Raw genomic sequence first — 84,394 nt, forward strand, 5'->3', positions numbered from 1 at the left:
GGGAGAGCAACTCGATCCCCGAGCGGGATTCGAGTTCGTGAACGCCAATCAGGCCGTCTTCCCGTCCTGGCGATGTGCCGCGTGCTGGGTCTCTCCCCCAGCGGCTACTACGCCTGGCTGCGCCGTCCGCCGTCGAAGCGGGCGGAGCGAGACGCCGAGCTGGTGGTGAAGATCCGGGCGGTGTTCGACACCAACCGGCAGGTGTACGGCCGGCCGCGCATCTTCGCTGAGCTGAAGGAGCAGGGCGAGTCCGTGAGCGAGAAGCGGGTGGGCCGGCTCATGAAGCAGGAAGAGATCCAAGGTGCGAGCCGGCGCAAGCGGGGACCGAAAACCACGCGGCGCAACACGAATGCGCGGCCGGCACCCGACCTGGTCGAGCGGGACTTCACGGCCGACGGCCCCGACCTCCTCTGGGTGGCCGACATCACGTACATCCCCACGTGGGCCGGATTCCTGTACTTGGCGGTCGTGCTGGACGCCTGGAGCCGCCGGATCGTCGGGTGGGCCATGGCGACGCATCTGCGGACCGAGCTCGTCCTGGAGGCGCTGAACATGGCCACCTGGCAGCGGCGGCCGAGGGCGGTGATTCACCACTCGGACCAGGGCACGCAATACACGTCCGTGGCGTTTGGGCTTCGCTGCAAGGAGGTCAACGTCCGGCCCTCGATGGGCTCGGTCGGCGACGCGTACGACAACGCCCTCTGCGAGAGCTTCTTTGCGACGCTCGAGTGCGAGCTCCTGGATCGGCATCGATTCGTCACCCAAGCCGAGGCACGCATGGCCGTGTTCGACTTCATCGAGGGGTTCTACAACCCCCGGCGTAGGCACTCGGCACTCGGCCACGTCTCACCCATCACCTTCGAGCGGCGCCACGCTCCACAGGTGGAGGCCGATGCTGCGTGATCGCTCTACCTCACCGGCCATCCCGCCCCGCTACCGCGGGGAAGCGTGGCTCTCCACGAAGGTCGGGGACAGATTGAATACCTCAGTGCTCACCCGTCCACGAAACCGGGACAGCTCCACCCCGACAAGAGGGGTGCGAACCCTGGCGGCTAAGGTGGGCCGACCGTAGGGTGACCTCTGAACGGGAGGAGCCGGGGCCGGTTCGGAGATCCTTGAACGTTAACCGCCATGCCGCAGGTGTGTGGCGTCCAGGCCGCCCTGAACAGCGTTTGATTGGGCCTGAGGCGGCCGGGGCAGAGCAGCTCCTATCGGAGGCGGTACAAAGGCGGAACCTCCATGCGCGCACGCGGCTGGTGGCGCTGCGACCCAGTGGCCTGGCTCGGCCGGAGTCGGGATCTACTGAACAGCACTTGCAGGCGTGTGGCTCGAGCGGAAGTGCCGCACGGCGTTTAACAAAGGGATCTCCGGCTCCGCGCCGCGATGCGGCGCTCCGTCCCAACCGGCCCCCGACAAGAGGGGTGCGGACCCTGGCGGCTAAGGTGGGCCGGCCGTAGGGTGACCTTGAACGGGAGCAGCCGGGGCCGGTTCGGAGATCCTTGAACGTTAACCGCCATGCCGTAGGTGTGTGGCGTCCAGGCCGCCCTGAACAGCGTTGGATGGGCTTCTGAGGCGGCCGGGCAGAGCAGCTCCTGACGGAGGCGGTACAAAGGCGGAACCTCCATGCGCGCACGCGGACGGTGGCGCTGCGACGAGGTGGCCTGGCTCGCCCGGAGTCGGGATCTACTGAACAGCACTTGCAGGCGTGTGGCTCGAGCGGAAGTGCCGCACGGCGTTTAACAAAGGATTCCGGTTCCGCGCCGCGATGCGGCGCCCGTCCCAACCGGCCCCTGACGACCAGAGTTGCCGACCCTGGCGGCTAAGGTGAGCCCGCCGTAGCGTGACCTTGAACGGGAGCAGCCGGGGCCGGTTCGGAGATCCTTGAACGTTAACCGCCATGCCGTAGGTGTGGCGTCCAGGCCGCCCTGAACAGCTGTGGATGCGCTCCCGAGGCGGCCCGGACTAAGCAGCCCCTATCGGAGGCGGTACAAAGGTGGAACCTCCCCGCACGCGGCTGGTGGCGCTGCGACGGAGTAGCCTGGCTCGGCCGGGAGTCGGGATCCACTGAACTGCACTTGCAGGCGTGGGGCCTGAGCGGAAGTGCCGCACGGCGTCTAACAAAGGGATTCCGGCTCCGCGCCGCACTGACGCGGCGCTCCGTCCCAACCGGCCCCCGACGAGCGGGGTGCGGACCCTGGCGGCCAAGGTGAGCCGGCCGTAGGGTGACCTCTGAACGGGAGCAGCCGGGGCCGGTTCGGAGATCCTTGAACGTTAAGCGGCATCACTAGGACGTAAGCCGTGGAAGGGAGGAGAGGCATGGTAGGAAATGACATGTTCGACTACCTCGACGGGCTGGCTGGGCAGACGTTCCCGCCGCTGCTGCTCGAGGTTCTCCTGAAGTCCGGGCGGACCTTCTATCTGAAGAACGTCTTCTATCCCAATCGGGAGACGGAGATGATCGCCCTTCGAGTCTGGGATCTTCGAGCCGCAGATGTGCAGAGCTTGCCGGAGAAGCTGAATGCGGTACCGGATCGCGATACCTGGGAGAACTTTCGTGAGATCGATGCCAATTTGGATCAGGCAAACCTGTGGGTCCCGCTCGCCGAGATCGAAGGCTTCATGGAGTGGCATGAGAGATACTGGCCACAGCCGAAGAACGACGAGAAGGCCCAGATTGGATTCTTCTCGCCACTACGCGAGACCGATTGATCATACTGAACGGACGTGACACCGCTTAACAGAAGGGTTTCCGGCTCCGCGCCGCCCTTCGTGCGTCGCTCCGTCCCAACCGGCCCTTCAGCCAGGCAGGCGGCCCTGGCGCCTACGGTGGCCCGGGCGTAGGGTGACCGGAGACGGGAGCAGACGGGCCGGCTCGGAAACCCCGAAACGTTATCGGCCATGGCAGAAGGTAAGGGTGCCATTGACAACCATGGTACTCAGTACCATAATGCCAGATGGCCCGCTCGGACTCCTACATCGAGTTTGTCACGACGTCGATGTTCGAGACGTCGGCGAAGAAGCTCCTCACGGAAGAGGATCGGCGGGAGTTGGAGCTGCTCCTGCTCGAGGATCCGAGGCGCGGGGACGTGGTTCCTCGAACCGGCGGATTCCGTAAGGTTCGATTTGCCCGTCCCAGCCGGAAGGAGGGAAAGAGCGGCGGTACGCGGGTGATCTACTACTTCATTCAGCGTACGGACCGCATCTACCTGATCGAAGTGTACGCCAAGGGAGTGAAGGGCGACCTCACGCGGTCCGAGGAGCATGCCTTGCGGGACGTTGCGCGCGTCCTTGAGGGAGAGAGATGATGGCACGTCGAGCGAAGGGAACGTTTGGACAGCGCCTGCTGGAGTCGGCCCGGGAGGCGGCCCGGATTGAGCGAGGAGAGGCTGAGCCCGGGCGGGTCACGCGGTATACGGTGGCCGAGGCGGAGGTCGAGCCTCCGCCTCAGTACGGGGCGGATCGGATTCGGGAGATCCGTGACCAGATGGAGGTCTCTCAGTCGCTCTTCGCGGCAGCTCTGAACGTCAGCCCGGAAACGATCCGGGCTTGGGAGCAGGGGAAGCGGGAGCCAGACGGCCCAACCCTTCGGTTGCTCGAAGTCGCGGAGCAGCATCCGGAAGTCTTCCTGGGCAAACTGCGCAGGCGGACGAGCCGCGGTCGACCGAAAGCCAAGTCGGCATAGTGTACGGCCCACGGCGGCGGCAGGTGGAGGACCACGGCCGATAACAAACAGTTGCCGCCTCCGCTCTCTACGTTCGCTCCGGTGAATCACGGCGCGCTTTGCGCGCCGCGCCGGCAACTTGGGAACGTTATCAGAAACCCGAGCGACGTGAGTGAGGGAGCCAGCGGGCCGGGGAAGGTGTATTCTTGGGGGCAGACCAAAGAACCCACCCCGGAGGGGACATCCATGGGAACTGACGCTACTGAGCGGCTGGAGGCCGTGGCCCTGGCGTTGCCTCGAAAGGAGAGAGCTCGCCTGGCTCAGCGCCTAATCGAGAGCCTGGATGACGACCCCGAGGTCGAGGAGGCCTGGGCTGTGGAGATCCAGCGCCGGCTCGACTCGATCGATCGAGGTGAAGTGGAGTTGATCCCGGCGGAGCAGGTTCTGGCCGAAGCCCGGCGCCGGGTCGGCTCCTGAGTGCGCGTCGTCCTAGCGAGTCCTGCGGCGCAGGACCTCCTGAGAGCGATCGATTTCTACAACGACCTGGCTCCGGGTCTCGGAACGGATCTCCTAGATGAATTTGAAGCAGGGCTCGGGCAGATCACGGAGTTCCCCGAAGCCGGCTCCCCCTACCTGAAGAATACGCGACGGACGCTGCTGCGTCGGTTCCCCTTCTCGATCGTGTACCGCGTGAGGGCGGATGCACTTGAGGTGGTCGCTCTGGCGCATCGGTCCCGAAGGCCTGGCTATTGGACGGAGCGGTCGTAGCGGCGCCCACACCGTGTCTGTTGAAGTACACCGTTTGTGTTGAAGTGACGGGCTTCTGATAACAACAGGTTTCCGGCTTCGCGTCGCGCCTGCGGCGCGGCGCTCCGACCCAACCGGCCCGTTCGACCGGTCGGGCGTCCCTGGCGGCTAGACTGGCCCGGGCGTAGGGTGCCCGGAGACGGGAGCAGCCGGGCCGGTTCGGAAACCCCGAAACGTTATCCAACATGGCTTGGACGAGAGGGTTGAAGGGCCGCCAACACCTTGGATGGACAACGCGGAGCCGAATGGCTAGGACGTTCCTGATCTGTTCGGCGATGGTGCTTCTACCTGTAGCGGCTGGGCAGCAGGTGATCGAGGCAGGCGGACCTCCGGCGTGGGGCGATGGTCCACGACTTGTCGAGGAGGTGCGGATCGGCGACGAGGGAACTGACGAGTACCTCTTCGGGACCGTCGCTGGGGTAGTGGTGCTCCCGGATGGGAGATCTGGGTCGGCGACTCTCAGCAGCACCTGATCCGGCGGTACGATAGGGACGGCACATACATCGGGAGCCGGCCGCGAAGGGGAAGGGCCTGGAGAGTTTGCGTATCCTTCAAACATGAGACGCCTCCGGACGGGACGATCGCGGTATGGGATCCGGGGCTAGTCCGATTAAGCCTGTTCGCCCCAGATGGGGGACTCGTGGATAGCTTCAACCCACCGACGTTCATGGTGGGTGGCCCGCTCGAGGAACTAGAGGTAGATCCTGAAGGGAATCTCCATCTCCTGAAGGCGTCGCTTCTTGGCCCCGGCCGCGCGCGGTTCTATTGGCTGGAGCTGGATCGAACTGGCCAGGTCTTGGACTCGACGTTTGTGCTCCCGGGTGAGACCGTCGGCTCGGTGGACCCGACTACGACACTCTCGGCCCTCAGTCCGAAAGGCTACGTCGTTTCTGGACGCACCGACCAGTATGTGCTCTTCCTCCACCGGGAAGAAGGCGTAGTGCAGATCCGCCACGAGTGGGAGCCGGTCGAGTACAAACGTGAGGAGCGAAGGGAGAAGCAGTTCCTGGCGGAAGTCATGTCGGACCGGACCGGACGACCGGAGGGCAGAATCGGCCAGACGAAGCCCGCCTTCAAAGCTCTCTTCGTGGACTCGGAAGGAAGGTTCTGGATCGAGCGGTACGCCGAGGGTCACAATGAGGGTGAGTCTCCAGGGGAAGAATCCAGGCGGCTTGAGGGATGCCGATTCATGGGAGCCTCACGCGCCGAGTGTGACAAGGGTATCCGCACTTGGCACGACGAACTCGTTTTCGACGTCCTCGGGACGGAGGGGACCTACATCGGCACCCTCCGCTTTCCGACTCGTAGAACGAAGATCTGGCATGCGGCCGGCAGCACACTGTGGGTTACAGAGCAGAACGAATACGACGAGTCATTTGTGGTGCGCTACCGGATCGAAAGGCCGTAGGTCGCCCGGGGGGCACGACGCCACGTTGGATAACAAGAGGGTTTCCGGCTTCGCGCCACGCCTTCGGCGCGGCGCTTCGTCCCAACCGGCCTTCGAGCCCAGCCGACAGCCCTAGCGGATAAGATGCTCTAGGACGTAGCTTGACCCGAGACGGGAGTAGCCGGGCCGGTTCGGAAACCCCGAAACGTTAACCGCCATGCCATCGGTGTGTGGCATTCAGGCCGCCCTGAACAGCGTTGGAGTGGGCTTGGAGGCGGCCGGGGCAGGCCTGCCGGAGACGGTACAAAGGCGGAACCTCCATGCGCGCACGCGGACGGTGGCGCTGCGACGAGGTGGCCTGGCCTGCCCGGATTCGATCTACTGAACAGCGCTTGCAGGCGTGTGTCTCGAGCGGAAGTGCCGCACGGCGTTTAACAAAGGGGATTCCGGCTTCGCGCCGCGAGATGCGGCGCTCCGACCCAACCGGCCCTGAGGACCAGGCGCCGGCCCTGGCGGCTAAGGTGGTCCAGACGTAGGGTGTCGGAAGGCGGGAGCAGCCGGGGCCGGTTCGGAAGCCCCGAAACGTTATAAGAAAGCCCGCAGGAAGCCGGATCCGTGAAAACGGACCGGTTCGTGGGGGTGGTTGAGGTAGGGATATGGCTTCAGGTCAGGTGACGTAGGCGGGCTCGATTTTGGGCGAGTTCGCCTGCTTGGTCGGAGTCCAGGGCGTTCCAGAGGTCGACGGCCTGTTGGAGGTTCAGCCAGAACTCGGGCTCGGTGCTAGTGGAATCGAGCCAGTCGGAGGGCAGTGTCCGGCGTGACCGAGCGCTTGCCCTTCACGATCTCATTCATGCGGGGTAGGACATCCGCAGGCGCTGGGCGGCCTCTTCTGCGTGATCCCGAGAGGGATCAGGAAGTCTTCAAGGAAGATCTCGCCGGGATGGGTTGGGCGTCGGCTTTGGCAAGCGCATGGTGGCACCTCGTCATTCAGAGCAGCTCAATCGATAGTCCACGATCTTTACGTCTTCGGGTCCCATCTCGGTCCATCGGAAGCAGACCCGGTATTGATCGTTGATTCGGATGGAGTGAAGCCCGGTGCGGTTGCCCTTGAGCTTCTCGAGCCTGAGGCCGGGAAGGACAGGGAGACCAGAGACACGGCCGCGTTCAGTTGGTCGAGGGTTCTGGAGGCACGCGCGTGAAGTGCGGACGCCAACGTCTTCCGGGCAGCCTTGGAGTCGGTGCCATCGAAGATGTCCTCGGTACCCTCGGTCCTTGAACGATAGGATCAACGGATCAGTCGTCCGGGGGGAGAGGTTATTTATGCTTGCTGGTAACCATAAAGCGGCGGGCCGGAACAGGCAAGAAGGGGGCCCCCCGTGAGGGCAGGGGTTGGCGGGTGGGTTTGCGACGACCGCGGGCCATCTTATAACACACGGTGAGCGGCCGCGGCAGTGCCGCTACGCCCCTCTGGGACACCCGCCTTGCGGCGGGCGTCGCTCACCTAGAAACGTTATCGGGCACGGAAGCGACGAGCGAGGCCGCATGGTCTGGGACTATCAGGAAGGGCAGAGCCTGGAAGATCGCCGCTGCCATTCACACCTACGACGATAGCCGGCGAAGCACTGTGATGACTTTGAAGGAGCAGCCCGAGATGCAGCCCGGGCACTCGACCATCTTGGGAGTCAGGTAATCGAGGGCCTCAGCGATCTTTACGGCTTCCGGCTGCCCTGCAGCAGGTGTACGCAGCAGGCGGAACAGTACCAAAGCTCTTGAGCGAAATGAGAAGTGACTCAGTACGCCGAGTCGTTCTCGAGCACTTACAAGTTGCTCTAGCGTTCCAGTACTCCACTGACGTGACGGCGCGCGCTTTGCGGGCACTCGAAATGTCCGAGTTTCTCGCGGACGCGCGCCGCCTGAAGCTGTCGTCCGGTATCTGCGGCGGTTGACGAAGTGCTATGTGGCGGGCTTCCTACCAGAGTGTGTGATCTTGTGCCGTGGAATACTGGAGAACGCCATCAAAGACAGGTTCACCGCTGCGGGAATAGATGCTCCCGAGACACAAAGACAGAGAATCAATGAGGCGGCTCGACTAGGGTGGCTTTCGCGGGAAGGAAAGGAGAGCGCCCATCAGGTGTGGACCTGGCAACAAGGCCGTCCACGACGACCCCGGAGGTAACCAAGGACGTGTTCGGCACGATCAAGATGGTTGCTGGAGTCCTAAGGCAACTGTACTAGAAGAAGCCAAGACCCTGGCCGGGTGGAGTCGTGGACCGCGCCCGATAACAAGTAGGTTGCCGGCTTGTACAAGCACGGTAATCCCCTGACAGTGGTCCCCACCGAGGGAGTTGTCTAGGCGGCTTTGGAGCGGGACCTCATTCGCGGCGTACGCGCGGCGCGGTTGGGGGTGGCGAGAGGCGCGGCGTCGGGCTCGTGGGCGGGGATGCCGGCCACAAAGACGTCGTAGGGCGTGCGGCCCTCCATGGCACGGCCGCGGTGCGGCCGGCGGCGGTTGTAGGCCTCCAGATAGGCATCGAGATCGACCTGCATCTCGTCGATCGTCTCGTACCAGGTGGTTCGGCCCTTGAGGCGGAGATGCTCATCGAGCAGCGTCCGGTGGAAGCGCTCGATGAAGCCGTTGGACTGGGGCCTGCGGACCTGGGTGGTACGGTGCTCGATCTCCTCGAGCTGGAGGAAGAGCTCGTAGGGGTGCTGGTCGGGTCGACCGCAGTACTCGCGCCCGTTGTCGCTGAGCACCGTTCGGACCCTGACCCCGTGGGCTTCGAAGAAGGGCAACACGTCGTTGTTGAGGACGTGCACCGCCGTCAGGGGCAGCTTGCTGGTGTAGAGCCGTGCCCAGACGTAGCGACTGAAGCAGTCGAGCACGGTCTGGATGTAGACCTTCCCGACACCCTTCAGGGTGCCAGCGTAGAAGGTGTCGACGGCCACCAGCTCGCCGGTGGCGTTGACCTGGATCTGGCGTTCGCGGAACTCGGGGTTGAAGCGCTCCAGCACGCGGATCTGCGCCTCCGTCAATGTGAGTTGGCGCTCGCGAGCCGTCTCCTCGAGTCGCAGGAGGCGCTCGTGCTTGGTCTCCAGACCGTGGCGGCTCCAGACGCCCCGGACCCCTCCCGAGCTGACCTGGATGCCCCGCAGCAGCAGCTCATCCGCGACGCGCTGGGGTCCGTGCGTCGGGCACTCCAAGGCGTAGTCCAGGATGGCCTGCTCGACCTCCGCGCTGACGCGGTTGGGGTGCGGTCCTCGGGGCCCGGGCAGCCGATCGAGCAGTCCTTCGGCCCCGAATGTCTGGAAGTTGCGCCGGATCTCATAGAACTGCTGCCGGCTGTAGCCGACGATCTTGCAGGCCTTCGAGACGTTCCCCAGTTCCTGGGCCAACTGTAGCAGGGACAGCTTCCGCCGTGCTACCTTCTCTGCTTGGACGGTGGTCATCGCCGTTTCTCTCCCGATGGTTGGTGAGTGACTTCGACATCTCTCAACTAACCCTCGGTGTGGACGGCTGGCCACCGTCCTCTTTTGTGGTCAGGTGTCAGGCGATTACCGTGCTAGCTCAGCCGGCTCCGCGCCGCGCTCCGCACGGCGCTCCGTCCCAACCGGCCACCACGAGTTGGGTTTGTGACTGGCGGTGCACGGCACTGCGAACGTAGCGTGCCATCAGAACGTGGGTGCCGGGGCCGGTTCGGCAACCCCTGGAACGTTAACTGACATCGCCCCTGCTGGCCTCGTGGCGGGGACGTGGGCCGCGGTACGGAGCAGCATGAGCCGCTGGCAACCTGGGTCTCGAGAACTCAAGTCTACGCCGAGAGGGGCGGGTACCTCCAATGGGGAGCGAGTGCGCGAGCGCACCGCCTCGGTCGGTCAACCACCCGGACGTCCCTCTCCCAACTCGCGGCAGTACGCATACAGCGCGTCGTAAACGATGAACTCGCGGTCCAGGATCTCGTGGTCGTCGCGCAGGTCGAGCGCGCCGAACCCCTCGGCGATCGCCTTCAGGCCGGGCGCCTCCGGGCGGCCGTAGAGGTCCTCCGAGACATCGGCACCGTGCACGATCTGCGCGAGCCGTGCGACCGCGGGATCGTCGATCCCATAGCGCGTTACGATCGCCTCGAAGCTGCAGCGGCCGTCGTGGTGCCCGAGTTCCACGCCCGGGACGTCGAACGGCGTAGCGCCCTCGCGCGCGGCGGTCGGGAGCACCTGATCGGGGGCTTCGAACAGGAACTCCGCGTCCGGGTCGACGAACTTTCGGATCAGCCAGGGGCACGCGACCCGGTCCACCTTCACGCGCTCTCTCGTAACCCACTTCATCGTGTCCCCCTTTTCAGGCGGCTCTTGAGTGCTGTGTACAGATCGGCAAACAACACGAAACCTCGTTGGAGCCGGGCGTCGTCGTCCGGCTCCGAGGCGACGAGGCCTTCAAGCAGCAGCTCCACTCCGGGCGCTTCCGGGCGGCCGAACCGCCCTTCCTTCAGGTCGATGTCGTGCACCACCTGCGCGAGCGCGGCAAGTGCCGCGTCGCCCGGTGCGAAGGTGCTCGCGAGCACCTCGCACGTGCAGCTGTCCCCCGCGTGCGTGTATTCGCCTTCATACATGTCGAAGCGCAACTCACCGGGCGCTGGCTCGTAGCCGTCCGGATCCACGAAGCGAAAGCGCGCGTCGGGGTCCACGAAGCGGCGGATCAGCCAGGCGCTGGCGATGCGATCGACATGCACGCCGCGGCGGGTGACCCAGGTGCGTCCGACCAGATGCGAGAAGTCCTCTCCGTGCGTCGAGTCCCCCTTGCCGGTGTCGGTGCCTCCACCTGGCCAGTCCTCGCCGTTCGGGGTGTCCTCGGGCTCGCGTACCTGCGCGAGCGCCGCCACCTGCTCCGGGGACAGGCCCGGGAGTAAGCGCGAATCGCATTGAAGCGCGCCCCCCCCGTCCGCCTCGATCTCGCGCATCAGCCACTCGAAGTCCTCGCGTGCTGCGTCGTCCGCCGGCAGCACCCAGGCGGCATTCTTGAGCGCGACTGCGCCAATCTGCTGCATGCGCCGCCAGACCTTTACTCGCAGACAGCTCCGGCGTGGCCGGGATCTGATGTAGCAGGAGGAGCCATGCCGATCGCTCATGCCGGGCGCCCTTCGACAGTGAGCGCGAAGACCGCCGGCACCGGCGAAACCTACCAGCGCAGCGGCCACGAAGGTCGCGACGGGCGCGCGTCCAGAGGATCCCGCCGATGAGGGCCGCGCGATGGCCACGCTCCGCACCAGATAGTAGAGCCTGACCGAGCGGGCCCGTGCGTGCGGCAGCGCGAGGTCGATGAGGGCCTTGCGCGAGGGTTCACCAATCTCGCGCAGGCCACCGACCACGAAGGCGAGCAGCAGGGTGGCGAAGCTGTGTGCGGATGCGACGGCGAGCGGGAAGAGCGAGAACGCGACGAACGTGGCTACCACGAAGCCCTCTCGGCCCGCTCGGTCGCCCATGCGCGCGGCGGGCAGGTACACCAGCATGGCGGTTACCATCTCGACCCCCACCAGAAGCGCGCCGAATGCGGGTGCGGGAGACGCTTTACCATGCTCATGGCGTAGAGGATGATGAACACGCCGGCCATGCCTTCGCACGCTCGGACCAGGATGTCCGAAGCGAGCAGCCACCGGAGCGAATGCGGAAGAGACCTTCCAGACGCCGCGTATGCCCAGGGCCGCGGCGGGAGGGGAAGATCGAGCCGGATGCGCGAGACGAGCACCAGCGTTAGAAGCGCGAGCGCACCAGACGCGGCGAGGCCCAAGCGGATGCCCGGCTGTACACCGTAGCGCAGGATGGCCAGTCCACCCAGCGTGGGCGCGACCACGATGGGCAAGCGACGCATAATGGCCTGGACGGTGAAGCCCATCGCACGACTGCCTTCGGGAGCGCGTCGCCCACGACCGCGAGCGTGGACTCGCCATGCTCGTCCAGTCAGGGCGAGCGAGCCCAACGAACAGCCACGGCCAGTCGGGCGCGATCAGGTACGCGAGGTAGCCCAAGGCGGCGACCCCGACGAGGATGCGCAACGTGGTCCGGCGTCCGAAGCGGTCCGAAGCCCAGCCGCCCGAGCTACTGGTAGAGTCCGTCCAGCAGGTCCTGGCCGCTGCCGTAGAGACCGATCGCCGCGGCCGGCGCGCCCAGCACTTCCATATACTTGGGCACGAACCGCCGCCAGAGATGTTCGCCGAGTCCCATCAGGAACATCGCACCCGCGACGGACGCGACGTTGCGCTCGAGGGCGGAAGGCCCGGAGCCCGCCACCGATCGCTCGGTTCTTGGCAGGGGCGGTGAGCGACTCCGGGGTGGCCATCGGGGCGCATAACTGGCTTCGCAGACGGCACGACACGCGTGTATCATTGATACACGTACCAGGGTACCTCATGCACAAGGAGAACGCCATGTCGTTCCTGCGAATCCGAGTGATCGTACCGGTCCTGATGGCGACCTTCCCGGCCTCCGCGCTGTCCCAGACGGCTGCCGGGGACCCTTGGGCAGCCGTGGGAGAGATCCTCCAGACCGAGAACGTGAGCGCATCGCCGTACCATCGGTACACCTTCCGAGGACGGACCGTGTCCGTCTTGGCGGCGTCGACGTGGCGGCGGGCATCGCGTTGGGGGGCGTGGGTCGGGTTCGCCGGGGAGCCGGACCGGGCCATGGTCATGGGGGACCTGGTCGTAACGGCGGGGGAGCTGGGTCCCGTGCTGGCGGAACTGTCGCCAGGACGTGGACGTAACGGCCATTCACAACCATCTGGCCGGAGAGACGCCTCAGGTCCTCTACGTCCATTTCCACGTTCAGGGGAGGCCCGCGACGTCGCGGCCCGGATCGACCGCGCCGTTCGGCTCACCGGCACGCCGCGCCCGGTGCCGGCCCCCTGCGCCGAGGCGCACGCCCTCATGGATACGGCAATGGTGTTCCGCACTCGGGGTGCGGGCTCGGCCAGCGGCCCCATCACCAAGGTCTCCACGGTGCTCGTACCTGGGGAGGTGACCATGACGGACATCCGGTTCTCCCGGCCCTGGGGTACGGAACACCGATCAATTCCAGGGTCGCCGACGACCGGGTGGTGGCGACGGGCGACTTCGCCGGGTTGGGCACAGCCCTGGATCCCCTTCTCGACGCCATGGCGCGGCACGGCATCGTGGCCACCGCTCTCCACAGCCATCTGATCGACGAATCGCCGCACATCTACTATGTGCACTTCTGGGCCGACGGGGCTCCGGGCGATGTCCTGCTCGGTCTCCGGGCGGCCATGGATGCTGTTCGCTGATCCGGGGACTCATCCACTCACCTGCGCTCCCGTGCATCGTGTCGTGACCCGGAAGTACCCGCTGGACACTCCTGCTTCTTGCGACTCTCCCGGTCGCGGGGGTGCGCAGACATCGCTGGAACGCCCGTCGCTCGTGGGCACACGGCGTGATCCTATCCATCTGGACGGACGTGTGGAGGAGCCCGCCTGGTTCGGGGGCGACTCCATCGCCGCCCTCACGATGACCGAGTCGATGGAGGGCGTGTGACAACGGGGCGGACCGTCGTCCGGGTTCTGCCGACGGGGGCGCCCTGTTCATCGCAGTGGTGGCCCATGATCCCGACCCCGACGCCATCGTGTCCTTCTCAGCTAGCGCGATCCGGCCTGAGTGGGGAGGATCACGTCATCCCGGCCCTCGACACGTACCTGGATGGACGCCGGGATACACGTTCGCCGTCAACCCCGCTGGGGCACGTTACGATGCCCTGATCTCGGGAACCGGTGAACGTCAGAGCGCCGACTGGGACGGCATCTGGGAAGCGCGCACCGCACGTGGCCCCTGGGGGTGGTCGGCGGAGATCCAGATCCCCGTAGGCACCCCTGGGCTTCCAGCCCGGTCTGACGGAGTGGGGCTTCAACGTACAGCGCCAGATCCAGCGCCTGCAGGAGACGAGCCGGTGGTCCAGCCCCCGACGAGACTTCCAGATCACGCAGGTGGCACGGGCCGGACGTCTCACTGGCCTTCCCGACTTCCGCCTCGGCCTGGGCCTGACCGTGCGTCCTTCGGTGGTTGTCGGTGTGGAGGCGCCAGAACCGACGGTGGCGTCCGACGGCACGGGGCGCGCCAGCCTGGATGTGACCCAGCGGCTGGGAAGCAACCTCCTGGCGTCCCTCACGCTGAACACGGACTTCGCCGAGACGGAGGTGGATACCCGCCAAACCAACCTCACGCGCTTTCCCCTGCTCTTTCCGGAGAAGCGCACGTTCTTTCTGGAAGGGTCGGACATCTTCGCCTTCGGCTTCGGGACGGGCCAGGATCTCCTTCCCTTCCAGAGCCGGCGGTTGGGCCTGGTCTCGGGGACTCCCGTGCCCCTGGATGTGGGCGCCAAGGTCAGCGGGCGGACCGGCAACACCAACCTGGGCCTGCTGAGTGTTCGCACCGGCGCAGAGTCCGGCCTTGCTCCGGCGTCCACCATGACGGTGGGCCGGATCCGTCAGAACGTCCTGGGGGAGTCGTCGGTTGGGGCCCTCGGTACGCTGGGGGATCCGCTGGGCCGGGACGGGGCATGGACCGCCGGCACGGACTTCACCTACCGCACCTCCCGGTTCCTGGGTGACAAGAACTTTGTCGCGGCAGCCTGGGGACTGGCTACGGGACGTGAGGGACTGGTGGGCGAGCGCTCGGCATGGGGCGTGGCGTTGGACTACCCAAACGACCTCTGGGACATCTACACCTCCTTCAAGCGCATCGGTGATGGGTTCGATCCGTCCCTGGGCTTCGTGCCGCGTAGGGGGATCCAGGCCTGGCAGGCCAACGTCACCTGGCTTCCCCGCCCGGGATGGCCGTGGCTGCGCTACATGCGCAACGAGCTCTTCCTCACGCTGGTCACCGATCTGGACGGAGCATGGGAGTCGTATCGCATCTTCACGGCCCCGCTGAACTGGCGTTTCGAGAGCGGGGATCGTCTGGAGTTGAACTGGGCGCCAGAGGGAGAGCGGCTACCGGAGGACTTCGAGATCTCCGACGGTGTCGTCATTCCCGCAGGGCCCTATCACTGGGACAGGTATCGAGTCGAGCTTCAGCTCGCGGACAAGCGCCGTGTCAACGGGCAGTTCTCCTGGTGGTTCGGTGAGTTCTACGGTGGGAACCTTGACCAGTACCAGGCCCGCCTGGGCATCCGGCCATCGGCAACGCTGGGCCTCGACCTCACCGCTTCACGCAACGTGGGAGAGCTACCCGAGGGGCGCTTCGTTCAGGAGGTGATCGGCTCCCGCGTGCGCGTGAACGTCTCGCCCGACCTGCAGCTCTCCGCCCTGGTGCAGTACGACAACGCTTCGGAAAGACATCGGGACGAACACACGGCTCCGATGGACCTTCGATCCCGCCGGGGAGCTCTTCGTCGTCTACAATCACAACGTGCGGGACATGGAGGACCGCTGGGAGAAGCAGTCCAACCAGTTGCTGGTCAAGGTTCAGTATGCGTTGCGGCGCTAGACGATGTCATGACCCTCTTCGTGCCGACCTCCCTCGTTCTCGCCGGGCTTCTGCTCTTCCCGTCGGGGCTCGCGGCTTCCCCGCAGCAACGGAGCGACCCGGATACGGTCTTCAACGTCGGCGCCGCAAGAGCGTCCGGTCCCGTGGTCGTCGACGGGGTCGTGTCCGACGACGAGTGGGCGGGAGCGCCGGTGGTCGCGAACTTCATCCAGTTCGAGCCTGCGCGCGGGCTGCCCTCGCCCCACCGGACCGAAGTGCGTGTCCTCTTCGACTCCACCCACCTCCACGTCGCGATGCGTGCCTGGGACGCGGATCCCTTGACGGCGCAACTCACGCGTCGGGATGCCGACCTCGCGCAGGACGACTTCTTCGCGGTGATCCTCGACACGTTCCATGACCGCCAGTCCGGCTTCGTATTCGCCGTGAACCCACTGGGCACCCAATCCGACTCGCGGCTGGCCAACGACGGTCGCACGGAGGAGAAGGCGTGGGACGGCGAATGGGGGGCCGCCGCCCGGATCCTCGACGACGGATGGTCGGCGGAGATCTCCATCCCCTTCGCAACCCTTCGGTACCGCTCGGGGCAGGACCGCACCTGGGGGATCAACTTCGGGCGAGGTCGCCGCCGGTCCCTGGAGATGTCGTTCTGGACCGGACCGCTGGAGCACCCTCTCCGGGTCTCGCAGGCCGGAACGCTCACGGGACTCCGTCTTCCCGGCGCCCCGCGCCGGCTCCAGGGGATCGCCTACGGACTTTCCAGGGCGCAGGAGGGAACGGACCCCTTCTTCGACGCCGGGCTCGACCTGCGATGGGCCCTGGGGCCGGGAACTTCGCTCGTGGGGACTGTGAACCCCGACTTCGCCACCATCGAAGCCGACCGGGAGCAGATCAACCTCACGCGATTCGAACTCGGCCTTCCCGAGAAGCGCCCGTTCTTCCTGGAGGGGTCGGAGCTCTTCCGCCAGCGCATCCAGACCTTCTACTCCAGGCGTATCGCGGATATCCGGGCCGGTGGGCGGGTGGTGGGAAAACAGGGACCATGGACGTTCGCGTTCCTGGGCGCCGACGCCCAGGGCACGGGAGATGCGGCCGACCCTCGCTTCGCGGTGGGACGCATGCAGCGCGACATCGGGCGGTCCAGCGTCGGCGCCACCTGGGCCGAGCGGAGAGCCGACGGGCTCGGGCAGGGCTCGGCAGGGCTCGACGCCAACCTCTTCTTCTCCTCCACCTTCGGCTTCACCGGGCAGCTCATTCGGAGTTTCGGGGAATACGACACCGGGAACTGGGGCTACTTCCTCCGCCCGACCTACGACTCCCCGACGGGGCACTTCCACGTGCGCTACACCCATCTCGGAGATCGTTTCGGCGACAACGTCAACCCCGTGGGACTCGTCCGGGACGACAACCGCAGGGAGTTGGATTCGGCCCTGGAGAAGAAGTTCTGGCTTCCTTCAGGACCCTTCGAGCAGGTCGCCTACGGGTCCAACTACAACGCGTACTGGGGCCAGGACGGGACGCTTCGCAGTTGGAGGGTGGATCAGGGGCTGGACCTCGAACTCCGCAGCCGCTGGTCCCTCTCCATGGACCACGCTGAAGAGCTCCAGCGCTTCGAGAAGGAGTTCCGGAACCGCTCGACGGGGCTGGGGGTCGGCTTCAACACGCGGGAGTTCCGCTCGGTGGAGGTGGGGGCCGAGTTCGGGAGGAACTTCGACGCCGACTACCGGCTCCTCAACGCGGCCGGGCGCCTCAAGCCCACGCCCACATCGTCCCTCGAGTACCAGCTCGAGCGACTGCTCTTGGATCCCGACCCCGAGGATGAAAGCACATGGATCCACGTGGTCCGTGCCAGTCAGTTCTTCACCAACGACCTCTACCTTCAGCTCTTCTATCAGACCAACTCGGTCATCGAACGGCGGAACCTGCAGGCGGTTTTCGTCTATCGGTACGCGCCACCCTTTGGCACCGTGCAGCTCGCGTTTCAGCGCGGCACGGCGGCCTTTGGGCAAGTGTCGGATCAAGGGAACACGCTCTTCCTCAAAGTGACGCGGGTGTTCTGATCTGAACCGCCGCCGGGGATCCCGGCTGAAGCGTCGGTTGCCCTGTCTCTCCGGGCCGCATGAAGCCGAGACTGAATAGGATTCAGGGGGGCGACGTCAGTTAACAATCGGTTCGCGCTGCGGCGGGCTGGCGCCCGCCTTGGCCGCCATAGACAGAATTGACGTCGGACAGTCATTTGGGTCGGCGGCACACCCGCGCTGACGCGCGGGCGTCGCGAACCTTAGAACGTTAGGCGCCAAGACTCGATCCTGGACTACCTCCACGGTCGGTATTCGACGCTCGACATCGCGCAGAAGACCGGCATGATGGCTCGCTATCCCAAGTCGTCTTTCGAAGCGTCAACGGCCACCGTGCAGCGGGACCGACGGGTCGAAGGGCTCTTCGGCAATCGAGGCATGCTGATCGAGAGTATGGACATGAGGCTTGAGCGACTCGAGCTCCGGGCGGAAGAGCTGCTCACCTCGATCCGGAGATCCCGGTGACGTTGGCCAGCGTCGACGGCCCTCGCCAGCGGTCAACTGGTAGCACAACCGTGAATCCCGACATTCAGACCTATAACGCAGAACGGGACGGCGACGTCCGGGTGGTGTGTGAAGCCCTGGCTGCGGAGATCGAAGAATCATTGCCGGACGCGGAGAGCAAGATCTGGCACCGGCACCCGGTGTGGTTCTTCGACGGGAATCCCGTCGTAGGGTACAGCCAGGCGAAGGACGGGGTCCGCCTCTTGTTCTGGAGCGGCCAATCCTTTCACGAGCCGGGGCTGACGCCTGAAGGAAAGTTCATGGCCGCCGAGATCCGGTTCACGTCTCACGAGCAGATCGACAGGACCAGGCTCAAGCGGTGGCTGGCCGAGTGCCGAGACATCCAATGGGACTACAAGAACATCGTGAAGCGCAAGGGGAGGTTGGAGCGCCTCACGTAGTGTCCCGCGGGATCGTTTCTGATCGAGGCGGGCGCCTGCGCGCGGCCGGGGCAGTCCACCTTCGGCATCACGAACGCCGTCACCGATGTCAGATGGTTCATGCCCACCACTCGGCCAGGATACGCTTTCGATGCCCGAAGGAGAGAAGGTGAAGGGTCCTGCCTCGTACTTTCCGTCGATCGAGAAGAAGTACGGCAAGCCGATCGATCATTGGATGGCCGTGCTGGATGACCTGAAGGACCGCAAGCACATGGAGATGGTCGAAGTGCTGAAGGTCAAGCACCAGTTGGGGCACGGCCACGCCAACGCGCTGGTGGCGCACTACCGTGCCGCGGCCAGTCGGTAGGCACGGAAGCCAAGACCCGGACGAGGAGGCCGACAGATGCAGGGCACGATCTCGAGCATCACGCTCTGCTTCAGCGAGCTCGAGCGCTCCGTGCGCTCGGGCACAGTCTCGGAAGTCCCTGGAGAGGTCGCCGAGGTGATGGCCCTCGGGACGGCGCGACCATGAGACGGGCAAGGGCTCTCGCCCTTGTCTGCTTGGCTACCACGCTATCCTGTGAGGCCAACGGCAGTGGCCACTCCCCGACCCGGTGGGACAGCGCCGGCGTCCAGATCACGGAGTCCGCACAGGCGGTCTGGGCGCCGGGTGACGAGTGGCGTGTAGCGCAGACACCGCTCGTCGATCTGGCCGCCACGGGCAGCGGGGGTCAATCCGAGTTCTTCCGGGTGCGCGATGCTGCGCGCCTTTCGGACGGGCGTCTGGTCGTTGCCAATGCCGGGACCAACGAAGTCCGCCTCTATGGAACTGACGGTGGGTTCCTGACGAGCATCGGCCGAACAGGCCAGGGGCCCGGCGAGTTCGAGCGGCTCACGAGCGTCCATTCCTATCGCGGCGACTCGATCGCCGTGTTCGACTACTGGGCTCGTCGCCTCACCGTGCTCGACTCCGCGGGCACCGTGTCGCGGACGGCCTCTGTGGAGGTCGATGGGGGGGCGCTCAGGGACATCCATCCGCTTCCGGATGGCCGCTTCCTGCTCGAGACCGCAGCGATCGCGGCCATGACAGGTGCGAAGGGCCGGATGCGCATTCCCGCTCCTGTGCTGCTGCTCTCCGCGGACGGGGCGGAGGAGGACACCCTGGCAGTGCTCCGGGGCTTTGACACCTATGTCTTCGAGGGCGGCGACGCCCGCCCCCCGCTCCCCCAACAACTGTTCATCGCCACGCGGGGTGGGGCGGTCTACTTCGGAGAGGGTGAGGAGTTCGAGTTCCGCACCTTGGATCTGCGAGGCGCGCTGCGGGCCATTGGGAGACTTCCCGGCTACCGGCTCGCAGTCCCGCAGGTGGAGAGGGACTCGATCCGGGATGCGATGCTGCAGCAGGAGCTTCCAGCCCGGTTGAGACCGATCATGGAGGCGATGGCCGAGGCCGTGCCCGACCGGCATGCGGCGTACTCGGGTCTGACCGTGGACCCGACCGGCCACGTCTGGGTCCAGGAGTACACGCCTACGGTCGGGCTGTCGGAGTCCCCGAGGCGGTGGCTGGTCTTCGACCCCGACGGGGTCTGGCTGGGGACCGTCGTGGGCCCACCGAACTTCGACCTCTACGAGGTCGGGACGGACTACCTGCTGGGCCGCGCCCGCGATGCGTTGGAGGTGGAGACCGTGCAGGTGCTGCGCCTGGAGCGGTAGCCGGTCCGCAGGAGAAGGAGCGCCGCGTGAGACGTGCAGCATGCGACCGCGCGCCGGTAGGGCGCTGGACGTAGAGCGCAGGACGAACTCCGTGGGGAGAGTGGCGATGAGCAGACTCGGGCGTAGACCGTTGTTGTGGACCGCAGGCCTCGCGCTCATCCTCCTTCCCGCGTGCAGCCCCTCCGTCGAGGCACCCGCCCCTCCGGGAACGGAAGAGGTGGAAGCGGTGCTGTACGCCCTGCCCACGGCGTGGAACGCCCGTGACGCAGACGCCTGGGTGAGCAACTTCGGTGCAGAGAGCGGATTCACCAACATCCTCGGGATGCACTTCTCCGACCGCTCCGCGAACCAAGCCCGACACGCAGAGCTGTTCGCGACGATCTTCGCGGATTCGCACCTGGAGGCAACGGTCCTGAAGGTCCGACGGGTGGGGGAGAGGGCAGCGGTGGGTGAGCTCGAGTTCCGTCTGGTCGGCTACACCCGTCTTCCGCCCGGGGTCGAGGAGACCGAACCGGGCGAGTTGCGGACCCGGCTGATCACGGTGCTCGAGTACCGCGACGGACGATGGCAGGTCGTGGCCGCTCAGAACACGGCCATCCACCCTGCGGCGGTCGCGAGCCCATAGGCCGGGATCCCGCATCGTCCACGGTGCGATCGGAGGGCCGGCTGGACGTGGCGGCTTGCGGGGCGTGTCGCCCGGGCAACACAAGCCTGAGGGCCTGGCGGGGATCGAACGCCCGACTACCTCAAACCAGCACCGAATGCCTGAGCGGAGGACGCACAGCGACATGACGATCCCCGTCCACACGTGTGAGTTCGAAGCCACGCTCTTCCGCGTTCCAGGGAAGGGCGGGTGGGTCTTCGCACCGGTGCCCGGCGAGCACGCGCCACGATCCTCGCTGGCGTGGGGACGCACGCCGGTCCGAGCGATGGTCGACGGCGCCGCCTGGGACACCAGTGTGTGGCGGGAGAAGTCCGGCCGTGTCCTGCTGCCGGTACCCAAGGGCATCCGCGGGTCCAAGGACGACGGCGACGTGGTCGCCGTCGTGCTGCAGTACAGCGTCGTCTACGGCATGTAGGTCCGGCGGCGGGAGGAACGCCATGAGCGCCGGCCGCGTCAGCCGTGCGAGGACCCTTCCCGCAGCCCCTACGGCACAGCGCCGTCCTCCCGCCCGACCGTCGACATGCGGGATCCGGTCGTGACTTCCGCAGTTCCCTCCACCGCCAGGTCCGGCTCGATCAGGATCCGCGCGATCCGGGCGTCCGCGGCGCGCAGGCGCTCCTCCAACCGGTCGACCACGAACGCGACGGCCTCCTGGTCGGGCCCGACCCGGAAGCGCACGTCCAGCGCGAGCAGCACCTCCGCGGGGCCGAGGTACACGCCGCGGATCCGCACCACGCGTTCGACGGCGGGATCGTTCTCACAGACCGACCGGACCGTCTCCACCAGGCGCTCGTCCACGGACTCGCCGACCAACAGGCTCCGGGTCTCGATCGCGAGGAACACGGCCACGCCCGCGAGGATGCAACCGATGACGATGGAGGAGGCGGCGTCCAGCATCGGCAGGTCGAGCAGGCGCGCGAAGAAGATCCCGGCGAACGCGATGACGACGCCCAGCAGGGCCGCGAAGTCCTCGGCGATCGGGACGAACACCCTGGGGTCGCTGCTCGCCCGCAGACGGCGGAGGAAGGAGCCGTCGGCGCTGCTGCCACCCAGCTCCTTGAGCGCGACGCGGAGGGCGATCAGCTCGACCACGAACGCCACCCCCAGGACGGAGTAGGTCCAGAGCGGATCGCTCGGTACCACGGGATGGTCCAGGTGCGCGATCCCTTCGTAGATGCTCAGCCCGCCGCCCAGGCCGAACAGGATCATCGCGACGATGAGGCTCCAGAAGTAGAGCTCCGGGCCGTATCCGAACGGGTGGGTCCGATCGGGCGGGCGCCGGCTCCTGCGGTCCCCGAAGAGCAGCAGGGCCTGGTTCCCACTGTCCGCCACGGAATGGATGCCCTCGGAGAGCATCGCCGAGCTACCCGTGACGGCGGCCGCGATGAACTTGGCCACTGCGATGATCGCGTTCGCGATCAGGGCCGCGACCACGGCCCGCGTGCCACCCTTCGCCATGAGTCGATCTCCGACTGTGTGAGGAAGGGGGACGACGAGGGGGCGCCGCACGGCTCCGTGCTCACCTCGCGAGCGGCTGCTACGCGTCTGCACGTCGACCGTGGGCAAAGGCCCCGAACCATGGTAGCGCCTCACCACGTGCCTTGGAAGCTCGGACACCTCGGTTGGAAGCCCCGGACCCTGGCGGGGAGGAACCGTGCGGCGTAGCGTGGACCTATGGCAGCATGCAGCGCCAGGGCGGGCGCCCGCGTGCGCATCGTAGGAGCGGCGTCGTCCCGGCTGGGATGCGCGGCCACGCACACGTGGAGAGCTCGCCGGAGCGATGATCTACGGGACCGATCTGGCCCACGTGCATCACGTCGGGTTCGGCGACGTGGCCCGAGCGGCGGCAGGTGTGCTCGCGAGCGAGCTCCGCAAGGCGGACCTCCCATCGCGGCGGGTGGTGGATCTGGGCTGCGGATCCGGTATCCTGGCGGCAGCGCTCCTCGACAGCGGCTTCGCGGCCGTCGGCGTGGACATCTCCCCCTCGATGATCGCCGAGGCGAGACGGCAGGCGCCGGAGGCCACGTTCCACCTCGCGTCCCTGCACGAGTTCGCCATCCCGGAGTGCGCCGCGGTGAGCGCCGTGGGTGAAGCGCTCTCGTACCTCGACCCGGGAAAGGACGCCGTGGACCTGGTGCCTCTGCTCGGCCGGGCAGGGCAGGCGATCGTTCCCGGAGGTCTCCTCCTCTTCGACGTCATCGAGAGCACCCGTACCGACCCCATGTCCTACCTAACCACGCAGTCCGGCCCGGACTGGGAGGTCACGGCGGAGGTCGGCGAGGATCTGGCCAGAGGGATCATCACACGTGCGATCACCACGCGCCGCAGCGCCGATCAGGCGACGCGGGCCACCCGGGAGGTGCACCGGGTCCAGACGTTCCGGCGCGAGGACCTCGAGCGCACGCTCGATGGCCTGGGATTCGAGGTCGAGATCCGGCAAGCCTACGGCGATGTGCCGCTCCCGCCGAGGCGGATCTGCGTGCTGGCGAGGAAACCGACGAGGTGATCCTGTATCCAGGCGCTACGGGTGGGCGGATGCGCAACGGGATCTCCTCGGGCCGCTCGCCATCGTTCCGGATGCGACCCGCCTCCGGCACCGAAGACCATCCCCTGCAATGGAGGACCGGACCATGCATCTCGATCTCGTAGCCGTGGTGGTTCGGGACTACGACGAAGCCATCGCCTTCTTCGTGGAGGCCCTGGGCTTCGATCTCGTGGAAGACGCGCCGGCGACGACGAACGACGGGCGGGCAAAGCGATGGGTCGTGGTACGCCCGCCCGGGGGCGGCACCGGCCTCCTGTTGGCACGCGCGGACGGTGAGACGCAGACGAAGATCGTGGGGGAGCAGTTCGCCGGCCGGGTCGGTCTGTTCCTGCGGGTCGACGACTTCGATGCGAGTTTCAAGCGGATGAGCGCGGCGGGTGTGGAGTGGGTCTCGGCGCCGCGGATCGAGGCCTTTGGAAAGGTGGCCGTGTTCAAGGACGTGTCGGGGAACAGATGGGATCTCGTGGGTCCCGCTGAAGGAGCTTCGGCGACGTGACAGAGAGGAGGCGGAGTGCCCTGCCCGCCCCTCGTGGTCCCGCTCGCAGCAGACCGCATCAAGGCCATTGCCTGGAGCGAAGCGGACCGGCGATTCTATCGCCTCCTCGAGTGTTGTTGACCCAAGGCGGGAGGCGGGACCGTGCAACCTCTGCGGTACGGCATCAACGTCACGCTGGACGGCTGCTGCGACCACCGGGCCGGCATCGCCGACGAGGAGCTGCACCGGTATTGGGCCGCGAGCCTGACGCGGGCAGACGCCCTTCTCTACGGCCGGGTGACCTACGAGATGATGGAGGGCGCCTGGCGGTCCGATCCGGACACGGGCGCCCTGCCGGACTGGATGGAGCCCTGGATGGAGCCATTCGCCCGGACCATCGACGCGGCCCGGAAGTACGTCGTGTCCAGCACGCTGGAACGGGTCGACTGGAACGCGGAGCTGGTGCGCGGCGATCTCGCGGACGCCGTCCGGGAGCTCAAGCGGCAACCCGGCCGGGGCATTGCCACCGGTGGCGTGCAACTCCCGCTGCTGCTGGCCGAGCTGGGATTGATCGACGAGTACGAGTTCGTCGTGATCCCCAGACTGGCGGGGCACGGTCCCACGCTTCTCGCTGGACTCTCCCAGCATGTCGACCTCCGGCTGGTGGAGCGGAAGGAGCTTGACTCGGGTGCGGTTGCACTGCGGTACGTACCGCGCTGAGGCGGACCGCGTCGGGAGGTCTCCGTGAGCCTCAGCCGCCTGGCCCTCGCAGCCGTGACAGGACTGACCGCGGCCGCCGTGCTCGGCTGCAGCGAACAGCGCGAGTCAGGAGACGAAGCCCGGTCCGCTCACGACAGCGCCGGGGTCGCGATCGTTGAGAACGGCTTCGTGGACCGGGCTCCCGCGTGGACCCTCGGACCTGGTCGCACACGACTTGTGGAACACGCTCGCGTCGGTGATCCTCTTCGTGTGGTACCAGGAACGCCGCGACGCCTCCCGGGCGCGGCAGCAGAGCGTTCCCGCATCCAGGGCGAGGAAGGTCACCATGCACCAAACGCAGCGTACGAGCCGTGCCGCGTCGCCCGGGCGGCCAGGGTGGTGGCTGGTCGCCATCCTGCTCGCGCCGCAGGCCGCGCGTGCGCAGACGCCGGCCGAGTGGCGGTTGGCACCCCCGGTGTTCGAGGTGGGAGGCGTCGCCGCCGGACCGGAGGCGGAGTTCGCCAACCTCGGCGGTGTGACGCTGCTCGACAACGGGAACGTGGTGATCGCCGATCGCGTCGACCCGTTCCTGAAGGTGTTCGATCCCACAGGCAGGCACCTTCGCGATCTCGCCCACAAGGGGGAGGGACCCGGCGAATACCAGTATGTCCTGTCCCTCGACTGGTGCGCTCCCGGGGAGCTGTCGGTCTTCGACGTCGATCGACGCATCCACCGCTACACGGGGGACATGGAGCTCGTCGGGACCCGATCCGTCACGCTGGAGGCGATTCCGGGCGGCGCCGCCTACCAGCAGGACTGCCACCCGAACGGCTACCACGTGGTCACGGGTTGGGGAGATCTGCAGCGTCAGTTCAAGGTCGGCCTCTACGAGGCCACGGCTCCCGTGGTGCTCCTCCGGGATCAGGTCGTCGTGAAGGACTTCGGCGAGCGCTTGAGCAGCCAGCGCCTCGGGCTGGTCGGATCGGACGGTGCACCCACAGGCAGTGCACCCCACCCGTTCGGACGCGCCACGGTGGTGGCGCTCGGGAGCGAGAAGGTCTACCTCGGGGACGCGCGCGACTACGCCATCGAGGTCTATGACCTGTCCGGTGGCGCGTTGCCTCCGATCGTCTGGGACGGGCCTCCGCTGCGGTACGATCGCGCCCTCGTCGACCGACTCGCCGAGCAGGCGATCGCGGCGGCTCCGGAGCGGTCTCGGGCCCGTTTGCGGCGCTCGTACCGGGAGCTGCCCGATCTGGATCGGCTGCCGGCCTACGACCGCATCCTCGTCTCCGACGAGGACGAGGTGTGGGTCCGGCAGTTCGTGCGACCCGACGCGGTCGGCGAGGACTGGATGGTGTTCGACGCCGCGCACGCGCTCGTGGGCCGGCTGCGGCTGCCTCCGCGGTCCACGTTGTGGGAGGTACGGGAAGGCAACGCCGTCTATTCGATCCTGGACGAGTTCGATGTCCCCGTGGTCAGGGTCAGCCGCATCGTGCGCTGAGCCGCGCCGGCGGGTGGCGCGTCAGCCCCCGGGCCGCGACCACTCCGACACGTCCCGCACGTGCCAGTCTCCGCCCCACCAGGGGGAGCCCCGGAGCAGCACGCGGGTGACGCTCGCGGGCATCGGCGTGAAGTACGAGCGGAAGTGCCCGGAGTCGAGGTGCGCGGGGTCGTGCGGTTGCAGCGTCGCCGGCACCCAGGAGCCACCGCCATCGAAGCTCAGCTCCAGACCCTCGCCGATCCCGGCGAAGCGTAGGCGGGAGCCGGCGCGGCTCGCCAGTTCGAGCGTGACCTCGGCACGCGCAGGCCCGAACCACCGTTCGGTGGCGCGGTTGATCCGGAAGGGCCGGGCCGGATCGATGACGATGTCATCCCAATGCCAGGTGTTCGGGGCGCAGCCTTCGGGCAGGGAGCAGTCCTTGCGCGGCGTGTACGAGTGGTGCCCGAACTGCACCACGCCCTCCGTCCACGCCAGGGGAGCGATGTCCGTGTCGATCCACCAGAAGTCGTACTCCGGCATCCCGAACCGGACGTGATCGCGCGACAGCTCCAGCACGAAGAGATCCCGACGCATGGCGCTGGGCTCCAGGAACTCGTCGTACCCTACCCACCACGTGCTTGGGATCTCCTCGGGGATGCCGTTCCGGAACAGGGTGGCCGTGAATGCGTTGCGGGACCCGTCGAGCCGCAGGGAGAGGCCGTTGCGGGGCTCCCCCGACAGCGACGGCAGCCAGCTCTCCAACGCCAGCTGCAGGTGCTCGTCGTAGGGCGAGATCCACAGGTCGATCCAATCCCGCATGGAACGGCGCAGCAGCGAGACCCGGAACTCGACCCGCGCCTTGCCCTGTTCGAAGACCACCGTGTGGTCCGGCGTCAGGTAGACGAGCCCGTAGCCCGAGGCGTTGAGGGCGGTCATGACGTGGTTGCGGCACTGATAGACGGCGTCCCCATAATCGGACACCGCATGGGTGGCCGGGGGTGGCTCGCAGCCCGGACCGTGATCCGCATCCAGGGGCTCGAGTCCGTACCAGGTCTCTCGATCACGGGAGTGAACGGTCACGTCCCACCGGGTGGAGCGAAACGAGGCGGGGGCGGTGGGGTCGCCGTCGAAGGTCTCGCGGAACACGGTCGGTGCGACCGGGCCGGCGGGCATCCCGGATTCGGTGGGCGGGGGCTCGGTCGCTCCCCGGTCGCAGGCGATCATCGAGGTCACCACGACCCACGCCGAGATCCCACGTCGGACGTCCACGAACCCTCCACGTCTGATGTGCCGAACGGGTCCGGGGATCGAGCGCAACGGTCGTGCCGGATCCGGACGCCGCGGGGCCCGCTCCACATCCGGCGGGACCGGGTCCACGGGCTCTTGTGGCCATCCGCCTTCGGCGCCACTCTCTGCCCCTTGCTGGCCGGCCGGGCCCCGCGGGCTCGCGCGGCGCTCCCGCGGCGCCCGGCGAGCTCCGGAGTCCGGCCGGGAGCACGCGGTCATACACGGATCCCGGACAGCGTATGCAGCAGCGGGCCAGGGCGACGGGCGCGTTCATCGGCTCCGCCGAAGCTCCATTCGTTGAGCCGGGCCGCGTGATGCAGCGGATCCTCGTGATCGGTCCGGGTGGTGCGGGCAAGACCTTCCTCTCAACGAGGCTCGGCGAGGTGCTGGGGCTGCCGGTGATCCATCTGGACGCCCTGTACTGGCACCCCGGATGGCGTGCGACGCCGCCAGCCGAATGGACCAGGGTCGTGGAGGAGGCCGCGGCCGAGGCCGCGTGGATCATGGACGGGAACTACGGCGGGACACTCGAGCGTCGGATCGCCCGGGCGGACACGATCGTGTTCCTGGATCTACCACGCCTGACCTGCGTTCGGCGGGTTCTCTGGAGACGGGTGCGATACGCGGGCCGCTCCCGACCCTCGCTTCCACCGGGCTGCACGGAGCGGATCCCCGCAGAGTTCCTGCGGTGGATCTGGACGTACGGCGAACGTCGGCGCCCGCAGATCCTCGCGCTGCTCGCACACGTGAGGAGAGAGAAGACGGTTGTGGTCCTGCGTACCCCACGTCAGGTGCGAGCATGGGTGAGACGCCTGGAGGCCAGGAACGCGGCCGCAGATTGACGGAGCGGGAGACGTGCGAGTCTCCGGCGGCGAAGACACCGATACGACGGGAGGAGGGGAGGATGGGGAGGTGCGGACGAGGGATGCGGATGGCGGCGTGGGTGCTCCCGGTGGCGCTCGGAGCCTCGGCCACGAGGGGCGTGGGAGCGCAGGAGTGGACCTGGCCGGAACGAGCTCAGAACCTCACCGAGCTCCCGGCGAACTTCCCGCCCGAGCGCCTGAGCGCGGTCATGCGCGGGTTCTCGGCAGCACTGGGGGTACGCTGTACGCACTGCCACGTCGGGGAGGAGGGACAACCGCTCTCGACGTACGACTTCGTCTCGGACGCAAACCCGAACAAAGACCGAGCCCGCGCGATGTACCGCATGCTGGGTGTGGTGAACGATCACCTGCGCGACATCCCCCCGTCGGGTGAGCGGGTCAACATGTGGTGCCACACCTGTCACGCAGGGAAACCAAGGCCGCAGACCCTGGCGGAGGCGGTCCTCGAGCAGAGCGATCCCCGGGATCCGGAGGCGACGATCGCGTTCTTCCTGGATCTGCGCCAGCGCTACTTCGGCACCGCCGCGTACGACTTCACAGCGACGAGCGTAGACGAGTTGGCCTCCTCACTGGCGAATCAAGGCGACACGGTGGCGGCACAGGCGATCGTCGAGCACAATGCGCAGGCCTGGCCGAACGATGCACGGGCGCTCGAGCGTGCGGGCGACCTGTGGGAGACCAGGGGAGATCGGGCGCGAGCCCTGGACCACTTCGAGCGTGCGCTGAACCTGCTTCCAGGCTCACCACGCCTTGCGGAGAAGGTCCGCCGCCTCCGGTTGCCTGGAGGCATGACGTACGCTCGGACCCTCCACGAGCGGTCTACCTCTGTCATCAAGCGACGGTGAAGCGATGAGACGCATCTGGCCCATCATCGGGGATGCCGATGCGGCCCGGATCGAGAGAGCGACGTGGAGCACCGTTCGGCGGAGATCGGGTATTCGGTAGCCCGCTCGCACTGGGGTCAGGGGATCTGCAGCGAGGCGGCGCGAGCTGTGATCGATGCGGCCTTCGCCACCCGTCCGGATCTGAACCGCCTCCACGCGCGGGCGGACGCGGACCACCGGGGCTCGCAGCGCGCCATGGAGAAGGTCGGGATGGCTCGCGAGGCCCTGTTGCGTCAGAACCGGGTGGAGCGGGGCGAGATCTTCAGTGAAGCCATCTACTCCATCCTGCGGACCGAATGGGACGCGGCGCGGGCGCGGAAGGAGATGGACTGAGCCAGGCCGTGATGGGTCCCGCCCATCGTGGAACCGCTTGCTTCCCGCGCGCGGGAGTCCCTACGTTCGCTGCCCGACCCACCCCACCGGGGACCGCCGCGGAGGGGCGCGACCACGCGCCGCGCTTCGCGGTCCCCGAGCCTACGCCGACCCGACGCCCATGGCCAAGAAGAGCGATCGAGCATCCCTGAAGCCGGCCGTCCGGGACGAGCTCCTCCGCACGCTCCGGACCCGCTTCGAGGCGAACGAGGGGCGACATCGGGGCATCCGGTGGTCGGACGTGGAAGAGCGGCTGGAGGATCGACCGGACGCGCTCTGGACGCTCCACGAGATGGAGCGGAGCGGGGGCGAGCCGGACGTGATCGGCCGGGAGAAGAAGGGTGGCGCGATCCTGTTTGCCGACTGTGCCAAGCAGAGCCCCGCGGGTCGGCGCAGCCTCTGCTACGACCAGGAGGCGCTGGACGCACGCAAGAAGAACAAGCCGGACGGGAGCGCGCTGGAACGCGCACAGGCCATGGGGGCCACGCTCCTCGACGAGGACCAGTACCGCCGGCTGCAGGAGCTGGAGGAGCTGGACACGACGACCTCCAGCTGGCTGCTGACGCCCGCCGACGTTCGCGAGCGGGGTGGTGCCATCTTCGGGGACTGTCGCTACGGTCGGGTCTTCATCTATCACAACGGTGCCGAATCCTACTACGCCGCGCGCGGCTTCCGCTGCCTGCTGGAGGTCTAGGGGCCCCAGGTGACGTGGCTCGGCCTTTCCCCCAAGGCCCAGCGCAACGCGCTGCGCATCCTCCCCTTCGGTGTGATCTGGTTGCTGACGTCGCAGGTCTTCCTGATCTCCGACTACGCATCGGCCGGGGGCTTCACCAACGTCCCGGACACCGCCATCACGGTCGATCCGGCCATCTACGTCTTCGCCACCCTGGCGGTCACCGCCGTCGGTCTCTTGGTGGGCGCCGTGGAGCTGCTCTTCCTGGACCGCCGCTTCGCCGACCGTAGCCTCGGGGCCAAGCTCGTGGGAAAGACCCTGTTCTACGGTCTCTTCCTGGCCCTGGTCGTGCTGGTCACGTTCCCGGTGGCTGCCGCGCTGGAGATGGACACCGCGCTCACCGACCCACGGGTCTGGGAGCGACTCCATGGCTTCGCGTTCAGCCTGACCAGCCTGGGCACGGCCGTGCAACTCACGGCGTCGCTGGTTGCGTCCCTCTTCTATGCCGAGATCAGCGAGCACCTGGGGCCGCACGTGCTCACCAACTTCCTCACCGGACGGTACCACACTCCGCGGGAGGAGCGACGGATCTTCCTCTTCTCCGACATGACGTCCTCCACGCAGATCGCGGAGCGGCTGGGCCACGCCCGCTACTTCGAGCTGCTCCGGTCCTACTACGACGTGTTCTCCGATGCCGTGATCGACCACGGTGGCCAGGTCTACCAGTACATCGGAGACGAGGTGGTGGTCTCCTGGCCCGAAGACGCGGGGCTGCGCGACGGCGCCTGCATCCGCTGCGTCCTGCAGATGAAGCAGGACCTGCGACGTCGAGCCCCGGAGTTCGAGGCTCGCTTCGGCGTGGCGCCCGACTTCCGCGCGGCCCTGCAAGTGGGACCGGTCACCACAGGCGAGATCGGTGCGCTCAAGAAGGAGATCGTCTTCACCGGTGACGTCCTCAATCAGACCGCACGCATCCGCGGGCAGTGTGCCATCCAGGGCTTCGACGTGCTGGTGGGTGGCGCGCTCGCGCTGGCCGTGTCCCCGCTCCAAGGTGTGACGCTCCACGCCCTGGGCGACCACCTCTTGCGCGGAAAGGAGCGCCGGGTCGAGCTGTTCGGTGTGGAGCCCGCTCCCTAGAAGGGTGCGGCGCCCGGGTCTACGCCGGCGCTGGCAGGGACGTCCTCGTCCTCCTCCTCGCCTTCGGCAGGGAACTCCGGCAGGACGGAGTCCTCCTGCAGGATCACGAAGCTCGTGGGCAGGCGGACCTCCCAGGAGTCCCCGACCTGCACCGGGGGATCGAGCTGCACCTGGGTCTCCACGTCCGCGTAGCTCTCGAGCATGTCCGCGCTCTGGAAGAGAGGCAGGTAGCCTCCGCCCCAGACGAGGCCGGTCTTGAGGAAATAGTGCACGGCGCGTTCGAAGCCGGGACGGACCGGGAGGACGACCCGGGCCTGGCCGGCGCGTAGGAAGGCTTCGAAGATCGGGTCCGCACTCCCGCCTTCCAGCAGCTCACGCCAGCGGCTCTCCGCGGTCCAGTAGTACGGATAGAACGTGGAGGTCACGTTCTCCCACTCGAATGCCTCCTCGAAGAAGGTCGCCACCGTGCCGTTGGCGAGCGGGGAGCGCCAATCCGTCCAATACGGTTGGATGTCATCCTCGTCGTGGTAGATGGTGACGTCCCCGTCCGCGGAGACGGAAAGGGACCAGTAGCCCGCGGCCGTACCCTTGGTCAGGATGTCGATGGATCCGCGCTTGATCTCCTCCAGCTCGATGGCGCGGTACTGGGAGTCCCGCAGCTGATAGGTCCGCTCCTCGAGCTCGGCCTGGACCTTGGATTCCGCGACTGCCTTGGCTTCGTCGTACTCCCGCTTCTTCCGCTCGTACCCCTGCAGCACCGCCGCGTAGATGCGCTGCTTCCAGGCGTCGCGGGCCTCGTCCCGCAGGAATGCGGTGTAGATGACGGTGAAGTTGACGATGCCCTCGAAGTCCGCGGCGAACTGGATCGGGATCGCCGGCGTCACGTTCCCCGTGAACAGCTCACCGTCGGCGATGTCCTCCGTCGTATTGAAGTTCGTGGTGATGGTTCGGTTGTCTTCGGGCCCTTCCGCATAGAAGTAGAAGGACTTGTTGGCCACCAGCACCGTCAGCACGTTGAACTTGTTGGCCTTGGTGCCGAGCTTGAGGACGTCGGAGTACCATCCGAATCCTCCACTGGCGCCCTTGGGAGCCCAGACCCCCACCCTCTCCAACCGGTAGTCCGGGTCCAGCGCCAGGCTCGTGTCCGACCACACGTAGCTGAGCTCGTTCACCTCGTCGGAGTGGTCCGTCACCTTGTCTGCCGTGTCCGCCTCCGGGTAGACCACCGTCTTGGCGCCCGTGATCTTCTCGAGCGGAGGAGCCGAGACGTCCGTCACGTCGTACACGGCCGCCAGTCGGGCGTAGTTGTCCTCGGTGACGTCGAGGAAGCTCTGGAATCCATTGGGGCCCGGCGCGCCCAGCGGGGTGAAGCTCGTCTTGTGGAGCTGGGACGGGTGGACCGGCTCCTCGAGCTCCACCGCCCCGTCCAGCTCGGACTTGGTCATCAGCCCCCGGAAGAACGCCGCGGGCTCGGGCACGGACAGGTCGAGCATCAGCCGCCGGCCGTAGTTCATCGTGCGCGCTTCGTAGATCTTGTCCACCCACCGGTAGATGCCCACCACGTGTGCATCGCTCGCACGGTTGTCGAACCCATGCAGGGCCGTCTTCTGGTTCTCCGTGAACAAGGTGAGGGAGCTGCTCTGCTTGATGGCGCTGCGTACCCGCTCGGTCGCCTCCTCCGTCACCTGACGGGCGAACTCCTGCGACGTCGACTCACTGGACGACTTCGAGCTCGAGAAGGACGCGTTGGCGGTCGCGCTCACCTGCATGGGACCGAACTTGCCGGACGCGCTCACACCCGCGCTCAGCGAGATGCTCTGACTCGCCGCCTTCTGTGCCTCCGACGCGAGCGAAAAGCGCTCGTCGACGGTCCGGCTCTCCGTGGTCTCGCGCTCCTCCTCCGTCTCCGTGCTCGATGTCTGGGTCGTCCGGGACGTCGTCCGGGAGCTGCGCTCCTTCTGCTCGCGGGCCATGACGTTCTCGATGTCGGCGATCTCCCCCAGCTCGTAGCGCCGGAGCTCCTGCTCCACCAGGAGGAGGTCCCCGACGACGGGCGGCCGGATCTCTCCCACCTCGAGCGGCACGTCGAAACGACCGCGGAGCGGGCCCCCGACGGACTGCGCGGCGAGCGTCCCGCTCGCAGCCGCACCGGGCGCCGCCAGGGCCGTGGAAGCGGAGCCGCGGGCCGGGGCGCGACGTCCCGCCGGCCGTGCGGGCGCCGCGCGTCGGTTCTCCGCCACCATCCTCCGGGCATAGCGCCGACGATCGGTGTTCAGGCCCTCGAGCAGGTCGTCCACCGAAGCCTCGGCCATGTCGTAGCGGACCAGGGCAGGGTGCTCCTTCAGGCGCTCGGCTGCCGGCCCCGACAGGCGCGTCGAGCCGCTGCTCGCGTCGACGTCACCCCGCTCCAGCGCGTCCGTGACCCGGGCGAAGGCGTCGTCCACGTCCGCCAGCCTCGCCGCCGCCGTACGCGGGGCGGTCGCGTCGCCCTGGGGCCCGCCGATCCTGGGCGCGGGCGGCGGTCCGGCGCGCTCGAGCGAACCCGGGGCGGGTTGCGGGCGCGGAAGGTGGCCCGGCTCGTCCGGGTCCGACGTCACCCGGGCCGCGCGCTGGTCCACGATCAGCTCGTACTCGTCGAAGGCTCCGCCCGTCCACGCCTCGTCGCCGCGCAGCGTCACGACCCAGAGCAGGCGGAACAGGTGCAGGACGCGGATCCCGTCCGCGAGATGGTTGGTCCGTGTGTAGATCGCCGATCCTCGCACGATCTCGGCGTAGAGGCTGTCCCAGAGCCGACCGTTCAGGTCGATGATGTCCTTGATCAACGCCTGGGGCGGTCGGCTCTGGAGAAGCGGCCCGAGGCCGGGAAGCTCCGCCTGGATGGTGGCCGCCAGGTCCGCGAGGTCCACGCCCGGGAGCAGGTGGGTGCGGAGCACGTCTGCGGCCCGGTCGCTGCCCAGGATCAGGGGATCATCGGGCGCGAGATGACGGGCGCTCGCGCGGAAACGCTCGGCGTTGCCCAGACGTTGCTCGAAGGGCTCGGGACCGAGGGTCTGGTCGAGCACGGAGCCCGGCCCGTTCGGGCGAGGATCGCGGATCAGTCGGCCTTCGATGCGGTGGGACAGCAAGCGCTCCGTCCGTCGCAGCGTGAAGAAGCGAAACAGCTCCTGGTTCGTGCTCATGGCGTGCTCCCGGGGTCGTCTTTGAAGTGCCAGGAATGGCCCGCGTGCTGCGTGGGCGTGAGGATGGAGGAGGGCGCGTTCTGCACGTACTCGTCGACGCGTCGAATGCGCTCTCCGTACTCGGTCTCCACCCAGCGTCCGAGGTCCCCCAGGTCGGGGTCCTCGAAGCCTTCGAGTTGGGCCCGGATCCCGGCGATGTCGTGGAGGTTCTCGTCGAGGATCGCGAGGGCCTGCTCCGGTGCGAGCACGCGGCGTTCGATGGTGATGCTTCCGCTGGTGACCGCGTGCAGCTCCGCCAGGATCTCCGTGTCCCGCAGGACGGCTTCGAGGTTGACCAGAGCGGCATGCGCGCGTTCCAGGTCGAGCGCGCCGCTCTCCTCCAGCATCGCCCGCACCAGCGACTTCTCCGCCGGCGTCGGCTCCGGCCCCGCGACGTCCTCCTCCGGGACGGGACTCAAGCGGGGATCGACCACGAACACATCTCCGACCGCGACGCCGGAGAGACCGAACAGACCGAAGCCCGTGCGTTGGGACCGTGTCTCGAGGAAGTCCTCGAGGGCGATGATCACGCAGGCGCGCATCAGGTTGATGCGGCGCTCCCGGGTGGGATTGGCGGCCCACCCCCAGCGCGTGGTCTCCGGCAGGGAGAGCGCGTGGCTCAACGCGCCTTCGTGGTAGGGGAAGGGGACCAGGCCCGGACGTTCGCGCAGGTAGTACTTGGCGAAGCGCTCGAACAGGTAGTGCGCCAGGAAGGGCGTGAGCTTGGAGAGACCCGGATAGGGGCGACCCTCCAGCCATGTCTGCGGGACGTTGTTGATGGCCCCGCCGCGCGCTTCCTCGATGAGATAGCCCTTGAACACGTCCCCCAGGTCGTACGCCGTGTTGCCGGACATGACGTCGCTTTGCGTGGTTCCGATCTCCAGGGCACCGATCCGCTTGAGCCAGAGCGCCCAGAGGGGCACCTCGAAGCCGACGATCAGGCTGTCCTGGACCGTCTTGCGGGTGACGTCGACAGCGTCCGCCCGGTTGCCTGCCGCGAGGACGGCGAGCATCCCATCCACGAGGTCGGGGTCCTCGGTGAGGATGTTGTCATCCGCGTAGCGTATCCACGTCCGGAAGGACGAGTACTCGTATCGGACCTGTCTCCGCAGTTGGCGAAGCTGCCGCAGTGCCTCCGCCAGGGCGCTCGTGGTGGTGAAGGGAGGGGCCCCAGAGCTCGAGCCACCGGCGTCCGTGACATGCTCCTGGAAGGCCGTGGCCACGTTCTCGGACACACGGCCTACGGTCACCTGTACGACAGGACTCGTGCCTGCGTAGTCGGCCATCTTCTTCCACTTGCCACGGACGTCGACGAACTGCTGCTGCACCGAGTCCTTCACGGCGTCCGCGTACTCGGAGGACCGCACCATCGCGACGAGGTCGTCCGCCTGCCGCTCCTGTCCCACCAGGGCCTCGATCTGGGGACGGAGGCGCTCCTCCTGCTTTCGCACCATCTCGTCGTACTTCAAGCGACTGGGAGGGGCGAACATCCCCAGGTCCAGGTCGGTCAGCCCCAGGTCGCCGGCCCGCGTCCTGCCTTCCTGCAGGTTGGCGAAGGCACGATCCATGACCAGGAGCTGCTCCATCCCGGCGCGCTTGTCGCGCAGCGCGTCGCGGAAGGCCTGCGCCTTGAGCGTCGCGCGCGCGTGGGCACCGAAGGCCAGCGCGGACACGAGACCCGTGGCGGCGCCTGCGATCACCGTCGGGGCGACGACCACGGCGACCTCGACCGCCAACATGAGCGCCAGGTCGATCAGGAAGTCGCTGACGGTCTGGCTCGCTCCGCCCTCGATCGCGTCCAGGCGGTCTTCGATGGTGGCCAGCCGGACATCCTGCATGTTCTGGGCGGCCAGGGTCGCGCACTCGGCAATGAAGTCGTAGAGCTCGAGCTCGGCCTGCTCCATCTGGTCGATGCGCCGTTCGAAGAACTCCCGGAGCATCGGGATCTGGCGGCCGGCCGGAGCGGCATCGATGGCCGCGAGCACCAGCCGGAAGTGCTCGCGCGCGTCGGCGATCAGACGCTGGTCGGCGCTCTCCTGGGAATCGGGGGGCGGCATGGGCGTCACCTCGATGGAGTCCCTTGGGGGGGCTGGAGTCGATGGCGACGTTTGCGCGGAAGAGTGGACATCGCCGCTGCGGCGCTCAGCGCGCACGGCGTTGTCCGGCGTGCCGGCGGAGCCAGGACCCCGTATCCTGGAGGGGCGCGGGATCAGCCTCCGGGTTTCCGTCGGTCGGAACGGAGGCCTCCCCACCTCGGCGTGGCCACGCGAACCGGCCGGTGCACGCAGCGGTGCGATGCGGACCCCACGAACCGGACGCCACCATGCCCAGGAAGGTCCGCCCCCTCTCCGCCGACCTCGTGATGCGCTTCCCCGGCGCGCAACGCCGGGATCCCGCCGTCGAGCACTGGCTGAACCTGCACGCCGACGTGCTCGGTGACCTGGCGCGGGAGTGGTTCGAGGTGGCGCGGGCCTGTGGGGACGACGTCCGCGAGCTCATCCACGACGGCCGCCCCACCGCGTGCGTGCACGACGCGGCGTTCGTCTATGTGGACGCGTACACGGCGCACGTCAACGTGGGCTTCTTCCGGGGAACCGACCTCCCCGATCCGGAGGGGCTCCTGCAGGGTACCGGGAGGTTCATGAAGCACGTGAAGCTCAAGCCGGATGAGGACGTGGACCGTGCGGCGCTGCGCGCCCTGATCCAGGCGGCCTACGCGGACATGCGCCGGCGGGTCTGACGGCCCTGCCCCCGGCGCGAAGCCGCCTCCCCGACGCCCGCCGGACCGGCACGCCCACCGCTCGGCCCAGCACGCCCACCTGCTCCCGACACCGGAGGCCTTCGATGCCCGACCAGGATCTCTTCGCCCAGGTGGACGCCTACGTCGAAGGGCTGTACGGCGGGGACGATCCCGTGCTGGCCGCGGTGGAGGCCTCCCTGGTGGAGGCCGACATGCCGCCGATCAGCGTCTCGCCTGTCCACGGTCGCTTCCTGCACCTGCTGGTCCGGCTGCGGGGTGCGGCCCGGATCCTGGAGCTCGGCACGCTGGGCGGCTACAGCACCGTCTGGATGGCCCGCGCGCTTCCTCGTGGAGGCCGGTTGATCACCATCGAGTCCGACCCGAAGCACCAGACGGTGGCGCAGCGCAACCTCGACCGCGCGGGCGTGGCGCCGCTGGTGCAGATCCGCAGTGGACGCGCCCTGGACGTGTTGCCCCAGTTGCGGGACGAGGGCGTGGCCCCCTTCGACCTCATCTTCATCGACGCGGACAAGGAGCCGCTGGCAGAGTACTTCCAGTGGGCGCTGCGGCTCTCTCGGCCCGGCACGCTGATCGTCACCGACAACGTGATCCGGGAGGGCCGCGTGCTGGATCCCGACCACGAGGATGCGGCGGTGCAGGGGGTGCGCCGCTTCAACGCAGCCCTGGCCCAGACGCCGGGGGTGACGTCCACCATCCTCCAGACCGTAGGGCGCAAGAGTCACGACGGCATCGCGCTGGCGCTGGTGGAGTAGCATGCGCGCGCCCGCGCTCCTGCCGTGCGTGCTCGCAGTGGTCGCCTGTGGCGGTGCGCCGGACGCGCCGAGCGCCGCGGGCGCGGAGTGGACCGTGGACCCGGAGCCGGTCGTGACCCTCGGGGGAGCCGACGAGCGGCCGGAGCAGATCGTGCACGAGGTGGTGGGCGCCACGCGTCTGGACGACGGCCGCATCGTCGTGGCCCTGCAAGGCGCCTCCGAGGTGAAGATCTTCGGCCCGGACGGCGCGCATCTCCGTACGGTGGGGGGACCAGGCGGGGGGCCGGGCGAGTTCTCGGGCATCCACGCGCTGGCACGGCTCCCCGCGGATACGCTGCTGGTGCTGTCGGAACGGCCGGGGCTCACGTTGCTGTCCGCGGACGGCGATCATGTCCGCTCGCTGCGGACGTCCCTCTGGGGTCGGGATCGCCATCCCTGTCGTATGGCAATCGGTCGCTGGGACGCCCTGCCCGACGGCCGCTGGGTCACCGTGCTGGAGGACAACCCCGGCCAGCCGGGCTGCACGCCGCTGACCGCCGGGATCCAGCGCCCGAGCGGCCTGCTGGAGCTGCAGGATGCGGTTCGCGGCCGCTACGACACGCTCGCCGTGATGCCGGGTGCGGAACGCAACGCGCCGATGTGGCGGGTCTACGGCGCCGACCTGGTCTGGGCCGCGGCGGAGGACCGCCTCTACGTGGCGGATTCCCGGTCGGAACGGATCGCATCCCTCTCGCTGGACGGGGACACGCTGGCCTGGCTTCCCACGCCGTTCGCGGAGGTGCAGGTCCCACCCGAGGCCACGCGCGTCCGGCAGCGTCCGTCCCTTCCCATGCCGCCGGGCTATCGGCCTCCGATCCCGATGGACCCGCCCTACGACTACCCGAGCCACTACCCCCGGCTCGGACGGTTGCTGGTCGATCGAACGGGGGCCCTGTGGGTCATGGCCTATCCGGCGGTGCAGGACCCCGTGTACTCCTGGCGCTTCTCCGCCGTCCGCGGTTTCGAGGTCGAAGAAGGCGGAGCGCGCTGGCGGGTGCTGGACCCCACCGGTCGTCCGCTCGCGACGGTCCGGACCCCGCCGGGCGTCTTTCCCCTCGAGATCGGGTCCGACTACGTCCTGGGCCTGACGAAGGATGCCTACGACGTGGAGGCGGTCGTGCTCCACCGGCTGGTGCGGTAGAATGGAGCCGACGGTGGGCCCGGACCGCCTGGGTCGGGGACCCCCGGGACACGTAGCACGGGAAAGCACATGGCCGAGAACAAGACGGTCGAGACGGATGCGAGTGTGGACGCCTTCCTCGACTCGGTGCCGCACGAAGGCCGGCGCGAGGATGCCCGCGCCCTGCGGGCGCTGATGGAGCGGGTGACGGGCGCCCCCGCGCGCATGTGGGGACCCTCGATCGTGGGGTTCGGGAAGTACCACTACCGCTACGAGTCCGGACGCGAGGGCGAGATGCTCCGGGTCGGATTCAGCCCGCGCAGCAGCAACCTCGCGCTCTACCTGACCTCCAAGGACGAGGACTCCGCCCGCATCGTGGCGCGCCTGGGAAAGCACAAGGCCGGCGCGTCCTGCCTCTACGTGAATCGTCTGGCGGATGTGGATTCCGACGCGCTCGAGGCCCTGATCGCCCACTCCTGGACCCTGGCCGCGGAGCGCTACGGCGCGCAGGCGTGACCGCCCTCCCGCGCTCCGGTCCTTCCATGCGGTTCAATCCCGCCGTCTACGATCTGTGGGTCTTCCGCCGGGAAGGCCCGCAGGTCCGGTTCCTCGTGTTGCGCACCTCGGAGGAGAAGGCCGCGCGCCACTTCAACGGGGGCCGTTTCTGGCAGGTGCCCAGTGGAGTGTTCGAGGGGGACGAGTCGGTCCCGGAGGCCGTGGACCGTCATCTGACTCGATTGGGACTGGTCGCGGCTGCGGTCTGGGCCGGCGAGCACACCTACACCATCTACAACCGCCGCTTCCACGAAATCCAGGTCATCAGCGTCTACGGGGTCGAGGTCTCGGGCGCGGAGAGCGCGCTGCGTCTCGATCCGGTGGAGCACTCGGAGCATGCCTGGCTCGGTTTCGAGGACGCGCTGTCTCGTGTGCACTACCGCGGCTTGAAGGACGGGCTGCGCTCGGTCCAGGAATACATCACCGGTGTGCCGGAACCGGCTCCCGAGCTGCGCTTGCGTTGAACATCCGATCCGCAACTTCCGAAGGAGGATGACGTGCAGGTCTGGTATCTCGAGTTCGTGACCGCCGACGTGGATGGGGTGTGCGCTGCCTACGAGGGCGCTGCGGGTGTGGTCTTCGGCGAACCCGTCCCCGAGCTGGGGCAGGCGCGCACGGCGCCGCTCGCGGGCGGAGGTCAGGTGGGCGTGCGGGCACCGATGCGGAAGGACGAAGCGCCGGTGGTACGGCCGTACTGGCTGGTGGACGACATCCGGGCCGCGGTCTCCGCCGTGGTCGCCGCTGGCGGCACGGTGGCGGTGCCGCCCATGGAGATCCCGGGACGCGGAACGTTCGCCATCTACCTCCTGGGTGGGAACGACCACGGCCTGTGGCAGAGGTAGCGTGCCGGGGTTGCTGCGCGCGGGTCCGTCCGGGGGCCTGGCGTCGGCGTGCGGTGTCGTGACCGGCGCATGACGCGGTGAAGCGTCTGCCGCTCGGGCGGGAGCAGATCCTGCGCTACCGTCGCCGGGCGGGAGCGCTGGATCAGCGTCTGTCGTCCGGCGCGGCGTCGATCGCGCGGGCGGCACGAGCGGGGCTCCAGGACAGCATGCCGCGGGCGGCGCTGCTCTCGCTGCACGCCCGCGTGGAGGGCACCCCGCCCGACGCGCTCGCCGATCCCGCGCTGGTGCAGGTCTGGGGACCGCGCTACAGCGCGTTCGCGGTCCCCGCGCGGGATCACGCCCTCTTCACGCTGGGACGCATGCCGGATACGCCGGCGAAGCGGCGGGAGTTCGAGCGGATGGCCGCGCGCCTGGACGCGTTGCTGGACGGGGGTGAGATGGAGGCCGACGCGGCCGAGCGCGCGCTGGGCGCGGGCCGCAACCGCCTGCGATACGCCACACTCACGGGACGGCTCCTCATCCGCTGGGACGGTGCACGGCAGCCGACCGTGCGCGTGGTGCCGCCCCCGGCGCTCGATCCGTTCGAGGCACGTCTGGAGCTGGCGCGTCGGCATCTACACGTGTTCGGTCCCACGACGCAGACCGCCTTCGCCCGCTGGGGCGGCGTCGGAGCACGAGAGGCGCGTGCCGCCTATCAGGCGCTGTTGCCCGAGCTCGTTCCCGTGCGCACCCCGATCGGCGACGCCTGGATCCTCGCTGGCGACGCAGCGGAGCTGAGCGCGCCGCCCGGACCCGAGGCGCCGGCCCGGCTGCTCCCCAGCGGCGACGCGTACACCCTCCTGCAGGACGACGAACGCGCGCTCCTCGTCCCTGACGCCACGCGCCGTGCGACGCTGTGGACGCCTCGCGTCTGGCCGGGCGCGGTGCTCGTCGAGGGTGAGGTGGTGGGGGTGTGGCGGCGCGCGGGTGGAGTGGTCTCGGTCGAGCCCTGGCAGCGCCTGTCCGGCCCGCAGCGCGACGTCGTCGAGGCCGAAGCGGCCACCCTGCCGCTGCCGGGCTTGAACGGCGGGATCACCGTGCGCTGGGAGGGCTGAGCCGCAGGGCGTTCGCAACCGCACGCGCTTCGGAGGCACGCCCCCCTGCGTCTATCGTTCCAGCCGCACGGTGAGCAGCATCGCACCCGCCTCCACCGCGCGAACGGAGTGCGGAACACCGGGATCGAGGATCAGCACGTCTCCCGACATCATGTCGTGATCGATCTCCTCCGCGTGCAGGACGAACCGCCCCTCCAGCACCTGGATGAGCACCAGACCAGGCGCGGTGTGCCGATCGAGGTGGCCGTCGGGCTCGAACGCGAAGACGACCTGCGTCAGCCCGTCCCTGTGGAAGGTCGTGGTCTGGCGATGGCCGTTGCGGGCCGGCCGGTCGCTGGCGCGGAGCGTCTCGAGCGCCTCGGACAGGGAGTAGCGGAACGCGGGCCCGCTGAAACGCGCGGGGAAGGAGCGTCCGTCCTCCGGCCCCGGCGCACGAGGTGTCCCGCTCATGGCGTGCCCACCCGGGAGCGCGGCGCACCCCACTCGTGTTCGTGCGCGCCCGGGAAGGCGGCGCGCTCCAGCGGAATGCGCATGCGTTGCGCCCGACCCACCACGTCGGCCGCCACGTGCGGGGGGAGCAACGCGGTGGCCGTGCGGTGGAACAGGTCGAGCCAGCGATCGAAGTGCTCGGGCTGCAAGCCCGGCAGGCCGACGTGCGCCGCAGCGGGATTGCCGGTGAAGCGACGGCTGGCCAGCAGCACGCTCGACCAGAAGTCGCACATCTTCTCCAGGTGCGGCTCCCAGCGCCCGCTCAGACGCGCCTCGAACACCGGACCCAGCGTGGGATCCTCCCGGATCGCCCCGTAGAACGAGAAGACGAGCGCGCGGATCTGCGCCTCAGTGATGCGGTCCGACACGGTTGCCTCCGAGCTGGACCAGGGTCCGCGATTCCGGCCGCAGGTCCGCGATGGTATGGCGATCCAGCGCCGCGAAGAACGCCTCCGCGGCGTCCTCCAGCGCTCCAGCGAGCCGACAGTGCCCTGTGAGCGGACACGTGGACGCGGGCAGGAAGCACTCCGCCAACGCCACGTTCGGCTCGAGGGCGCGCACGAGGGTCCCCAGGCGCATGCCGGCGCCACCCTCGGCGAGCGTGAAGCCGCCGCCCCGTCCCCGCGTGCCCTCCACGAGCCCCAGGTCCGCCAGGGCCTGCAGGCTCTTCATGAGGTGATCACGCGAGACATGCAGCCGGCGGGCGAGCTCGGCGGTGGAGACGCGGCCCCCGTCCGTGGAGGACAGGAGCATCAGCGCCCGCAGGCTGATGTCGGAGAAGCGGGTGAGGTGCATGAGGGGTCCTTGAAGTGGTATTTTACATACTACTTAAATCGCCGAGCGAAAGGAAGGGACGGTGGAGCCTCGGCGGGCCTGCGGTGCGAGGGTCTGCCCCGACGCCCGTGCGGTCGCGCGTCCGCGTTGACGCTCGGCATGTCGGCAGGGTACTTTATGATACAAAGTCAGCGACCCAGGGAGCCCCTGCCGTGGAACGCACCGTGTCCGACCGTCCTTCTCCGGCCTTCCTTCGCCGGGCACCCCTGTGAAGGGCCTCCTGCGCCGCTTGCGCGGCATGGTGGGGATGGGCCTGACCTGGGCCGGTGCCTGGGGCGGAGTCGGCATCCTGATCGGCGTGGGTCTGACCCTCGGTCTCCCGCTCGAGTGGTTCATCCGGGTCTTCGACGCCCCTCTACCGGCCCTTGCGCTGCCCGGGTTCTTCGCGGGCGCGACCTTCTCGGCGGTGTTGGGCGTGGTCGGGCGCCGCCGGCGCTTCGACGAGCTGTCGCTTCCCGTCTTCGCCGCCTGGGGAGCCTTGGGCGGCCTGGTCTTGGGTCTCGCGCCCGCGGCCGCGGTGGTCGGCACCCTCGGCGTGGGTGCCACCGCCGTCGTCGTAGGGACCCTCACCGTCCTGAGCTCGCTTTCGGCGGCGGGCACCCTCGCCCTGGCGCGGGTCTCGGAGGACCGGGAGCTGCTCGCGGGCTCCGAGGACGTGGCGGACGTGGGGCTGAGCGCCGGCGAGACACGGGACCTGCTCGGCCGCTGAGGGAGCCGCCCCCGCCCGCCGCACCGGACCGGGACCGGGTTGAGGGGTAGGAACGGCGTCCCTATGATCCCGGGCGTCCCGCCCCATCCCTCTGCCCCGCTCCGCATGCCGCGATCCCGCGCCCGTGCCGCTGCTGTCGCGGCGCTCCTTGTCCTGCCTCCCACGGCCCACGCACAGCAGCAGACGTTCACCCGGGCCGACTCCCTCCAGGGCTCCTACACGTCCCCGGGCCGCGTCTGGTGGGATGTGCTGCGCTACGACCTGGACGTCCGCGTGGATCCGCAGACCCGCACGTTCTCCGGCTCCAACCGGCTCGCGTTCCGCGTGCTCGAACCGGGCCGCGAGCTGCAGATCGACCTGATGGAGCCGCTCGTGATGGACAGCGTGGTGCTGGACGGCGCGCGGCTGCCGGTGCGCAGGGAAGGCGCCGCTCACTTCGTCACGCCGGCGCGACCGCTGCGGGCGGGCGCGGTCGAGACCCTGACGGCCTTCTATCACGGCGAGCCCCGCGAGGCGCCGATGCCTCCCTGGGATGGAGGCGTGACCTGGGCGGCGGACAGCCTGGGGCGTCCCTGGATCGCCACCACCGACCAGGGTCTGGGCGCGAGCGTCTGGTGGCCGGTCAAGGACACCCAGGCGGACGAGCCCGATCAAGGGATGCGCATCGCCGTCACGGTGCCCGACCCCCTGATCGCCGTCGCGAACGGGCGGCTGACCGACCGTTCGTCCCACGACGACGGCACCACCACGTGGAGGTGGTCGGTCTCGAGCCCGATCAACACGTACGGCGTGGCGCTCGCGATCGGCCACTACGTCACGTACGCGGATACGCTCCAGGGCGAGGCCGGCCCGCTCTCGCTCGACTTCTGGCCGCTCGACTACCGGCTCGCCGACGCGCGCCGCCAGTTCCCGCAGGCGGCGACCACCCTCCAGTGCTTCGAGGGATGGTTCGGGCCGTATCCCTGGTACGAGGACGGCTTCAAGCTGGTGGAGACGCCGTACCTGGGCATGGAGCACCAGAGCGCCATCGCGTACGGGAACCGCTACGGCAACGGGTACCTGGGCACGGATCTCTCCGGCACCGGGCTCGGGCTGCAGTGGGACTACATCATCGTGCACGAGATCGCGCACGAGTGGTGGGGGAATCATGTCAGCACCAAGGATATCGCCGACATGTGGGTGCACGAGGGCTTCGGCACCTACGCCGAGGGCCTCTACATGGAGTGCATCGCCGGTCCCGAGGCCGGTGCCACCTACCTGCGGGGTCTGCGCGCCAACATCGAGAACGACCGCCCGATCATCGGCCCCTATGGCGTCTACACCGAGGGCTCGGGCGACATGTACTTCAAGGGTGCGCAGATGCTGCACACCATCCGCCAGGTCCTGGACGACGATGCCCGCTGGCGGGAGATCCTCCGCGGCATCCAGGCCACGTTCGGTGGGGGTACCGTGCGCGGGTGGGAAGTGGAGGAGTACATGACCCGCGAGGCGGGCATCGATCTCGGCCCCATCTTCGACCAGTACCTCCGGACGCCGCAGCCGCCCGTGCTGGAGTGGCGGCGGAAGGGCACCACCCTCGAGGTTCGCTGGGCCGACGTGGTGCCCGGCTTCGACATGCCCATCGCTCTCCGGCTCTCCGACGCCGGCTTCACGCGCGTGCGTCCCACGGAGCGCTGGCAGTCCGCCCCCCTCACGCTCTCCGACCCCTCCACCTTCGCCGTCGACCCGGACTGGTACGTCCTGGTACGGGAGGCTGCGGACCGCTGACCGCGGCTACTCCAGCCGCAAGGCACTCAGGGGATCGACCCGAAGGGCGCGGCGGGCCGGCTCGAGGCTCGCAAGGCATGCCGCGCCGAGCACCAGGGCCACGGCGCCGACGAACGTCGTCGGATCGGTCCGGGTGACCCCGAAGAGCAGCGCATCGAGCAGGCGCGTGACCGGAAGCGCCGCGAGGACGCCGATCCCGACACCCAGGAGCGCGGGTCGCAGCGCCCGCTCGAGCACCGTGCGGATGATCGCGTGGTGGGACGCTCCCAGCGCAAGGCGAACCCCCAACTCCTGCCGTCTCGCCGCGACGACGAACGCAAGCGTGCCGTACACGCCCGCCATGGTCAGACCGAGCGCGCATAAGCCGAACGCGCCGAGCACCAGGGCGACGAAGCGCCGCTCGGCGATCGAGTCGCGCATGAACCGGGTCATGTCCACGGAGCGTCGCACGGGAAGGTCGGGGCGGACCTCGCGGATGGCCCCTTGCATGGCGGACAGCAGAGCGGTGTCGTCTCCGGTCGTGCGGGCCACGAGGTCGAGCCGGCGAGTCGGTCGCTGCGGGAAGGGAAGGAAAAGCTCCGGCGCGGCGGCTTGGTCGAGCTGCTTCTGCCGGACATCCCCGACCACACCGACGATCTCGATCGGGCGGGAGCCGTCGGGGTCGTCACTCAGGGTGATGCGCCGTCCCACGACGTCCCCGTCTCCCGCAATCCGCGTCGCCAACGCCTGGTTCACGATCGCCACCGGCGGCGAGGTGGCATCATCGTACGAGGAGAACAGGCGGCCGGCGCGCAGAGGGATGTCCAACGCTGCGAAATAGCCGGACGTGACCTGCTGGTAGTCCACCGGAGCGCCTCCCTGCGCTTCGTCCTCTGCACCCAGGAGCAGGCCTGGACTACGCAACCCCAGCATCTGGGCGTTCCCGCTCAGCGGGAGGTTGGCGGTTGCCCCCGCGGCCTCGATTCCCGGCAATGTCCGGATGCGTTCGATCATCCTGCCGAAGTCGTCGACCAGCTCGACCGGGGTCGCCGTCGCGGGAAGGACCACCGACATGGCACCGATCCCTTCGGAAGAGAAACCGGGATCGACCTGCGCCAGGCGGTACAGCGACGTGGAGAGCAGGCCCCCGGCCACGACCAGCACGATGGCGAGAGCGCACTCCGCTACGATCAGGGCGTCGCGAACACGGACCTTGCCCTTGGTGGCGGAGTGTCTCGCCAGCGCGCCGCCTGCTTCGCCCCGCTCAGCCATCCGCGCGGCGCGGAGCGCAGGTGGCAGGGTGAACAGGATGCTCGTGGCGAACGCCAGCGCGAGCGTGATACCGAAGAGGTGTCGATCGACGGCCAGCTCGGAGATGCGCGGGATGTCGTTCGGTCCGAGGGCGACGAAGGCGTCGACCGCAACGGCCGCCAACGCTGCGCCCACCAACCCTCCGACGAGACCCAGAAGCAGGCCTTCGGCCAGGAGCTGGCGGACGATGTGCAGGCGGCGCGCGCCCAGCCACCCGCGCAGGGCCATCTCATGCGAGCGCTCGTTGGCGCGCATGAGCAGAAGGTGTGCGACGTTGACGCACGTGATGGTCAGCAGCAGGCCCACGGCAAAGAGCAGCGGGAGCAGGATGGCCCCGGCGTCGCCCACGGTTTCGCTTCGCAGAGGAGCAAGCCCGAACGTCCGCTCTCCAGGCTCCGGGTACTCACGGGAGAGAGCGGCACCGAGCGCGACCAACTCCGTGCCGGCGGATTCGGGCGTGGCATCATCCCCCAGTCGGCCGACGACCTGGAGGAAGCCGTTCCTTCGTTGGCTGCGGGCGTCGGGATCGAGGCTCGACAGGGGAATCCAGGCCTCTGTACCGCTCTGCCCCAGACCCTCCGGCGGGACGAAGTCCGGCGGCATGACGCCCGCCACCACGAACGGCGTGCCGTCCAGAACCACCGCTCCACCGACGATGTCTGCGGAGCCACCCCACCGTCGTTGCCAGAGGCTGTGGGCCAGCACGACCTGCGGCGCACCGCCCTCACGATCCGCATCCGGGCTCCAGTGGGAGCCCAGCGCAGGATACCGTCCCAGAACGTCGAAGAACCCGGAAGAGACCGTTGCCGCGCGGATATACTCCGGATCCGGATCGCCGGACACCGTCAGGCCCCGCGGCCTGGATGCTGCCAGTGCGCTGAAGGAGCGGTTGCGCTCCTGCAGATCACCAAGATCCAGCGCGGACACAGACAGGATGCCCGCGCGGCCTTCCGAGATCTTGCCGACGCGCATGATCCGGTCGGGTGCGTCGTAGGGCAGCGGCGCCAACAACACGCCGTGGACCACGCTGTAGATCGCGGTGGCGCTCCCCACTCCGATCCCGATCGTCGCGCCCGCCACGAGCACGAGGGCCGGGCGGCGGCGAAGGGACCGCAGGCCCATCCTCAGGTCACGGGTGATTCCGACCATGCGAACGCTCCTCCGCGAAGGGATCCGGGTTCCCAGCGCACGTGCGCCGACACTCCACCATTCGGACACGGCGGTGCGCACCAGGTCCGTCAGGATGAGCCACCAGAAGCGGAGGGCGCCGCCCCGATCGCGTTCGGCCTGGAGGTGGTCACGGAACCACCCCCTCATCTCGTCGGCATGTCGGTGCCGGAAGGCGGGGGGGAGGAGCAGAAGGAGGCGCGCATAGACGCGCTCGCCCCACTGCGGACGACGCGTCACGAAGTCCTCAGGATCGCGCGTTCCAGCGCGAGATCGACGGAGCGAGCCAGCCGTTCGGCTTCGGTGCGTAGCGCGGACCGGCCGGCCGGCGTCAGCTCGAAATAGCGCCGGCGTTCGGAGTGCGCCCCCGCGGCATCGACCTCATCGGTGCTGACGAGCCATCCCCGTTCGGTCAGCCGTTGCAGCGTCCCGTAGAGGGTGCCCGGGCCCATCGTGATCTGGCCGGACGTCAGCTCGGCCACCTCCTTGGAGATGGCGTAGCCGTAGTGCGGTCCTTCCGCGAGCACCAGAAGGACGTGGAAGACGACCGGGGTCAGGTAGTCCGGCGGAGCGGGGTCGGTCGCTGGCATCTGGGATCCTGCACCCGGGAGTGGCGCGGAAGGAGGGATCGGGAGCATAGTCGTCTCACGGATACATCCGTGAACGGATATATTCTACCGGGGTGGCCCGTCGCGGCGCAATCCCCGCCGCGAGAGCGACGCGGCCGCTACCTCTGCCCCATCCGGCCCACCTCGGATAGAATGGCCTGTCATCCCGCGCGCCGAAGCGCACCCGCCGTGGTCGTTCGTCCGCCGCGTCCCCAGCCCGACAAGGACTTCCAGCGATGAACGCTCTCGGTATCCTGGTGCGCCTGCTGGCCGCCGCGCTCCTGGTCCACCTCACGTACAACCCGTTCGGGTTCTCCTACTACGACTGGGCCCTGGAGCCCCTGTTCCGGGGGCCCCGTCCTCCGGGTCACCCGAGCGCGCTCATGTTCCTGGGCGGCGTGCTCCTGCTCATCGGGTGGGCCGTCTTCGTACAGGCCACGCGACGCTCGCTCGGCATGAAGGGCGCGCTGCTGGTGGTGGCACTGGGTGGCGGTGTCGTGTGGCTGCTGGTGGAGCAGGGACTCCTGAGCGCGCGCGGCGCGCCCGCGATCACGGAGATCATCCTGGCCGTCATCTCCCTCCTGCTCGGGATCGGTCTGTCGTGGTCGCTGATCAGCCGTCGCCTGACGGGCCAGGTGGATACGGACGAGAGCGACTGAGCGGGGGGATGAGGGTCGGCCGGGGACGACGCATGCCCTTCCTGCATCCGCAGACGGCACCTCCGGCTCCCCGTCCCGATCCGACCGACATCCGTCCCGCCCCTGACCATGGACAGGGTTGCACCCCGACACGGGCGCGCCTAGGTTCCGCGACCCAACAGCTCCAGACGGAGACGCGTCAGGTGCGCAACGCCATCACCCACACCACGGCCACGGCCCTCGTGTCGTTTCCCGCTCCGGCGGATCGACGCCTGGGCGGACTGTTCATGGTCCGACCCCGTGCCGTGGTTCGCCGGTTCCTACCTCCCGGGTGGCAGTAGCGCACACGCCAGACGCGTCTTCCGCGATTGGACGGCCTCCCGGTGCTCCCGGGAGGCCGTTTCGTTTCCAATCGACCCTGGAGTTCCCATGCCTGCTCGATATACGCTCGAATCCCGCTCCCGCCTGAAACGCGCCACGGCGCTCCTGTGGGATGCCCTGCGCGGACGGGGCGGCTCGCCGACCGAAGGACCGCTGACCACCGCCATCCTGCTCCTCGCCATCCCCATGGTGCTGGAGATGGTGATGGAGTCCATCTTCGCCGTGGTCGACATCTTCTTCGTGTCCCGTCTGGGGGCCGACGCGGTGGCGGCCGTGGGCATCACCGAATCGCTGATGACCATGGTCTACACGCTGGCCATGGGGCTCTCGATCGGAGTGACCGCCACGGTGGCGCGCCGCATCGGCGAGGGAGACCGCGAAGCCGCTTCGCGCGCCACCGCGCAGGGGATGGTGCTCGGGGGTCTGTTGGCCCTGGCGCTGGGTGTGCTGGGGGCCTGGAAGGCGCCCGACCTCCTGCGTCTGATGGGCGCGACGCCGTCCGTGGTGGACGCGGGACAGGGCTACGCGCGCGTGCTGCTGGGCACGAACGGCGTGATCATGCTGCTGTTCCTGCTCAACGCCGCCTTCCGCGGGGCGGGGGACGCGGCCATCGCCATGCGCGTGCTGTGGCTGGCCAACGGCATCAACCTGATCCTCGATCCGGCGCTGATCTTCGGGCTGGGCCCGTTCCCCGAGCTCGGCGTGACGGGCGCCGCGGTGGCCACCTCCATCGGACGCGGTGCGGCCGTGTGCGTGCAGATCGTGACGCTGTTCCGGCTGTCGGACCGCCTGCGGTTGGGGCTGCGTCACTTCCGGCCGCGTGTGGACGTGATGGCGCGGCTGGTGCGCCTGTCGGCCACCGGCACGTTCCAGATCTTCGTGGGCACCGCGTCCTGGATCGGTCTGGTGCGCGTGTTGGCGGGCTTCGGTCCGGAGGCCGTGGCCGGCTACACGCTGGCCATACGGGTGGTGATGTTCGCGCTCCTCCCGGCGTGGGGGCTCTCGAACGCCGCGGCCACCATGGTGGGGCAGAACATGGGGGCCGGGCTGCCGGAGCGCGCCGAGCGGTCGGTGTGGCAGGCCTGCTGGATGAACATGGCGTTCCTGGGGACGGTAGGGCTGTTCTTCGTCGTGTTCGCGCGACCGTTGATCGGGCTGTTCGGCGTGGACGCGGTGACGGCCGGGTTCGCCCGGGATGCGCTGCGCATCGTGAGCGCGGGCTTCCTGTTCTACGCGTTCGGCATGACGCTCACCCAGGCCTTCAACGGAGCGGGAGACGCGTGGACACCCACCTGGCTCAACGTGCTGTGCTTCTGGATGTGGGAGATCCCGCTGGCCTGGGGGCTCGCCTTCCGGGGGGAGCTGGGCGCGCACGGCGTGTTCGTGGCCATCGCGGTGGCGTATGCCACGCTGGCCGTGTTCGCGGCGGTGCTGTTCCGGCGGGGTCGGTGGAAGACCGTCGCGCTTTGAGGGACGGGGGCGGGCGGTGTGCCGACATCGCCCGCCCCGTCTAGAACGCGAACAGCCGCGTGACCTTCAGGGTGAGCACGCGATCGATGAGCGCGTCGGTGCCGGGTGCGGGGTCGCGGTCCCGACGCTCGGAGTAGACGAGGAACAGGTCGCTCAACGGCGCGTGGATGAGGTTGAAGCGGACGTTGCTGACCAGCTCGTCCGCGGCACCGTTGTACTGCACGAACGCGTTGAAGAACGTGCGCGTGTCGTAGCCGTAGCGCACGCGCGCGCCGTAGAGGTCGGCGTCCACCTGTTCGCCCCCCAACGTCAGACGGTTGCGCTGGAAGGATCCTTCCACGAACCAGTGGTAGTCGGGCCGCAACGCCACCGCCCCGCCGATGGACGTGCGGTCGCCGTCGTAGAAGCTGCCATGCGTGGCGGAGAGCGATCCGGACAGCGGACGTCCGCCGTCCGACTGGTAGCGGGCCGTCACCAGGCCGAAGTCGTACTCGCCTGCCGGGACGGTGGCCCCGGCGATGGGTGTGGCGGCGGAGAGCATCTCGTGCTGCCGCAGGCCCTCGAACGTGAGCGTCGAGCTGTTCATGAAGGAGACCTGCACCCCGCCGGTGAGCTCACGGGTCTCCAGGTCGCCGTCCAGGTTCGTGTAGATGCTCGCGTCCACGTAGGGGTTGATCTCCGCCACGCCCCGGAGGTCGGGCTGGGGATGGGCGCCCACCGTGACGAACGCCTGGCGGAACGCACGCCGGCTCACGAACCCCAGCCCCGGGTTGAAGCCGTCCCCGACCGTCTTGCCGAATGCGGAGACGTCCCACAGCGGGCTTCGCCACGCCACCTCCAGCTTTCCGGCCATGGTGCTGCCTTCCGCGTCCGGCTGGTCGCTGGCGGCGACGTACGCGTTCACCAGCGTGCTGCCGAACCGGAAGTTGCCGTCCACGCCCGCGGCCCGGTTGTAGGCGTCGTCCCCGCCGGTGGTCTGACGGTTGGTGAACATCACGCCCACGTCCGAGCTGGTGAGCAGGTTCCGACGCAGGCGCACCACCGTGAAGTTCTCCGGCTCGGCCAGGGGGTCGTCGCGGGTCTGCATGTTGAGCAGCCCCACGTCGAACGCGCCCATGCGCCCGGTCAGGCGCGCGCCACCCCCGATCGGCAACGGCTCGCGCTCCGGCGACAGACCGATCCGCCGCGAGTGGAAGAGCTTGAAATCGCTCGGACCCGAGCCCAGGCGGTAGTTGCGGACCTGCGCGTCCTGGAACCCGAAGATGCCGTCGTTCTCCAGGAAGAAGTCGCGCTTCTCGGGGAAGAACAGCGGGAACCGCGTGAGGTTGACCTGCTGCTCGTCCACCTCCACCTGGGAGAAGTCCGTGAGCGCCGTGACGTCCAGGGTCAACTGCGGTGTCAGACCCCACTTGAGATCCAGGCCGCCTTCCACCCGGGTGTCGGCACTGGTGTGCGTGATCCCTTCGGCGCGGCCGACGCTGCTCCACGGCTTGATCCACAGGTTGCGGCCCTGCCGCAGATCCTGGAGCCCGGTCAGCGTACCCGCCAGCGACATCTTGTACAGCCGGTACTGCCGGCTGAGGGGAGCCCAGAACGAGTCCTCGCTGAAGCGGCGGATGCGGCGGGAGAAGTTGACGCCCCACGTCTGATCGGGCCGGGTGGCGTCGAAGCGCAACGTGGTGATGGGGATGGCCACCTCCGCGATCCAGCCCCACTCCTGCACGGACGTGGAGACCTCGACGATGCCCTCCCATTCGCGGTTGACGTAGGCCTGGTCGTTGAAGGCCTGTGCATCGAACAGGGCCCCGGCCGGGTTGACCGAGAACATGAAGGCGTTCTGCCGATCCAGGTACGTGTCCAGCGCGAACGCGAACATGTCCGAGTTCTCGGTCCGGAAATCCTGCTCGAGGCCGGCCGAGAAGAGCTGATCCGGGCTGGGATCGAACAGCATGGCGCCGATATAGATCTTCTCGGCGTCGTAGAGCACCCGCACCACGGTGCGCTCGCGGGACGGATGGCCCTGCCGGGGGATGGTGGTCCAGAACACCCCGTCCGTGGAGTCGGCGCGGTGCCAGGCCTCCTCGTCCAGGCGGCCGTCCAGCACGATCGGCTCGTCGGTGCGAAGCGCCTGCAGGGTGGGACGGGGCAGGGAGAGGGGGTCCTCGACCGGAGCGGGGAGCGGGTCCACCCCACCGGCCTGGGCACGGAGCCCGTCCGGGAGGCCGATCGCCAGCAGGGCGAGCGGGATCAAGCGCCAACGCTTTGCCATGGAGGCCCAATTGGCGTAGATCGTTGCCGAAGTCAAGCGGCGGGGGACACCCCTTCCGCTCGAGGCGCCCAGGCACGTCCCCACCCACGCGAGCGTCCCCGGCCGGACGCGCCACCCAACCCACGGATTCGATGACGCGCGTTCGCTCCCGACGGGAACTCCTGTGGTGTCTGGTCACGACGCTCCCGCTCTTCGTCGCACCGGCGGTGCGGGCCCAGCAGACGGGAGAGCTGGGCGGCGCGTCGCTCCCGTCCGCCATCGACGGTTCACCCGCCCCCATGGCCCCCGCCACCATCACCCGCGACGCCCTGGGCCGGGCCACCGTCCGTGCCATCCGCCTCACGGAGCCGTTCCGGCTGGACGGCGTGCTGGACGAATCCGTCTACGAGACCAACGAGCCGTTCGGCGGGTTCGTGCAGGCCGCTCCGCTCGCGGGTGCGCCTTCCACGGAGCGCACCGACGTGTGGATCATGTACGACGACGAGAACCTCTACGTCACGTGCCGCTGCTGGGACGAGGCGCCGCCAGGGCTGTGGATCGTCAACGAGCTGCGCCGCGACACGCCCGGGCTCCGCAACAACGAGCACTTCGGCATCATGCTGGACACGTTCTACGATCGGCGTAGCGGCTCGATGTTCTACGCCAATCCGCTGGGAGGCCGCTCCGACTACGCCGTGGTGGACGAAGGGGGCCCCAACACCGACTGGAACCCGGTGTGGGACGTGGTGTCGGGTCGCTTCGACGGAGGGTGGACGCTGGAGATGGCCATCCCGTTCAAGTCGCTCCGCTACCAGACGGGTCCGGACCCGCTCTGGGGGCTGCAGATGCGCCGGTCCATCCGCCACAAGAACGAGTGGGCCTACCTGAACCCGGTGCCGGCCTTCCTGGCGGGACCCCAGGCGCTGAACCGGGTGTCGGCGGGTGGGACGCTCGTGGGACTGGAGCTCCCGCCCGCGGGCAACAACCTGGAGGTCAAGCCCTATGCGCTGGCGGGGCTCTCCACCAACCGCGTCAGCACGCCCGCCATCGACAACGACGGCACCGCCGACGTGGGGCTCGACCTCAAGTACGGCATCACCGCCAACCTCACCGCCGACCTGACCGTCAACACCGACTTCGCGCAGGTGGAGGTGGACGAGCAGCAGGTGAACCTGACGCGCTTCAGCCTCTTCTTCCCGGAGAAGCGTGAATTCTTCCTGGAGGGCCGGGGGGTCTTCGAGTTCGGGCGCGGGGGTGGGGGCGGTGGTTTCGGCGGGGGCGGTGGAGGCGGGGGTGGCGGCGGTGGTGGGGGCCGTGGCGGCGGGGACACGCCGACCCTCTTCTACAGTCGCCGCATCGGGCTGGAAAGCGGGGAGCTCGTGCCCATCCAGGCCGGCGGTCGGGTGACCGGCAAGGTGGGACCGTTCGCCGTGGGCGCGCTCAACATCCAGACGGGTGGCGTCGACGGTGCCGGCATCCCCTCCACGAACTTCAGCGTGCTGCGACTCAAGCGCGACATCCTGCGTCGCAGTGCCATCGGCGCGCTGTTCACCAATCGCTCGCAGGCGGTCACCGCCGAAGGCTCCAACCAGGTCTACGGTGTCGATGCCGCGTTCGGGTTCTTCACCAACCTGAACCTGGGCGGATACTGGGCGCGCTCCGTCACCGAAGGTCTGGACGGCAACGACGCGAGCTGGCAGGCCCAGATGAGCTATGCGGCCGATCTGGTCGGGCTCGATGTGTCCGTGCTGGACGTAGGGGACGACTTCAACCCGGAGGTGGGCTTCCTGCGTCGCTCGGACTTCCGCAAGTCGTCCGTGGAGGCGCGCTTCAGCCCGCGGCCGCAGCGCTATCGCTCCATCCGCAAGCTCACCTGGAACGCCTCGCTCGACTACTACGAGAACGGCGACGGCTTCATGGAGTCACGGAGCCAGGAGGGCCGCTTCAACGTGGAGCTGGAGAACAGCGATCAGATCACCGTGCAGGCCACGAAGGCGTTCGAGCGGCTGGTGGATCCGTTCGAGGTGGCCACGGACCTGTCCGTGGCACCCGGCCGCTACGACTTCACGGACTACCGCGTGTGGTACTCCTTCGGACCGCAACGCCGGCTGTCCGGCACGGTGGTCTACAACTGGGGCGAGTTCTACGACGGCTCCATCCGCGGTGTGAGCGTGAACCAGGGCCGGGTAGTGCTGACGGATCGCTTCTCCCTGGAGCCCGGGCTCAGCCTCAACTGGTTGGACCTGCCTGCGGGCGAATCCACCCAGACGGTGGCGCGGGTGCGCGCCGACTACGCGTTCACGCCGCGCATGTTCGCGAGCAGCCTGGTGCAGTACAACTCGGGCACCGAGAGCGTGTCCTCCAACCTGCGCTTCCGCTGGGAGTACCGACCCGGCAGCGAGCTGTTCGTGGTGTGGACGGACGAGCGCGATGCGCGTCGCGGCGGCAGCGGACTGCAGACGCGGGCGCTGGTGGTGAAGGTGACGCGGCTGCTCCGGTACTGAGGGCGGGAGGGCCCGCGATACGCGACAGGCCGCGGAGCGGCGGCCGCCGTTGGGGTACGGAAGACGGAGCGCCCCGTGTACCCGGGCCTCGCGGGCCCCCGCGCGTCTAGGGAACCACGAGTCCGGGCACGTTGGTGTCCACGAGGCGGAACCGCAGGCCTGCGTCGGCGCCGGACGCCGCCGTGCACATGGACCCGCCTACCGAGAAGCCGGTGGTGGCGTCGTAGCGCCATTCGCCGCGGAGGGCCGCACCCATCCCCAGGGAAGCGGAAACCACGGCCACTTCACGACCTCCTTCGGAGCGGACCTCGGTTACGGGAGATCCGTGGACGCGACCGCCTGCGCGCAGCTCCGCCGGCGGAACCCAGATCGGCCCGAAGGAAGCGACCTCCAGCGGCGCGCCGGATCGCAATCGCAGCCTGGAATCGACGATCTCCCCGTGACCGGGCATGCCGTCCGCGGGCTCCGTGCGGCCTCCGTCCGTCACCTGCCCGACCGTGCGGAAGTCTCCGCCCCCTGCGTCTTCGAATGTGACGCGTACGCGCGAGTCGCCGACCTCGTAGGTGAGGAAGCTACCGTCCGAGAGGGGCGCGTCCCCACCGCACGCGACGAGCGCGCAGAGGGCCGACGAGACGAGCAGGGCTCCAGGCTTCATCCAGGTCTCCGCAGATCGTAGGTGGCGACCGAGCCTACAGGAATCGCGCCAGCGCAGGATAGAGGCTACGAGGGAGCCGGTTCTCTACCGCTCCCCTCGCGTCGGACGGTCGACGCTCCACGGTGGGTCGGGCTCAGCCCGATCTGGCCCCACCGACACGGGCTTCGCCGCCCTTGACGTAAGAACGGCATCCCCGTATTCGTAACCATATGGTTACGAATAGCGCACTGGCCGATCCAGCCCTGGACCGGACCCTCCATGCCCTGGCCGACCCGACCCGTCGGGCGCTCCTGGCGCGTCTGGCCCGAGGCGAAGCCTCCGTGGGCGAGCTCGCGGAGCCGTTCGCCATCTCGCGTCCGGCGATCTCCAAGCACCTGCGGGTGCTGGAGGAGGCCCACCTGGTGCGGCGGACCCGGGAGGGTCGGGTGAGCCGCTGCGTCCTGGACGCCGCGCCGCTCAAGGACGTGGCGGCCTGGGTGGCGCGGTACGAGGCGTTCTGGGAACAGCAGCTGGACGCGCTGGCGCGCTACCTCGCGGACACCACGACGGGAGGGGAGGACGGGTGATGAGCCGAGCGAAGACGGACAGGGCGCAGACGGCGACCGGAACGGACGGACACGCCAGCCGGGAGGCGAGGGATGCCACCGGGGCGAGCCCCGCCGACGCGGACCCGAGGCCGGGCGTACCGCGCACGACGGTCCGCGTGACGCGGCAGGTGCCGGCCCCTCCGGCTCGGGTCTTCGAGGCCTGGACGACCCCCGACCAGATGAAGGCCTGGGCGTGCCCGGAAGGCGCGACCGTGGAGGCCGTGGAGGTGGATCTGCGCGTCGGAGGAGCCTGGGAGATCCGGATGCAGGCCGGCGAGGAGCGCTACACCGCCCACGGCACGTACCGCGCGGTGGAGCCGCCCGCGAGGCTGGTCTACACCTGGGACTGGCGGGAAGCGGGACGGGAGGTGGGCGAGACCGTGGTGACGGTCGAGTTCCGTGCGGTCGCCGAGGGCACGGAGGTGGTGGTGGTGCACACCGGTTTCGCGAGCGCCGAGTCGTGCGCTGGGCATCGCATCGGGTGGGACAGCTGCCTGGACCGCTTCGGGAGCCTCTTCTCCTGAAACGGTCCGAGCGCCGCCACGTACCACGACGGCGTGCGCACCCTTCTGCTGCTCCTGGTCTCCGCGTCGGCCCTGGCCGCGCAGGATCCGTCCGCCGTCTGGTCCGTCCAGGAGTGGCGGCCCGGCGTCCACGCGAGCGTGGTCAGGGACGGTGTGCCCTGGGCGCAATACGCCACGTCTCTCATCGTCGTAGGGGACGACGGCGTCCTCGTCGTCGACACGCGCGACACGCCCCGGGCCGCGCTCGACCTGCTGGCCCACGTGCGCCGCATCACGGACCGGCCGGTGCGCTGGGTGGTCAACACGCACTGGCACTGGGATCACATGGGAGGGAACCAGGTCTTCGCGGACTCGTTCCCGGACGTGGAGATCGTCGCACATGCCGAGACTGCGCGTCGCATCCGGGAGGACGGCGCCGCACGCTTCGCCGAGGAGACCCAGCGCCTGGAGGCGCGGGTCGAACGGCTCGAGCGCTGGCAGGCGCAAGGTCGCACCGACGACGGCCAGGTCCTGGCGGACGACGACCGGGCGCAGATCACCGCCGTGCTCGCGCGCGACCGGAAGCGCATCCAGGACCTGAGCGCGGTGCGCATCGTTCCTCCCACGCTCGAGGTCACCGAGGCGTGGAGTCCCCCGGGGTGGCCGGAGCTGCGGGTGCTGCACCCCGGCCCTGCCCACACCGACGGCGATCTCGTGGTGCTGGTGACCGACCAGGGCGTCGGCGCCATCGGCGACCTGATCGAGCACGGGCTGCCGTGGTTCGGCGACGGCACCGTGCGCGGCACGGCGCAGGCGCTCGCACGCATCGATGCGCTGGACCCCACTCCGCTCCTCCTGCCCGGTCATGGACCGATTCCGACGGACCACGCGCTGCGCCGCGGCCAGCGCGCGTTCCTCGACGCCGTGGACGCGGCCCTGCGCGCGCCCGATGGGTCGTGGCGGTCGTTGGAGGAGGCGCGCGCGGCGCTGGACGCCGACGCCCACCGGGGCGCTTTCCCGGACATCTCCGACGCCGCCTGGGCGGAATGGGTGGACAGCGTGCTGGAGCAGCGGCGCGGGGAGGGGTAGCGGGCCGGCCTCCGTCCCGACGTTGCGCCGGGTGGCCGCACTCTTTAGTATAGACATAACTATACTAACTGTGTCTATACTGGAGCGGCCGGCGCATGGATCGACCGTTGGACCTGTTCGACCGGGAGCGGGAATGGGTCGACCTGGTCGAGTTCCTGGGCGGAAAGGCTTCCATCCGACTCGGGATCGTCTACGGACGCCGTCGTCAGGGGAAGAGCTGGCTGCTGCGCCGGGTGGTACGCGCCGCCGGTGGCGTCTACATGATGGCGCTGCAGCACGACCGCCTGTCCGCCCTCCAGCGCTTCGCGGAGGCGGTCGCCGCCGCCTCCGGGATCCCGGGGGCGGGCTTCCGATTCGAGAGCTGGGAAGAGGCCCTGCGTACCGCACACCGGGTCCTTGCTGGAGCGGAGCAACGGCTGCTGGTCTTCGACGAGTATCCCTATCTGTTGGAGCACAGTCCCGAGCTGTCCTCCGTTTTGCAGGAGTTCTACGACACCGTCCGCGACCAGTCGTCCCTCCCCCCCATCCGCGTGATCCTCTGCGGGTCAGCCATCTCGGTGATGGAGGAGCTCCTGAGCGGTCCGTCGCCGCTCCGGGGCCGGACCGGTCTGGAGATGCGCGTACACGCCTTCGACCACCGGACCTCGGCCAGGTACTGGGACGCCGGCGTAGACGAGATCGCGTTTCGGGTCGACGCGGTGCTCGGGGGGACCGCGGGCTACCGGGACCTCGTGCAGGCCGATCTTCCCCGCCGGGCCCAGGACTTCCCCCTCTGGCTGTCCAGAACCGTGCTGAACCCCGCGTCGGCGCTCTTCACGGAGGCCGACTTCCTGCTCCGCGAGGATCCGCGGATCCGGGACCGCGCTCCGTACTATGCGATCCTGGAGGCGGTCAGTGACGGGAAAGGGTCGCCTACGGCGATCGGTGCTGCAGTGGGGCGGGAGCGTACCGCCTTGGCGCACCCGCTCGGCGTGCTTCTCTCCTCGGGCTTCATCCTGTCATCCGAGGACGTACGCAAGCAGCGCAACGCGTCCATCCGCGTCGCCGACCCCATCATCCGCTTCCACCATCTCATCACGCGACCGCGTCTGTTCCAGTTCGAGGAACGGCGCTTCGAGCCCGCGTGGGAGGCCTCCAGGTCCACCTTCCATTCCCAGATCCTGGGTCCCCATTTCGAGCATCTGGCCCGCGAATGGGTGCGTCACTTCGCTTCTGAAATCACGCTGGGGGGCCGCGTGGGGGAGGTCGGCTCCACCACCATTCCGGACCGCCAGGCGCGGGTGACGCATGAGATCGACGTCGTCGGACTCGCCGCCGGTGAGCGCAGTCAGAACCGGTCGTCGCGGATCCTGGTCATCGGAGAGGCCAAGAGTTCCGATCGGAAGCGGACCCCCGACGATCTCCGCCGCCTGGAGCGGATGAGGGCGCTGCTCGAAGCGGACGGTGCCGATTGCTCCGGGGCGAAACTGCTGCTGTTCGGTCGCTCCGGCTTCGCCGACGCCCTCCACTCTGTCGCGCGCGGACGCGGAGATGTGGGACTCGTGGACCTTGCGCGGATCTACCAGGGGGAATGAGGGGCCGAGCAGGCCACCGGTGCCGGCGCGCGGCGAGACCCGTTGACGCCCGCGCGCCTTCCTACCGCCAGCCCAGCTCGATCACCTCGAAGTCGCGCGCGCGCAGTGAGCGGAACGCGGGATTCAGCACGTCGTTGTCCCAGCGGGCATCCATGGTCCCCTGCACGTACAGGTCCGAGCCGTTGTCGGCGACAATGAGCCCGTAGCGCTGGAAGGCGCGGAAGATGCGCTGCACCTCCGGGGGGTAGCCGCTCAGATCCACCGACGACTTCAAGCGCAGGCGCGCGCCCATCGGCAACGCGCCGGACGTGGACCCCGCGCGATGCGACGCCGGCCACACGTAGCCATTCGTGGCGCGCACGGTGACGCGGAACGCATGCTCGATGTCACCCGGGCCGGTGACCTCGTGGTACTTGACCAGGCCCGGGAAGATCGCGAGCCCCGCGGCGTCCGCGGAGGTCCAGCCCTCCGGCCGCCGGCCGTTGCGGGCGAGGTCGAACACCGCTCCCGATCCGGCCTCCCAGCGGCCGGCCGATGCGTTCCAGCGCGTGGCCCAGGTCTCGTACAGCAGCCAGCGATCCCGATCGACGAGGATCAGGTGACGGTCTCCGCTGTCCCCCCCGCCGGCGCGGCCGCCTTCGATCCAGTTCGCTTCCCGTGCCGCCGCCTCCGGGATCGGATAGCCGTCGACACCGGACGGGGCTCCCGCGTCGCTCTCGTCGCCGTACAGCGTGAAGGTGACGGGCACCCGCGGCTGCTCCCCGCCCACGGAGGCGTACGGGATCCCGTACGGCGGTGGCCCGAAGTCGGGGTGCAGCGTGCGCTCGAGCCCGACGAACTGCAGGTAGGCCTGCGATCCCGGGTCCACGGGTGCATGCTCGATGGAGCGGTTCCACCAGTTGTCGTCCGGGAACGGGCGGCGGCCTCCCAGGTCGTCCAGCAGGACGGGTGGAGCGGCGGGATCCGGACCAGGCGCGCCCGGACCCCCGTCGCAGCCCGCGAGCATGACGAACCCCGCGGCGATGCTGCACAGGTAGAGGGCGGAGCGGCCCGGACGGCGGGTGCGCGGGCGATGGACGTACGCGGGGCTCATGGGCGCGCCTCGGCTGCGGGACGGTCGGGCCGAGCCGCAGACCGCATGCCAGCCCTGACAACCCGCGGCGGCGCTGCCACGGGTCCCGGCCGGCCCCGGCGTGCGGCGCGCTTGCCGCGGAGGCGGCGACGGTCGAATGTGGCGGCACGGGGTGGATCGAGGCGCACCCGCCGGGTGCCCCGCCTCGCGCAGCCCGTCGCACGAGGAGGCATCCGGCCGTCTCGTCCACCGTCCTCCGCGAACGCGAGGAGCCCACGCATGTCCGACCGTCTCTCCCGCCGCGAGTTCATGCACCGGAGCGCGCTCGGCGCGGGCGCCGTGATGTCCCTGCAGGCGTCTCCGGTCCTCGCCCAGACGAGGCGTGGGAGCGCAGGGACGCCGATGATCATCACCAGCCACGACAACGACACGGGCCACCAGGCCATGCAGGAGGCCTGGGGCATCCTCGCGAACGGCGGCACGGCCCTCGATGCGGTCGAGCGCGGCGCCAACGTCATCGAGGTGGATCCCGAGGACACGAGCGTCGGCTACGGCGGACTCCCGAACGAGGACGGTGTGGTGCAGCTCGACGCCTCCATCATGGACGGCAGGACCTACAGCGCCGGATCGGTGGCCGCCATCGAGAACATCAAGACGCCGTCCTCCGTGGCGCGCCTGGTGATGGAGCGGACGGACCACGTCATGCTGGTGGGTGCGGGCGCGCTGGCGTTCGCGAAATCGTTCGGCTTCGTGGAGGAGGACCTGATGACGGAGCGCTCGCGCGAGCTGTGGCTGCGTTGGCGCGAGCAGCACAGCGACAATGACGACTGGGGTCCGCCCGAGCACATGCGCGGTCGGCGCACGGGTGGGTCCGACGGCGCGGGCGGCTCCGGTCGCTTCGATCCCTACGGCCCGGTGGAGACCCACCACGGCACCACCAACGTGCTCGCCGTCGACGCCAACGGCGACGTGGCCGGCATCACCACCACCAGCGGGATGTCGTGGAAGGTGCCCGGCCGCATCGGGGATTCACCCATCATCGGTGCCGGGCTGTACGTGGACAACTCGGTCGGGGCTGCCGGAGCCACCGGTCGCGGCGAGGACGTGATCAAGTCGTGCGCGTCGTACTACATCGTCATGCGCATGCGCGAGGGGCGAAGCCCCCAGGAGGCGTGCGAGGACGCGCTCGACCTGATCGCCGAGCGCTACCGGGCGGTGGGGATCGACTACATGCCCGGCGAGAAGTTCGTGGCGATCAACAAGGCCGGCGAATACGGCTGCGCGCAGTCGCAGGCCTCGCGCGATCCGCAGCTCACCGTGGCCCAGGACGGGTCGATCCAGCTCTACACGGGGACGCGGCGGTACCCGGGGCCGTGAGGGGCGCGCCGGCACGGGGGGCCCGTGGCATCGGTTCCCGACGCTGCCGCGTGCGGCGCCCGACGCTCCGCGCGGCCTTGTTGCAGGTGCCGACCTTGGCGATCTGGCTGTCCGCCTGTTCCACGTATCCGGAGGGCCCCATCCGCATGGTGCGGCCGGACGGCGTGAGCGTGGAGTGCAACGCGCCCGCCCAGGAGATCGCGGACGCGGCCCTGCCCGAGATCGGCGCCGCCCTGTCCGGGCTGCTCGAGACGCTGCAGTCGCAGGCTCCGGTGGAGCAGAAGGCGGACGAGTTCCGGCCGCTGGCGTCCACGCCCGCGGAATTGGACGTGCTCGACTACCGGATCTGCCTCGAGTTCGGCGAGGGCGTGCTGGACGCCGCCGACTTCACGCAGTGGCGCGAGCAGATCCGGCCGATGCTCGCGACCGGGATGCGCTCGGTCAGTGAGCTGACCGCTCGCGCTCCCAGCGCGTGAGCAGCGCCGCCAGGTCCAGGTCGGGCGCGATCAGGCAGATGTGCCCGTGGCCTTCCAGGATCTCCAGCCGACTGTCCGGCGTGGAGCGCTCCATCATGCGACCCTGACGTACCGCCGGCACCAGGTGATCGCGGTCCGCCGCCAGGAACAGCGTGGGCACGTCCAGCTGGGGAAGGCGGTCGCGCACGTCGTGGTTCGCCAGGATGCGCAGCCGGTTCACGTACCCGGTGCGGGTCGTCTCCTCCATGACGGCGTGGAAGCGCTCACGCTCGGCGCGGGGGGTGTGCGGAGAATGCAGTCGGAAGGCCGCGAGCCGCCGCATCCGCGCCATCGCCTGCCAGGGCAGCTTCTCCAGCCCCCAGGCGGCCAGCGTCAGGTTGAGGCGCGGGCGTAGCGTCGCGAACGAGTTGAGGATCACCAGGCGATGGATGCGCTCGCCGCGCGCCAGCGCGTACGAGAGCGCCAGCGCGCCGCCGAAGGATTCGCCGACCAGCGTCGGCGGACCGAGATCCTCCACGGCATCCAGCACGCGATCGAGGTCCGCGATCAGGGTGTCCATGGCCGTGGCGTCGTCGCGCAGCCGATAGGTCACCACGGTGTGCCGCTCCTGCAGCCGCGGCGTCTGCCGGTAGAGCAGCCGGCCCGTGCCGTCGATCCCCGGTACGTAGACCAGGGGCGGGCCGCTCCCCACCCGCTCCACGCGGGGGTCGTACGCGGTGGCGTCGGGTCGTGGTCCGGTGCGGGGATCGATGGGCGAGGGCATACGGGAGGTACCGGGACCGGCGGAGCCAGGGTCCTCGCCGGGCCTGCGGATGCCTCGCCGGGCCTGCGGATGCATGCGGATGGCCTCCGCGGATCGGGCCACTGGCCCTGCCGGACGGGGGCTGGCGGCCCGATCGGCCGCCGGCCCGGATCCCGCCCTTGCGGCCCTCCCGACAGTCTGCTAAATATCTAGCATGGTGCTATGAAACTAGCAGCGAGCGCCACCGTAGAGATCCAGCGGGACCCGGACGGCATCCTCGTCCGACCCGGCCAGCCGAGGGCCCCATGACCGAAGAGCTTCCGTTGAGCCGCCGCGAGCGGCAGATCATGGACATCGTCTTCCGCCGCCGCGAGGTGGCGGTCAGCGACGTGTTGGAGGAGCTGCCGGATCCGCCGAGCTACTCGGCGGTGCGGGCGCTGCTGCGGATCCTGGAGGAGAAGGGTCACCTCGAGCATCGTCAGGACGGGCCCCGCTACGTCTACCGCGCCACCGTGCCGCGCACGCAGGCGCGCGATCAGGCGTTGACGCGGGTGCTGGAGACGTTCTTCGAAGGCTCGACCGAGAAGGCGGTGGCGGCGCTGTTGGATCGTTCAGCGGGTTCGTTGGACGAGGACGAACTGGAGCGGCTGTCGACGCTCATCGACCGGGCTCGCCGGGAGGGACGATGATGGACGGGATGGGGATGCTGATGGGCGCGGGCCCGGCGATCGCCGCTGTGTTGCTGCTGGCCGCGGTGAAGGGGGTGCTGGTGCTCGGCGCCACGGCGGGCGTCGCCCGGCTGCTGGAGGGACGCAGCTCCGCCGCCGTGCGACACGTCGTGTGGACCGTGGGCCTGCTGGCCATGGTGGCGCTGCCCGTGCTGGGAGTGGTGCTCCCCCGCTGGCACGCGTTGCCGGACCTGATCCCCACCGTCGGCTTCGACGTCGAGACCGTGCCGGTGCTCACGGTGGAGGAGGTGCCGCCGGTGGCGCCCGTCGTCGCCGGCTCCCCGGTGGAGCTGGAGTACGCGCGAGAGGGCTCGGGATCCGTCGCCGCGGCCCCGACTCCGCGGCTGCCGGCTCCGACGGGCGTCGAGTCGGCCGCGGCGGTCGAGCCGCTCCCCCTCGACGTCCTGGCTTCCGGTGGGACCTGGGCCGTCGATGCGCGCGTCACCGGTGTGTCCTGGGCCGCCGGCCTGGGATGGGCGCTCGTCGCGCTGTGGGGGGCGGGCGCCGGGGTGCTCGGCGGCCTGACCCTGTTCGGCCTGGCGCGGGTGCTGCGCATCGAGCAGCGGAGCCGACCCCTGGCCGGTGTGCGATGGGAGCGCCTGCTGGACGAGGCCTGCGAGGAAGCCGGCGTGATGCGGCCGGTGCGCCTGCTGGAGAGCGCAGATGTCCCCGTTCCCATGACGTGGGGGTGGCGGCGCCCGGTGGTGGTGTTGCCGGCCGCGGCGGCTTCCTGGAACGATGCGCGTCTCCGCCAGGCCCTCCTGCACGAGCTGGCACACGTGGCGCGGGCCGACCAGCCGCTGCACCTGCTCGGACGGCTCGCGGCCGCGCTGCACTGGCCCAACCCGCTGGCCTGGTACGCGCTGGGCCGCATGCGCCTGGAGAGCGAGCAGGCGGCCGACGACCTGGTGCTGCGGGTCGGCACCCGTCCCAGCGACTATGCTGCGGGGCTGGTGGCGGTGGCGCGGGAGCTGCCCTCCGTCCACCGCCTGCCCGCGGCCGCGCTCGCCATGGCGCGCACCAGCCAGCTCGGCGGTCGGGTCGAAGCGATCCTCGACCCGGCGCGGCAGCGCCGGGGCGCGTCCCGCTTCGACGTGCTGGCGGTCGTGATCGTCCTGATGGGCTTCGCGCTGCCGGTCTCCGCCCTGGCCATGCGGCAGAGCGCACCGGTCGAGCCCATGGTCTTCGCGGTCTCGGAGCTGCCTCCGCTGCCGCCCATCCCGCCGGTGCCCCCGGTCCCCGCGGTGTCCGCCGTGGCGCCCGTGCCGCCTGCCGGGAGCGGCTTCGCGTGGGACGTGCGCGCCGAGCTGGGCCGGACCCAGGTCGATCTCCGGGACCTCCAGGACCGGCTGGTCGGCCTCGCGCTGCCGCACACGCAGGAGGCCGATGTGTGCCTGGACCCGGATCACCGGATCCGGAGCGACATGATCAACGTCAACGACGACGGCCTGAAGGCCAACTGGTCGACGCGCGAATGCCAGTGGATCCTGGACGTGCGCGGTGAGGTCACCTTCACGGACGCCGAGGACGACATCGCCGCGCTGACGCCGGGCGGACGCTTCGAGCTCGAGCAGTCGGGACTCGGCGTCACGCACGAGATCCGGATCGACGCCGACCGCAGCGGCCGCCTCTCGCGGGTCTACCGACTGGACGGGGAGGAGCGTCCGGCCACCGAGGCCGCCGGTTGGCTGCAGCAGGTGGTGCCCGAGATCCTGCGCGTGACGGGTCTGGACGTCGAAGCGCGGGTGGAGCGCCTGCTGGAGCGCGGTGGCGTGGAGGCCGTGCTGGCCGAGGTCGGGCGGATCCGCTCCGGCTACACGGCGCGCCGGTACCTGACGGCGCTGCTCCAGTCCGACGCGGCGGATGCGCGTGCCGCTCGAGCCGCCCTGCAGATCGCGGCCGAGCGCATCGATTCGGACTACGAGATGGCCGAGCTGCTGCGTGCGATCCCGGAGGACGTGCGCACGCCCCAGGTGCGCGCGGCCTACCTGGCGGCCGCGGGCACGATCGACTCGGACTACGAGCTGCGTCGGACGCTGGAGGCCTTCCTGGTGGATGGTGCGGCGCCGGACGAGACGGCGCTACTGATCGAGCTCGCTTCGCACATCGACTCCGACTACGAGGTGGTCGAGCTGTTGCTGGCGCTGGTGCGCGACACGCCCCTGGACGAGGCGACCCTGACGGCGTTCCTGGACGTGATCCAATCGGTGGACTCCGACTACGAAGCGCGTCGGGCCCTGACCGCGGCGCTGCAGCAGGAAGACATCTCCTACGCCAACCTCGACCGCCTGCTCGATCGGATCGACACGATCGACTCCGACTTCGAGCGCGCCGAGGTCCTGCTCGACCTGGTGCGACGCGTGGATTCGCTGGACGACCGCCTCGAGCAGCGTGTGGTGGATTCGGCCGAGCGCATCGACTCCGAGTACGAGCGCAACCGCGTCCTCGCAGCGGTGGTGCGCGCTCGCTGATCTCCTGACCGGACCCCCGCGCGGACCGGCGTCCGCGCGGGGTCGTTGGGCGAGGCTCCGCGACCGGACCCGCTTCGCCTCCCGCCCGATCCCGACACCGAACGACCGGAGCGTCGCGCCATGTATGCTAAAAAATCAGCACACTGCTCCAGCGCGCTCGCGCTCCTGCTGGCGCTGGCCGGATCCGCGGGGGCCCAGAGCGCGCCCGCGGGCGACGGCGGCGCCGACCGGCGGGTCGCCGAGGCGCGCGCCGTGCCCGGGGGCGCGATCACGCTGGACGGGCGCCTGGACGAAGCCTCCTGGCGCGACGCCCCGATCATCGACGGGTTCGTGCAGAAGGAGCCCGTCGAGGGAGCCGAGCCCAGCGCGCGCACCGAGGTCCGCATCGTGTACGACGCCTCGGCGCTCTACGTGGGTGCGCGCATGCATGAGGGCGATCCCGACATCGTGCGCGCGCCGGTGGGGCGTCGCGACGAGCTCGGGCAGGCGGACTGGTTCCTGATCTCGCTCGATACGTATCTGAACCGCAGGACGGCGGTGACGTTCGGCGTCACCGCCGGCGGCACCCGCTTCGATCGGTACCACGACCGGGACGACGAAGACGCCTACGACGAGGCGTTCGATCCGGTGTGGGAAGCCCGCACGCGCACGGAGGCGGACGGGTGGACGGCGGAGATCCGCATCCCGTTCTCCCAGCTCCGCTTCACGCCCGCCGCCGATCAGCGTTGGGGCGTGAACTTCGCGCGTGCCATCCCGCAGCGGGAGGAGCGGAGCTACTGGGTGCCCGTGCCGCGCTCCGTGCAGGCCTGGGCCTCGCGCTTCGGCACGCTGGAGGGCCTGCGCGACATCGATCCGGCGCGCGGCGTCGAGCTGCTGCCCTATGTCGCGTCCGACGCGCGCCTCGTGGCCGAGCCGGACGCGGACGATCCCTTCGCCGGGGCGCGGAGCGGCAGCGTGCGCGTGGGCGGCGATCTGAAGGTGGGCCTGGGCCCGAACGTGACGCTCGACGCGACGTTCAATCCGGACTTCGGACAGGTGGAGGCGGACCCCGCGGTCGTGAATCTGTCCGCGTTCGAGGTGTTCTTTCCCGAGCGGCGCCCCTTCTTCACGGAGGGAAGCCAGCTCTTCGACGGCGGGAATCTGTTCTATTCCCGCCGCATCGGCGGGCTCCCGGCCGTGCCCCAGGGCGGGGACTACGTGGATGCGCCCGAGACGGCGACGATCCTGGGTGCGGCCAAGCTGACGGGCCGGCTCGAACGCGGCACATCGTTCGGCGTGCTGGGGGCCGTCACGGACGAGGAGCGCGCCCGCATCTGGTCGGAGGAGGAGGGGTTCGGGACTGCGCGCCTGGCCCCGCGCACGTGGACCGGCGTGGTGGCCGGGCAGCAGGAATTCGGTGCGGACGCCTCCACCGCGTCCGTCGTGTTCACGGGCGTCCACCGGGAGCTGGGGGAGGAGGACCCGCTGGCCGACTACCTGCACCGCAGCGCCATCGGAGCGCTGGGCCGCTTCAACCTGCGCTTCCAGGGTGGGACGTACGCCGTCTCCGGCCAGACGGGCTATACCCGCGTGCACGGAAGCGCCGCGGCGCTCCTGCGGACCCAACGCTCACCGGTGCACTTCTTCCAGCGACCGGATCAGGAGCACGTGCGGGTCGATCCCACGCGCACGGCGCTGAGCGGACACTTCGGATCGCTCAGCGTGGCCAAGAACAGCGGACGCCACTGGCTGTGGAGCCTCGACGGATACTGGGAATCCCCGGGCTACGAGCCCAACGACGCCGGGAGCCTGGGCAACGCGGACGAGATCGCGGCGTTCGCGACGCTCACGTACCGCGACACCGATCCCGGGCGGTGGTTGCGCAACTGGTCGCTGTCCGTCTCTCAGGAGAACACCTGGGCATTCGACGGCGTGCGCGCCTTCGGCGCGCTGCGCAGCGACGCTCGCCTGACGCTCGCCAACTTCTGGCGCATCAACGTCACCGCCTGGCGCGACTTCCGTGGGCAGTCCCCCACGCTGAGCCGCGGGGGCCCGCGGGTGGGGACCGGTCGCGCCTGGGTCACGATCGCGCAACTGCTCAGCAGCACGGCGTCCGACACCCGCTGGAACGCGCGGATCTACTTCGGCGAGAGCGAGCAGGGGGAGCGCACGATGCGTCTGAGCGGGCAGGTGTCGGTGCGGCCCGGGCCGCGCTGGCAGCTCTCCGTGGCGCCCAACTACCTGATCGGCACCGATCCGCGCCAGTACGTGGCTCGCCTTCCCGGCGGACCGGCCGCCACCTTCGGAGAGCGCTACGTCTTCGCGACCACCGACCGGACCACGTTCCTGGCCGAGATCCGCGCGGCCTACGCGGTGCGGCCCGACCTGACGGTGGAGCTGTACGCCGAGCCGTTCGCGGCCTCAGGCCGCTTCTTCGACCATGGCGAGCTGCCGGAGGCCGGGAGCCGGGCGCTCCGCACGTACGGGACCGATGGGACCGGCGTCACCGTGCAATCGGACGGCTCGCGCACCATCACGGACGGGAACGAGACGTTCACGCTGTCCGCGCGGGACTTCAATGTGCGCTCCTTCCGCAGCAACGCCGTCCTGCGCTGGGAGTGGCGCCCGGGCTCCACGCTCTATCTGGTCTGGCAGCAGGACCGCTTCTCCAGCACCCCGGAAGGCAGCCGTGTGGGCGCGGACGACCTGTGGGACGCGGTGACCACGCCCGGAGAGCACCGGCTCCTGGTGAAGGCGACGTACTGGCTGCCGGTGGGCTGAGCGACCCGCTGCGGGCGCGCCCGGCCCGTGCTCCCTTCGACGGGCTATTCGTCGCGGAGCGACTCGGCCGGATCCAGCCGCGCGGCTCTGCGCGCCGGGATCCAGGCGGCCAGCAGCACCATGCCCAGCAGGAGCGCGCTGACGGTGCCGAGCGCGAGCGGATCGTAGGGGCTCAGGTCCAGCAGCAGCGCGCGCAGCAGCCGCGAGAAGAACAGGGACAGCACACCGCCGATGATCAGCCCGGGCAGCGCGAGCAGGAAGCCGCCGCGGAGGAAGCGCAGCGCGACGGCGCGCCGATCGGCGCCCAGGGCCATGCGGATGCCGATCTCGCGGCGGCGCAGCCCCACCGAGTAGGACACCACGCCGTAGATGCCGAGCCCGGACAGCAGCAGCGCGAGGGCGCCCAGGCCGGTGGTGAGCCAGGCGGCGATGCGCTGGGGGAGGATCCCCACCGACGTGTACTGCTCGAGCGAGGTGACGGGGCTCAGCGAGAGATTGGGATCGAGACCGAGCAGGGTCTCCCGCACGCCGCGGACCACCGCGTCGCGGGGGGACGACGAGCGCACCACCACCTGCGTCCCGGCCGTCCAGCGCTGGGGGAGCGGGAAGTAGAGGAACGGCTCGGCGTCGTCGGTGATGAGCTGGTTCTTGGAGTCCGCGACCACGCCCACCACCTCCCAGCGCTGGATCGCGAGCGTGTCCGCATCCCGTACGCGCAGGTCCACGAAGCGGCCGACCGCCGCGCGATCCGGCCAGGCGTCCCGCGCGAACGTCTCGGTGACGACGACGACCCGCGTGCCGCCCTCCACGTCGGAGGCGCGCAACGGCCGCCCCTGCCGTACCGGCATCTGCAGCGTCGCGAAATAGCCGTCCGACACCCGGTTGAAGTCCGTCGCGAACGGCGCGCGGTCGCCGTCGGCGAGCGTCCAGCCTTCGGGAATCACGGCCGTACCGGAGCTGGACAGGTCGAGCGGGAGATCCGCCGCGAGCGCCGCATCCTCCACCCAGCTCTGACCGCGCAGCGCCTCCAGCAGGCGCGCCTGGAAGACCCGGCCGCGAGGCTCGTCGTAGCCATCGAGCGTCAGGTCCAGTGCGGTGACGTAGGCGCCCTCCGCCTCGAAGCCGGTCTCGATGTCGGAAGCGCGTTGCAACGAGCGCACGAAGAGGCCTGCGGCCACGAGCAGGATGAGCGAGAAGCCCACCTGCGCCGCAGCGAACACGACGCGCAGCCGACCGGCCCGCTGACTGCCGCCTCGGCCTTCGCCGCGGGCGCCGGTCGCCAGACCCGCACGCGTGGAACGCAGCGCGGGCAGCAACCCGAACACGAGCCCCGTGAGCAGGGTCACTGCAGCCGCGAACGCGAGCACGCGGGGATCGGGCGAGAGGCTGAGGCGCACCGGGACCGGGACCGGCAGGGCTTCCGGGCGCAGCCACGCCAGGGCGCGGTCGGCCAGGAAGACGCCCAGCCCGCCGCCCGCCGCGAACACCACCAGGGTCTCCACCGTGAGCTGCTGGATCAGGCGGGCGCGGCTCGCACCCAGGGCGAGCCGGACGCCCATCTCCCGCTCCCGTGCCGTGGCGCGCGCGAGGTACATGCCGGCGACGTTGGTGCACGTGACCAGGAGGATCAGCGCGACCATCCCGAGCAACGCGGTGAGGAACAGCCGCACGCCGCCCCGCCCCGCGCCCGGGATGGGGCCCAGCGGCATTGCGCGGAAGCTGCGACGCGCGTTGCTCTCCGGGTAGGCGGTGGCCAGCCGCCCGGTGAGCGCGTCGAGCTGCTGTCGCAGCAGCTCCAGGGTGGCGTCGGGTGCCAGGAGGCCGATCGCCATGTGCCAGGACGCGTTCCTGCGGTTGAACTCGTCCGTACCCCCGTCGAGCAACGGAACCTGGCTGAGCGGGATGAAGACGTCCGGCTCGATCCCCACCATGTGGCCACGGAAGTCCGCCGGCGCGATGCCCACGATGGTGTAGGGGTGGCGGTTCACGTGCAGCGTGGCGCCGACCGCGTCGGGATCGGCGCCCAGGCGGTCCTGCCAGTAGCGGTGGGAGAGCACCACCACCGGGTGATCGCCCGTCGTGGCCGACTCGTCGGGCACGAGGTAGCGTCCCCGCGGCGGCGGGGCACCCAGGAGCGCGAAGTAGGAGGGCTCCACCGCGAACGCGATCGCCCGCACCCCTTCGGCCTCCTGCGAGAGGCTCACCAGCTCGAAGCTGAACGCGGAGGTGCTGGCCAGCGCCGTGATCTGATCGCGCAGGTCGACGTAGTCCGGATACGCGAAGGTGTCGAAGCCCCCTCCATCCTGCGCGCGACCCAGCTCCACGACCCGGTCGTAGTTGGCCACCCCCGGCAGCGGACGGAACAGCAATGCGTTGGCGGCGCTGAACACCGTGGTATTGGCCGCGATGCCGATCGCCAGGGAGCCCGCCGCGATCAGTGTGAACGCGGGCGCGTGCCGCAGACCGCGCAGCGCCAGCTTGAGATCCCGTCCCCAGTTCCCGATCACGTCCCGGCCTCCCGTGGGCTTGTGTTCTCCGGCGGGCCGGCGGGCCCGCAGGTCTCCCTTCCAGCGCTGCCGCACGCCTCCCGCGGCGAGGTCCAGCAGCCCGCGCGCACCCGCGGCGAGCAGCGCACCCGTGCCTTCCGCCTGCGCCCGGTCCAGCTCGCGCCGCCACACCCCGCGCATGTCGGCGCCGAAGCGGGCGCGGAACGCGGGCGGGTGCAGGCGCAGCAGGAGGTCCCAGAGGCGCTCCAGGAACCGCCTCACACCGCCTCCCTGGAATCCAGCAGCCGCCGGCGGCGGGCGACGTCCAGCGTGGCCTCCAGCCGCTCCAGCTCCGCGATGAGGACGGCGCGGCCCTCCGCCGTCAGCGCGTGCACGTTGCGTCTGCCGCCCGGCTGCGGCGGATCATCGGCGTCGGCTTCCTCGATCCAGCCGGCCTCCTCCAGGTCCCGGAGCGAGCCGTACAGGGTGGCCGGCCAGAGCTTCATGGCGCCGTCCGTCCGTTCCAGCACCTCCTCCATGATGGCGGCGCCGTGGAGCGGACCCCGCGACAGGGCCAGCAGGATCTGGAACCACTGCGGCTTGAGCAGGTCGGGCACGGACGTCTCCGGCATCCAGGGTATCTGTATCGATCGATATAGATACAGACGTACCGGAGTGCAGGCGGGTTTCAGGACGGGGCGGGCGGATCCGGTGGCGGACCGGAGCGGGGTCCCGCACTCTCCCCGTGGCGTCCGCGCGAGGGCCGGACGGCAGCCCGGGCGCGATCAGGAGCGGGAAGCGGATGTGGGACGAACGGTACAGCGAGGACGGCTGGTTCTACGGCACCGAGCCCAACGACTTCCTGCGCGAGCAGGTGGCGCGGATTCCCGCGGGTGGGCGAGTGCTGAGCCTGGGCGACGGGGAGGGTCGCAATGGCGTGTTCCTGGCCGAACGCGGCTACGCCCTCACCGGTGTGGACGCTTCCGCGGTGGGCGTGCGGAAGGCGCGGGCCCTGGCGCAGGCCCGGGGCGTGACCGGGACCTGGATCCACGCCGACCTTGCCGACTTCGACCTCGGCACGGCGAGCTGGGACGGCATCGTCTCCATCTTCTGCCACCTGCCACGCGCCCTGCGCGTCGATGTCCTCCGCCGCGTCGTGCGTGGACTGGCCCCGGGCGGCGTCTTCCTGCTCGAGGCCTACACGCCGGACCAGCTCCGCTACGGCACCGGAGGCCCACCGGACGTCGATCTGCTGGTCTCGGCCTCGGACCTGGAGGCTGAGCTTCAGGGTCTGCGCTTCCTCCATCTGGCCGAGCTGGAGCGCGAGGTCATCGAGGGCGAGCGGCACTCGGGCCTCTCGGCGGTGGTGCAGGCGGTCGCGATGAAGGAGGGGTAGGCGGAAGGCAAGCAGCCGCATCCCCCGCCGAGGCGGATGCGGCCGTTCCGGCGTCCGCGCACGGGGTGGCGGGTGACGACTCCCGATCCACCCGCGTGCGCGGTGGGGGGGGAAGGCCGGCAGGCCTTCCGGAACAATGTTGCCGATCAGGCGCTGCGGCGGGCCGCGTCGCCTTCGTGGCCCAGGTAGCCGCGTTCGCCCGCGGGGTCTCCGCCGCGCAGCAGCCCGAGCAGCCGGGTGCGGTCGTCCGGCGCCGGTAGCCCCCAGCCCCGCTCGTAGCCGAACACGGTATCGACCGTCTTCGCACCGAAGTGGCCGTCGAGCAGCTCGAGGTGATCGCCGGTCACCAGGCCGGGATGGGCTACGCCACACGTGCGGCTGAGCCACAGCAGCTCCTTGCGCAACGTCACGATGTAGTTGGCGAGCCGCGCCGCCTTGTCCGTCGGATCGAGCCCGCGCATGAGCCACGCGCTCTGCGTGGCCACCCCCGCGGGACAGTGCCCCGTGTGGCAGCGTTGCGCCTGGATGCACCCGATCGAGAGCATGGCTTCGCGCGCCACGGCGATCATGTCGCATCCGAGCGCGAAGCCCAGCAGCGCGGTCTCGGGGAAGCCGAGCTTGCCCGAGCCCACCCAGGTCACCCGGTCCGCCACTCCGGCTTCGACGAAGGTGCGATACACGCGCGAGAAGCCGAGCTTGAACGGCAGCGCCACGTGGTCCGCGAAGACCAGCGGCGCCGCGCCGGTGCCGCCCTCACCGCCGTCGACGGTGATGAAGTCCACCCCGCGGTCTCCCCGCGCCATGAGGTCCGCCAGCTCACGCCAGAACACGAGGTCTCCGACCGCGGCCTTGATGCCCACGGGCACACCGGTCCGCTCCGCGATCCGCTCCACGAAGTCCAACATGGAGTCGGCGTCCTTGAACGCCGAGTGGCGCGCCGGGCTCACACAGTCCTGGCCAGCGGGCACCCCCCGGATGCGGGCGATCTCCTCGGACACCTTGGCGGCCGGCAGCACGCCGCCCAGGCCGGGCTTTGCGCCCTGGCTCAGCTTGATTTCGATGGCGCGCACCCGATGCTCGTCCATGCGCTCGAGGAGGCGTGCCTCGCTGAAGCGGCCCAGCTCGTCGCGTGCGCCGAAGTAGCCCGTGCCGAGCTGCCAGATGAGGTCGGCACCGTGGTCGTGGTGCGGGCCCACACCGCCTTCCCCGGTGTTGTGCAGGCAACCCGCCAACGCCGAGCCGCGATTGATGGCCTCGACGGCCCGTGCCGAGAGCGCCCCGAAGCTCATCCCCGACACGTACACGGCCGAGTCGGGGCGGAAGGCGCGGGCGCGTCCCCGCGGACCCCCCAGCACCTTGGCGGCCGGGATCCAGTAGTGGTGCGCACCCGGGCCGTCGTGCGCCGCCAGGGCGTCCGCGTCGGGATCGCCGAGCGCGGCGTGCTTGATGATCAGGAAGTTGGGATCGTCCTCGACCCGCTCGTCCGTGCCGAAGCCGAAGTAGTTGTTCTGGCCCTTGGCCGATGCGTACACCCAGCGGCGCTGCGCCCGCGAGAACGGACGCTCCTCCGTGTTGGAGGTGACGATGTACTGCCGCAGCTCCGGCCCCACCGCCTCCAACCAGTATCGGAAATGCCCGATGATGGGGAAGTTGCGGCGGATCGCATGGCGCGTCTGCGTCATGTCGTGGATCGCCACGACCAGCAGCACGCCGACGACCGTGAGCAGGATCCACATGGCAGCGCCTCGCGCGTAGGGGTGGGTCCGGCCGCCACCGCGGGCGCCCGGACGTCTTCCCTCCGGAGTGTCGGCGCGCGGGGGCCTCGGCTTGACCGGCGCGACAGCGGCGCGCGGCGCGGTGTGCAGCCCGCGCGCGCGTGCCAGGCCGGCGCGGGCGCGGCTGACCCGCACTGGCGGCGCGGCCCCGCCCGCCTTCAGTTGGCCGGACCTCCAGCCCCCGAGCCGCCGTCATGGTGAACCGCCGCGATTTCCTGGTCCGCTCCGCCGTCCTGGCGGGGACGGCCTCCTTCCGTCCCTGGCCCGACGCGCTGGCCGCCGCCCAGGCCCTGCCTTCGCTCGAGGGCACGCTCGTCATCAACGCGCTGGGCGGCATCTCCAACCCCAACCTGCGCACGGTCGGGGACACCGCCGCCGGGCTCGGGCCCGATCCCGAAGCGTCGGCCCGGGCGCTCGACCCCCGCGCCCTGCGCGACGCGGTCGCCTCGGGCACCACGGCCCTGAACGTCACCCTGGGCTACGTCTCGGGTCCGATGGAGCCGTTCGAGTACACCGTGGAGCAGATCGGCGTGTGGGAGGCCATCGTGCGCCGGCACCCGGAGCTACGGAAGGTCTGGACGGCCGACGACATCACCGCCGCACAGCGGGAAGGGCGGGTGGGGATCATCTTCGGATTCCAGAACGCCGCCATGGTGGGCGAGCGGGTGGAGCGCGTCGATCTGTTCGCGGACCTGGGGGTGCGCATCGTCCAGCTGACCTACAACCCGCGCAACCAGATCGGAGACGGCTCCATGGAGGTGGGCAACCGTGGCTTGACCGACTTCGGGCGCGAGGTGCTCGCCCGGCTGCACACGAACCGCCTCCTCGTGGACCTGAGCCATTCCGGCGAGCGCACCTGCCTGGACGCCATCGCCGCGTCCCCCGGCCCGATCGCGATCACCCACACGGGCTGCCGGGCGCTGACCGACCTGCCCCGCAACAAGACGGACGAGGAGCTGCGCCGGCTGGCGGACAAGGGCGGAGTGGCCGGCATCTACTTCATGCCGTTCCTGCACCCCGACGGACAGGCCCGCGCCGAAGACGTGGTGCGCCACATCGAGCACGCCGTCGACGTCTGCGGCGAGGACCACGTGGGCATCGGCACGGACGGCGGGACCACGCAGGTGGACGACATGGAGGCGTATCGCGCCGTGATCCGCGAGGAGATCCGGCAGCGCGCGGCCGCCGGCATCGGTGCGACGGGCGAATCGGCGGACGTGGTCCCCATGATCCCCGACCTGCAGGGCCCGGATCAGTTCCGGAAGCTGGCGGCGCTGCTGCGCGGGCGCGGCCATCCCTGGAGCCGGATCGAGAAGATCCTGGGCGGTAATTTCAATCGTCTGTTCCGCGAGGTGTGGCCCACCGTGTGAGCGGCGGCTCACGTCCGGCGCGACGCGCACCGCTGCTCCGCCCCTGCTGTGACCGGCGGCCCCCGTTGTCGGTCCAGAGCCGGAGATCTATGGTTTTTCTGTCGCAGTCATCGGACGCTCAACAAGGTGGGCCTGTGAGGGGAACGCGGATTGTACGACTCGGCATCCTCCTGATCGCGTCGGGGTCCTCGCTGGCGGGGTGTGCAGCGGGACGCCCGTGGGGGTTCTCGCCGCTCGCGGGCATCGATGTCGACGCCGAGGAGCTGTTCGTCGGCGCCGACGCCTGGGTGCCGCTGGAGCAGAGCCTCGGCGCAGGGGAGCTGTTCTTCGTGCCCGGGTTCGACTGGTACCCGTTCCTGGGCGAGGACGTGGGCGGCATCAACGTGGACGCGTCCCTCTGGGGCGTGAACGGCGACCTGGTGTGGGCGTTCGGTGGCGACTCCTTCGCGCCGTTCGTCCGCGGCGGCCTGGCCTTGCGCCGCTCGTCGAGCGAGGTGAACAACCTCGGCCGCGAGACCATGACCGACTTCGCGTTCGACTTCGGTGCCGGAGGCTTCCTGGGCGGCGATCCCATGGGCAGCCGTCCGTTCGGGCAGGTGGGTCTGCTCCTCGGAGACGGGTCCAGCCTCTACCTGAGCGCCGGCTACCGCCTGCAGCTCGGCGGCACCCCCTGAGCGGGCGGAGGCCTCCCCGGCTCCGGGGAGGCCTCCAGACCGGGGTCTCGTCTCCCTGACCGGACGAGGCGTCCGCGCGCGTCAGACTGGCGACGTCCGGTCGGGTCGGGCATCTTCAAGGATTGGGCTTCCGACCGGAACCGGGGGTGTGATGAAAGGTCTGGCGACCGCCGTCCTGACGGGCGGCGTCCTGCTGGCGGCGACACGGGGCAGCGTTCCCGTGCCCCCGCCCGCCTGGGCCGGGCCGGCGCACGCCGCGGAGCCGGAGCGCCTGCTCGGTCCGGAAGACTCCGACGACCTGGTGGAGCGGTATTGCCAGCGCTGCCACAACGAGCGGCGCCGGAGCGGCAACCTCACCCTGGCCGACTTCGAGGTCGGCCGGGCCGACGTCCAGTACGAGACGGCGGAGCGCATGATCCGGAAGCTGCGCGCCGGCATGATGCCTCCGCAGGGCGCCGATCGCCCGGGTGCGGACTCGCTCCAGGCGCTCGCGGCCACGCTGGAGCAGGTCGTCGACGCCGCGGCCGCCGCACGCCTCGCCCCCGGCACCCGCCCCTTCCAGCGCCTCAACCGCGCCGAGTACGCACGCCTCGTGGGCGAGCTGCTGGACATCACCGTGGATCCCGGCGAATGGCTTCCCGCCGATCCGATCAGCGAGGGCTTCGACAACATCGCCGACGCCCAGACCATCTCGCCCACCCTCATGGACGCCTACCTGACGGCGGCGTCCGAGGTGGCGCGTCGCGCGCTCGGCCAGGAGAACGCCCCGCCGACCACGGTGACGTATGCGAACCCACCGTTGGTCTCCCAGCACGAATGGGAGCGCGTCGAGGGCGCTCCGTTCGGCACCCGCGGCGGCCTCAGCGTGCTGCACGCCTTCCCGGCGGACGGGCAGTACACGGTCTCGCTGGGGTTCATGTCGGGATGGGGAGAGCGCTTCCACGACATCGACATCTCCGTGGACGGGGAGCGCGTGGCGCTCCTGCGCTATGGCGGCGACATCGACTTCCAGGGCCGCAAGCAGTTCCCCATCGAGACGGAGCCGCTCTTCCTGCGCTCCGGCGAGCATCGGCTGACCGCCGCCTTCGTGCGGCGCATGGACGGTCCCTACGAGGACCTGATCCGGCCCAACGACTGGTCGCTGACCGGCACCGAGGCGAGCTACGGCACCACCTCGCTCCCGCACATCGTCAGTATGACGGTGGAGGGTCCGTTCGACCCCGTCGGGGTGTCCGAGACGCCGTCACGGCAACGCGTGTTCTCCTGTCGGCCCACGGAGCCGGCGGAGGAGGAACCGTGTGCGACCTCCATCGTGCGGCGGCTGGCGAGCGCGGCCTACGGTCGGGAAGCGACCGCCGACGACGTGGACGACCTGATGCGCTTCTACGCGCTCGGGGCCGAGGACGGGGGCTTCGAGGCGGGCGTCCGGACCGCGCTCGAGGCGCTCCTGGTCAGCCCGCACTTCCTGTTCCGGGTGGAGCGCCAGCCCCGCGACGCGGCGCCGGGCGCGATCTATCCGCTGTCCGGCCCCGATCTGGCTGCGCGCCTGTCCTTCTTCCTGTGGGGCACGCAGCCGGACGGCCCCTTGCAGGAGCTCGCGCGCTCGGGTCGGCTGACGGATCCGGCGGTGCTCGAGGCGGAGGCGCGCCGGATGCTGGCCGACCCGCGCTCCAGCGCGCTGTCGACCCGCTTCGCCTCCCTGTGGCTGCGGCTGCAGGACCTCGACAAGGTGCAGCCGGACGCCTTCTGGTTCCCGAACTACAGCCGTCAGCTCGGCGACGCGATGCGCGAGGAGACGCTGCGCTTCTTCGACCATCTGGTGCGGACGGACCGCAGCCTCCTGGAGCTGTACAGTGCCGACTACACGTTCCTGAACGAGCGTCTCGCGCGGCACTACGGTGTGCCCGGCGTCGTGGGCGACGAGTTCCGCCTGGTGCAGATGCCGGCTCGCGAGCGACCCGGCGTGCTGGGTCACGGCAGCGTGCTGGTGCAGACGTCGCTGGGGAACCGCACGTCCCCGGTGCTCCGTGGGAAGTGGATCATGGAGGTCCTGCTGGGTGCTCCGCCGCCGCCTCCGCCGCCCGGCGTGCCGGACCTCGAGGAGACGAAAGACAGCGAGGCGGGAGAGATCCTGAGCACGCGTCAGCGCATGGAGCTGCACCGCGCCAATCCCTCGTGCTCGTCCTGCCACTCGGTGATCGACCCCATCGGGCTCGCGCTGGACAACTTCGACGTCACCGGCCGGGCGCGGATCCGCGAGAACGGCGCGCCGGTCGACACCCGTGGCACGTTCTACGATGGTACGGAGATCGCCAGCGCCGGGGACCTCTCCGACGCGCTGCTGTCCCGGCCCATCCCCCTGGCCCGCAACTTCACCGAGAACCTGATGGCGTACGCGATCGGGCGCAGGGTGGAGGCGCCGGATCAGCCCGCCGTGCGCGCCATCGCCGCCGAGGCCGCGCGCCAGGACTACCGGATGTCGTCCTTCATCCTCGGGATCGTCACCAGTGACGCGTTCCGGATGAAGCAGGCGTCGGGGCCCGTCGCCACCACCGACGAGCGGCCGCGCTGAGCGCGCGGTCCAGCCACAGGAGCACGCGACCAGCGATGAACATCCTCACCGGGAAGAGCCTTCCCCGGCGTACGTTCCTCAAGGGTGCCGGAGCCACGCTGGCCCTGCCCCTGCTCGACGCCATGACGCCGGCCGGGCTGCACGCCCGCGGGCGTGCGGCCGCGCCCACCCGCTTCATCTGCATCGAAGAGGTGCACGGTGTAGCCGGCTGCAACGAATGGGGCGCCACCCAGCACCTGTTCGCGCCGGAGACCGTGGGCCGGGACTACACGCTGTCGCCCCAGAACGTCCTGAAGGGGCTGGAGCCGTGGCGCGAGTCCATGACCATCATCAGCAACACCGACGTGCGCATGGCGGAGGCGTTCGACGCCGAGGAGGTGGGAGGAGACCACTTCCGCTCCAGCGCGGTGTTCCTGACGCAGTCCCATCCCAAGCAGACGCAGGGCTCCGACATCTTCTGCGGGACGTCCATCGATCAGCTGCACGCCCAGCGCTTCGGCCAGGAGACGGTGCTGCCCTCCCTCCAGCTCTGCATCGAGAGCACGGACAAGGGCGGGGGCTGCGACTACAACTACTCCTGCTCGTACACGGATTCGATCAGCTGGGCGTCGCCGACCACGCCGCTACCCATGATCCGGAGCCCCCGGACCGCCTTCGACCTGCTGTTCGGAGCCGGAGGCTCGGCCGAGGAGCGCGCGCTCCGGCGGCGCACGCACCGGAGCATCCTGGACTGGGTGGCCGGGGAGATCTCCGACATGAAGCGTGACCTCGGCGCCGAGGATCGCCGCCGCGTGGATCAGTACCTGGAGAGCGTGCGCGAGATCGAACGGCGCATCCAGAGGGTCGAGAGCCAGAACACGAGCGGAGAGCCGCGTGAGCTGCCGGACGCGCCTCCGGGCGTGCCGGATTCGTTCACCGAGCACATGCGCTTGATGTTCGATCTGCAGGTGCTCGCCTTCCAGACGGACGTGACGCGCACCGTGTCCTTCAAGACCGGGCGCGACGCCTCCAACCGGACGTTTCCGGAGAGCGGCTCCGACAAGGCCTTCCATCCCGCCTCCCACCACGGCGGGAAGGAGAAGAGCATCCTCGAGTTCAACACCATCTGCCAGTTCCGGGTGGGCCAGCTCGCCTATTTCCTGGAGCGGCTGCAGGCCACCACGGACGGGGAGTCCAGTTTGCTGGACCAGTCCCTGGTGCTTTGGGGATCGCCCATGGGCGACGCGAACGTGCACAACCACCGCCGCTGTCCCCTCGTGGTCTTCGGCGGGGCCAACGGCGAGCACCGCGGCGGGATGCACATCCAGGCGCCGGACGGCACGCCCATGGCCAACGTCTTCGTCTCGCTCCTGCACCGCCTGGGGCACGACGACCTGCCCGCCTTCGGCGACAGCACCGCCGAGTTCTCCTGGAGCGTCTGAGGAGACCGGCGATGATCCCCGTTCCCGTCCGGACTGTCGCCTCCACCACGCCGGTGTCGAGATCGCGCCGCGCCCGTGGGACGCGCCGATCCGTCCTGGGCCTGGCGCTGATGTTGGGGCTCCTCGGCCTGGTGGCGCCGGACACGCCCGTGGCCGACGCCGCGGCCGTGGGAGACCTGGAGCGGTTGCGGCTCCTGCTGCGGGACGGCGCCGACGTCAATGCCGCGCAGGGGGACGGGATGACGGCCCTGCACTGGGCGGCCGAACGGGGGGACTCCGCGATGGCGGCCGTCCTCCTGTACGCGGGTGCCGACGTGGACGCCGGCACGCGCATCGGGCGCTATACCCCGCTGCACGTCGCGGCCGGACGCGGGGATCCCACCCTGGTGCGGGTCCTCCTGCGCGCGGGCGCCTCCGCCCAGGCCCGCACCACCACGGGCGGCACGCAGCCGCTGCACCTGGCGGCGGGCGCGGGCGACCCGGACGCCGTGGAGGCCCTCCTGGAGGCCGGAGTCACGGTCGACGTCCGTGAGGGTGCGTGGGGTCAGACCCCGCTGATCTTCGCGGCCGCGCGCAATCGGGTGGACGTCATCCACGCGCTCCTCGCGGCGGGGGCCGACCCCGACCTGGCGTCCGTCCCGGTGGACGTGGTGGAATGGGAGGCCGCCGACCGCGCCGCCGAACGACGGCTGCGACAGGTGCTGGCCGAGTTCAAGGAGCGGGAGGGAGGCGGCACCGACTGGCAGCCCACCCCGGCCCAGGTCCAGGCGGCGCTGGAGGTGTACCGCGAGGTGCAGCGGCGCTGGCCGGACGTGCCCGACCCGGCCGACGACGACAAGCCGTCGGCGCCGGACAGCGCGGCGGCGGACAGCCTGGCCGGGCCGGACAGCCTGGCCGCGGGGGACAGCGCCAGCGCCGACAGCGCCCGGGCCAGCGCCGCCCCCGCGGGCGGCCCGGAGGAGGCCGCGGACGCGCCGTCCGGGTCGGACCCCCGGGAGGGGCCGACCGACGCCGAGGGGGCCCCCCCGGCGGACTCGGCCGGGATGCCGGACACGGCCGCCGCGGAGGAGCCCCGCCCGCTCACGTACGCCCAGCTCGTGGGCGGATGGGGAGGGCTCACGCCGCTCCACCACGCCGTGCGCCAAGGGCACACCGCGGCCGCCCTGGCCCTGCTCGAGGGCGGCGCGGACCTGGACCGCCCGAGCGTGGGGGACGGCACCACGCCCCTGTTGATGGCGGCCGTGAACGGGCAGTTCGACCTGGCCCTCCTGCTGCTCGAGCGGGGCGCCGATCCCACCCTGGCCTCGACGGCCGGCACCACACCGCTGTTCGCCGTCCTGGAGCGCACGTGGGCGCCGCGCGCCTCCTACGCCCACCCGACCGAGCACCAGCAGCAGCGCGCGACCCACCTGGACGTCATGAGGGCCTTGTTGGAGGCGGGCGCGGATCCCAACGCCCGCCTGACGACCCACCTGTGGTACATGGAGTACACCTTCTCGGTGCTGGGCGGGAGCGGCATCAACCTCCAGGGTGCCACCCCGTTCTGGCGGGCCGCCTACGCCCTGGACGTGGACGCCATGCGCCTCCTCAAGGCCTACGGGGCCGATCCCGACATCCCGACCACCAAGCCGCCGGAGCGTCGACGCCGGGCGCAAGCGGACGAGGAGGACGAGGTGGCCGACTCCACGGCCGCAGCCGACTCGATCGGAACCGGCGACGCCGTGGTGGCGGGGGGCGACAGCGCGGCGGTGGCGGCCACCCCGGCCAATGCCGAAGGGCTACCGGTGGCCGCGCCGCCGGCACCGGCCAACGCCGAAGGGGAGGGCTCCGCCCCGGGGGAGGATCCGGAGGACGAGGAGGAGGACCATTCCGGGGTGCCGCCGGTGCCGGTGGGTGGCCCTGCGATCTTCCCGATCCACGCCGCCTCGGGCGTGGGGTACGGCCAGTCGTTCGCGGGCAACGCCCACCGCCACGTGCCGGACAACTGGCTGGCGGCCGTGCGCTTCCTGGTGGAGGAGTGCGGGGCGGACGTGAACGTGCGGGACGCCAATGCCTACACGGCGTTGCACCACGCCGCCTCCCGAGGTGACAACGCGGTGGTCCAGTATCTCGTGGACCACGGGGCGGACGTCACCGTGGTGAGCCGGAAAGGGCAGACCACGGCGGACATGGCCAACGGGCCCATCGAGCGGGTGCAGCCCTTCCCGGAGACGGTCGAGCTGCTGGAGCGCCTGGGGGCGACCAACAACCACACCTGCGTGTCCTGCTGAGCGTCCCGCCGGCCGGAGCGGCCCCCGAATCCGGATCCCGCTTCGTCGCAGCGGGTTGAGGGCGGGAAGAGGAGGGGTGTGGGCGTAGGGCCTGTCCCCCCGGAATGCGACCTCCGCCTGGCCTTCGGGCGGTGATTCGTCCTAGGGCTCGGGACGCCCGTCGTCCTCGATCGGCCCCACGTCCTCGTCGATCTGGCGGACCCGTTTCCGGATCCACCAACCCGTCCCGCCCAGGATGCCGAAGGGCAGGATGGTGAGGAGGATGGCCGTGGCGAGGAACGCCCGGCGGTTCTCGTCGCTGGCGTCGAAGCAGACCGGGCAGGCGTGCGCGACGTCCGGAAGCAGCGCGATCAGAGCGATGGCGACCAGAGCGGGCCAGAGTCGGCGCATCAGAGGTACACCTGCACGTAGAGGAACGGCCAGAGCAACACCACAAAGTACCAGAAGATCTGCACCGTGACGAACTGGTCCTTGTTCAAGGTCCCGCGGCGCAGGCGGTTCCAGGCCCAGCCCAGGCAGGCGATGGCCGCCACGGCGTGCAGGGCGTGGGCTCCCACGATGAGGTAGAAGAAGGCCCCATACGGGTGGGAGGTCATGGTCAGCCCCTCGCGGATCAACCCGACCCACTCCACGCCCTGGAAGCCCACGAAGAACAGCCCCAGCAGGACCGAAACGGCGAGCGGCACCAACGCCTGGGCGGGCCGCTTCTTGTAGGCGAAGTGGGCGAAGCCCAGGACCAGCCCCGACACCAGCAGCGCCGCCGTGTTGATGGCGGTCTCCTCGAACGGGAGACGCGGC

Annotated in this window: 73 protein-coding genes and 2 pseudogenes; 50 read left to right on the forward strand and 25 right to left on the reverse strand. The window is 69.6% G+C overall.

Annotated elements, in window-relative coordinates; translation table 11 throughout:
- The 6 genes and pseudogenes from R3E98_18620 to R3E98_18645 all read left to right on the forward strand — a co-directional run bounded on the left by R3E98_18620 (position 1) and on the right by R3E98_18645 (position 5,876).
- Positions 1-903 (forward strand): annotated as a pseudogene (locus R3E98_18620) (IS3 family transposase).
- Between the two features lie 1,428 nt (positions 904-2,331).
- Positions 2,332-2,709, forward strand: coding sequence for a hypothetical protein (locus tag R3E98_18625; protein MEZ4425420.1), 378 nt, complete (start codon positions 2,332-2,334; stop codon positions 2,707-2,709).
- Between the two features lie 245 nt (positions 2,710-2,954).
- Entirely contained in the window at positions 2,955-3,305 is a 351-nt protein-coding gene (locus R3E98_18630) for a hypothetical protein (GenBank protein ID MEZ4425421.1), read from the forward strand.
- On the forward strand, positions 3,305-3,682 hold the full coding sequence (locus R3E98_18635) for a helix-turn-helix domain-containing protein (GenBank protein MEZ4425422.1): 378 nt from the start codon (positions 3,305-3,307) through the stop codon (positions 3,680-3,682). The genes R3E98_18630 and R3E98_18635 overlap by 1 nt, the downstream gene beginning before the upstream one ends.
- A 225-nt stretch (positions 3,683-3,907) precedes the next feature.
- The gene (locus R3E98_18640) at positions 3,908-4,138 is read left to right on the forward strand and encodes an addiction module protein (protein ID MEZ4425423.1); all 231 of its coding nucleotides are present in this window, start codon (positions 3,908-3,910) and stop codon (positions 4,136-4,138) included.
- Between the two features lie 970 nt (positions 4,139-5,108).
- The gene (locus tag R3E98_18645) at positions 5,109-5,876 is read left to right on the forward strand and encodes a hypothetical protein (protein ID MEZ4425424.1); all 768 of its coding nucleotides are present in this window, start codon (positions 5,109-5,111) and stop codon (positions 5,874-5,876) included.
- 641 nt (positions 5,877-6,517) lie between these two features.
- On the opposite strand, the pseudogene R3E98_18650 reads toward R3E98_18645, so the two are convergent.
- The 7 genes and pseudogenes from R3E98_18650 to R3E98_18680 all read right to left on the reverse strand — a co-directional run bounded on the left by R3E98_18650 (position 6,518) and on the right by R3E98_18680 (position 12,134).
- Positions 6,518-6,834, reverse strand: a pseudogene (locus tag R3E98_18650) (HigA family addiction module antitoxin).
- A 4-nt stretch (positions 6,835-6,838) separates the two neighbouring features.
- Positions 6,839-7,144, reverse strand: a complete 306-nt coding sequence (locus tag R3E98_18655; protein ID MEZ4425425.1) for a type II toxin-antitoxin system RelE/ParE family toxin — start codon at positions 7,142-7,144, stop codon at positions 6,839-6,841.
- A 1,060-nt stretch (positions 7,145-8,204) separates the two neighbouring features.
- Entirely contained in the window at positions 8,205-9,302 is a 1,098-nt protein-coding gene (locus R3E98_18660) for an IS481 family transposase (protein MEZ4425426.1), read from the reverse strand.
- A gap of 426 nt (positions 9,303-9,728) precedes the next feature.
- Positions 9,729-10,175 carry a chromate resistance protein gene (locus R3E98_18665; GenBank protein MEZ4425427.1) on the reverse strand — a complete coding sequence of 149 codons (447 nt, stop codon included), beginning with the start codon at positions 10,173-10,175 and terminating at the stop codon, positions 9,729-9,731.
- Positions 10,172-11,356: a chromate resistance protein gene (locus R3E98_18670; protein ID MEZ4425428.1), complete on the reverse strand. Its 1,185-nt coding sequence runs from the start codon at positions 11,354-11,356 to the stop codon at positions 10,172-10,174. The genes R3E98_18665 and R3E98_18670 overlap by 4 nt, the downstream gene beginning before the upstream one ends.
- A gap of 5 nt (positions 11,357-11,361) precedes the next feature.
- Positions 11,362-11,715, reverse strand: coding sequence for a hypothetical protein (locus R3E98_18675; protein ID MEZ4425429.1), 354 nt, complete (start codon positions 11,713-11,715; stop codon positions 11,362-11,364).
- Between the two features lie 227 nt (positions 11,716-11,942).
- Positions 11,943-12,134: a hypothetical protein gene (locus R3E98_18680; protein MEZ4425430.1), complete on the reverse strand. Its 192-nt coding sequence runs from the start codon at positions 12,132-12,134 to the stop codon at positions 11,943-11,945.
- Positions 12,135-12,747: 613 nt separating this feature from the next.
- Between R3E98_18680 and R3E98_18685 the strand changes: the two genes are divergently transcribed.
- The 8 genes from R3E98_18685 to R3E98_18720 all read left to right on the forward strand — a co-directional run bounded on the left by R3E98_18685 (position 12,748) and on the right by R3E98_18720 (position 21,088).
- Entirely contained in the window at positions 12,748-13,143 is a 396-nt protein-coding gene (locus tag R3E98_18685) for a DUF1259 domain-containing protein (protein ID MEZ4425431.1), read from the forward strand.
- Positions 13,144-13,836: 693 nt separating this feature from the next.
- Positions 13,837-17,394 carry a DUF5916 domain-containing protein gene (locus R3E98_18690; protein MEZ4425432.1) on the forward strand — a complete coding sequence of 1,186 codons (3,558 nt, stop codon included), beginning with the start codon at positions 13,837-13,839 and terminating at the stop codon, positions 17,392-17,394.
- Between the two features lie 533 nt (positions 17,395-17,927).
- Entirely contained in the window at positions 17,928-18,317 is a 390-nt protein-coding gene (locus R3E98_18695) for a DUF1801 domain-containing protein (protein MEZ4425433.1), read from the forward strand.
- A 130-nt stretch (positions 18,318-18,447) separates the two neighbouring features.
- Positions 18,448-18,663 (forward strand): DUF4287 domain-containing protein, encoded by a 216-nt coding sequence (locus tag R3E98_18700; protein ID MEZ4425434.1) that lies wholly within the window; start codon positions 18,448-18,450, stop codon positions 18,661-18,663.
- Between the two features lie 36 nt (positions 18,664-18,699).
- Positions 18,700-18,828, forward strand: coding sequence for a hypothetical protein (locus R3E98_18705; protein MEZ4425435.1), 129 nt, complete (start codon positions 18,700-18,702; stop codon positions 18,826-18,828).
- 29 nt (positions 18,829-18,857) lie between these two features.
- A complete protein-coding gene (locus R3E98_18710; protein ID MEZ4425436.1) occupies positions 18,858-20,009 on the forward strand; it encodes a 6-bladed beta-propeller in 1,152 nt (383 codons plus the stop codon).
- A 106-nt stretch (positions 20,010-20,115) separates the two neighbouring features.
- Complete coding sequence (locus R3E98_18715; protein ID MEZ4425437.1) at positions 20,116-20,634, forward strand: SgcJ/EcaC family oxidoreductase; 519 nt, start codon at positions 20,116-20,118, stop codon at positions 20,632-20,634.
- Positions 20,635-20,797: 163 nt separating this feature from the next.
- Positions 20,798-21,088 (forward strand): DUF1905 domain-containing protein, encoded by a 291-nt coding sequence (locus tag R3E98_18720; protein MEZ4425438.1) that lies wholly within the window; start codon positions 20,798-20,800, stop codon positions 21,086-21,088.
- 68 nt (positions 21,089-21,156) lie between these two features.
- Here R3E98_18720 and R3E98_18725 read toward each other — a convergent pair whose 3' ends face one another.
- Complete coding sequence (locus R3E98_18725; GenBank protein MEZ4425439.1) at positions 21,157-22,131, reverse strand: cation diffusion facilitator family transporter; 975 nt, start codon at positions 22,129-22,131, stop codon at positions 21,157-21,159.
- Between the two features lie 322 nt (positions 22,132-22,453).
- On the opposite strand from R3E98_18725, the gene R3E98_18730 reads away from it, so the two are divergent.
- The 4 genes from R3E98_18730 (at position 22,454) to R3E98_18745 (ending at position 25,896) form a co-directional block, all read left to right on the forward strand.
- Positions 22,454-23,179, forward strand: a complete 726-nt coding sequence (locus tag R3E98_18730) for a class I SAM-dependent methyltransferase (protein MEZ4425440.1) — start codon at positions 22,454-22,456, stop codon at positions 23,177-23,179.
- A 124-nt stretch (positions 23,180-23,303) separates the two neighbouring features.
- Entirely contained in the window at positions 23,304-23,714 is a 411-nt protein-coding gene (locus R3E98_18735; protein ID MEZ4425441.1) for a VOC family protein, read from the forward strand.
- Positions 23,715-23,855: 141 nt separating this feature from the next.
- Entirely contained in the window at positions 23,856-24,413 is a 558-nt protein-coding gene (locus R3E98_18740) for a dihydrofolate reductase family protein (protein ID MEZ4425442.1), read from the forward strand.
- A gap of 325 nt (positions 24,414-24,738) precedes the next feature.
- Positions 24,739-25,896, forward strand: coding sequence for a hypothetical protein (locus R3E98_18745; protein MEZ4425443.1), 1,158 nt, complete (start codon positions 24,739-24,741; stop codon positions 25,894-25,896).
- A 21-nt stretch (positions 25,897-25,917) separates the two neighbouring features.
- Here the strand turns inward: R3E98_18745 and R3E98_18750 are convergent, their stop codons facing one another.
- Positions 25,918-27,144, reverse strand: coding sequence for a hypothetical protein (locus tag R3E98_18750; protein ID MEZ4425444.1), 1,227 nt, complete (start codon positions 27,142-27,144; stop codon positions 25,918-25,920).
- A gap of 332 nt (positions 27,145-27,476) precedes the next feature.
- Here R3E98_18750 and R3E98_18755 point away from each other — a divergent pair, with 332 nt between their 5' ends.
- From R3E98_18755 to R3E98_18775, 5 genes are all read left to right on the forward strand, one after another.
- Positions 27,477-28,004, forward strand: a complete 528-nt coding sequence (locus R3E98_18755) for an AAA family ATPase (GenBank protein MEZ4425445.1) — start codon at positions 27,477-27,479, stop codon at positions 28,002-28,004.
- Between the two features lie 89 nt (positions 28,005-28,093).
- On the forward strand, positions 28,094-28,891 hold the full coding sequence (locus tag R3E98_18760; GenBank protein ID MEZ4425446.1) for a c-type cytochrome: 798 nt from the start codon (positions 28,094-28,096) through the stop codon (positions 28,889-28,891).
- Between the two features lie 63 nt (positions 28,892-28,954).
- Positions 28,955-29,263: a GNAT family protein gene (locus R3E98_18765; GenBank protein ID MEZ4425447.1), complete on the forward strand. Its 309-nt coding sequence runs from the start codon at positions 28,955-28,957 to the stop codon at positions 29,261-29,263.
- Positions 29,264-29,423: 160 nt separating this feature from the next.
- Complete coding sequence (locus R3E98_18770; protein MEZ4425448.1) at positions 29,424-29,996, forward strand: DUF4256 domain-containing protein; 573 nt, start codon at positions 29,424-29,426, stop codon at positions 29,994-29,996.
- 9 nt (positions 29,997-30,005) lie between these two features.
- Positions 30,006-31,112, forward strand: a complete 1,107-nt coding sequence (locus tag R3E98_18775; protein ID MEZ4425449.1) for an adenylate/guanylate cyclase domain-containing protein — start codon at positions 30,006-30,008, stop codon at positions 31,110-31,112.
- Here R3E98_18775 and R3E98_18780 read toward each other — a convergent pair.
- Together R3E98_18780 and R3E98_18785 are read right to left on the reverse strand one after the other, a co-directional pair.
- Positions 31,109-34,291 (reverse strand): hypothetical protein, encoded by a 3,183-nt coding sequence (locus tag R3E98_18780; protein ID MEZ4425450.1) that lies wholly within the window; start codon positions 34,289-34,291, stop codon positions 31,109-31,111. The genes R3E98_18775 and R3E98_18780 overlap by 4 nt on opposite strands.
- On the reverse strand, positions 34,288-36,387 hold the full coding sequence (locus tag R3E98_18785) for a hypothetical protein (GenBank protein MEZ4425451.1): 2,100 nt from the start codon (positions 36,385-36,387) through the stop codon (positions 34,288-34,290). Before R3E98_18785 ends, R3E98_18780 begins: the two co-directional genes overlap by 4 nt.
- Positions 36,388-36,653: 266 nt before the next feature.
- Here R3E98_18785 and R3E98_18790 point away from each other — a divergent pair, with 266 nt between their 5' ends.
- From R3E98_18790 to R3E98_18820, 7 genes are all read left to right on the forward strand, one after another.
- Positions 36,654-37,070 (forward strand): DUF1801 domain-containing protein, encoded by a 417-nt coding sequence (locus tag R3E98_18790; GenBank protein ID MEZ4425452.1) that lies wholly within the window; start codon positions 36,654-36,656, stop codon positions 37,068-37,070.
- A gap of 104 nt (positions 37,071-37,174) precedes the next feature.
- Positions 37,175-37,843 carry an O-methyltransferase gene (locus R3E98_18795; GenBank protein MEZ4425453.1) on the forward strand — a complete coding sequence of 223 codons (669 nt, stop codon included), beginning with the start codon at positions 37,175-37,177 and terminating at the stop codon, positions 37,841-37,843.
- Between the two features lies 1 nt (position 37,844).
- Positions 37,845-39,023 (forward strand): hypothetical protein, encoded by a 1,179-nt coding sequence (locus R3E98_18800; GenBank protein MEZ4425454.1) that lies wholly within the window; start codon positions 37,845-37,847, stop codon positions 39,021-39,023.
- Between the two features lie 69 nt (positions 39,024-39,092).
- Positions 39,093-39,518 (forward strand): DUF1801 domain-containing protein, encoded by a 426-nt coding sequence (locus tag R3E98_18805; protein MEZ4425455.1) that lies wholly within the window; start codon positions 39,093-39,095, stop codon positions 39,516-39,518.
- A gap of 26 nt (positions 39,519-39,544) precedes the next feature.
- Entirely contained in the window at positions 39,545-40,021 is a 477-nt protein-coding gene (locus R3E98_18810; GenBank protein ID MEZ4425456.1) for an NUDIX domain-containing protein, read from the forward strand.
- A gap of 33 nt (positions 40,022-40,054) precedes the next feature.
- The gene (locus R3E98_18815) at positions 40,055-40,399 is read left to right on the forward strand and encodes a hydroxylase (GenBank protein MEZ4425457.1); all 345 of its coding nucleotides are present in this window, start codon (positions 40,055-40,057) and stop codon (positions 40,397-40,399) included.
- A gap of 77 nt (positions 40,400-40,476) precedes the next feature.
- Positions 40,477-41,493, forward strand: a complete 1,017-nt coding sequence (locus tag R3E98_18820) for a crosslink repair DNA glycosylase YcaQ family protein (GenBank protein ID MEZ4425458.1) — start codon at positions 40,477-40,479, stop codon at positions 41,491-41,493.
- A 51-nt stretch (positions 41,494-41,544) separates the two neighbouring features.
- Here the strand turns inward: R3E98_18820 and R3E98_18825 are convergent, their stop codons facing one another.
- The 3 genes from R3E98_18825 to R3E98_18835 are packed head-to-tail and all read right to left on the reverse strand — an operon-like array spanning position 41,545 to position 42,777.
- Positions 41,545-41,943: a cupin domain-containing protein gene (locus tag R3E98_18825; GenBank protein MEZ4425459.1), complete on the reverse strand. Its 399-nt coding sequence runs from the start codon at positions 41,941-41,943 to the stop codon at positions 41,545-41,547.
- Positions 41,940-42,350: a group III truncated hemoglobin gene (locus tag R3E98_18830; protein ID MEZ4425460.1), complete on the reverse strand. Its 411-nt coding sequence runs from the start codon at positions 42,348-42,350 to the stop codon at positions 41,940-41,942. Before R3E98_18830 ends, R3E98_18825 begins: the two co-directional genes overlap by 4 nt.
- Positions 42,331-42,777 carry an Rrf2 family transcriptional regulator gene (locus R3E98_18835; protein ID MEZ4425461.1) on the reverse strand — a complete coding sequence of 149 codons (447 nt, stop codon included), beginning with the start codon at positions 42,775-42,777 and terminating at the stop codon, positions 42,331-42,333. The genes R3E98_18830 and R3E98_18835 overlap by 20 nt, the downstream gene beginning before the upstream one ends.
- Positions 42,778-43,024: 247 nt before the next feature.
- On the opposite strand from R3E98_18835, the gene R3E98_18840 reads away from it, so the two are divergent.
- Positions 43,025-43,525 carry a hypothetical protein gene (locus tag R3E98_18840; protein MEZ4425462.1) on the forward strand — a complete coding sequence of 167 codons (501 nt, stop codon included), beginning with the start codon at positions 43,025-43,027 and terminating at the stop codon, positions 43,523-43,525.
- Between the two features lie 105 nt (positions 43,526-43,630).
- A complete protein-coding gene (locus R3E98_18845; protein ID MEZ4425463.1) occupies positions 43,631-45,292 on the forward strand; it encodes a M1 family metallopeptidase in 1,662 nt (553 codons plus the stop codon).
- A 6-nt stretch (positions 45,293-45,298) separates the two neighbouring features.
- On the opposite strand, the gene R3E98_18850 is transcribed toward R3E98_18845, so the two are convergent.
- Both R3E98_18850 and R3E98_18855 read right to left on the reverse strand, forming a co-directional pair.
- A complete protein-coding gene (locus R3E98_18850; protein MEZ4425464.1) occupies positions 45,299-47,989 on the reverse strand; it encodes an ABC transporter permease in 2,691 nt (896 codons plus the stop codon).
- Positions 47,986-48,339: a PadR family transcriptional regulator gene (locus tag R3E98_18855; GenBank protein ID MEZ4425465.1), complete on the reverse strand. Its 354-nt coding sequence runs from the start codon at positions 48,337-48,339 to the stop codon at positions 47,986-47,988. The genes R3E98_18850 and R3E98_18855 overlap by 4 nt, the downstream gene beginning before the upstream one ends.
- Before the next feature lie 254 nt (positions 48,340-48,593).
- Between R3E98_18855 and R3E98_18860 the strand changes: the two genes are divergently transcribed.
- Positions 48,594-49,016, forward strand: coding sequence for a DUF6524 family protein (locus R3E98_18860; GenBank protein ID MEZ4425466.1), 423 nt, complete (start codon positions 48,594-48,596; stop codon positions 49,014-49,016).
- Positions 49,017-49,424: 408 nt separating this feature from the next.
- Positions 49,425-50,846, forward strand: coding sequence for an MATE family efflux transporter (locus R3E98_18865; protein MEZ4425467.1), 1,422 nt, complete (start codon positions 49,425-49,427; stop codon positions 50,844-50,846).
- Positions 50,847-50,886: 40 nt separating this feature from the next.
- Here R3E98_18865 and R3E98_18870 read toward each other — a convergent pair whose 3' ends face one another.
- Positions 50,887-53,115 carry a DUF5916 domain-containing protein gene (locus tag R3E98_18870; protein MEZ4425468.1) on the reverse strand — a complete coding sequence of 743 codons (2,229 nt, stop codon included), beginning with the start codon at positions 53,113-53,115 and terminating at the stop codon, positions 50,887-50,889.
- A gap of 131 nt (positions 53,116-53,246) precedes the next feature.
- Here R3E98_18870 and R3E98_18875 point away from each other — a divergent pair, with 131 nt between their 5' ends.
- Positions 53,247-55,598, forward strand: a complete 2,352-nt coding sequence (locus R3E98_18875) for a DUF5916 domain-containing protein (protein MEZ4425469.1) — start codon at positions 53,247-53,249, stop codon at positions 55,596-55,598.
- Between the two features lie 106 nt (positions 55,599-55,704).
- Here R3E98_18875 and R3E98_18880 read toward each other — a convergent pair whose 3' ends face one another.
- Positions 55,705-56,253 carry a hypothetical protein gene (locus tag R3E98_18880; GenBank protein MEZ4425470.1) on the reverse strand — a complete coding sequence of 183 codons (549 nt, stop codon included), beginning with the start codon at positions 56,251-56,253 and terminating at the stop codon, positions 55,705-55,707.
- 209 nt (positions 56,254-56,462) lie between these two features.
- Here R3E98_18880 and R3E98_18885 point away from each other — a divergent pair, with 209 nt between their 5' ends.
- The 4 genes from R3E98_18885 to R3E98_18900 all read left to right on the forward strand — a co-directional run bounded on the left by R3E98_18885 (position 56,463) and on the right by R3E98_18900 (position 60,006).
- The gene (locus R3E98_18885) at positions 56,463-56,819 is read left to right on the forward strand and encodes a metalloregulator ArsR/SmtB family transcription factor (GenBank protein ID MEZ4425471.1); all 357 of its coding nucleotides are present in this window, start codon (positions 56,463-56,465) and stop codon (positions 56,817-56,819) included.
- Between the two features lie 137 nt (positions 56,820-56,956).
- Positions 56,957-57,364 (forward strand): SRPBCC family protein, encoded by a 408-nt coding sequence (locus R3E98_18890; GenBank protein ID MEZ4425472.1) that lies wholly within the window; start codon positions 56,957-56,959, stop codon positions 57,362-57,364.
- Positions 57,365-57,397: 33 nt separating this feature from the next.
- The gene (locus R3E98_18895) at positions 57,398-58,432 is read left to right on the forward strand and encodes an MBL fold metallo-hydrolase (protein MEZ4425473.1); all 1,035 of its coding nucleotides are present in this window, start codon (positions 57,398-57,400) and stop codon (positions 58,430-58,432) included.
- Positions 58,433-58,527: 95 nt separating this feature from the next.
- Complete coding sequence (locus tag R3E98_18900; protein ID MEZ4425474.1) at positions 58,528-60,006, forward strand: ATP-binding protein; 1,479 nt, start codon at positions 58,528-58,530, stop codon at positions 60,004-60,006.
- A 61-nt stretch (positions 60,007-60,067) separates the two neighbouring features.
- Here the strand turns inward: R3E98_18900 and R3E98_18905 are convergent, their stop codons facing one another.
- A complete protein-coding gene (locus tag R3E98_18905) occupies positions 60,068-61,099 on the reverse strand; it encodes a hypothetical protein (protein MEZ4425475.1) in 1,032 nt (343 codons plus the stop codon).
- Between the two features lie 258 nt (positions 61,100-61,357).
- Between R3E98_18905 and R3E98_18910 the strand changes: the two genes are divergently transcribed.
- Positions 61,358-62,455 (forward strand): N(4)-(beta-N-acetylglucosaminyl)-L-asparaginase, encoded by a 1,098-nt coding sequence (locus R3E98_18910; protein MEZ4425476.1) that lies wholly within the window; start codon positions 61,358-61,360, stop codon positions 62,453-62,455.
- A gap of 95 nt (positions 62,456-62,550) precedes the next feature.
- Positions 62,551-62,931 (forward strand): hypothetical protein, encoded by a 381-nt coding sequence (locus R3E98_18915; GenBank protein ID MEZ4425477.1) that lies wholly within the window; start codon positions 62,551-62,553, stop codon positions 62,929-62,931.
- Here R3E98_18915 and R3E98_18920 read toward each other — a convergent pair.
- Positions 62,897-63,694, reverse strand: coding sequence for an alpha/beta hydrolase (locus R3E98_18920; GenBank protein ID MEZ4425478.1), 798 nt, complete (start codon positions 63,692-63,694; stop codon positions 62,897-62,899). The genes R3E98_18915 and R3E98_18920 overlap by 35 nt on opposite strands.
- Positions 63,695-63,978: 284 nt before the next feature.
- Here R3E98_18920 and R3E98_18925 point away from each other — a divergent pair, with 284 nt between their 5' ends.
- The 3 genes from R3E98_18925 to R3E98_18935 all read left to right on the forward strand — a co-directional run bounded on the left by R3E98_18925 (position 63,979) and on the right by R3E98_18935 (position 69,632).
- Complete coding sequence (locus R3E98_18925) at positions 63,979-64,362, forward strand: BlaI/MecI/CopY family transcriptional regulator (protein MEZ4425479.1); 384 nt, start codon at positions 63,979-63,981, stop codon at positions 64,360-64,362.
- Positions 64,359-66,872, forward strand: coding sequence for a M56 family metallopeptidase (locus tag R3E98_18930; protein MEZ4425480.1), 2,514 nt, complete (start codon positions 64,359-64,361; stop codon positions 66,870-66,872). The genes R3E98_18925 and R3E98_18930 overlap by 4 nt, the downstream gene beginning before the upstream one ends.
- A 120-nt stretch (positions 66,873-66,992) precedes the next feature.
- Entirely contained in the window at positions 66,993-69,632 is a 2,640-nt protein-coding gene (locus R3E98_18935; protein ID MEZ4425481.1) for a DUF5916 domain-containing protein, read from the forward strand.
- A gap of 44 nt (positions 69,633-69,676) precedes the next feature.
- Here R3E98_18935 and R3E98_18940 read toward each other — a convergent pair whose 3' ends face one another.
- Together R3E98_18940 and R3E98_18945 are read right to left on the reverse strand one after the other, a co-directional pair.
- Positions 69,677-72,400: an ABC transporter permease gene (locus R3E98_18940; protein ID MEZ4425482.1), complete on the reverse strand. Its 2,724-nt coding sequence runs from the start codon at positions 72,398-72,400 to the stop codon at positions 69,677-69,679.
- Positions 72,397-72,750, reverse strand: coding sequence for a PadR family transcriptional regulator (locus R3E98_18945; protein ID MEZ4425483.1), 354 nt, complete (start codon positions 72,748-72,750; stop codon positions 72,397-72,399). Before R3E98_18945 ends, R3E98_18940 begins: the two co-directional genes overlap by 4 nt.
- 170 nt (positions 72,751-72,920) lie before the next feature.
- On the opposite strand from R3E98_18945, the gene R3E98_18950 reads away from it, so the two are divergent.
- The gene (locus R3E98_18950) at positions 72,921-73,514 is read left to right on the forward strand and encodes a class I SAM-dependent methyltransferase (GenBank protein ID MEZ4425484.1); all 594 of its coding nucleotides are present in this window, start codon (positions 72,921-72,923) and stop codon (positions 73,512-73,514) included.
- 146 nt (positions 73,515-73,660) lie between these two features.
- Here the strand turns inward: R3E98_18950 and R3E98_18955 are convergent, their stop codons facing one another.
- On the reverse strand, positions 73,661-75,250 hold the full coding sequence (locus R3E98_18955) for an FMN-binding glutamate synthase family protein (protein MEZ4425485.1): 1,590 nt from the start codon (positions 75,248-75,250) through the stop codon (positions 73,661-73,663).
- A gap of 233 nt (positions 75,251-75,483) precedes the next feature.
- Here R3E98_18955 and R3E98_18960 point away from each other — a divergent pair, with 233 nt between their 5' ends.
- From R3E98_18960 to R3E98_18980, 5 genes are all read left to right on the forward strand, one after another.
- Positions 75,484-76,659: a membrane dipeptidase gene (locus tag R3E98_18960; GenBank protein ID MEZ4425486.1), complete on the forward strand. Its 1,176-nt coding sequence runs from the start codon at positions 75,484-75,486 to the stop codon at positions 76,657-76,659.
- Between the two features lie 134 nt (positions 76,660-76,793).
- Entirely contained in the window at positions 76,794-77,333 is a 540-nt protein-coding gene (locus tag R3E98_18965; protein ID MEZ4425487.1) for a hypothetical protein, read from the forward strand.
- 151 nt (positions 77,334-77,484) lie between these two features.
- The gene (locus R3E98_18970) at positions 77,485-79,905 is read left to right on the forward strand and encodes a DUF1592 domain-containing protein (protein MEZ4425488.1); all 2,421 of its coding nucleotides are present in this window, start codon (positions 77,485-77,487) and stop codon (positions 79,903-79,905) included.
- 35 nt (positions 79,906-79,940) lie between these two features.
- Positions 79,941-81,326 (forward strand): DUF1552 domain-containing protein, encoded by a 1,386-nt coding sequence (locus R3E98_18975; GenBank protein ID MEZ4425489.1) that lies wholly within the window; start codon positions 79,941-79,943, stop codon positions 81,324-81,326.
- Positions 81,327-81,337: 11 nt separating this feature from the next.
- On the forward strand, positions 81,338-83,596 hold the full coding sequence (locus tag R3E98_18980) for an ankyrin repeat domain-containing protein (GenBank protein MEZ4425490.1): 2,259 nt from the start codon (positions 81,338-81,340) through the stop codon (positions 83,594-83,596).
- 141 nt (positions 83,597-83,737) lie between these two features.
- On the opposite strand, the gene R3E98_18985 is transcribed toward R3E98_18980, so the two are convergent.
- Both R3E98_18985 and R3E98_18990 read right to left on the reverse strand, forming a co-directional pair.
- A complete protein-coding gene (locus R3E98_18985) occupies positions 83,738-83,986 on the reverse strand; it encodes a hypothetical protein (GenBank protein ID MEZ4425491.1) in 249 nt (82 codons plus the stop codon).
- On the reverse strand, positions 83,986-84,394 hold a 409-nt coding region (locus R3E98_18990), incomplete at its 5' end, for a cytochrome c oxidase subunit 3 (GenBank protein MEZ4425492.1). The genes R3E98_18990 and R3E98_18985, both read right to left, overlap by 1 nt.

The organism is Gemmatimonadota bacterium, from assembly GCA_041390125.1.
Classification (GTDB): domain Bacteria; phylum Gemmatimonadota; class Gemmatimonadetes; order Longimicrobiales; family Gaopeijiaceae; genus JAGQIF01.

Bases quoted from the DNA above. Each gene is read 5' to 3' on its own strand.
- R3E98_18625 (MEZ4425420.1), top strand. From the start codon at position 2,332: ATGTTCGACTACCTCGACGGGCTGGCTGGGCAGACGTTCCCGCCGCTG.
- R3E98_18630 (MEZ4425421.1), top strand. From the start codon at position 2,955: ATGGCCCGCTCGGACTCCTACATCGAGTTTGTCACGACGTCGATGTTC.
- R3E98_18635 (MEZ4425422.1), top strand. From the start codon at position 3,305: ATGGCACGTCGAGCGAAGGGAACGTTTGGACAGCGCCTGCTGGAGTCG.
- R3E98_18640 (MEZ4425423.1), top strand. From the start codon at position 3,908: ATGGGAACTGACGCTACTGAGCGGCTGGAGGCCGTGGCCCTGGCGTTG.
- R3E98_18660 (MEZ4425426.1), bottom strand. From the start codon at position 9,302: ATGACCACCGTCCAAGCAGAGAAGGTAGCACGGCGGAAGCTGTCCCTG.
- R3E98_18665 (MEZ4425427.1), bottom strand. From the start codon at position 10,175: ATGAAGTGGGTTACGAGAGAGCGCGTGAAGGTGGACCGGGTCGCGTGC.
- R3E98_18670 (MEZ4425428.1), bottom strand. From the start codon at position 11,356: ATGCTGGTGTACCTGCCCGCCGCGCGCATGGGCGACCGAGCGGGCCGA.
- R3E98_18675 (MEZ4425429.1), bottom strand. From the start codon at position 11,715: ATGCGTCGCTTGCCCATCGTGGTCGCGCCCACGCTGGGTGGACTGGCC.
- R3E98_18700 (MEZ4425434.1), top strand. From the start codon at position 18,448: ATGCCCGAAGGAGAGAAGGTGAAGGGTCCTGCCTCGTACTTTCCGTCG.
- R3E98_18705 (MEZ4425435.1), top strand. From the start codon at position 18,700: ATGCAGGGCACGATCTCGAGCATCACGCTCTGCTTCAGCGAGCTCGAG.
- R3E98_18715 (MEZ4425437.1), top strand. From the start codon at position 20,116: ATGAGCAGACTCGGGCGTAGACCGTTGTTGTGGACCGCAGGCCTCGCG.
- R3E98_18720 (MEZ4425438.1), top strand. From the start codon at position 20,798: ATGACGATCCCCGTCCACACGTGTGAGTTCGAAGCCACGCTCTTCCGC.
- R3E98_18725 (MEZ4425439.1), bottom strand. From the start codon at position 22,131: ATGGCGAAGGGTGGCACGCGGGCCGTGGTCGCGGCCCTGATCGCGAAC.
- R3E98_18730 (MEZ4425440.1), top strand. From the start codon at position 22,454: ATGATCTACGGGACCGATCTGGCCCACGTGCATCACGTCGGGTTCGGC.
- R3E98_18735 (MEZ4425441.1), top strand. From the start codon at position 23,304: ATGCATCTCGATCTCGTAGCCGTGGTGGTTCGGGACTACGACGAAGCC.
- R3E98_18745 (MEZ4425443.1), top strand. From the start codon at position 24,739: ATGCACCAAACGCAGCGTACGAGCCGTGCCGCGTCGCCCGGGCGGCCA.
- R3E98_18755 (MEZ4425445.1), top strand. From the start codon at position 27,477: ATGCAGCGGATCCTCGTGATCGGTCCGGGTGGTGCGGGCAAGACCTTC.
- R3E98_18760 (MEZ4425446.1), top strand. From the start codon at position 28,094: ATGGCGGCGTGGGTGCTCCCGGTGGCGCTCGGAGCCTCGGCCACGAGG.
- R3E98_18770 (MEZ4425448.1), top strand. From the start codon at position 29,424: ATGGCCAAGAAGAGCGATCGAGCATCCCTGAAGCCGGCCGTCCGGGAC.
- R3E98_18780 (MEZ4425450.1), bottom strand. From the start codon at position 34,291: ATGAGCACGAACCAGGAGCTGTTTCGCTTCTTCACGCTGCGACGGACG.
- R3E98_18785 (MEZ4425451.1), bottom strand. From the start codon at position 36,387: ATGCCGCCCCCCGATTCCCAGGAGAGCGCCGACCAGCGTCTGATCGCC.
- R3E98_18790 (MEZ4425452.1), top strand. From the start codon at position 36,654: ATGCCCAGGAAGGTCCGCCCCCTCTCCGCCGACCTCGTGATGCGCTTC.
- R3E98_18795 (MEZ4425453.1), top strand. From the start codon at position 37,175: ATGCCCGACCAGGATCTCTTCGCCCAGGTGGACGCCTACGTCGAAGGG.
- R3E98_18800 (MEZ4425454.1), top strand. From the start codon at position 37,845: ATGCGCGCGCCCGCGCTCCTGCCGTGCGTGCTCGCAGTGGTCGCCTGT.
- R3E98_18805 (MEZ4425455.1), top strand. From the start codon at position 39,093: ATGGCCGAGAACAAGACGGTCGAGACGGATGCGAGTGTGGACGCCTTC.
- R3E98_18810 (MEZ4425456.1), top strand. From the start codon at position 39,545: ATGCGGTTCAATCCCGCCGTCTACGATCTGTGGGTCTTCCGCCGGGAA.
- R3E98_18825 (MEZ4425459.1), bottom strand. From the start codon at position 41,943: ATGAGCGGGACACCTCGTGCGCCGGGGCCGGAGGACGGACGCTCCTTC.
- R3E98_18835 (MEZ4425461.1), bottom strand. From the start codon at position 42,777: ATGCACCTCACCCGCTTCTCCGACATCAGCCTGCGGGCGCTGATGCTC.
- R3E98_18845 (MEZ4425463.1), top strand. From the start codon at position 43,631: ATGCCGCGATCCCGCGCCCGTGCCGCTGCTGTCGCGGCGCTCCTTGTC.
- R3E98_18855 (MEZ4425465.1), bottom strand. From the start codon at position 48,339: ATGCCAGCGACCGACCCCGCTCCGCCGGACTACCTGACCCCGGTCGTC.
- R3E98_18860 (MEZ4425466.1), top strand. From the start codon at position 48,594: ATGAACGCTCTCGGTATCCTGGTGCGCCTGCTGGCCGCCGCGCTCCTG.
- R3E98_18865 (MEZ4425467.1), top strand. From the start codon at position 49,425: ATGCCTGCTCGATATACGCTCGAATCCCGCTCCCGCCTGAAACGCGCC.
- R3E98_18870 (MEZ4425468.1), bottom strand. From the start codon at position 53,115: ATGGCAAAGCGTTGGCGCTTGATCCCGCTCGCCCTGCTGGCGATCGGC.
- R3E98_18875 (MEZ4425469.1), top strand. From the start codon at position 53,247: ATGACGCGCGTTCGCTCCCGACGGGAACTCCTGTGGTGTCTGGTCACG.
- R3E98_18880 (MEZ4425470.1), bottom strand. From the start codon at position 56,253: ATGAAGCCTGGAGCCCTGCTCGTCTCGTCGGCCCTCTGCGCGCTCGTC.
- R3E98_18885 (MEZ4425471.1), top strand. From the start codon at position 56,463: ATGGTTACGAATAGCGCACTGGCCGATCCAGCCCTGGACCGGACCCTC.
- R3E98_18900 (MEZ4425474.1), top strand. From the start codon at position 58,528: ATGGATCGACCGTTGGACCTGTTCGACCGGGAGCGGGAATGGGTCGAC.
- R3E98_18905 (MEZ4425475.1), bottom strand. From the start codon at position 61,099: ATGAGCCCCGCGTACGTCCATCGCCCGCGCACCCGCCGTCCGGGCCGC.
- R3E98_18910 (MEZ4425476.1), top strand. From the start codon at position 61,358: ATGTCCGACCGTCTCTCCCGCCGCGAGTTCATGCACCGGAGCGCGCTC.
- R3E98_18920 (MEZ4425478.1), bottom strand. From the start codon at position 63,694: ATGCCCTCGCCCATCGATCCCCGCACCGGACCACGACCCGACGCCACC.
- R3E98_18925 (MEZ4425479.1), top strand. From the start codon at position 63,979: ATGACCGAAGAGCTTCCGTTGAGCCGCCGCGAGCGGCAGATCATGGAC.
- R3E98_18930 (MEZ4425480.1), top strand. From the start codon at position 64,359: ATGATGGACGGGATGGGGATGCTGATGGGCGCGGGCCCGGCGATCGCC.
- R3E98_18935 (MEZ4425481.1), top strand. From the start codon at position 66,993: ATGTATGCTAAAAAATCAGCACACTGCTCCAGCGCGCTCGCGCTCCTG.
- R3E98_18945 (MEZ4425483.1), bottom strand. From the start codon at position 72,750: ATGCCGGAGACGTCCGTGCCCGACCTGCTCAAGCCGCAGTGGTTCCAG.
- R3E98_18950 (MEZ4425484.1), top strand. From the start codon at position 72,921: ATGTGGGACGAACGGTACAGCGAGGACGGCTGGTTCTACGGCACCGAG.
- R3E98_18955 (MEZ4425485.1), bottom strand. From the start codon at position 75,250: ATGTGGATCCTGCTCACGGTCGTCGGCGTGCTGCTGGTCGTGGCGATC.
- R3E98_18960 (MEZ4425486.1), top strand. From the start codon at position 75,484: ATGGTGAACCGCCGCGATTTCCTGGTCCGCTCCGCCGTCCTGGCGGGG.
- R3E98_18970 (MEZ4425488.1), top strand. From the start codon at position 77,485: ATGAAAGGTCTGGCGACCGCCGTCCTGACGGGCGGCGTCCTGCTGGCG.
- R3E98_18975 (MEZ4425489.1), top strand. From the start codon at position 79,941: ATGAACATCCTCACCGGGAAGAGCCTTCCCCGGCGTACGTTCCTCAAG.
- R3E98_18980 (MEZ4425490.1), top strand. From the start codon at position 81,338: ATGATCCCCGTTCCCGTCCGGACTGTCGCCTCCACCACGCCGGTGTCG.
- R3E98_18985 (MEZ4425491.1), bottom strand. From the start codon at position 83,986: ATGCGCCGACTCTGGCCCGCTCTGGTCGCCATCGCTCTGATCGCGCTG.